Genomic DNA, 111,717 nt, shown 5'->3' with positions numbered 1-111,717 from the left:
CGTTGTTCCAGCGTGTCGGGCAGGGTGGCTGGCGCGGCGGCCAGTGACGGCACGCACCAGCCGGCGACAGCCAGCGCGGCGCATGCGCGCACGACGGAAAATGTGGACATGCCATTCCTTGAAGTCGTATCTATCTGGCAAGGATACCAGATCGCTTCTATAAAGGCTTGGGCGGGCGGGGAAGTTTAACGGCTTTCATCGGCGGCAGCTTGTTGCCGGCGGCGATGAAGTGGCGGTAGACGCGCAGCGCGACCTGGGCGTCGTCGGCGGCATACAGGATCTGCTTTTCGTTCAGGCGCGGCAGCGCCCAGTTGGTGGTCGAGATCTTTTTGGACTTCTGCAGCTTCTGGCCGAAGAACTTGGCGACGGCGGTCTTGGCGCCGAGGTCGTTGCGCTGGCCCGGCGTGCGCAGCGCCACCGACAGGTCGACCACGCCGGCCGCGCGTATCGCCAGCTTGGCGTGCAACCGCTTGACGTCGTCGGACAGGCCGAAGCCCACCTTCAGCAGGGCGGGCGCTTCCAGCACCGCTTGCAGCACTTCGCGCATGGGCGCGGAAATGCTGCTGCCGATCTGAAACAGATAGGCCTTGTGGTCGGTGGAAAACTGGATCAGGTGCGGGCCGGTCGAGGTCTCGCCCTTGGTGAAGGTCGGCTTCGATTCGGTATCGAAGCCGATGGCGTCGGTGGCCAGCAAGATGTCGCGCGCGGCGATGGCTTGCTCCAGCGTGGCGATCAGCTGCACATCGCCGATGCGCAGACCCACGTAGGGCGGCAGCTCGGCTTCCGCCGGCGCCGCCTGCTGTTGCGTAGTCAACGCCAACTCAACCCTTGCGCGAGAACTTCGCGGTCAGCTGGTTCAGCTTGTCGGCGCGCACGCGGGCCGCTTCTTCGGCCGCGGCCGCGTCGCGTTCCGCCTTCTTGCGTTCGGCTTCTTTCTTGAAGCGTTCCTGCAAGACCTGGGTGGCGTGGGCGCGGTGGGTGTCCGTCACTTCGGCGCCAGGGGTGCCGTCCAGATCGTGGCGCACCTTGGCTTTTTCCATGACTTTCAGGTAGCGCAGCGAGCCGGTATGGATGCCGAGCGCGGTACGCATGGTCTTGCGGTCCAGTTCGGGCATGACGGCGAGGATCTGCTTGTCGATACCAATCGACAAAGGCAGGAAATCGCGGAAGGCCGGGAATTGGGTCTGCAATTGTTTCAGCAAGCTGCGCGGGGTAAGAGCTGCAGGCGCTGAAGTGGATGCGGCGGTAACGGCAGTGGCTGCGGGCTCGGTTGCCGGCGCCTGAGGGGTGAGACTAGTGTTCATCGACTTCATAGTTTAAGCAAGAGGCGTGAGCATATCATGGGCACTACGGGATTGCAGTGCCTTTTAGGCCATGATGTAAAAATGACCACGACACCATCATACGCCAGTTGGACGCCGGGGGTGCGTTCGCACGCCAAAACGTGTATAATGCGAGACGCACTTTTGCAGGACGGTGCGTTTCAGTTTGGTACAGGATGCGATTTGGACGGTCTGACAAGAGTTTGTAGCCCTTGTTATATGGTTTTAAGATGTCGGATATAGGTACTATCAATTATCCTGATGTCGCGCTATACGGCATACTTTGCCCTCTCCCTATTCTTCACTGAAAAGAGAAACAAGCCCGTTGTTGGATGCGGGCTTTTTTTATTCCGCAGATAATCGTCAGCTAAATTACAACATTTCCATCTGTGCGCACCGGTAACGGTCGGCGCTGGCTATGGCATTTTGTATTTTCTGGCGAATACGCATTGAGAGATATTTAATGACAAAAACGCCGAAAACTTTAACGTTGTCCGTCAAGGCCGCCCGCACCAGCTCCGCTCCGCTGGTGGTGCCAAAGACGACTCTATCTTATGTGATCGATAATGCGCAAGAGGCAGCGAGCAAAGTAACGGTAGTCAAAAAGAAAACGCGCCTGAGCGCCGCGGCCGAAGCGGCCCAGGCGGAAGCGCAAGTGGCGGTGCAGCAGGCCGACAGCGCGGACGCGCCGGTCAAGACCGTCAAGGTGGCGCGCAAGGTCGCCGGCGCGCCGGCCGCCGAAGCCGGCGCGCCGGCGGTGGTGGTCAAGGCCGCACCGAAATCCAAGCTGGTCAAGGCTGCCAAGGCCGAGCCTGCACCGGTCGTCATCGTCACCGCCGGCCCAGCCGTCAGCCAGGTGACGGACGCCGCCACGCTGGCCTCGATCGACACCTCCGGCTACCTGCTGCCTAGCGTCAAGGTACCTGGCCGCCGCGGCCGCAAGCCATCCGAATTCACGCCGGAAAACGACGAAGTCGCGGCACTGAACGCGGTTGAGCGCGCCGAACTGAAGGCCGTGTCCAAGGCCCGCGAGCGCAAGGCCAAGGGCGGCGCCGCCGACATGCTGGGCGTCGATTCGAAGAGCACGGCTGAAGAGCTGGAACGCCGCCGCACCCAGATCAAGAACCTGATCAACATGGGCAAGGAACGCGGCTTCCTGACCTACGCCGAGATCAACGACCAACTGCCGGAAAACATTGTCGACCCTGAAGCGATCGAAGGCATCATCGCGACCTTCAACGACATGGGCATCGCCATCTACGAGCGCGCGCCGGATGCCGAATCGCTGCTGCTGACCGACAGCGTCGCCACCGTCACCTCGGACGACGAAGTGGAAGCGGCTGCCGCGACCGCGCTGTCGACCGTCGACTCCGACTTCGGCCGCACCACCGACCCGGTCCGCATGTACATGCGTGAAATGGGCGCCGTGGCGCTGCTGACGCGCGAAGGCGAGATCGAGATCGCCAAGCGTATCGAAGGCGGCCTGAAGGACATGATCCAGGCCATCTCCGCTTGCCCGACCACGATCGCCGAGATCGTCGCGCTGGCCAAGAAGATCGAAGCCGACGAGTTGAAAGTGGATGAAGTGGTGGACGGCTTCGTCGACCTGAACGAAGCGAACAACGCGCCGGCCGTATCGGCCGCGCCTGCCGTCGCGTCGGATGAAGATGAAGAAGAGGAAGAAGAAGTCGAGGAAGAAGACGGCGACGCCAACGGCGGCGCGGCGGGCTTCTCGACCGAGCAGCTGGCGCAGCTGAAGAAAGCCGCGCTGGAAAAGTTCGACGTCATCTCGACCCAGTACGACAAGATGCGCAAGGCCACCGGCGGCTACGGCTCCAAGGCGTATGTGTCGGCGCAGGAAGCGATTTCGGCCGAACTGCTGGGCATCCGCTTCACCGCCAAGGTGGTCGAGAAGCTGTGCGACACGCTGCGCGGCCAGATGGAAGAAGTGCGCCACATCGAGCGCGCCGTGCTGGAGCTGTGCGTGAACAAATGCGGCATGCCGCGCGCCCACTTCATCAAGGTCTTCCCTGGCAATGAATGCGACCTGGACTGGGTTGACGGCGAAGTCGACAGCGCCTATCCGTACAGCGCCATCCTGGGCCGTAACGTGCCTGCGGTGAAAGAGCTGCAAAAGAAAATGATCGACCTGCAAGCCCGCGTGGCCTTGCCGCTGGCCGACCTGCGCAAGATTAACAAGCAGATGGCCGCCGGCGAAAAACGCGCGCGCCAGGCCAAGCGTGAAATGACGGTCGCCAACTTGCGTCTGGTGATTTCGATCGCCAAGAAGTACATCAACCGCGGCCTGCAGTTCCTGGACTTGATCCAGGAGGGCAATATCGGTCTGCTGAAGGCGGTCGACAAGTTCGAATACCGTCGCGGCTACAAGTTCTCGACCTACGCGACCTGGTGGATACGTCAGGCCATCACCCGTTCGATCGCCGACATGGCCCGCACCATCCGCGTGCCGGTGCACATGATCGAAACGATCAACAAGATGAACCGCATCTCGCGCCAGATCATGCAGGAAACCGGCAGCGAGCCGGACCTGGCGACCCTGGCCGTCAAGATGGAAATGCCGGAAAACAAAGTCCGCGAAATCATGAAGATCGCCAAAGAGCCGATCTCGATGGAAACGCCGATGGGCGAGGACGGCGATTCGCAGCTGGGCGACTTCATCGAAGACAACACCACGCTGGCGCCATTGGATGCCGCGCTGCACGCCTCGATGCGCAACGTCATCAAGGAAGTGCTGGATTCGCTGACCCCGCGCGAAGCCAAGGTGCTGCGCATGCGCTACGGCGTGGAAATGTCGAACGACCACACGCTGGAAGAAGTGGGCAAGCAGTTCGACGTGACCCGCGAGCGTATCCGTCAGATCGAAGCGAAAGCCATGAGCAAGCTGCGCCAGCCGTCGCGCTCGGACAAGCTGAAGACTTTCCTGACGCAGAACTAAGCGTCAGTTGAAACAAGAAAGGGAGGCCGCGTGCCTCCCTTTTTTATTTTTTAACCAGGATAAATACTGAGCGACTTCAATAACAACCGCGTGAGTCGATGCAATGCTGAACCTGGTCACTTCGACCGGACCGGAGATCGCTCATGTCCAGACACGCACACGCGCTTGCGCAAATCCACGCGCACAAGCATGCCCACAAAGCCAAACCCAGGCAGCAGCCAGCTCATGTAGCCCGTTTTATTGGCCTGCATGTCAGTGACGCACAAATTATCGCTGCGCGAACTGGCATCCCAGCCGAAGTGATACTCGCACAATCCGCGCTTGAGAGTAACTGGGGACGGTCCGTCAAGGGCAGTTATGCTACCGATCCCTACTATGCGCAAAAATTGAAATCCATCATACATTTACACATCACGCCGCTGCTCAAAAAGTAGCTATTGGATCGAGCCATGAAACCATCTCACCGTTTGTTTGCCCTGTTGCTTCTGGCGTCGTCATCGATATTTGCCGGCGAAATAAGAACCAAAGACGAAGCAATCAAGCTTGCCACCGGCGCCATCCACAAATATCGGCTGACGACACTGAAGGATGAATGCGGCTTAATCGATGCAATCGAGAAGCCCTTGTATTTCGAAATTTTGGTGCGCGAACGTCACACGCAAGACTGTGGCGGCACGCCGGAAACAGGTCCCCGCCTGTTTAGTGTGCGAGTAAGGAAGCATGATGGCCGGCTGACCAGCGACGTTTATGACGGGACAAACTATAAGCCGCTGGACCACGCGCCCGTTCGGATCAAGTAATTGTGATCGCACCGCGCTCCCAGGAATTCGTTGCTAACCTTGTTTGGCGTGACAAACCGCGCATTTTTTCTGGCTCGGTTGCAATGCACTAGAGGTATCGAAAAAAACGGTCTTTGAATGGACCAAGTCATACGCCGCTGAGGCAGGCGTTGCTGGTCATGGCCATCTGCTTCGGCGGCTTTATCGTGAGCGCGTTCTGCATGGCGTCCGGCGACGCCGCCGTGTTGAGCTTCAGCGACCGGCGTTCTGCCGATATCCTGATACAGGAATTGCTGTCCGCCTGTGTGGCGCCGGCGCTGCTGCGGCTGAGCGGCTATCCGCTAGCGACCTTGCTGCCCAGGCCATCCTGGGGCGGGCTGGGTGTGGGCGTCGTGTTGTATGCCGCCGCAGTTCTTGCTGGCATACTTGCAACGTGGCTTGCGGCGCTTTGGCGCCTCCAACGCGGTCGGCATCGTGATGCTGGTGCGGTTGCTTTGCCACTGGTACCAAGGGCCTGCGGGCGCAGCCGGGGTGCTGGCGATGGGGCTGGTGTTCAGCATCTACTACGCCGGTACCGGCCGGCTGTTCCCGGTGATGGCCGCGCATGTGGTGGCGGGTTTGCTGCCCTTCCTGTCAACGCTGAATTAAGGCGACGAGATGATACGAAACATAGTCCTGGCATGGGCGTTGGCCGCAGCGCCCGCTTCGGCCGCCGGCGAGACGATCGATGTCGCGGCCGGCATCCAGCTGGCGCAGATCGACTTCGACACCTATCACGCGCTGCTGCTTGAGCGTTGCAAGGTGGTGGCGCCGGATGCGGTCGACGCCCTGACGGCCGTGATGGCGCAGTGGAAGGAGAACAACGCGGATGCGCTGCTGATCCTGCGCCAGTTGTACAAGGTTCAGTTGATACAGCAGATGCGCGCCCGCCAGCCGGACGCCACGGACGCCGCCATCGCTGCGCATGTCGCGGCGGTGCAGGGCGTATTCAACGGCGGCCTGCGGGACAGGGTGGCCGGCGTGACGGTCGACGAAGCGAAGGCGTCCTGCGAGAGCGGCTACGCCCGAACCCTGCAGACCCAGCGCGACATGGACTTCAACATACTGCTGAAGCGGATGACGCTGGGGCGCTGAGCGCGGCGACAGGGTATTCCATTGTCACCAGAAAATGCCATAATCGCAATTTTCCGGCCTTTGCTGTGCCGCTGGTCGTTGGCGGCGCTGTCGGCTGCGCTTTGTTATCGCTGCGAAGAATCTGAATCATGAGGTCTTCAAGCGCCACCGCCGGCGTGCCGCCGGTTCAGTACGATAGTTTGGGATACCAGTCGGCGCCGCGCCCGGCCGGCGTCAGGTCGAGGATGTTCCACAGCGGCGTCGGGTCCGGGGCGCCGCGCGGATCCTGGCCCGGATCTTCGGTGCCGCCCAGTTCGCTGGCCCAGAAATGGTGAACCTTGCCGTCGCGCTTGACCCAGACGTCCAGCGCCGGCCACTCGCTGCCGTCCGGCGCCAGGCCGCGATAGTCGCGCGGATAATCGTCGCCGACGCACTGGTAAAAGGCCAGGTTGCGCCAGCCGCGTTCGCGCGCGAAGGCCAGTTGGCGCGACACCGGCGACCGTCCCAGCACCGCCACCGCCACCCGCTGCGACAGGTCGCGCGACGGAATGTCGATGGCGCCCAGGAAGGCGGTGCACATCGGGCACGGCCGTTCGCGCTGCGGGCCGTACATCCAGAAATACGTCACCAGCGTGTCGTGCCGGCCGAATAGCTCGGCCAGTTTCACCGTCTCGCCGTTCTCGTCGATGAAGCTGTAGTCCGGCGCCTCGCCCCCGAGGGGCAGGGCGCGGCGCTGGGCGGCCACGCGTTCGATGTGCCGTCGTAGTTCTATCTCTTCCGCCAGCAAGGCCGTGCGCGCGGCACGGTAGGCGGCGCTGTCGTTCGGATAGGGCGTGCTTCTGGCAGCCAGTTCAGCTGCCGGCGTCAGCGTGGCCATGTCGACCTCCTATTGCATGAACCAGCCGTGGCTGACCACCAGCGATTGTCCGGTCAACGCGTTCGACGGGAAGCTGGCGAACAGCAGCGCCACTTCGGCCACGTCCTCCACCGTGGTGAATTTGCCGTCCACGGTATCGGCCAGCATCACTTTCTTGATCACGTCTTCTTCCGAGATGCCCAGCGTCTTGGCCTGCTCGGGGATTTGCTTGTCGACCAGCGGCGTGCGCACGAAGCCCGGGCAGATCACGTTGGCGCGCACGCCGTGTTCCGCGCCTTCCTTCGACACCGCCTTGGCCAGCCCGATCAGGCCGTGCTTGGCCGTCACGTAGGCGGACTTGAGCTTGGACGCTTCCTTCGAGTGCACCGAGCCCATGTAGATCACGCTGCCGCTGCCGGCCTTGTACATATGCGGCAGGCAAGCCTTGGTGGTCAGGAAGGCGCCGTCCAGGTGGATGGACAGCAGCTTCTTCCAGTCCTCGTAAGGGAAGTCTTCGACCGGGTGGATGATCTGGATGCCGGCATTGCTGACCAGTACGTCGATCTGGCCCCAGGCCTCGACCACGTTGGCGATGCCGGCGTTGACCTGGGCTTCATCGACCACGTTCATAGCGATGGCCATGGCCTGGTGGCCGGCGCCCTTCAGCTCGTTGGCGGTGGCCTGCGCCGCTTCCAGGTTCAGGTCGGCGATGACGATCTTGCCGCCTTCGCGCGCGTAGACCAGGGCGATTTCCTTGCCGATGCCGCTGGCGGCGCCGGTGACGATGCAGACTTTGTCTTTCAGCTTCATGTGTTCGCTCCTCGTGGGGGTGGGAATATAACTGCGTGATTACAGCAAGACCGCGCCGCGCCGTCTATGCGCTGGCGTACAGAGTCGGCAAAGTCAGGCGCACGAACGCGCCGCCTTCGCCGTGGTTGCCCACCTCGACCGTGGCGCCGATCCGCGCCGCGCGCTCGCGCATGCCGACCAGGCCCCAATGGCCGCTGCGGCCGCCCTGCGCCAGCGTGTCCGCCGCGATGCCCTGGCCGTTGTCGCGCACCAGCAAACTGAGCTGCTCCGCGCCGTACGCCAGCTCGACGACGATCTCGCTGGCCCTGGCATGGCGGAAGGCGTTGCAGATGGCTTCGCGGCCGATGGAAAACACTTCATCGCCGGTGATGGCGGGCAGCGCGTATGGTGCACCTTTTTGTTCGAGCCGGAAACTGGCCGAAAGTCCTGCCGCCAGCCGCTGGCCGAAGCGGTCCAGCGATTGCGCCAGCGTTTCATCGTCGCGCAGCGGCGAGCGCAGGCCGCGCACTTCGTCGCGCCCCTCGATCAGCGCCTGCTCGATGTAGCCGATGCCGCGCTCCATGGCGGCGCGCGCGGGCAGGGTGGCCGGCACCTGCTCCATCGCCAGCTGCATCATCAGGATGGTGCCTTGCGCCTCCTGCAGGAAGGTGTCGTGCAGCGCGCGGGCGATGCGCTCGCGCTCGCTCAGGCGCTCGACGTGGCGCGCTTCGATCAGGCGGGCCATCTGCGCCAGCCGCCAGCGCCAGGCCAGCACGGCCAGCGTCGCCAGCACCAGCAGGCAGATCACCTTGAACCACAGGCTTTGCGTGAAGGTCGGCGCTATCGTCACCTGCAACGCCGCGCCCCCGGTGTTCCAGACGCCGTCCTTGTTGGCGGCGATGACCTGGAAGCGATAACTGCCCGGCCCCAGGTTGGTGTAGAAGGCTACCCGGCGGCCGCCGGCCTGCTGCCACTCGCTGTCGACGCCTTCGAGGCGGTAGCGGAAGGCGAGCTTGTCCGGCATGGACAGGCCCAGCGCGCTGAAGCCGACCTGCAGGTTGTTGGCGCCGGCCGGCAGCGCCAGCGGCCCCGCCACCGGATAGGCTTTGCCGTTGCTGGAGACGGCGCGGATTTCCACCGGCGGCGGCGTGGCGTCGCGGGCGGTGGGGCCGGGCGCTATCGTCGCCGCACCGCCCAGGCCGGACAGCCACAGCGTGCCGTCGCCGGCTTCGACCATGGACGGAAACGGCCCGGTCGGCTGGATGCCGCCGCTGACGCCGTCGTCCTTGTCGAGCAACTCGTAACCGACTGCGGCGCCGCTGCGCAGGAACCGGCCCAGCTGTTCGGCGGCGATGCGGAAGGCGCCGTCGTGGCCGTGCAGCCATAGTTCGCCGCCGGCCGTTTCCACCAGGCCGCTGATGCCGCGCAGTTCGTGGCCGTCCGCCAGCTGCAGCGGAATGAAGCGCCGGCCGTCGTACAGGGCAGCGCCCAGTTCGCCCGCGATCCACAGGTGGCCGTTGCGTTCGACCATGGTCAGTACATTGCCGATGCGCAGGCCCTGGGCCGCGCCGACCATGCTCGCGGCGCCGCGTTCGATGATGGCGATGCGGTTGTCCGGATAACCTATCCAGATGCGGTCGCGGCGGTCGGCCAGCATGGACAGCACGCGCGCGGCCGGCAGGCCGGGATAGTCGACCCGGCTCCAGCCGCCGCCGTGGTGGCGGTAGATGCCGAGGTTGACGTAGCTGGCCCACCAGTCGCCGCCGCCGTCCTGGGCCAGCGCGCGCGGCGCCATCTGGTCCTTCAATGCCGCCGGCGGCGACGGGATCAGGGCGCCGCTGCCGCCGGCCTCGGGCAGCCAGATGCCCTGGGCCGTGCCCAGCGCCGGGCGGCCGTCGCGGCCGGTGGCGGCCGAGCGGAAGGCGTGCGGCGCGCTGTCGTAACGGCGGCCGCCGGCATCCACCAGCCACGAGCCGGAGTGGTCGCCGCTGATGCGGACCTTGCCGTCCCGGCCCGGAGACAGGGCCGGCGTGGCGATCTCCAGATGGCTGGGCAGCGCCCGCACGCGGTTGGGGCGGAACAGGTCCAGCCCGCTGACCGTGCCGATCCAGACATTGCCTTCGCGGTCTTCGAAAAAGGTTTGCGGGTTCATGCCGCTCAGGCCCTGCTCCCGGGTGATGCGCTGGCGCGGATCGGGAAACACGTCCGGCAGCATGCGTTCGACCCGGTTTTCGCTGAGCAGCCACATGGTGCCGGCGCGGTCGAACCACATGCCGCTGCCGGGCAGCTCCGGCCTGGCGGGCCGGCCTGCGGCGGGCGCCTGCTGCGACATGCGGTAATTGGCGTCGCTGCCGTTCGAAGCCCACACGGTGCCGTCCGGCGCGGCGGCCAGCGACGACAGCCGGATGTCGGCCGGGCTGGCGATGCGGTAGCGGCTGTCGCCGTGGCGGCGGTAGTAGACGGCGCGGTCGCTCGACACCCATTGCGTGCCGTCGCGGTCGAACAGCACCTGCCAGATCGATTTGGCGCCGGGGTCGAAGCCGCTGTCGGCGCCGATGCGCTGCCAGCGGCCGCCGTTGAGCCAGGCCAGGCCGCCGGCCGTCGTCACCCACATGGTGCCGTCCGGCGCGCGGCCGAAGCAGTAGGTGGCGCCGGGCGGGAAGCCGTCGGCGGCGCCGTAGTGGCGCACCTGGCCATCCTTGAACACGCTGGCGCCGCCGAAGCGGTAGCCCACCCACAGGGCGCCGTCGGGCGCGGTGTACAGCGGCAGCACGATGGTCGAGCGCAGCGCCTGGCCGCCGACGCGGTCGCGCCGCTCGAAGTTGAGGCCGTCAAAACGATATAAACCGGTCGGCGTGGACAGCCACAGCCAGCCGTCGCGGGTCTGCGTGATGGCCTGGATCTGTGCCGGCGCGCCCTGGTCTGCGGTCCAGGCGCGGTGGCTGTAGTCGTTCAGCAGGCGGGCATGTTCGGCCGCGCCGGCGGCTTGCAGGGCCGCCAGCATCAGGCCGGCGGCCAGCCGCGAAGTGCGGCACATCAGGATTCTCATGCCGACAGCATAACGGCAAAGAGGGGCAGGGGCATCCTCTATTTGGCGGACAGCAGTCCTGGCAGGTTCATGCGCAGCACGGTGCCGGCGCCGGCCAGCTGCGCCACCGCCAGCTCGCCGCCGAAATCGGCCAGGCGTTCGCGGATGCCGCCAAGGTCCAGCACGCCTTGCGCGGTTTGCTGGTCGGGGTGGCCGTCGCCGCTGATGACGATGGACAGCAAGTCGGGCCGCAGATTGAGCGTGGCCTGCACGGTGCGCGCGCCGGCGTGGCCGCACACGTAGCCAAGCGCCGCCAGCACCACGTGGTAGATGCCGGAAATCTGGCGCTGGTCCAGCGTGACGCTGTCTTCGATCAGCTCCAGGCGGCAGCGCAGGCCGTGGCGGCGTTCCAGCCTTTGCATCTGCCATTCGATCGCGGCCGACAGGCCCAGCTCCAGCGTGCTCGGATGCAGCTCGTTGATCAGCTCGCGCACCGCAGTGATGCTGGCGTCCAGCGTGTGCAGCGCCTGGGCGGCGCGCTGGTGCAGCAGCGGCTGGTGCTCGCGCGTGCGGTCGTGCAGCGTGGCGACGTCCAGCTTCAAGGCCAGCAGGTTTTGCGCCAGGTCGTCGTGGATGTCCTGGGCGATGCGGCGCCGTTCGGTTTCCTTGGCCGTGTGCTGGTGTTCGGACAGCGCCCGCAGTTCCTGCACCGACGATTGCAGCAGATGCTCTGCGCGCTTGCGGTCGGTGATGTCGACGCACATGGCGATCAGCAGGTGAGGCTGGCCTTGCTTGTCGTAGGTGGGCAGCTTGTGGGTTTGCAGCCAGCGGTTCTCGCCCAGGCCGGGGTGCCACAGCTCTTCTTCGTAGATCAGGTGCTTGCCGCTGGCGAAAGCGGCGCGGTCGTGTTCCAGGAAGTAGGCGGTCTGGTCGGCGGGGAAGAAGGCGGCGCCGTCGTTGCCTTGCAGGGAGGCGAAGGAGATCCCCCACAGCGCTTCGCAGGCCGGGTTCATCAGCACGACGCGCGATTGCGCATCCTTGATGAACAAGGCCAGCGGCATGATGGCGATGATGTTGTGCAGTTCGCCGTTGTCCGGTTCCATGCCGCCGATGGCGGCTTGCAGCCGCGTTACGACCTCTTCAATGTTCGACTTTCCCAGCGATTCGATCAGGCTTTTCATATTGGCGGACAAAAGTGGTCTTGTTTATATTGTAATGCCAATTTAACCAGTTTGATCAATCCTTAAGGAAATAAAAAACGCCCAGGCGCGGACCTGGGCGTTCGGGGCGGAGCGCGCGACGGTTTAGCCGGTGTTGCGCAGGCCGGCGGCGACGCCGTTGATCGACAAATGGATGCCGCGATGCACGCGCTCATCGGCCTTGCCCGGTTCGCTGGACAGCGCGCGGTGGCGCTTGATCAGCTCCACCTGCAAGTGGTTCAGCGGATCGAGGTAGGCGAAGCGGTTCTGGATCGAACGCGCCAGCAGCGGGTTGCCGGCCAGCCGCTCGGTGGCGCCGGTGATGCTCTGCAGGATGGACAGCGTGTTCGCATGCTCTTCGGTGATGCGTTTGAAGATGCGTTCGCGCAGTTCCTTGTCCTGCACCAGCTCGGCGTAGCGCGAGGCGATCGCCAGGTCGGTCTTGGCCAGCACCATGTCCATGTTCGACAGCAGCGTGGCGAAGAACGGCCATTGCCGGAACATCGCTTGCAGCTGGGCCAGGCGCTCGTCGCGCTTGCCGTCCGCGACCCAGGCGCCGAGCGCGCTGCCGAAGCCGTACCAGCCCGGCAGCAGCAGACGGCACTGGCCCCAGGAGAAGCCCCATGGAATCGCCCGCAAGTCCTCGATGCGCTTGGTCGACTTGCGCGAGGCCGGGCGCGAACCGAGGTTCAGCTCGGCGATCTCGGCGATCGGCGTGGCGGCGAAGAAGTAGTCGGTGAAGCCTGGGGTTTCATAGACCAGGTTGCGGTAGGCCTTGTAGGCGCGGTCCGAGATCTCGGCCATGATGGCTTCGAACTGGCGCAGCTGGGCCTGGTGCGCGGCGTCTTCCGACTGCGGCATCAGGCTGGCCTCCAGCGTGGCGGCGACCAGCAGCTCCAGGTTGCGGCGGCCGATGTCCTTGTTGGAGAACTTGGAGGCGATGATCTCGCCCTGCTCGGTCAGGCGGATCTGGCCGTTGACGGTGCCGTGCGGCTGCGCCAGGATGGCCTCGTACGACGGACCGCCGCCGCGGCCCACCGTGCCGCCACGGCCGTGGAACAGGCGCAGCTTGACGCCGGCTTTTTCGAACACGGTGACGAGGTGGGTTTCGGCCTTGTACAGCTCCCAGTTGGAGGTCAGGAAGCCGCCGTCCTTGTTGGAGTCCGAATAGCCCAGCATGACTTCCTGGATCTGGCCCTGCTTGGCGATCAATGCCTTGACCAGCGGGATCGCCATCACGGCTTCCATGATGCCGGCCGCGCGCTGCAGGTCGGGGATGGTTTCGAACAGCGGGATCACCATCAGGTCCAGCTCCTGCTCGGCGATGCGCAGCAAGCCCATTTCCTTTTGCAGTAGCAGCACTTCCAGCAGGTCGGACACCGTCTCCGTGTGCGAGATGATGTAGTTGCGGATGGCGCGGGCGCCGTACAGCGCGCGGATCTGGCGCGCGGCGCGCAGCACGCCCAGCTCGGAATCGGTCTCGGCCGAGTAGGCGATGTACGGCGAGTACAGCAGGCGCGGCTGCGACAGCTCGCTCAGCAGCAGCGCCACCTTGGCGTCCTCGTCCAGCGACGAATAGTCGGCCTGGCCGCCGGCCTTGGCGAACAGCTCGGCCAGCACGCGTTCGTGGATGTCCGACGATTGGCGCATGTCCAGCGAGGCCAGGTGGAAGCCGAAGATGTCGGCCGCGCGCTTCAGGGTGGACAGGCGCGGCTGCACCAGCACGGCGCCGTGGTTGGCGTTGAGCGAATCGACCAGCACTTGCAGGTCGGCCGAGAACCCGGCCGCCGACGAATAGGGTTCGGCGTGGCCCACTTCCTTGCGCAGGATGTTGGTCGCGCCCAGCGCGCGGGCGGTGCTGGCCAGGCGGGCGTAGATGCCGATCAGCGCGCGGCGGTACGGTTCGTCGGCGCGGTGGTCGGACAGGTCGGGCGACTGGTCGGCCAGCGCTTGCAGCGCCGGGCTGCAGGCGATCATCAGCGTCGACACCGACAGTTCGGCGCCCAGCGTGTGCGTTTCTTCCAGGTAGAAGTCGAGGATGGTGGTGGCCTGGCGCGTCAGCGCGTGCTCCATGGTGCCGCCGTTGACGTTGGGGTTGCCGTCGCGGTCGCCGCCGATCCAGCTGCCCATCTGCACGTACGGTGCGGTGGTGGCTTGCGCCTGGCCGTAGTGGGCGGCGATGTCGGTCTCGATGTCGTCGTACAGGCCCGGCAGCTCGCGCAGGAAGGTGATGCGGTAGTAGGACAGGGCGTTTTCGATCTCGTCGGCCACGGTCAGCTTGGAGTAGCGCAGCATGCGGGTCTGCCACAGCGTGGCGACGCGGGCGCGCAACAGGTGCATATTGGCGGCCTGTTCCTTGGGCGTCAGCGGCAGGTCGCGCTCGGCCAGCAGGCGGGCGATATCGTGTTCCGCATCAAGAATGGACTTGCGCTGCACTTCGGTCGGGTGGGCCGTCAGCACGGGCGAGATCAGCGCGTCCTGGAAGAAGGTGGCCACGGTTTCCTGGCTGACGCCGGCTTCCTTCAGCTTGCACAGCGCGAAGTTGACGCTGCCTTGCTGCGGGTTGGAGCCGGCCAGCAGGTGGGCGCGGCGGCGGCGGATGTGGTGCTGGTCTTCCGCGATGTTGGCCAGGTGCGAGAAGTAGGAAAACGCCCGCACCACGGAAATGGTCTGCTCGCGGGTCAGGATTTTCAGCATGCCGTCCAGTTCCTTGGCGGCGCCGGCGTCGGCCTCGCGCCGGAAGCGCACGGCTGTCTGCCGGATGGTTTCGACCACGGCGTAGACTTCCTCGCCTTCCTGGTCCCGCAGCACGTCGCCCAGCAGGCGGCCTAGCAGGCGGATGTCTTCTTTAAGGGGGGCGTCTTTGTCCACGCCTGCTTGTTCAGCCGTTTGATCGTTCGTTGCACTAGATTGGTTTGCCATGAGATAAGCCGCAAAGATGTGAAAAGTCGGTGCAAAGGCTTGTGGCCCGGTTCTGCAAGAAGGTGAGCGTGATAAAATTTGTGATCTTAAACACGCGCGTTTTAACTGGCCTGCGCCGGTTAGCGTTAGCTACAGCGAAAGAACTGGTTTTGAAAATATCGGAATTACTACAAAATCCTCCGTCCACCTTGGTGATCGCTTCGCGTGAAAGTCGGCTTGCCATGTGGCAGGCCGAGCATGTACGGGCGCGATTGACTTTATTATATCCGCAGTGCGATATTAAAATTGTAGGAATGTCGACAAAAGGCGATCAAATTCTTGACCGAACTTTATCTAAAGTGGGCGGCAAGGGTCTGTTCGTTAAGGAACTTGAAGTCGCGATGGCCGAAGGCCGCGCCGATCTGGCGGTCCATTCGCTCAAGGATGTGCCGATGGAGTTGCCGGAAGGCTTCGCCCTGGCCGCCGTGCTGGAGCGGGAAGACCCGCGCGACGCCTTCGTTTCCAACGACTACGCCTCGCTCGACGAGCTGCCGGCCGGCGCCGTGGTCGGCACCAGCAGCCTGCGCCGCCAGTCGCTGATCGCGGCGCGCTACCCGCAGCTGGTGATCAAACCGTTGCGCGGCAACCTCGACACCCGCCTGGGCAAGCTGGATCGCGGCGACTACGCGGCCATCATCCTGGCCGCCGCCGGCCTCAAGCGCCTGGGCCTGCCCGAGCGCATCCGCGCGCTGCTGGACCCGGCCGCCAGCCTGCCGGCCGCCGGCCAGGGCGCGATGGCGATCGAGATCCCTGTGCGCAAGGAAGCCGGCGGCGTCGACCTGATGGCCTTGCTGGCGCCGCTGAACCATGAAGCCACCTTCCAGGCCGTCACGGCCGAGCGCAAGGTGTCCAAGGTGTTCGGCGGCAGCTGCCAGGTGCCGCTGGCGGCCTTCGCCACGGTGGAAAATGGCCAGATGCATCTGCGCGCCATGGTCGCCACGCCGGACGGCGCCCGCATGGCCAGCGCCGAGGTGCGCGGCGCGGCCGCCGACCCGGAAGCACTGGGCGAGCAGGTCGCCGGGCTGCTGCGCGCGCAGGACGCGGTCGACATCCTGGCGTCCTGCCTGAGCGAAGCCGCGCAGGCCGACGCCGACGCCCGTTCGGCCACGCTGGCCGCTGCTGCGCCTGCGCCGACCTCCGGCACCTGACCACCGGATGACCGGCGCCGTCGTCATCACCCGTCCCCTGGCGCAAGCCCTGCCGTTGGCGGCCCGTGTTAGCGCACTGGGCCGCCAGGTGGAACTGTTGCCGTTGCTGGAAATCGAAGCCTTGCCCGAGCCGGCCGCCTTGCTGGCCGCGCTGGCGCGCCTGTGCGCGCCGCAGCCGGGCTACAAGATGGTGGCCTTCGTCTCGCCCAACGCCATCGACGCCGCCTTCGCGCATATCAAGCAGTGGCCGGCCGGCGTCAGGCTGGCGGTGCTGGGCGAGGGCAGCCGCGCCGCGCTGGCCGCCCACGGCGTGACGCCGGAGACGGTCGACATCGTCAGCCCGGCCGACAGCGCCCACAGCGATTCCGAACACTTGCTGCAAACGCTGGACCTGGCCGCGCTGCAGGATCAGCCGGTGCTGATCGTGCGCGGCGAAAGCGGCCGCGAACTGATGGCCGACGGCCTGCGCGCGGCCGGCGCCGTGGTCGACGTGGTGCCGGCCTACCGGCGCTCCGTGCCGACGCTGACGCCGCAGCTGGCCGCCACGCTGCGCCGTTTGCTGTCGCAGCAAAACGACTGGATCATCACCAGTTCCGAGGCCCTGCGCGGCCTGTGCGCGCTGCTGGCCCAGCTCGACGCCGACTACCCTGATGCGGCGCAGCAGAATCCCGTTGTATTGATGCAACAACAGCATTTGATCATCCCGCACGCCCGAATTGCCGAAACGGCAAATAATTTGGGCTTTTCCCGACTGACGCTCACCGGATCAGGCGACGAACGCCTGCTGGCCGCGTTACAATCACGCCTATGAACGATTTGCCTACCTTACCCGATCCTGTCGTCTCCGCCGGCGCCGCCGCCGAGACCCCGCCTGCGTCCAAGCCGCAGCCTGAGCCCAGCCTGCTCGAAACCGTGCAACAGCCGCAAATGCTGCTGGTCGGTATCGTCGTGCTGGCCATCCTGCTGGCCGGACAAAGCTGGTCCTCGCACAACCAGGTGCGCAACCTGCGCGAGGAAATGGCGCGCCGCCTGCAAAAGGGCGACGCCAGCAATGCCGAAACCGGCACGCTAGCCCGTGCCGTGCAGGAAACCAGCAAGGAGCTGCAAGCCAAGGTCGGCCTGCTGGAAAGCAAGCAACAGGAAGCGCAAAGCCAGCAACTGGCGCTGGAGCAGCTGTACCAGGACCTGTCCAAGAACCGCGACGAATGGGCGCTGACCGAGATCGAGCAAGTGCTGTCGACCGCCAGCCAGCAGCTGCAGCTGGCCGGCAACGTGCCGGGCGCGCTGATCGCGCTGCAGAACGCCGACCGCAGCCTGTCGCGTTCGGACAAGCCGCAATTCATCACCATCCGCCGCGCCATCGCCAAGGACACCGAGAAGCTGAAGGCCTTGCCGAGCGTCGATTCGGTGGGCATGGCGCTGCGCCTGGACAACGTGATCGCGCAGATCGACACGCTGCCGATGCTGTCGGACGAAAAGCCGACGCTGCCGGCGCCGCCCGAGAAAAAATCCAGGGCCAAGGCCGCCGCCGGCAAGGGCGGCAAGCCCGAGCCGGTCGAGCCGACCAGCCCGTGGCTGCAAGCGGTGCAAGACACCTGGAACAGCTGGAGCAGCGAGATGTGGACCGACGTGCGCCAGCTGATCCGCGTGCGCAGCGTCGACACGCCGGACGCGCTGATGCTGTCGCCGACCCAGGCTTACTTCCTGCGCGAGAACCTCAAGCTGCGCCTGCTGAACGCGCGCATGGCGCTGTTGTCGCGCAACGAGACGGCCTTCCGCGCCGACCTGATCGCGGCGCAGGAAGCGCTGGTCAAGTACTTCGACGTGCGCGCCAAGTCGACGCAGACCGTGCAGACGCTGCTGCGCCAGGTCCAGACCAGCAACCTGGCGATCGAGATGCCGACCCTGTCGGACAGCCTGAACGCTGTGCGCAACTACAAAGCGAAGCCATAAGTCATGCGTTTATTTCTCTGGATAGTCGCTTTGATGGCCGCCGCCATCGGTATCGCCGTGACGGCGCGTTTCAACCCCGGCAATGTGGTGCTGTTCTACCCGCCGCATCGGATCGACCTGTCGCTGAACTTCTTCGTGGTGCTGGAGGTGGCGCTGTTCGTCTTCCTGTACTTCGTGATACGCGCCTTCCGCGCCACCGTCAGCATGCCGGGCAAGGTTGCCGCCTACCGCCAGCGCAAACGCGAGCGCGACGGCAACAAGGGCCTGCGCGAAGCGTTGAAGGCCTTGTTTGAAGGCCGCTTCGGTCATGCCGAGAAGGCCGCGATGCGCGCCTCCGAGCTGCCGGAAAACGCCGGCGTGGCGTCGCTGATCGGCGCCCGCGCCGCGCACCGCATGCGTCAAAGCGCGCGCCGCGACAACTGGCTGGCCAAGCTGGCCGACGACCAGGCGATGAAGACCGCGCGCCTGATGACGATGACCGAACTGCTGGTCGACGACCACCAGCCGGAGCAGGCGCTGGAAGCGGTGCGCGAACTCAACGCCAGCGGCACCCGCCACATCCATGCGCTGCAATGGTCGCTGAAGGCGCAGCAGCAGGCCAAGAACTGGCCGGAAGTACTGCGTCTGGTGCGTTCGCTGGACAAGCACCGCGCGCTGCATCCGGCCTTGTCGTCGCGCCTGCGCGAGCTGGCGTATGACGACATGCTGTCCGACAGCGCCCATGATGCGGAGTCGCTGATGCGCGTCTGGGCCACGGTGCCGACCGCCGACCGCATCAAGCCTTACGTGGCTTGCCGCGCCGCCACCGCGCTGAACGCGCGCGGGCTGCACGACGAGGCGCGCCTGGTGGCGGAAGAATCGCTGGCCGCCGACTGGGACGACCGCGTGGTGCGCGCCTACCGCGAAGCGGCGGCACCGGCCGGCTCGGCCGCCTTGCTGGTGCAGATCGAACATTGCGAAAACTGGATACACGCGCGTCCGACCGACGCCGAACTGGCGTTGACGCTGGGTTCCCTGTGCCTGAAGCAGAAGCTGTGGGGCAAAGCCCAGCGCTATCTGGAGCAGGCCCTGTCGGACGCCGCCGACCCGCGCATGGTGCGCGAATCCCACCTGAAGCTGGCGCAACTGCACGAAGCGCTGGCCCAGCCGGAAGAAGCCGCCAACCACTACCGCCAGTGCGCGCTGGCCACCATCCTCTAAAAAGAACCCGTCCTTGCGACGGGTTTTTTACTTTCCGGTCTCAAGATATACCCAGATCGAAACGCCCAGTCCAACTATCATTGCGATGGCGTTGACGATGACGAGGACCATGTTCATCTCTCCCTAATTCGTGGGAGGTAGTAAAACGTGACCACGCCCAACGCCATTGACGCAGTGGAAAAGCCGACGCTGATAAAGAACATCAGGGTTGGGTCGATCAAGCCAGGATCGTGCTCTGCGATGACGTTGAGTGCGCAGAGTGCTCCGATGCGATAAATGGAGTGACGCGGCCCGTCGAGGTAACAACCCACGCTAGCAGCCGCGCCATAATCGGGATCAGCCCGACGATTCCGGTATAGGCAAGCCACTTGCTTTTAGCTGGTTTCATGTGCCGATCCCGAAATCCTCAGTTTAGGCGAATCGTCGGGTTTCGCTATTGAGTCCGCTCACCATGCATTGCAAACCCAAGGGGGTTATATCGCGTAGTACCGTTTCAGCAGCGCGTTGACGGCGGCGGTCATGCCCAGCATCGCCGCCGCGTGCATGGCGCACGCCGCCAGCGCCTGTGAGCCCGCCACGGCCACCTCGCGCACGGTGCCGTCGCTGCCGCACAGCGGAACCAGCACCGGCGCCAGCATCAGGCCGGCGCCGTGCAGCGCCGTCATCATGGCGGCCGAGGCGGCGTGACCGGCCGCGATCGGCGTCATCGCCCGCAGCGCCTGTTCATGCCTGCGCATGGCAGCACGCGGACGCCGCCGGCGCGGCCTCGTAGCGGTCGTGGTGGCGCACCCAGGCCATCGTGTAGGGCAGGCCTTCCTCGTGGCGGCCCAGCGGGGTCAGGTCGAGGAAGTTATAGGTGTGCATCATCACTTCCACGCCGCGGCCGTAGGTCGAGTAGCTATGGTAGACCACGCCGTCGTCATCCTTGCAAAACACGCTGACGCCGGGCATGTCGGGATTTTTCAGGGACTGGCGCTGGTAGTTGTAGTCGACTGCGCCGCTGGCCAGCTCTTCGGGCCGGAAGCTGACGCGGAAGTCGTAGTTGAAATCGCCATCACCCGACGATACCCAGTTGAAGCGCCAGCCCATGCGGTGGCGGAAGCGCTCGATGTCGTCCAGTGCCGCGCGCGAGATGGCGACGAAGGTCACGTCGCGCTGCGCCAAGTGGGCGAGGGCGCCGTCGGTATGGTCGGCCATGTAGGAACAGTGGGCGCATCCCTGCCCGGCGCCGGGCGTGAACATGAAGTGTTGCACCACCAGTTGGCTGCGGCCTTCGAACAGATCGGCCAGCGTGCGCCGGCCTGACGGCGTGTCGAACACGTAGTTTTTTTCCACGCGCACCCACGGCAGCGCCCGGCGTTCGCGGGCGACCTGGTCGTGCAGGCGCATCAGTTCCTTCTCGCGCGCCAGCAAGGCCTGGCGTTGTTGCAGCCACTGGGCGGGGGATACGACGGCGTGGCTCAAGGTTCCGGCGGTCTGCGCCTTGCGACTGATTTTGCTGATAGTACTGGTCATTGCAGTCTCCTTTGGAGGCGCCAGGGATAGGCGCCGCAGGACGACTTTATGCCTTCGGCAGCGCAGCGGGGAGTAACAAGATTGTCGTGAAACCGGCGTTCGGCCACGTCACGGCGCTGCTGCGCTGCACAAGCGGGCTGTAGTTCGCTATAATTACGCGGTTAAACATTTGTCAGCACTTACGAGGAAACCCCCATGAGCTTGAATAAAGTATCTTCCGGCCGCGATCTGCCGAACGATTTCAACGTCATCATCGAAATCCCGATGAACGCCGATCCGATCAAGTATGAAGTAGACAAGGAATCGGGCGCGATCTTCGTCGATCGTTTCATGGGCACCGCCATGCACTACCCATGCAACTACGGCTACGTGCCGAACACCCTGTCCGCAGACGGCGACCCGGTCGATGTGCTGGTCATCACCCCGTTCCCGCTGATCCCGGGCGTGGTAGTGCGCTGCCGTCCTGTCGGCGTGCTGAAGATGACCGACGAAGCCGGTGAAGACGCCAAAGTGCTGGCCGTGCCGGTCGACAAAGTACTGTCGATCTACAGCCACTGGCAGAAGCCGGAAGACCTGAACGAACTGCGTCTGCGCCAGATCCAGCACTTCTTCGAGCACTACAAAGACCTGGAAAAAGGCAAATGGGTCAAGATCGACGGCTGGTACGGTCCGGACGAAGCCAAGGAAGAGATCCTGAGCGGCGTTGCCGCTTACAAAAAAGAAAACGGTATTGCGTAACTCACGCGACCAGTAAAGAAGCCCCGCAAGGGGCTTTTTTTTATCAACCGCGCGGTGCGCCGCTGGCCGCTTCCGCCTCGCGCCGCAGGCGCGACATGTATTGCGGCGTGATGCCCAGGTAGGATGCGATGGCACGCTGCGAGATGCGCGCCTCCAGCCCCGGATACTCTTCGCGGAAGGCCGCCAGCCGCTCGTGGGCCGAGGTCTCGCCATTGGTGTAGGCGCGCTGCGCCAGCGTCTGCAGGCCGTGCATGGCGATGTTCAGATGGTAGTGCTGCATCACCTCGTGCTGCGCGCGCAGTTCGCAGGAACGTTTCCAATCGAGGGTGAAACCATGGATAGGCGTTTCCGCCACCAGGAACTGCACCGCCGCTTGCCCGTTCTCGCCGGCGATCAGGTCGGTCAGCGTGGTGGCCGATTCGCCCTCGCGGTAGAAACGCAGCGTCACTTCGAGGCCGTCGCGGTTGAAGAAGCCGCTGCGCACCACGCCGCCGCTGATCCAGTGCACCTGGGTGGCCGGCACGCCGGCACGTTGCAGGTATTCTCCCTTGCGCACGTGGAAGGGCTTGGCGATAGGCGCCAGAAGCTCGGTCACGTTGCTGTAGGATTCATCGCTGACGTCGATCCGCTTCATCGTGGCGGTCTTGAACCGTTCACGCTGTCTTATAAAATCTGCATTCATGCTTTGCTTGCCACGTTCCTGATAAAACCCTCCAAGGGGCACAGAGTATAGGCCCGATTGAAATTGCTGTGAAGCAAACTGGTTTCATCCCCGGGAAGATAATAGTTAACGCTACCATTCTAACCGTTTGGGCGTTTCCATGCCGCCGCCCGCTTTGTTGCGGTTTTATGCCAATTTGTTACATATTGCTTGATGTAAAAATAATAACCACGTACTATTAAATTTGTATTTTTTACAATTAATTTAATGGGGAATTTTATGACGACATCAATGACTCGTTTGCTGGCCGCCGCCGGACTGTGCCTTGGTTTGGGCTGGAGCGCAGGCGCCGCCGCCACCAACTACGATTTCAGCACCTTCATGACCGACGGTCACAACTACGAGAATGCGACCTTCGGCGACCTGACCATGACTTCCGAGGCAGGCAGCCTGGCGTACACGGATGCGTATGGCGGCGGCCTGTTTGCCGGCGGTGGCGGCGACAGCGACATCACGTTCACTTTCGCGCATGCGGTCAGCAACATCTCGATCCGTGCCGGCGACGGCGCCGGCGATCCGGACGCCTTCGGCATCACCGCTTACGCCTTCGGCAGCAATGCGCTGCTGGGCACCTGGTACTCGCCGACGTTCGGCACCAATGCCGGCAATCAGTGGTTCACGTTGTCGATTCCCGCAGTGAACGTGGGCCGCATCGTGTTCGATCCGTGCAATTCGGCCAATTGCCCTGGCCAGCTGGGCGGCTCGGGCGGCGTGGTATTGACCGACCTGAACGTGACTGCCGTGCCCGAACCGGAAACCTACGGCATGCTGCTCGCCGGCCTGGCCGTGATGGGCGCCGCCGCGCGCCGCCGCCGCAACGCAGCGTAAGCAGGTACGCTAGGGCAGCTGTGCCTTGAACGGGGTGCGCTCACCGAGCTCATCGATGTATTCGTCCATGGCTGCCGTTTCCTGTTGCAGGAAGTCGGCGATGGCGTCGGCAAAGCGCGGGTCGGCCACCCAGTGGGCCGACCAGGTCGGCGTCGGCACCAGTCCGCGCGACATCTTGTGCACGCCTTGCGCGCCGCCTTCAAAGCGCGCCAGGCCGTGCCGAATGCAGTAATCGATAGACTGCACATAGCAGGTTTCGAAGTGCAGGCCCGAGACGAATTCCTGCGTACCCCAGTAGCGCCCGTACATGATGCCGCCGCCCACCAGGTTCAGCGCGGCCGCCACCGGCGCGTCGCCGCGCTTGGCCAGCACCATCATCATGCTGTCCGGCGTCTCGCGCAGCAAGCGCTCGAAAAACTCCAGCGACAGATACGGTGTCGAATAATGCGCGTGGTAGGTCGACACGTAGCAGCTGTAGAAAAATTCCAGCACCCCGGCGCCGATCTGCGCGCCCGCCAGGTGCTCGAAGGCGATGCCGGCATCGAGCACGCGCCGCCGGTCCTGGCGGATCTTCTTGCGCTTCTCCATCTTCATGCTGGACAGGAAGGCTTCGAAATCCGCATAGCCGGCATTCTCCCAATGGAACTGCACGCCCTCGCGCAGCATGAAGCCGGCCTTGGCCAGCGCCTGCTTGTCCTGCTCGTCGGGGAAGAGGATGTGCAGCGACGAGGTGCCCAGCTGCCGCGCCACCTGCAGCGCCGCGCGCGCCAGCAGCTGGCGGTCTTCCTGCGTGCGCGCCAGCAGGCGGCTGCCCGTCACCGGCGTGAACGGCACCGCCGACAGCAGCTTGGGGTAGTACTCGATGCCGTTGCGGTGGAAGGCGTCCGCCCACGCGTGGTCGAACACGTACTCGCCCCGGCTGTGATCCTTCAGGTACAGCGGCATGGCGCCGTCCAGCACGCCGTCGCGGTGCAGCACCAGGTAGCGCGGCGTCCAGCCGGTGTCCTCGGCGGCGCAGCCGCTGTCGTGCAGCGCGTGCAGGAAAGTGTGGCTCAGCGTCGGGTTGTCGCCGGCCAGCGCCTGCCATTGCGCGGGGTCGACGCCGTCGAGCGAATTGATGATCGTAAACTCTGCTTCTGCCACGCCTGCCTCCGGCCCTTGATGTTGGCGCAAGTCTAGCCTATCTGGGCCGTGTCTGTTGGCGGCGGCACCGCTGTCCCCGTGCGATAATTCGATTTTGTCTATCCGATGTGCCCGTGAAAGACTCCACATGACCTCGAATTTCCTGAATCTGTACACCCACGATTTCGCCCGCGTCGCCATCGCCGCGCCGGTCTGCCGGATCGCCGACCCCGCCTACAACGCCGCCCAGACCATCGCCCTGGCCGAGCAGGCCGCCGCGCAAGGCGCGGCGCTGGTGGCTTTCCCCGAGCTGGGCCTGTCGGCCTACACTTGCGACGACCTGTTCCACCAGCGCGCCTTGCTGGACGGCTGCTTGGACGCGCTCGACAGCATCGTCGCCGCCTCGGTGCAATGGAAGCTGGCGCTGGTGGTCGGCGTGCCGCTGCGGGTCGAGCATCAGCTGTACAACTGCGCGGTGGTGATCGCCAACGGCCAGATCCAGGGCGTGGTGCCGAAGAGCTACCTGCCCAACTACGGCGAGTTCTACGACGCCCGCCAGTTCAGCAGCGGCGACTACGCCGTCGCCACCGAGATCGACCTGCTGGGCGAGCGCGTGCAGTTCGGCTCCGGCCTGCTGTTCGAAGTGGCCGACATGCCGCTGTTCAAATTCCACGTCGAGATCTGCGAAGACGTGTGGGTACCGATCCCGCCGTCGTCGTTCGCGGCGCTGGCCGGCGCCACCGTGCTGGTCAACCTGTCGGCGTCGAACGCGCTGGTGGGCAAGGCCGGCTATCGCAACCAGCTGGTGTCGCAGCAATCGGCGCGCTGCATCTCGGCCTATCTGTACACCTCGGCCGGCAGCGGCGAATCGACCACCGACCTGGCCTGGGACGGGCAGGGCGTGATCTGCGAGAACGGCGAGCTGCTGGCCGAGTCCAAGCGCTTCGCCGACGAAGCCACGCTGACCTTTGCCGACATCGACCTGGAGCGCCTGTCGCGCGAGCGCATGCGCATGAACACTTTCGCGCAATCGGTGCAGCGCCACGCGGCCGAGGTCAACAAATTCCGCACCGTGTTCTTCGAGCTGGAGATCGGCCGCGAAGAACCGCTGGCGCTCAAGCGTTGCATCGAGCGCTTCCCGTACGTGCCGTCCGATGCGCGCCGCCGCGACGAGCGCTGCAACGAGGTCTACAACATCCAGGTGCAGGCGCTGGCGCAGCGCCTGACCTCCAGCAATATCAAGAAGATCGTCATCGGCATTTCCGGCGGCCTCGATTCGACGCACGCGCTGCTGGTCTGCGCGCGCGTGATGGACAAGCTCAAACTGCCGCGCACCAACATCCTGGCCTACACCATGCCCGGCTTCGCCACCAGCGAACGCACGCTGACGCAGGCGCATGCGCTGATGAAGCTGGTCGGCTGCTCGGCGCAGGAAATCGACATCCGCCCGAGCTGCATCCAGATGCTGAAGGATCTGAACCATCCGTACGCGGAAGGGCAGGCGCAGTACGACATCACGTTCGAGAACGTGCAGGCCGGCGAACGCACCAACCACCTGTTCCGCCTGGCGAACCACCACCACGCCATCGTCTGCGGCACCGGCGACCTGAGCGAGCTGGCGCTGGGCTGGTGCACCTACGGCGTGGGCGACCACATGTCGCACTACAACGTCAACGCCAGCGTGCCGAAGACGCTGATCTCGCACCTGGTGCGCTGGGTCGCCGAGTCCGGCGTGATCGGCCGCAACGATGCGCAGGTGCTGCTCGACATCCTGGGCACCGAGATCAGCCCCGAGCTGGTGCCGGGCACGGCGGACGGCCAGCCGGAGCAGCGCACCGAAAGCACCATCGGCCCTTACGAGCTGCAGGATTTCAACCTGTACTACGTGCTGCGCTTCGGCTTCCGTCCATCGAAGGTGGCGTTCCTGTCGCTGACCGCATGGCACGACAAGGAGCAGGGCCGCTGGCCGGACGGCGACCACGTCGCGCGCAACCAGTACAGCCTGGGCGCGATCAAGCACAACCTGGGCATCTTCCTGGACCGCTTCTTCCGCACGAGCCAGTTCAAGCGCAGCTGCGTGCCGAACGCACCAAAGGTGGGCAGCGGCGGTTCGCTGTCGCCGCGCGGCGACTGGCGCGCGCCCAGCGATGCGCAAAGCGTTGTATGGCTGGAGGAATTGCGCTCCATTCCGGTGCAGGATGAAAGGAATTGACCGGTATTCGCATACGTTGATGGACAGCGTGTGCGTGTCGATTACAATAGAACCAAGGCTCGCGGCTCGCCCGGCTACAGATTTTCGATTTAAACAAAATAAGGAGAAGTCATGAAACAGATTACCGCTGTGATCAAGCCGTTCAAACTGGACGAGGTGCGCGAAGCACTGGCCGAAGTGAATGTCACCGGCCTGACCGTTACCGAAGTCAAAGGCTTCGGCCGCCAGAAGGGCCACACCGAACTGTATCGTGGCGCCGAGTACGTGGTCGACTTCCTGCCGAAAGTAAAAGTCGAAGTCGTGGTCGACGACGGCGTGGCCGAGCAGGTGGTGGACGCCATCATCAAGGCAGCCCGCACCGGCAAGATCGGCGACGGCAAGATCTTCGTGCAGAACGTCGAGCAGGTGATCCGCATCCGCACCGGCGAAACCGGCGCCGACGCCGTGTAATCCAGCTTTGCTTTGCGATCAAAAAATGCCGGCTTATCCGGCATTTTTTGTATAACGATGTTTGGTTATATTAGTTCGAGTTTTCTACGTGGATTAGTAATATAGACACACTGTCCACTCACTGGGAACTCGTGTCATGACCACTCGCACTCGTACACTTGCTGCACTGTCGCTGTTCACCGTCGCAGCCAACCTGGGCGCCGCGCCCAGCGTCTATCCTACCGGCGTCACCCGCTACGACACCGCCACCGCGTACAACAGCTACGTGATCTTCAGCGGCCAGGACAAGAATACCCATCTGATCGACATGAACGGCAACGAGGTGCACCGCTGGAATGCCGAAGGCTTCCCGCCGGTGCTGCTGGACCCGGCCCTGACGGGTGGCAAGCGCGGCCACGTGCTGGTGCAGCTGGCCAGCACCACCGGCACCTCGAACGAGGGCAACGGCCTGCGCAACCAGGCCATCGGTGAGCTGGACTGGAACAGCAAAGTGATCTGGCAATGGGGCGCGGCAGGCGGCGCGCAGGATGCGTATGCGGCGCCGGTCGAAGGCAAGGCGTCTTCCCAAGTGCCCGGCGGCAGCGCCAAGCAGCACCACGATTGGCGCCGTCTGCCGAACGGCAATACGCTGGTGCTGGCCAACCTCGTGCATCCGGTGGCGGGCTTCGCCGCGCCGCAGGTGCTCGATGACGTAATCTACGAAGTCACGCCGGGCGGCGACATCGTCTGGAAGTGGGTGGCGTCCGATCATTTGAACGAGTTCGGCTTCAAGCCGGAATCGCTGAAGCTGGTGAAGAACGGCTACTCGCCACGCGGCAAGGCTGCGCCGTTCGACTACCTGCACATCAACAACATGTCGGTGCTGGGCCCGAACCGCTGGTTCGACGCGGGCGACCAGCGCTTCCATCCCGAGAACATCCTGATTGATTCGCGCGAGGCCAACTTCATCGTCATCCTCGACAAGCAGACCGGCAAGGTGGTGTGGTCGCTGGGGCCGGACTATCCGGCGCAGGTGCGCGGTCCGCGTGTGCTGCCGCGCCCGGTGGACCAGATCGTCGGCCAGCATGACGCGCACCTGATCGAGCCGGGCTTGCCGGGCGCGGGCCACATCCTGGTGTTCGACAACCAGGGCGAGGCGGGCTATCCGCGCGTCAGCGTAGGCGTGCAGCCGCGTTCGCGTGTGCTGGAGATCGATCCGATCACCAGGCAGATCGTGTGGGAATACACGGGCGGCGATTCGAACGGACCGGAGTGGAGTTTCTACAGCTCCTTCATCAGCAGCGCGCGCCGCCTGCCGAACGGGAACACGCTGATCGATGAAGGCATGAACGGCCGCATCTTCCAGGTGACGAGCAAGGGCGACATCGCCTGGGAATATGTCAGCCCGTACTTCGCGCCGACGCCGGTCGCCGGCGCGGGCAAGCCGGTGTTGAGTAATTGGTTGTACCGCGCCCAACCGGTGCCGTACAACTGGGTGCCGGAAGGCACTCCGCGTTCCGAAAAAGCGGTCACGCCGCCGGAGCCAGGCAAGTTCCGCGTAGCCACGAACTAAGCGCGAACACGCCCCGCGCTGCCGATCGCGGCAGCGCCATCACATACCTACAACAACAGAACGCGCCGGCCTTCATGCCGGCGTGCGGGGCGGTTCACGCCCGCTTATTTGAATGGAAGATGACTATGCAACAGAATAAACTGGCCGCCGCCGTCGCAGCGGCATACGGACTCCTGCTGGTCGCCGCCGCGCCGGTGCAGGCACAGAACGCCGCAGCGCTGGGCGTGTCGGCCGTCTCCGGCGTTGCCGCCGAAGTGGCCGCCGTAACAGATGCGGCCGAGGGCGCCGCAGATCCTGCCGCGACCGCCGCCGCTGCCGCAGCCGCAGCCGCAGCCGATGCATCGCTGGAAGTGGTGGCCCGCGTCACCGTCTCCACGCGCCGCCGCAACGAGACTTCGCAAAGCGTGCCGACCTCGATGAGCGTGCTCGACAGCAGCGCACTGGAAGGCAACCGCGTCTACCGCGTGCAGGACTTGCAGCAGCTGCTGCCCAGTACGACGGTCAACTACGTCCACGCCCGCCAGATGAGCTTTGCCGTGCGCGGCCTCGGCAACAACCCGGCCAGCGACGGGCTGGAAGGCAGCGTCGGCGTCTACCTGGATAACGTCTACCTGGCCCGTCCCGGCATGGCCGCCTTCGATGCGCTGGACATCCAGCAACTGGAGCTGCTGCGCGGCCCGCAAGGCACGCTGTTCGGCAAGAACACCACCGCCGGCGTGCTCAACATCACCACCAAACAACCCACCTTCCGCAGCGAGAACAGCGCCCAGCTGTCGCTCGGCCAGCAGGATTATGTGCAGGCCAAGGCAGTGATCTCGGGCGCGTTCTCGGACACGGCGGCCGGCCGCATCTCCGCCTACAAGACGCACGAAGGCGGCTACATCACCAACGTCTACAACAACAGCAAGGTGCAGGGCGGCGACCGCGAAGGTGTGCGCGCCCAGTTGCTGCTGGAGCCGAACAACAAAGTCAGCGCGCGCCTGATCGCCGACTACAACGTCGAGGACTCCAACAACGGCACGCTGATCTTCTACAGCGCCGGCCCGGGCGGCAAGTTCCTGAGTCAGGCCGCGGCCGTCGGCGGCCACCCGATCACCGACCCGGCCAAGCGCGCAGTGAACCTGGACAGCGGCTCGCATGTCGACGTGCACCAGGGCGGCGTCTCCGGCGAGGTCAACTGGAAGCTGGATAACGACTACAAATTCACCTCCATCAGCGCCTACCGCTTCTGGAACTTCACGCCGCATAATGACGACGGCCTCGACGTGCCGGTCACGCTGAACGTGGGCGCCTCGGCGCGGCACCGCCAGTTCACGCAGGAAGTGCGCCTGGCCACGCCGCTGGGCCGGCCGGTGGAATCGGTGATCGGCGCGTACTACTATTATCAAAACCTGGACAACGTCAGCTTCACCTACAACGGGCCGCTGGCCGACAAGTTCAACGCCACGCCGGCCGGCGCGTGGAGCAATGTCACCAGCATCGGCAACGGCCATTTGCGCGTCAACAGCTACGCCTTGTTCGGCCAGTCGATCTGGCACATCGATCCGAAGTGGGATTTGACCGGCGGCCTGCGCGCCACTTACGAAGACAAGATCGCCCAGGTGACGCGCGATGCGCCGACCGGCGGCGCCGCCGTCAGCGGCCCGGCGCTGGCATCGCGCAATACCCGCTACGGCGTCTACAACTCGGGCGATGTCCACCTGAACAACCTCAGCCCGTCGGCGCTGGTCACGCTGGCCTACAAGGTCGATACCGACGTGCTGGCTTTCGGCAGCATCTCGCACGGCGAGAAATCCGGCGGCATCAATCTGTCGGTGCCGGGCGCGGCGGGCATTGCCTCGCTCAAGGTCAACAACGAGAAGGCCAACAACCTGGAGCTGGGCATCAAGAGCAATCTGCTGGAGCGCCGCGCACAGGTCAACGCCAGCCTGTTCTGGAACGAGGTCAAGGGCTACCAGAGCAATGCCTACGACCCGGTCAGCGCCACGTCCTACCTGACCAACGCCGGCAATGTGCGCAGCCGCGGCCTGGAGCTGGACACCAGCTTCGTCGTGGTGCGCGGCTTCACGCTGGGCGCCAACGGTTCGTTCAACGACGTCAAGTACAAGGAGTACAAGAACGCCCCGTGCCCGAGCGAGCGTCCCGGCGCTTCCTGCGACCTGTCCGGCCGCGCCGCGCTGGTCAATGCGCCGCGCTGGATCGGCAACCTCAGCGCGCAATACGCGCGCACGCTGGAGGCCAATGTCGAAGGCTACGCCAACGTCAATTATGCCTACCGCAGCAGCACTTACGGTACGCTGGACGCTTCCGAGTACTCGCGCATTCCCGCCTACAGCCTGACCAATCTGTCGGCCGGCGTGAAAGTGAAAAACGGCCAGGCCCGATGGGATATTTCCGTCTGGGCCAAGAACGTGTTCGACAAGACTTACTACACCAGCACCTGGAACACCAACCCGGGCGCCTATAACGCCGTGATCGGAACGCCCCGCCAGGTTGGCGTGACCGCCCGCGCAGACTTTTGATTGGAGACCATGAATGACGAATAACAACCGCCGCCGCGTCCTGAAATCCCTGCCTGCGCTGGCGCTGGCCGGCTATCTGCCGAACGGCCTGGCCGCCGGCAAGGAACAGCCCAACATCATCTTCATCCTGGCCGACGACCTGGGCCACGCCGACCTGGGCGTCTACGGCCAGACCGATATCCGCACGCCCAACCTGGACAAGCTGGCGGGGCAGGGCATACGCTTCACGCAGGCTTACGCCAACTCGGCCGTGTGCTCGGCCACGCGCTTCGCGCTGATCACCGGCCGCTACCAGTACCGCCTGCGCGGCGGGCTGGAGGAGCCGATCGCCGGCGCTTCTGACACGCTGGGCCTGCCTCGCACGCATCCGACGCTGCCGTCGCTGCTGAAGAAGCAGGGCTACGGCACGGCGCTGATCGGCAAGTGGCACCTGGGCTACCTGCCGACCTTCGGTCCGCTCAAGAGCGGCTACGACAGCTTCTTCGGCAACTACGGCGGCGCCATCGACTACTTCACGCACAAGCCGGGCGTGGGTCCGCAGGTGAAGGAGGATTTGTACGAGGGCGAGGTGCCGGTGCAGCAGATCGGCTACTACACCGATCTGCTGGGCGCGCGCGCGGTGGACTTCGTGCAGAAGCAGCAGGCCGGCAAGCCTTTCCTGCTGTCGCTGCATTACACGGCGCCGCATTGGCCGTGGGAAGGTCCGGGCGACGAGGCCATCTCTCGCGACATCGACAACATCTTCCACTACGACGGCGGCGACCTGGCTACCTATGGCCGCATGGTCGAATCGCTGGATGCGTCGATAGGCCGCGTGCTGAAGGCGCTGGAGGACAAGGGGCTGGCGGAGAACACCATCGTCATCTTCACCAGCGACAACGGCGGCGAGCGCTTCTCGAAGACCTGGCCGCTGACGGGGCAGAAGACCGAGCTGCTGGAAGGCGGCATCCGCGTGCCGGCCATCGTGCGCTGGCCAGCGAAGATCGCGGCGGGGCAGGTGTCGGAGCAGGTGGCGATCAGCATGGACTGGTTGCCGACCTTGCTGGCGGCGGCCGGCGGCGCGCCCGATCCCGCGTATCCGACCGACGGTCGCAACCTGCTGCCGGTGTTGCTGGGCCAGGCCGGGCCGCAGGAGCGCACGCTGCTGTGGCGCTACAAAGCCAACGCGCAGCGCGCCATCCGTTCGGGCAATTGGAAGTATCTGAAAATCGGCGGCAACGAGTTCCTGTTCGATGTGGTCAAGGACCAGCGCGAGCGCGCCAACCTGGCCAAGCGCCATCCCGAAGTGTTCGCGAAGCTGAAGGCGCAATGGGAGCAGTGGAACCAGGACATGCTGCCCATCACCGCCGACGTGCGCACGCACGGCGTCAGCGGCAAGGTGCAGGCAGACCGCTACGGTGTGCCGCCGGCGGGCAGCGTGGCCGATTGACGTGCGTTGACTTTAGCGGCGTCTGATGTCTGATGGGCGTAGTATTGGGATACACCTTCGTGTGTGCTCCAGGGAGGTCGTTATGAGTCACATTGCAAAACTTTTTATCAAAGGTAGCGCCCAGATGGTACGTCTGCCCGCGGATTATCGGTTCGATTCCAAGGAGGTTTACATTCGAAAAGATCCGGTGACTGGGGACGTCATCCTGTCGTCGCGTCTAGATAACTGGGATAGTTTTTTTGCAGCGGTGAAGCGAGCCAATGTGCCTGCCGATTTTCTCAGCCCCGAAGAACGTCGGCAGGGAGTACAGGAGCGCGATCCATTTGCCGGGTGGTGTGAATGACGCTTTACATGCTCGACACCAATATAGTGAGCCATTTGATTCGGGCTCACCCCGTTGTTGGTCGGCACCTGCAGAGATTGCCGATAGCGTCGCTGTGCATTTCAGCGATTACCGAGGGGGGAATTGCAGTTTGGTCTGTCCAAGCGGCCGAACGCTCGATGGTTGCAAGTCGTCGTGGTGGAGTTTTTAAAGCGTATCAAGGTGCTGCCGTGGGATGGTGCCGTGGCGAGGAACTACGGCAGCGTGCGGGCGCTAATGGAGTCCCAAGGAAAAATTCTTTCGCCTCTTGATTTGCTGATCGCAACACATGCGTTCAATGCAGGTGCGATCTTGGTCACTAATGACAAGTCTTTTGGACAGGTACCTATGCTGCAGATCGAGGATTGGACCCGTTAGCGAGTAGGGTAGATGTAGAAAAAATCTTCGTCACGCTCCCAGCCTTTGGATTCGTACAGCGCTTGAGCCGTGGCGTTGTCGTTGGCTGTGGAGAGCGCCAGGCGGATGGCGCCGACTTCTTTTGCAAAATCGACCGCTGCGGACAGCAATCCGGCGCCAACGCCTTTGCGCCGTCCCAACGCGTTGACGAACAAGTCGTTCAGGATGTAAATCCGGCCCAGCGAGACGCTGGAAAAACTCGGGTACAGCTGGGTGAAGCCGACAGGCTCCGCGCCGTCGTGGGCGATGAACAGCACCGATTCGCCGTTGCTGAAACGCTCCACCAGGAATTTCCTGGCCGCCGCCACATCGCTGTCGCGGCCGTAGAACTGGCGGTAGCCGTCAAACAAGACCGACAACGCTTCGATGTCGGAAAGCGCGGCCTGGCGGATGCTGATGTTGCTCATGCGTTGTTCTTCCATAAATCAGTTCTTGTGGTAGTGGACGTGCAGCTCGAACTTCCATGTGACCAGCCGCAGCACGGTGATGGTGGCGGCGCTGGCCCACAATGCGAAGTCGTCGGAGACGTCGGTGTACTGCAGGCCGATGTACATCCAGCAGCCGAAGAAGGCGCAGATGGCGTAGGGCTTGCCGTCGCGGAAAACCATCGGCACTTCGTTGCAGACGATGTCGCGCAGCACGCCGCCGAAGATGCCGGTGATCACACCCATCATCGAGGCGATGAACAGCGGCATGTGCGCCGCCTGCGCCTGCGACACGCCGGCCACGGCGAACAGGCCCAGGCCGATGGCGTCGGCCACCACGATCAGGCGTTCGGAAAGAATCTGGCGCAAGGTGCGCATCAACGGGGCGGCGACCAGCGCCAGGATGAAGATCAGGATCGCGTATTCCTGGTGCAGCACCCAGAACAGCGGCCTGCGGTCGAGCAGGATGTCGCGCAGCGTGCCGCCGCCGAACGCGGTGATGAAGGCCACCGTGAACACGCCGACCACGTCCATGCGCTTGCGGCGCGCCTCAACGAAGCCGGAAAACGCGCCCACCAGAATCGCGACAATCTCGATGACAGTGATCAGGGAAACGTGCGGAACAGGGACGTGCTTCATGTAGGCTACGAACAAGGTTGCAATGTTCGTAGGTTAACATGACAAACCGACTACGTGTAATATTGTTTCTTAATTGGAACGTCAGCGGACGGGCTTGAGCGCGGCGCGCAGCAACACGATCAGCGCGCCTTCGCCGCCTTCGGACGAACGGGCCTGGCAGAAGGCCACGACTTCTTCCTTCTGCACCAGCCAGCTGTGCACCATGGAGCGCAGCACCGGCTCCTGGCCCTTGGAGCCGAAGCCGCGGCCGTGGATCACGCACACGCAACGGTGGTTGCGCATGGCCGACTTGCGCAGGAAATCGCCGATCGCGTCGCGCGCATCGTCGCGGCGCAGGCCGTGCAGGTCCAGCTCATCCTGCACCGGCCAGTGGCCCTTGCGCATCTTCTTCACCACATCCGGACCGACGCCGGGGGCGGCGTAGTTCAGCGATGGATCGTCTTCCAGGTAGTGATCGACTTCGAACAGGTCGGACAGCGATTCGCGCAGCACGGCCGCGTCGTCCTCGGCCTGGGTCAGCTTGCGGGCCGGCGCCGCGGCCGTAGCGGCCGACTTCGGCAGCGACGGCACGTAGCGGTCCGACACCGGCATGCGCTTCACGCCGCCCAGGCTGGACTGGAAGATATTCGCCTCCACCGCCCGGGTTTTTTCCTGTTTGGCGCGCTCGGCCTCGGCGGCCGCGCGCGCGTCAGCCTGTTCCTTGAGCTGCTTGCTCAGGGATTTCAGGTCGGCGAAGTCTTTCAAGCCCACGATTTACTCCTGGCCTTCCAGATAGCGCTGGGCGTCCAGCGCGGCCATGCAGCCGGTGCCGGCGCTGGTGATGGCCTGGCGGTAGATGTGGTCCTGCACGTCGCCGGCGGCAAACACGCCCGGTACGCTGGTCGCGGTGGCCATGCCTTCGGTGCCGGTCCTGGTCTTGATGTAACCGTTGTGCATGTCCAGCTGGCCTTCGAAGATGCCGGTGTTCGGCTTGTGGCCGATGGCGATGAACAGGCCGTGCACGGTCAGGTCGGTGACGGCGCCGTTATCGGTCGAGGCGATCTTGATGCCGGTGACGCCGCTGTCGTCGCCCAGCACTTCCTGCAGCGTGTGGTTGTACTTGATGACGATCTTGCCCTCGGCAACCTTGGCGTTCAGGCGGTCGATCAGGATGGCTTCGGCGCGGAACTTGTCGCGGCGGTGGATCAGCGTCACCTTGGTGGCGATGTTGGACAGGTACAGCGCTTCCTCGACGGCGGTGTTGCCGCCGCCGACCACGGCCACTTCCTGGCCACGGTAGAAGAAGCCGTCGCAGGTGGCGCAGGCGGACACGCCTTTGCCCATGAAGGCTTGTTCCGATGGCAGGCCCAGGTACTGTGCCGAGGCGCCGGTCGAGATGATCAGCGTGTCGCAGGTGTATTCATGGCTGTCGCCGATCAGGCGGATCGGTTTTTCCTGCAGCTTGACGGTGTGGATGTGGTCGAACACGATGTCGGTATTGAAACGCTCCGCGTGCTGCAGGAAGCGCTGCATCAGGTCCGGGCCTTGTACGCCCATCGGGTCCGCAGGCCAGTTTTCCACGTCGGTGGTGGTCATCAGCTGGCCGCCTTGTTCGACGCCTGTCACCAGCATCGGCTTCAGATTGGCGCGGGCGGCGTAGATGGCGGCGCTGTAGCCGGCGGGGCCGGAACCAAGGATCAAGACGCGGGCATGTTTAGGAGTGGTCATGGGATGGCTTCTGTATATGTTGAATGAGCAGGCAATGCAAGATTATAGTTCAAGCTGCGCATCAGGATGAATCGTCGGGCCAGTTGCAGCCCAGATGCCTTAGAATACCCGTATATGGATATTTCCTGACCGATAACATTGCAACACCTTTATACCTATGAGTAGTAAAAAAGTTCAGGAACGCATGCCGAAAGCGACTTCCACCGGTTCTTCCGCCTATACCCGCACCCCGACCGAACGCCAGCCCCTGCCCAACCGGCTGGTGCGGCTGCTGTCGGAGGCGCGCTGGCTGGCGCTGGCCGTGCTGGGCCTGTATTTCGTGCTGATCCTGGTCAGCTACGACAAGATGGACCCGGGCTGGTCCCATGGCACGCTGGTGCCCAAGGTGCACAATCTGGGCGGGCGCGCCGGCGCCTGGCTGTCCGACCTGCTGCTGTACATCTTCGGCATTTCCGCCTGGTGGTGGGCGTTCTACGTGCTGCGCATCGTCTGGCTCGGCTATCGCAGCCTGACGCAGAAATACGTGCTGTCGCGCGAGCCGGAGCCGGAACACGCGCAGGAACCCATCATCCGCACCATCGGCTTCCTGCTGCTGTTTGTCGGCAGCGTCGGGCTGGAATACCTGCGCATGTACACGCTGCATGTGCAACTGCCGCGCGCGCCGGGTGGCGTGCTGGGCCAGTTGATCGGCCATTCGGCCCACGTCGCGTTCGGCTTCACCGGCGCCACGCTGTTGCTGTTGCTGATGTTCGGCCTGGGGCTGAGCCTGTTCTTCCACGTTTCGTGGCTGACGCTGGCCGAGCGCATCGGCGCCGGCATCGAGACGGCGATCGACTGGTTCATCCAGCGCTACCAGTACCGCGAAGACCGCCGCCAGGGCGAGGTCGCGGCCGTCAAGCGCGAGGAAGTGGTGGTCATCGAGCGCGCCAAGCACGTCGAGAAGCACCCGGTGGCGGCGCCGCCGGTCAAGATCGAGCCGCAGGTGGTCACGGTGGTCAAGTCCGAGCGCGTCGAGAAGGAGCGCCAGGCCAATCTGTTCCAGGACCTGAACGGCGACAGCCGCCTGCCGGCCCTGTCCCTGCTGGACGAGGCGGCCGAGGTGCAGGAAACTGTGTCGATCGAGACGCTGGAATTCACCAGCCGCCTGATCGAGAAGAAGCTGTCCGACTTCGGCGTCGAAGCCAAGGTGGTGGCGGCCTATCCGGGCCCGGTCGTTACGCGCTATGAAATCGAACCGGCCACCGGCGTCAAGGGCAGCCAGATCGTCGGCCTGGCGCGCGACCTGGCGCGTTCGCTGTCGCTGACGTCGATCCGCGTGGTCGAGACCATTCCGGGCAAGAACTACATGGCGCTGGAGCTGCCCAATCCCAAGCGCCAGATCGTGCGCCTGAGCGAGATCGTCGGCTCCAAGGTCTACAACGACAATCCATCGCCGCTGACCGTGGCGCTGGGCAAGGATATCGCCGGCAAGGCCGTGGTGGCCGACCTGGCCAAGATGCCGCACTTGCTGGTGGCCGGTACCACCGGCTCGGGTAAATCGGTGGGCATCAACGCCACCATCCTGTCGCTGCTGTACAAGTCCGACCCGGCCGACGTGCGCATGATACTGATCGATCCCAAGATGCTGGAGATGTCGGTGTACGAAGGCATCCCGCACCTGCTGGCCCCGGTCGTCACCGACATGCGCCAGGCCGGCCACGCGCTGAACTGGGCGGTCAACGAGATGGAGCGCCGCTACAAGCTGATGTCCAAGCTGGGCGTGCGCAACCTGGCCGGCTACAACGCCAAGATCGCCGAGGCGAAGAAGCGGGAAGAGCACATCCCGAATCCGTTCAGCCTGACGCCGGATTCGCCGGAGCCGCTGGAAAAACTGCCGACCATCGTCATCATCATCGACGAGCTGGCCGACCTGATGATGGTCGTCGGCAAAAAGGTGGAAGAGCTGATTGCCCGTATCGCGCAGAAGGCCCGTGCGGCCGGCCTGCACTTGATACTGGCGACGCAGCGCCCATCTGTAGACGTGATTACCGGCCTGATCAAGGCCAACATTCCGACCCGTATCGCCTTCCAGGTGTCGTCGAAGATCGACTCGCGCACGATTCTGGACCAGATGGGAGCGGAAGCGCTGCTCGGCATGGGCGATATGCTGTACATGCCGCCGGGCACGGGCTTGCCGGTGCGGGTGCACGGCGCGTTCGTGTCGGATGACGAGGTGCACCGCGTGGTCAAGCACTTGAAGACCACCGGCGAGCCGGACTACATCGACGGCATCCTTGAAGGCGGTACGCTGGAGGGCGAGGGCGGCGGTGCATCCGGCGAGGCGGGCGAGGCGGGCGGCGAGGCCGATCCGATGTACGACCAGGCGGTGCAGGTGGTGCTGAAGAACCGCCGCGCATCGATCTCGCTGGTGCAGCGCCATCTGCGCATCGGCTACAACCGCGCGGCGCGCTTGCTGGAACAAATGGAAAATAGCGGAGTGGTCTCCGCCATGCAGTCGAACGGCAACCGCGACATCCTGGTGCCGGCTGCCAGTGCAGAATAAAAGAGGATAAACCGTATGATGCGTTTTAAGAATATCGTAGTGCTGGGCGCCGGCCTGCTGGCGGTGGCGTTTGCGCAGGCGAGCGCGCTGGAGCAGTTCAAATCCTTCGTGGCATCGACCAAGTCGGCCAAGGGCGAGTTCACCCAGAAGCAGGTCAAGAACACCAACGGCGAGGCGCCCAAGGCATCCAACACCGCCACCGGCACCTTCGTGTTCGCCCGTCCGGGCAAGTTCATCTGGACCTATGTGAAGCCTTACGACCAGGTGCTGCAGGCCGATGGCGACCAGCTGTTCATCTTCGACAAGGACTTGAACCAGGTCACGGTGAAGAAGCTGGGCGACGCGCTGGGTTCGTCGCCGGCCGCCATCCTGTTCGGCAGCAACGATCTGGAAAAGAATTTCACGCTGACGGAAGCCGGCACCCGGGAAGGCCTGGAATGGATGAAGGCCGTGCCGAAAGCCAAGGACACCAGCTTCGAGCAAATCACCATCGGCCTGCGCAACGGCTTGCCGGAAGCGATGGAGCTGAAGGATTCGTTCGGCCAGACCTCGGTGCTGTCGTTCCGCAAGATCGAAAAAAATCCTGCGCTGACTGCGACGAGTTTTAAATTCGTCATGCCGAAGGGCGCCGACGTATTCAATAATTAAAACTCGCCGACCAGGGCGCCAACGCCGCAGCTGCGACGCTGCGGCGTTTTTCCATTTTTACGGGTTGACCTATCGTGGCTGATTTATTTTCCACCGAACCGCGCCAGCCGCTGGCCGAAGCCTTGCGGCCCAAGACGCTGGACGACGTCATCGGCCAGCGCCATCTGCTGGGGCCGGGCAAGCCGCTGCGGCTGGCGTTCGAATCCGGCCAGCCGCATTCGATGATACTGTGGGGGCCGCCGGGCGTGGGCAAGACCACGCTGGCGCGGCTGACCGCCAACGCCTACGAGTGCGAGTTCATCGCGCTGTCGGCCGTGTTCTCGGGCGTGAAGGATATCCGCGCCGCGATGGAGCAGGCCCAGCACAACCTGGACATGGGCAAGCACACCATCCTGTTCGTCGACGAGATCCACCGCTTCAACAAATCGCAGCAGGACGCCTTGCTGCCGTACGCCGAGTCCGGCCTGGTGACGCTGATCGGCGCCACCACCGAGAATCCCTCGTTCGAAGTCAACTCGGCCTTGCTGTCGCGGTCGCAGGTCTATGTGCTGAAGTCCTTTGACGAGGCCGAGCTGCGCCAGCTGGTCGACAAGGCCCGCGCCAAGGTGTTGACGCACCTGGTGTTCGACGACGCCGCCATCGACACGCTGATCGGCTACGCCGACGGCGACGGCCGTCGCCTGCTGAATCTGCTGGAGCAGACCAGCACGGCCGCCAACGCCGCCAAGACCAACCAGATCACACCCGAGTTCATCCAGAACGCGCTGACCTTGAACGCGCGCCGCTTCGACAAGGGCGGCGACAATTTCTACGACCAGATCTCGGCCCTGCACAAATCCGTGCGCGGCTCGAATCCGGACGCGGCGCTTTACTGGCTGTGCCGCATGCTCGACGGCGGCGCCGACGCCAAATACCTGTCGCGCCGCATCGTGCGCATGGCGTGGGAAGACATCGGCCTGGCCGATCCGCGCGCGATCCAGCTGGCCAACGACGCCGCCGCCACCTTCGAGCGCCTCGGTTCGCCGGAGGGCGATCTGGCGCTGGGGCAGGCGGTGATCTACCTGGCCATCGCCGCCAAGAGCAATGCGGGCTACAACGCCTTCAACGAGGCGATGGCCTTCGTCAAGAAGGACAAGTCGCGCGAAGTGCCGGTCCACCTGCGCAACGCGCCGACCAGGCTGATGAAGGAACTGGGCTACGGCCACGAATACCGCTACGCCCACGACGAGCCGCACGCCTACGCGGCCGGGGAAACCTACCTCCCCGACGATATGCGCGAACCCGGCTGGTACCGGCCCGTGCCGCGCGGCCTGGAGAGCAAGGTCATCGACAAGCTGGCCTTCCTGCGCAAGCTCGACGAAGACGCCGGCAAGAGCTGAAGCCTCCGATACTGTTGTGTCATGGCAATGGGGTGGGCATCATCGTAAATCGGCGTAATATAGGGCTAACACATCGGACGGGATAGCTTTTCCGGGAGTTCGTATGGGGCCTTTTTTCGGGATGCTGTTAAGCTTCAAGTTTAAAATCACGTCCCTCGTGATCGCGCTGGTATTGGTGGCGGGCATAGGCGCCGGCGGCATCGCCCTGCTGATCGCCGAGTCCGAACTGCGCCAGGTGATCGCCCGCCAGGAGTTGTCGCTGCTGACCAGCGCGGCCGCTTTCATCGACAGCGACATCCAGGATAAACGTCAGCTGCTGCGCCTGCTCACGGAGCAGATGCGCGGGCGCGAGGTGACGCTTGGCGAGGTCCAGGAACTGGTCGAGGCGCACCAGACGCTGCGCGAAGAATTCTTCAACGTGTCGGCCTTCGACGCCTCCGGCACGCTGGTGGCGAGCTTGCGCGACCGCAACGCCAAGCGCATCAACATCGCCGACCGCAAATATTTTCAGGACACCATGCGGCTGAAGGAGGGCGTGATCTCGGCGCCGTTCCGCAGCGTGCTGTCGGGCCGGCCGGTGGTGGTGCTGACGCAGCCGCTGCAAGATGGCGACGGCAAGATCATCGGCGTGCTGCTGGGCGCCATCGATTTGCAGCGGCCGTCGTTTTCGGCGCAGCTCGACGCGCTGCGCTCCAGCGTCGCCGGCTATCTGTTCATCGTCACCGACAACGGCACCACCATCCACCACCCCAACCGCAGCCTGATCCTGGAGAAGGGCGACGACGGCCCGGGCACCATCGTCGAAGCCGCGCTGCGCAGCCCCGAGGGCTGGGAGGACGGCATCCTCGATAATGGCGAGCCGGTGCTGCTGGTGCATAAACACCTGCGTGAGGTGGACTGGACCATCGCACTGTCCTATCCGGTGCTGAGCGCGTTCGCGCCCATGCACAGCGTGCGCTTGCGGGCGTTCGTCGGCTCGGCCATCCTGACCGGGCTGGCCGGACTGTTCGGCTGGGCGATCACCAAGAAGCTGCTGCAGCCGCTGGGCCGGCTGCACCGCCATGTGGAGGACATCAGCGCCGGCCGCGCCGATATCGCCGTGTTCGACATCGACCGGGCCGACGAGTTCGGCCACCTGAGCCGGGCGTTCTATGCCTTGTCCCAGCGGCGGGAGCGGGCCGAGCAGGAGCTGCACCGCCTGGCCACCACCGACGTGCTGACCGGCCTGCACAACCGCCGCATGTTCGACGATTTCCTGCCGAAGGCGCTGGCGCGCGCCGCGCGCTCGGGCCAGCAGGTGGGACTGGCCATCCTCGACATCGACCACTTCAAGGACATCAACGACACGCTGGGCCATGCGGCCGGCGACCAGGTGCTGGTCGAGTTTGCGCGCCGCCTGGTCGGCGCGGTGCGCACCACGGACACGGTGGCGCGGCTGGCGGGCGATGAATTCGTGATCGTGTTCGAGCAGCTGGCGTCGAACACCGAGATCGATGTGCTGGGGCGGAAAATCGTCGACGCCATGCGCGAGCCCTTCCTGGGCGGCGGCGCGCAGCGGGTGGTGACGGCCAGCATAGGCATCGCGCTGACGACCAGCCCGGCCGTCACGGTCGACGAGATCATGCGCGCCGCCGACCAGGCGCTGTACGGCGTCAAGGCCGCCGGGCGCAACGGTTTCGCCGTCAACCATGTCGGCGCCGAGCGCGTGCTGCGGGCGCGGGGATGAGGTAAGATAAAGGTTTGGCGAGACGGCTTAGAGGAACACAATGCAGCAGGTAACAAAGGTCGACGGCATCGAAGTCTATAGCGAAGGGGAAGGCACGGAGACCATCGTCATGATCCACGGCTGGCCCGACACCTACCGCGTGTGGGATGCCCAGGTGGAGGAACTCAAGCATCGTTACCGTTGCGTGCGCTTCACGCTGCCGGGCTTCGACATCACCAAGCCGCGCCGCGCCTACTCGCTCGATGCGACCATCCGCATCATTTCCTACATCGTCAACAGCGTGAACCAGAAGCAGAAGGTGATCCTGATGCTGCACGACTGGGGCTGCATGTTCGGCTACGAATACTATATGCGCAACAAGCAGGCGGTGTCGGCCATCATCGGCGTCGACATCGGCGATGCGCAATCGAAGGCGGTGCGGAACTCGCGCAGCCTGTCGCAGAAGCTGATGGTCAGCGGCTACCAGGGCACGCTGGCGCTGGCCTGGGCGATCGGCGGGCCGATCGGCAATATGATGACGCGCTCGATGGCGCGCATGTTGAAAGTGCCGTCGCCGCCGGAATTCATCAGCGTCAAGATGAACTTCCCTTACTACATCATGGCGGCCGGCGAGGCCGGTTCCTACCGCACGATGACGCCGTTCGCACCCAAGGTGCCGGTGCTGTTCATCTACGGCGTGCGCAAGCCCTTCATGTTCCATTCCGACAGCTGGGCCGACAAGCTGGCGGCAAAAGAGGGCTGCAAGGTGGTGGCCTTCGACACCGACCACTGGCCGATGCTGCGCCAGCCCGAGCGCTTCAATGAGGTGGTGCTGGACTGGCTGGTGAAGCCGGCCGATAACGACGAGGCCGCCGAGCAGGACGCGGCGGCCTGATCGCGCACCCGGTCAGCGCAGCTTGATCGGCTTCAGGTAGGGCGCGAACGGCGGCGCCGGCAGTTGCACCGAGGCGTAGGCCTGGCGGAAGCACTCGGCCTTGCTGTTTTCCACGTCGGTGGTGGTGCGGATGACCTTGCCGCTGGCGTCCAGCGTCAGCACGATCACCACCGGATACTTGGACTTGTCGTGGCAGTTGCCGCGCTCATCGAGCTTGTTGGCGTTGTTGAAGTTGATCGACACGTCCTCGTACTTGGTGGCCTTGTCGTTCGGGAACTGGGCGTTGAACTTCGCCATCTCGGTGGCGAAGGCCGGGTTGGCCGGCGGCGGCGCTTCATCCTTGGCCGGGCCTCCCATGGTCGAGCAGCCGGCTGCCATCAGCATGAAGGCGCCAGCGGCGCCGATTTTCAGGAATGCGGTTTTCAAATGTCTCTCCTCGTTGTCTGTACTGTTGACGCATCGTACATATTCCGAGCAGTGTGTGGCGCACGATTAGTTGCGTAGGAGAAATCCTACAGCCGCCACCCCTGCAACGCCGAGGCGAATTTGCGCTGGAAGGCGGCCCAGCCGTGCGGCACTTCGGTATCGGCCGGCAGGCGCACGCGCACGGTGCCGGCGCCGGCCGCGTCGATCAGCATCAGGCCGTCGTTCGGCACTTCGAAGCGCTGCCCCTGGCGCAGCATGAAGTCGGTGTACTCGCCGTAGGCGGTGATCCAGGCGGTGCCGGACAGGCATTCGATCTGGCGCCCCGCCGCGCCGGCGATGCGCAGCGGATGGTTGGCCGTGAGGCGGTATTCCGCCTGGTCCTGTGTCAACGCCAGTAATTCCGGTTTCATTGCTGCCTCCTGCTGTGATGAGTCATGCAGCCAGAATACGCAGCGGCGGCCGACCGTAACAGATGCAACAAATCGAAATTGTCACCGTGACAGTGGGGTATTGGCTAAACTGTTATGGTCGAAATTTTCACCCGCTGTACCTGTCGCGGCGCAGCGGGGGCGGGGCACAATCGCACTATGTCCAATCAACTGAACCTGTACGAGCACCTGGCCAACGAACTGGGCGGGCTGATCGCCAGCCGCGTGTTCGCGCCCGGCGACCGCCTGCCGTCGATCCGCCATCTGGCGCAGCAGAAGCGGCTGTCGGTCAGCACCGTGATGCAGGCGTTGCGGCTGATGGAGGACCGCGGCCTGGTCGACGCCAAGCCGCAGGCCGGCTACTACGTGCGCCACCGCGCGCGCATGTCGGCGGTGATGACGCACACCGAGCACCTGCAGGAGCCGGCCTATGTCGGCATCAACAACCTGCTGATGCGGGTGCTGAAGGCCAACGAGGATCCGGGCCTGGTGCAGATGGGCTCGGCCTGGCCGCTGCAGGAACTGCTGCCGATGAAGCGCATGCAAAAAACCGTGGCCGCCGTGGCCCGGCGCGATCCGGGCTTGCTGAGCACGGTCAGCTGCTATGACACCAACTATCCGGAATTCGCCCGCCAGATCGCCCGCCGCGCTCTGGACTGGGGGCATCTGGAGTTGAACGAGATCGTCGTCACCGGCTCGTGCACCGAGGCGCTGAGCCTGTGCCTGCGCGCCGTGGCCAAGGCCGGCGACACCATCGCCATCGAATCGGCGACCTATTTCGTGCTGCTGCAACTGATCGAGTCGCTGGGCATGAAGGCGCTGGAGATACCCACCCATCCGAAGACCGGGCCTTCGATCGACGCGTTGGAGCTGGCCATGAACGCCGGCCTGGTGCAGGCCGTGCTGCTGATCCCGAACGCCAACAATCCGCTGGGCTGCGTCATGCCGGAGGCGAACAAGCAGCGGCTGGCCAAGCTGTTGTCGCAGCACGATATCCCGCTGATCGAGGACGATGTCTACGGCGACCTGTGCTTCACGCCGCAGCGGCCGTGGCCGGTCAAGGCCTACGACAGCAGCGGCCACGTGATGCTGTGCTCGTCGTTTTCCAAGGCCATCAGTCCCGGTTCGCGGGTCGGCTACGTGGTGGCGGGGCGCTATGCGCAGGACATCGTGGTGCAGAAGATGATCTCCAGCGGCGCCACCAGCCACTTCTTCCAGGCCGTGCTGGCCGACTTCCTGACCGGCAGCGCCTACGAGAACCAGCTGCGCAAGATGCGGCGCGCGCTGTCGCAGCGCATCGCCCGCATGTCGGATGCGATCTGCGAGGCTTTTCCCCACCAGTGCACGGTGTCGGAGCCGCAGGGCGGCTTCGTGGTCTGGGTCGGCATGCCGGAGCAGGTCGATGCGCTGGCCCTGCACGGCGACGCCGTGGCCGCCGGCGTGGCTCTGATGCCGGGGCAGCTGTTCTCCGCCACGGGCAAGTTCCGCAACTACCTGCGCCTGAACTGCGGCAACCCCTGGGGGCCGCGCACCCAGGCCGCCATCGCCACGCTGGGCCAGCTGGTGCACCGCCATGCCGACCAGCCGGCCGTGCTGCGCAGCGCCGCCTGATTCCATCGTTTCCCACCCGTTTTTTTGCATTCCAGCCGCCGTTTCGGACGCTTCGTCGCATCCCGATGGCGACGCGTAGGGCCTTTAGGTACAGTACAACCATACCAAGCAGCGTTACCAAAGAACGCGTAACCAACCACCTGAAGGAGTGCATCATGAACATCGCTAAAAACATGGAAATCATCTTCGTCGCCGCTACCGTACTGGCCGCCGCCACGACCTTCGCCACCGCCGCCGACACCGCCATCGCACCGGTCGCCCCAGCCGCCAAAGTCGCCGTGTCGACCGCCAAGATGCAAGTCGTCACCGTGACCGCCAAGCGCCTGACCGCCGCCGAAAAAGCCGCGCTGTAATCGGCGCAGCCGGCGGGCTGCTCAAAACTCGCAGGGAAGTGGCATCCTCTTGGTACAATTGACGTTTTCGATACAACGGCACTTGTTCCCATGATTGATATCCAACTTCTCCGTAAAGACATAGCCAACGTCGCAGCGCGCCTGGCGACCCGCAAGTTCCAGCTCGACGTGGAGGCGTTCAACGCCCTCGAGACGGAACGCAAAGCGATCCAGATGCGCACCGAAGAGCTGCAGGGCAAGCGCAACTCGCAGTCCAAGCTGATCGGCATGATGAAGGGCAAGGGCGAAGACACCACCGCCCTGATGGCGGAAGTGGCCGGTCTGGGCGACGAGCTCAAGGCCAATGAAACGGCACTGGCCGCCTTGCAGGCCAAGCTGGGCGACTTCGTCCAGGCGATCCCGAATCTGCCGCACGAATCGGTCCCCGTGGGCACGGACGAAAGCGGCAACGTCGAAGTGCGCAAAGTCGGCACCCCGCGCAGCTTCGACTTCGAAGTCAAAGATCACGTCGATGTCGGCTCCCCGCTGGGCCTGGATTTCGATGTGGCGACCAAGCTGACCGGCTCGCGCTTCTCGGTCATGAAAGGCGGCATCGCCCGTCTGCACCGCGCACTGGCGCAGTTCATGCTGAACACCCACACCGACGAGCACGGCTACACCGAGTGCTACACCCCTTACATGGTCAACGCCGATTCGCTGCGCGGCACCGGCCAGCTGCCGAAGTTTGAAGCCGACCTGTTCTCGGTGAAAAAAGGCGGCGCGGAAGGCGAGGGCGAGAACTTCTACCTGATCCCGACCTCGGAAGTCACGCTGACCAACATCGTGCGCGACGAGATCGTGGCGGCCGACGCGCTGCCGCTGAAGATGACCGCGCACACCCCATGCTTCCGCTCGGAAGCGGGCAGCTACGGCCGCGACACCCGCGGCATGATACGCCAGCACCAGTTCGACAAGGTCGAGATGGTGCAGGTGGTGCATCCGGACACCTCGTACGCCGTGCTGGACGAAATGGTCGGCCATGCGGAAACCATCTTGCAGCGCCTGGGCCTGCCGTACCGCGTGATGTCGCTGTGCACCGGCGACATGGGCTTCGGCGCCACCAAGACCTACGACCTGGAAGTCTGGCTGCCGGCGCAGAACACTTATCGTGAAATCTCGTCGCTGTCGAACTGCGAAGCCTTCCAGGCCCGCCGCATGCAGGCGCGTTTCCGCAACGCCCAGGGCAAGCCGGAACTGCTGCACACGCTGAACGGCTCGGGCCTGGCGGTGGGGCGCACGCTGGTCGCCGTGCTGGAAAATTACCAGCAGGCGGACGGCTCGGTGGAGATCCCGCCGGTGCTGCGTCCGTACATGGGTGGATTAACTCACCTGAAGGCGTAAATACTCCTTCCCTTTTCGCGGAGGCCTGCTATAATCTTGCCTTCTCGCAGCAGCAGGTGGGAAAACGGAGAGGTGGCAGAGTGGTCGAATGTACTTGACTCGAAATCAAGCGTAGGGGCGACCCTACCGTGGGTTCGAATCCCACCCTCTCCGCCACAAAACGCTGCTGTAAGAAAATGTACCACCAGGAGAGGTGGCAGAGTGGTCGAATGTACTTGACTCGAAATCAAGCGTAGGGGCGACCCTACCGTGGGTTCGAATCCCACCCTCTCCGCCATTATTAAATAGAAAAGCTCCCGGAAGGGAGCTTTTTTATTTCTGCTGCGGAAAGGAGCGAGCGTAGCTCGCGTGTGGGATTCGAAGACTCGCGCGTACTAGCGCGAGGGCGGCCTGCCGGATGTAGGCGAATCCCACCCTCTCCGCCACGAATAGCATTAGAGAAAAAAAGCTTCCGGAAGGAGGCTTTTTTTTCGTCTTTCACTCAGCCAGGGATACCAAGGGACGGATAATGAGCGATGCCATCTTGAAGCGGGAAAACAGGGTAAATCTTTATCTGGCCGGCGTCGGCATGCAGTTGAGGGCGGCCTTTCACCGCACCAATGCGCACAAGCTGCCGGGCAAGATGGGCGAGCTGAGGGAAGACGCCATCTGCGGTTTCTTCAGGGAGTGGCTGCCTGGGAAGTATGCGGCGCGGACGAATGTGATACCGGTTCATCAGGGCATACACGACTTCGACCGCGAGCTTGACCTGGTGATACTGGACGACCACCTCGGCATGCGCTTGCCGCTCGATGCGGACGGCGGCGTGACCCTGGCTGCGTGGAACGATTTGAAAGTTCAAATGGAAGTCAAATCCACTTTGAACGAGGCGGAATATAAAAAAGCCAACACCATCGCCGGCGAATGCAAGAGATTCGGGCTGCACAATGACACCCGATACCCGCTCAACATCTTGTTTGCCTACGCTTGCGAGGACGAGTTCTTCGAAGACCTGCAGGAGACGATAGTGTGCGATAGCCAAAAATGCGATATCGACGTCATCGCCATCCTTGGTCGCGGCATATATTTTTCACCCAGCCACACCCGGATAGTCGATCAGATCCACGCCGGCATCTCTGACGCCATGGTGAACAACGACGGCCATATCGCGGAGACGCGGATGATCCAGGAGATTACATATTCAGGCCGCTATGCCCCGTTCGAGCAGGTGGGCGATGAGTCGGATGCCAGCGTTCTGTTTGGATTGATGGCCGCCGTCGCCAACAGTCTCGACGAAAAGTCGGCTGCCGATGAGCTGATCATGGCGGCGAAGCGACAAAATTATTCGCCGGTTTTCCAGGAGCTGACTTTTGGCCAAAGGCTGCAAGCCATCGCCGATCTGGATTGGTCCGTGCTTGATAGCGAACTCAAGCGCCATTTGATGAGTGTCCGGCGATGGGACGGGGAGAGCTGGAACGCGACTTTGCTCCAGCACTACGAAGTCTATGTTTACAAAATAAACAAGATCACCTGGGGCGACAAGGTTCCGCCTGCAATGAAGAATAAATTCAGGGCCTTTTATGGCGAGGACTGCTCCCTTGCCGAACGGCCCGAGGTGGTGGCGGATACCTTCGAAGCCTGTGTTCAGGCGGCTGTTGCCCAGCTAGGCCTGGATTGGCTGGCATTGGAGACGCTGGACGTCCGGCCTGAATTCTAGTCCATCTCTGCCGTGCGACGTGGCGAAAAAGGCAATGCTATGATCGCGCCACTGAATTCATGCGAGGCGATATGGGCGGCAAGGCGATCATCAGGCTGGGGGACAAGACCTCACACAACGGCACGGTGCTGGAAGGCCACCAGGACGTGATCGTCATGGGCAAGCCGGCCGCGGGTGTTGGTCATAAGGTGTCTTGCCCAAAATGCCCCGGTACGCACACCATCGTCGAAGGCGCGGTCACGCACACCATCATGGGCATCAGCACCGCCGTGGAGGGCATGAAGACCTCCTGCGGCGCCACGCTGGTCGCTTCACAGCAGACCGATACGATAGGCTAGGCGTCGGCGCAGCACTTCTTGTACTTCTTGCCGCTGCCGCAAGGGCAGGGATCGTTGCGGCCGACTTTCGGACCTTTCGGCGGATGCCAGTAGGCGTTGATCTGGATGACGGACGGCGTGACGGCGACCTCCCAATCTTCTCCTTGCTGCTGGAACGGCGCCAGCCATTCCGGATGGCTGGCCTGCAGCGGCGCCCAGGCGGACGCATGGGCCTGCACGCCGGCCATGAAGCCGTCGCACCATTGCTCCGCGCCCCAGCTGCCGCCGCATTCATAGATAGGCTCGAAGCTGCCCGGATCCTTGCTCATCCAGGTTTGCATGTAGTGGTAGTGGCGCAGCGCCAGCGGTTCGGCGGCCGGGTTTTTCAGCGCCGCAGGCAGCCAGCTTTCCGGCGCCGGCGCGCCCGGGCCAATGACGACGGCCGTCAGGAAGCCCTCCAGCCAGGATACGTCCTGCAGCGCATCGAGCGCATCGTATTCGTCGTCGTTCAGTGGTGTGTGCTGCATGGTCTTGCCCTCGTTGCTGTGTGAGCCGACATTCTACGCATCAATCATGTGGGCAGGTTTGCGACTTTAGCAATATGATGCGCTTCAGCACCAACCAATACCTATATTCAAGGAGCAGACATGAGAATGATGAAAACGCTGGCCGCAGCCGGCTTGATGATGACCGCGCTGTGGGCCCAAGCCGCCCCCACCCCAGTACCCGACACCGCCCAGGTCAAGGCCGCGCACGATCTGCTGGTGGCGATGCAGGCCGAGAAAATGGTGCGCACCACGGCCGGCATGAGCAAATATCCCAGCCCGGCCCAGCGCGAGCTGATGATGGCCAGGCTCGACAAGCTGCCTAATGAAACCGTCTACACCCGCCTGGCGCTGCCGGTGGCACGCCTGCTCAGCACCGCTACGGCGGTCGAGATGACCCGCTACTACCAGTCCAGCTACGGCCAGAAAGTGCTGACCCAGACCTACAACGGCCCGCCGCGCCTGTATCCTGCCGACCCGGTCCCGACCGCCAAGGAAAAGGCGGAGTTGAAGCAGCCGGCCTTCGTCAAGGCCAACCAGGAGTTCAAGGCTGCCGAACAGGCCATCCACCACGAAGCCTTCGTGTTGATCGGCGAGATCAACAAGGGTAAATAGTTTATTTCGTTTTCGGCGGCTCGGCCTTGAGCTTGGGCGTCTCGACGATCAGCACATGCTTGTCGACGGCGCCCGATTTTTCCTGCTTGACCACCTGCATGGCGACGGGCCGGTTGTCGTGCACCGACCTCGGACGCATTGGAGCCAGCATGTTTATCCCCCAGTGATTGTTGTTGGAGTGGCAAATGGGGATGGGGCCGCTTTTTGCAAGTTGTTAAATAGTAAAAAGTGTTGGATACTCCAGTCTTTCCCTTTTGAGGATGTCCGATGTTGAAGAAGCTCGCTTTTGCCCTGGCTTTGCTGCCGTTTGCCGCCCACGCGGCCGACCTGCCCGAATACCCGTTCATCCACGTCGCCGGTGAAGGCTTTCTACGGCTGATGCCCGACATGGGCGAAATCGATTTCGACATCACCGCCTTCGACGCCGACACCAACGCCGCCGTGGCCGTGGTGCAGGCGCGGGTGGCGGAAATCCAGGCGCTGCTGGCCGAGCAGGGTGGCGACCCCGGCAAGGACACCGAAGCCGAAGCTTCCTTCGCCGACATGCGCAAGGAGATGCGCAAGCCGGCCAATCCCGATCCGAACGCAGCGCCCGACTACGAGATCCGCAGCGCGGTGCACATCGTGGTGCGCGACCTGACCAAATGGCGCGCAGTCATGCTGGGCCTGCTGGGCAAGCCGAATATCGACCACATGAGCACCAGCTTCGGCAAGAGCGACCGCCTCAAGGTCGAGGCCGAACTGACCGCCACTGCGATCAAGGATGCGCAGCGCCGCGCCGAGAATCTGGCGACCGGCCTGGGCAAGAAAGTGGGCGCCGTCACCGCCATCACCAACGGCCAGCTGCGCAACCTGACCAACGCCGTCGGCCTGCTGCCGACCGATATGTACAACAGCCGTCGCGGCAGCAACGCCAAGGCGGGCGAGAAGGATTTCCTGACGATCCAGTCGCTGCAATGGTCGCAGACCGTGGATGTGATCTACCGTATCAAATAAACCGAAAGGGCAGCGCATGTCGATCGTCAAACTCGTGATGGTGGCCCTGTTGGGACTGTGCTCGCTGGCGTCGGCCCAGGATGTGCTGCTGGTCGGCCATGTGCAGCGGGTCATCCTGCAGCCGTCGGGGACCGAAAATTGTCCGCCGCCTTGTCCTGTCGTGGCGCCGGTTCAGGCGAACGGCTTGCGCACCGTCTGCATCTATAACGGCGGAGGGTGCCAGATCATGGAGGTCAAGCCCGATCACGTCTATCGCGGCGATGCTGGCCGTGAGATATGGCAATTCAAGTCCCGCATCGGCGAATGGGGGCCGAGTTTCCCTGTGACCGAACAGGCGATCGTCGTCAGCCAGGAGGGCGGCGCCGTTTCCTGGTCGTTTGCGACCGAGCGGGATGGCAAGCTGTTCATCGACCCCAAGCGCTTGCGCAGCATAGGCGGGGTACCGACCTCGATAGGGGGCACAACAGAACTGGTGGCGCTGGACGATGTATTGGCCCGCCTCGGCGGCGGTCGCTGACGGTGGCAGCACCTCAGTAGCTGCCAGGTGGCCTGCTTAAACTTCGGTGACGGCATGCGGCCAATAGCGGCCTGTCGCGACCACGTCGCCCAGAATCAAGGTAAGCACCGTCGCGCTAAACAATGAACTGAAAGTATGAACCTCAAAAGAAAGATCGAAGAAATTGTTGGGGGACCATACCGATTCGCCTTATTTTACAATTTCGCAAACGGGCTGCGTTTTGAGCTGTCAGAAGACGGCAGTCCCCTCGACCAAGTGTTGACCGCATTACGTAAAGCAACCGTCATCTGTGACGATGTTTTTGGCAAGGAAGAGAAAATACTCGTCCATTTACAGGCTTTCGCTCCGGCGTCCCAATTCGGGTTGCGAAATATGATTCGCGAACTTCACGTCGCCGGAATCGTTATCCCAGAAGCCAGAGATGTTTGGATAAAAGCAGAAGATCAAACACACGCAGAAGATGGTGACGAGAGCCGCTACTGGGTAAATTGTGCCTTTGAAGTTCCTAGGGCTAAACTGCAGAACCTGCTTTGGTGCGCCGTTACGACTGATTTTGGGCCCTCGTTACGCCCGAATCCGCACTGCCGCGTTTATCTTATCAATACGAACCAAGGAATTGTCGCGCACCCTTATGATGACCGAGGAATGGACGTCATCAGCCGGAGTACGTCGGTGTTAGTCGGACTATATGAAAAGCACAACGACCTATTACTTGATTACGACCGGGAAGCTATGAGTCAGACTTTCATTCGGTCGTAATCACTAACGCATTGTGGAGGTCCGTTCGGGGCGACGGCACGTGGACTGATAAAGTGTGAACTTTTCAGGGGAGCAAGATGCTACGCTGACTGACATCGGCCGGGTACGGCCAGAAGCTGACGACGAAAAAATATGAGGATTTTATGTAAGGGGCGAGCATGCACGAAGATGATACTGAGGAGCGATATCGGCAGCATTTAGCATTCCTGATTAGCAGAACGAAATCGCGCGGAGGCACAAAGTATTTCAGTCAATTCGTAAATAAGTGCCGTGCGGAAGCTGCTGTGGCCTACCCAAAAGGCGCTGCAGCGGCGCGAAAGAAAGATATGGCTGGCGGAGGATTTTTGGGAGCGCTGGCTGCACTCTTTTCGTTCTTAGGCTAGCTTTTGCCGCTAGCGGCGACAAGTAACCAATGGGATGACCTCGCAGCCGACTGGTGTCGAACTAAATGGAAAAAAGAACAGTTGCAGATATTGTTGGCCCCTGGGTTGAACCTGCCTTCAACTCGAGCTTAATTGAGCGTTGCCGCGACAATTGGTCAGCGCCCGTCGGCGAAATTACGAATTACGTGTTGGCCACCTTCATTCGCCAGAAAATCGCATTGGGCTTGGTGGTGCCCGAGGCCCAGCGGCGCATTGCATCGGGCTTTACGGATGAAACTGAAATCCTTGAAGATGAGCTCGCTCTCGCCATTGCAGGAATTCTGCCAAATGATGAACCACGTTAGGTTCTTCATCCAGCCTGACGATGTTGACCAAGAGCGTACATTTCGAAAATGGAGTATCGCAATGCCCCCCCACAAGTGTTCGAGTCGAAATTAATTTTAAGGTCGAGATTGATGGTGGGCGCTCAACTTCTGTGGACCTCCATTCTGGTAGGTACCGGCCTCACCTCCGTGTAGGTAATGGAGAGTATTTGGGTGTAGCAATGCTCAATGGTTCAACGGACTTGGTATCTCCAGGCAGTTGCACATGCGCGGATGCCGTCTTGGTTTATCAGCCCAATGTAGACTATCCTGCATTGGCGCCAGGAGCTGTCTTTGATGTGCTGGAAGGTGCCCAAGTTGTGGGTACTGGAACAGTCCTATTGTGAAGCGCTGATGCCTTCGTCGGCTTGTACCGGCCATCACCAGTCACTGAGCAGTCAGGTCAGCCTGCTGGAACGTTTCGCCGAGTAATTGCAACTAAAGACTTAACTAGATGTTTCGACAGTTCAAAATTTCATTTTAATTAATTTACTAAGGGGGCGAGATGGGAGATGTGATGATGTTCGCAACTGGCGAACTGGCGAACTGGTGATTGTTCTCGTCATGGCTGGCTTGATCGCTTTTCTCAAAGGTGGAACGCAGGCTACTCGCCATCTTTACTTTGGTTCCGTTGTGCTGACATCTTTGGCGTTAGTTTTCATGCTTGGAATGGCGATGTACTTTTTTGCGCCGGCGGACAAGAGTGTTCAAGTCAAAGAGATATTTGAAGCATGTAAGCAAATCATCCCCCCAGTGCTAACGCTCGTGATTGGCTTCTACTTTGGCAAGAAGAGCGAGGCCAAGAGGGTCCATGAGTAAGGAGCGCTGGCCGAATCCGGCCATGAGCCGACGTTCACTGACCAAACTATAAACTTGGAACATTTAAATTATGGAGCAACGATTTTGAATGAGATAATCGTTTTGCGAATTTCCGACGACAACAATGTGCTTTTGGATGGGATGACGCTGAATTCGACAAATGAAGTTGCGGAAGTTCTTGAAAAACTGAGGGCCAAAAATCCAGATGCCACCATTTCCATCGAAGCGGATGATCCCGTTCATTATGAGGCTATTGGCAAAGCTATTTATGGGACGCAGCGAGCTGGCTTTAATGTTGAACACTTGCGTATTCTTGTCGGCGGGAAGCTTCTGGGGACGTGACCCTTGCCAACTTTCTTATATGAGTTGTTGCAGCTGACGGCCAGTAGCGGCTCGAGCGACAAGACCGCAACCGGCCGGACGCAACCACTTCCGTCCTAAACTATAGGAACTATAGATATGCAAGGCCCAGTTGGAGTTCACGCGAGACTTGAAGTTTTTCATGATAGGTTACTGGACGGGCTAGAATTTTGTCGGTTGGCATATTCGTTTTTTGATGAAACGGCAAACCACCCAGATAATGGTTACGTGCTTCGAGAGCGTAGGGGCCCAGTGAAAAAATTGATAGAAGAACTTCTACCAATCTGCCGGTATATCCAGACTTTCTATGGCCCAGGTCAATACATATCGGTGCGATGGGTCCATGGGAATCAGTCTTTTGACGCAAAAGTAGAAACCACTGGAAAGATGGTGGAACATGGTATGTGGCCATCGAATGGTACGTTGGAGATTACACAAGCAGCGCATGAAAACGAGCATTTAATGCGCGAGCTGTTAAATACCAAAGGTGGCGGTTTCGGGCTTGATGGACTAAGTTCTGGTAAGGGCAGGCGAGGAGCACGAGAAATCGAGTCAGTAGCGACGTCGTACACCAATCAGTCTTACATCGATGGCATGAGCGCTATTATTCTAAAGGCGATTGATGCGAAAGTCGCCAAGCTAGAGAATGGTGACTACCCTGAAGACACGACCTTAATCGTTGACTGTTCGTTGACGACAATTTTTTTGTCGAACGAATGGGAAAGGTTGATCGAAATGGTAAGGGCATCAGCATCAAAAAATAGATTTAACCAGATTTTTTTGACTGCTGCTTCCGGTCGTTATACTGCGACTTTTTAATTATTTTTGTCAGGCCGCTTTGGGGCGGACGCCGCCGTCAGCCGCCGGCAAATCAGCTCAAATCTGAGTGACTCCCCATCCGCCATGCGACGGCCAGCGTGCGCCACCGCACGCTGGCCGTGCATCGCTTGCTTGTTTATCCGCCGTTTCCCCTAATCTGCTTCTTGAACCGCCCACTTCAGGAGGACAGCCCCATGACTACCCACGCCCACATCACGCCCGAGCCCGACATGCCCCCGCCCGAGCCGGAAAAAGATCCGCCGCCGGACAATATGCCGCTGCCCGACCAGGCGCCGATCGAAGAGCCTCAGCCCAAGCAACCGCCGATCAAGACCTGATTTTCAACAGTGACAAAGTGTGATTGTTGTTGCTCGATGGATACATATTTTAAACTTTGTGTTGTCCGTCACACCGGCGTCATCAAAGAGTTTCTATAATTTAGTCAGGTCATCGTTTTTCCTCTCACGGAGAGCATCATGGGCAATTCCTTACACAACAAAATCTACCTCGGCCGTCGTAGCGTCGCCTTTAGTGCGAAGCGTGTCCAAGCCCTGATTTGTGTAGCGGCGTTTGCCACCATCGGCCTGATTTGGCTGGCGATTCGAGCGTTGTGATTCACACTTTATTCTCGTTTTGAAGCGGCCATGCCGCCTCCGGTCGCGTGCCGGAGGCGTGGGAGAGGCGCATTTTCTTGCCGTCGCTCCGCCGGGCGCGTACCATGAGGGCCGCAGCAGTCTCTTATGGAAAAAATGGCAATGAAGAACGAGAAATTAACGCAAGACGAATACAACGCACTCGATGAAGTGAAGCGTGGCATCAAGGGCGAGCGCGTCAGCGCCTGCGTCGGCCGCAACACCAAGCGCCTGGCCGGCCTGAAGCTGTTCAGCATCGCCAAGAACGGCCGCATTTCCCTCACCGACAAGGGCGAGGAACTGTTGTTCCTGCGCCGCTGCGTGTTGGGCTTGCGCGCCATCGAAGCCGATCCGGCCAGCCCGATCGATGCCGACGTCGCCCTGTTCCTGGGCAAGAAGTCGCACATCGTGCCGCGCGCCGAAGGCGGGTTCGCAATTAGCGACAAAGGCAAGGAGTCCTTGGCGGATATCGCCAGCCAGGGCTTGTAATACAAAAAAACGCTCCGCCGGAGCGTTTTTTTTGCGTTATTGTAGAGCTATAAAACAAAACAAGAAGAGACCCTCCAGCCGCCATGAGATTGCGCACCCTGCAGAAGTTCCGGAAACTGTTCGGCATTCTCGTCGCAGCGGTCGCTGCGGTGCTGCTGTTGGTATCGCTGTTTGTTGCCCATGTGCTGCAGGTCAGCCAGGAGCGCTACTACGCCAACGCCGCCGAAACGGCGCACAATCTGGCGGTCTCGCTGGAAAACTTCCTGCACTCGCATTTCGAAGAAGTCGACCTGGCCATGCGCCGCGCCGGCGTCGAGTTCCGTACCATGCACGAGGCCGGCCGCTTCGACGACGAGAGGTTCAGCGCCTACCTGCGCACGCTGCGCGAGCGCATCCCCAACGCCCAGGCCGTGCGCGGCTCGGACGCTGCCGGCCGCGTGATCTACGGCGAACAGATCGACACCGCCCATCCGCAAGACCTGACCGTCCGCGAATTCTTCCCGCGCGCCCAGGTCGAGCACGACCTGATTGTCGGCCTGCCGGTCAAGTCGCGCATCAGCGGCGAATGGGTGCTGCCGCTGGTCTATCCGCTGGCCATGCCGGACGGCAGCTTCGGCGGCACCGCCTACGCGCTGATGAACAGCTCGCGCCTGACTACGCTGTTTTCGTCGCTGAACGTCGGCCCCAACGGTTCCATCCTGCTGCTGGACGACCGCCGCCGCGTGCTGCACCGCTATCCCTTTGTCGAAGACATGGCGATCGGCACCACCATCAAGGTGTCGCCGCAAACCCAGACCATCCTGGAAGAGCACCAAAAGGGCGACACCTTCACCGTGTTCAGCGCGCGCGACAACCGCGAGCGTACGCTGAGCCTGGAGCGCATCGGCAGCTATCCGATCTACGTGGTGGTGGGGCTGGCCAGCGACGATTTCCTGGCGCCGTGGCGCAAGGAGGTGCGCAATGCCGTGATCTTCCTCGGCCTGTTGCTGGCGTTTGCCGTGGCGCTGCTGGCCGGCGTGTGGTACGCGATGCGCAAGCAGTACCAGTCGGTGGTGCAGCTGTTGGAGACCGACCGCGCGCTGCAGGCGTCGATGGCGCAGCTGACGGCGTCGGAATCGCGCTGGCGCTCGCTGACCGAGGGCCTGCCGCAAATGGTGTGGACCGTCACGCCCGAACTGCGCCTCGATTTCATGAGCCACCATTGGGAGCGCTTCAGCGGCGTGCCGGCGGAGCGGCTGCTGGCGGCCGGCGACTGGTCGCCGGTGTTGCATGCGGACGACCGGCCGGCGCTGCTGGCCGAGTGGCAGCGCGCGCAGGCCAGCGGCGGCGCCTTCCGCTGCGATTGCCGCTTGCTGCGCTACGACGGCGTGTGGCGCATCTTCGACAACCACGCCTTGCCGCAGAAGGACGCCGAGGGCAGGCTGCTGGGCTGGGTCGGCAGCAGCACCGACCACACCGAGGCGCGCGAGGCGCACGAGGCGCTGCTGCTGGCGAAGGAGGCGGCCGACCAGGCCGGCCGCGCCAAGTCCGATTTCGTCGCCAACATGAGCCATGAAATCCGCTCGCCGATGAACGCGGTGCTGGGCATGCTGCAACTGCTGCAGCAGACAGAAATGAGCGAGCGCCAGCAGGATTACGCGGCCAAGGCCCATGCGGCCGCCAGCGCCTTGCTGGGCCTGCTCAACGACATCCTCGATTTCTCCAAGGTGGAGGCGGGCAAGCTGGCGCTCGATCCGCATCCGTTCCGGCTCGACAAACTGTGGCGCGACCTGGCGGTGATTTTGTCGGCCAATGTCGGCGCCAAGAACATCGAGGTGCTGTTCCACATCGACCCCCAACTGCCGGCGCTGGTGGTGGGCGACGCGTTGCGGCTGCAGCAGATCCTGCTCAACCTGGCGGGCAACGCCATCAAGTTCACCGAACGGGGCGAGGTGGTGCTGTCGGCGCGGCTGCTGGCGCGCAGCGAGCATGCGCTGTCGGTGGCCTTCGCCATCCGCGACTCCGGCATCGGCATTTCGGAAGAACAGCGCTTGCGCATCTTCGACGGATTTTCGCAGGCCGAGGCATCGACCGCGCGCCGCTACGGCGGCACCGGCCTGGGCCTGGCGATCAGCCAGCGCCTGGTGCGGCTGATGGGGGGCACGCTGGGCGTCACCAGCGTGCTGGGGCAGGGCAGCGTGTTTGAATTCATCATCGATCTGGGCGTGGCGGAGGCGCAGCCGGAAGCGCAGGCCGCGCCGTCCGATCAGACCTCGCTGAGCGGCTTGAGCTGCCTGGTGGTGGACGACAATCCGACCGCGCGCATGGTGCTACGCGAGATGGCGCTGTCGTTCGGCTGGAAGGTCGATGTGGCCGAGGGCGGCCACGAGGCGCTGGTGGCCGTCGGCGAACGCGTGGCGCGCAACGAGGCTTACGACGTTGTCTTCATCGACTGGCGCATGCCGGCGCTGGACGGCTGGGAAACCAGCTGCCATATCCGCCGTCTGGCGCCGCCGGGCAAGCTGCCATTGATCGTCATGGTGACGGCGCACGACCGCGAACTGCTGGCGCAGCGCCATCTGGAAATGGAACCAGTGCTGGACGGCTTTGTCGTCAAGCCGGTGACGGCCTCGATGCTGTTCGACGCCGTGGCCGACGCGCGCATGGAGCAGCGCGCGCCGCTGGCCGCCGTCGCGCTGCCGTCGATGCGGCGGCTGGCGGGCCTGCATCTGTTGCTGGTGGACGACAATCCCGCCAACCAGCAGGTCGCCAGCGAGTTGCTGAGCAATGATGGCGCGGAGGTCGAGGTCGCCAGTTCGGGCGCGATGGCGATCGCCGCCGTGTCGCGTCCCGGGCCGCTGCCGGACCTGATCCTGATGGATATCCAGATGCCGGAGATGGACGGCTACGAAGCCACGCTGGCGATCCAGCGCAAGCTGGGCGTGAAGGCGCCGCCCATCGTGGCGATGACGGCCAACGCCATGCCCGCCGACCGCGTCGCCGCGCTGGACGCGGGCATGGTCGACCACATCGGCAAGCCCTTCGATCTGGCGCAACTGATCGCGGTGATATTGAAGCATGCGCGGCGCGATGGTGCAGTGCCGATGGCCGGTGTTGCTGCTGTCACCGCAGCGGCCGCCAGCGTCACAGCCGCGACCGCCGTGGCGACTGGCGCGGTGCCGCTGCCGGAAGCCGGCATCAACAGCGCCGCCGCGCTGAAGCGTCTGGGCGGCCTGCATTCGGTCTACCTGATGGCCTTGCGAAGTTTTGTAGGGGAGGCGGGGCTGCTGTCGGGGCAACTGCAAGCGGCCCGCACCGATGACAACGCCGGCGCGGCATTGCCATTGCTTCATACGCTCAAAGGACTGGCTGGCACGGTGGGCGCCGACCGCCTGGCAGGCTTGGCGCAACTGGCCGAACTCGCGCTGAAAGCCGACACCGGCACAGCGGCCTGGGATCAACTGTCCCTGATGCTGGACGCCATCCCCGGCGTGCAGGACGATGTCGAACACCTGGTGCGTCAGCTGGACCCCGCCGGCGTCTGACGTTTCTGGAGGTCTGTATGGGCTCGGTCAATTTATTTAACTATGGCATTCCGATCCTGGGGGCGCTGGTGGCCATCCTGAAGTTGCGGCAGCTGACGATCGGGCATCGCGCGCACGCCCGCGTGGTGCGGGCCAACCAGCGGCGAGCCATGGAAGAGATGCGGAAACTTCGCCGCATCTGGTTTTTTGACACAGGCAACGATCTATTGCCCGATTCCAAATTTTGTCACAGCAAAACGTACAACATACGATAACTATTAATTCAGCAAGAGCGGAACGATGGTAGAAGTTAATGCGCCCGTTCCGACCCTTACTACAAAGTTTGCAGTAGTGCTATTTGTGAACGTATCCCCGTCATGTGTGACTGTATAAGCATATTGCCCAGCAGCACTTTTTGCTGGGATGGTCACTTTAACAGCCGGGTTTTCGCATCCCTCATACGTAATACCATTTGACAGCCATTGGCTTACGGTGACGCATGTTACAGGGCCGGAAAAATACGGCGTAGTTAATTGACTTCCAGCATAAAGCTTGACTGGGAAATACAACATGTAGCATTTCACTGGCGCGCAAACCTGATAAAAATCAGATTTCACGAGTACCCTTCCGACAAATTTCACATCGACGGTGGTGGTCGCATTCGGTTTCGCGACAGGAGAACTTGGTACCACAGTCATCGACGCGGCATATACCGAGCCGGTCGCCAATATGCCAAGCAAAATGCTAAGCGCCTTGATCGCCGATCGACGGGCTTTAATATTAAAAATTTCAAAAATTCGCATAAGATGCTTCCTAATATTTCGCAGTCACCAATGACTGAATTCACGTTGACATTTTCTTTTACGTGGCGGCCTCAAAACAATCGCGCCATCTCCTCTAAGGATAAAGATTGGCGCGACTGAATTAGCCGACGCTACACGAAATAGGAAATGCGATCAGTTAGGAAACGAGAACGAAACGCCAGCCGCACTTTCGCGGTCGCCCCAAACGTCGCAATTGCCCGTGCCGGCTACATTGACGATCAAGCCTTGCGCTTGTGCGGCGAGGATCGACGCGATCATTGCTTTGCCCGCTGCGCTGTTATTGTCGATGGCGAATTCATTGCTTGTGGCGCAGGCCGCACGGCCCGAGATCGTGCCAACGTTAAACGCCCACAGCGCGGCGCGAGTAGCGTTGACTGCGACGACCTTTCCAGCGGCGGAGCCGGCATATGCATTGAACGAGAACAGGGACAAGGCTGCAGCGGTGGTCAAGAGGGCAGCGCGGAATTTGGATGTAGTGGTCATAGATAATGGGTCTAAAGTTGTTCCATGGTTATCAAATCAAGGCCTCCGTCATAATCAGCGTCCGGAGGATCGAAGTGCAAGCAAGAATGGAGGGGACATTAACAGACGATGAATGCCAAGCCCGCACGTTCACGCTTATCGCAGCCAGTAACTTCAGCAGCAATGATTGACATATTAGACAACATTTCATTTTTTGAAAAGAAAAACTTTTATTTTTTTGCAAGAAAAATAGATCACGGTGAAGCGGTTCGTCGCCCCTTTCCCCACCTCGTTATACACACCTCTTGAGCGCCCCCATTTCACGTAGCGTACGTATCGTTTCCGCCGCCACGTAAACATCCTTCGATCCGAGCCAGATCGTCTTGACGCCGGGCTCGCCATCGCTCTTTCGGGCGAGGAAGCCGCCGAGGCAGGCGATCTGGCGCAGGACGTCGTTCAGGCACGGCTTGGCCGGTGGCGTCTTTTTGCGAAACAGCGCCAAGGCCCGTTCAAGCTGCGTGATCGAGCCCAGTTGCAGCGCCTCGACGCGGCAGGCGTTCTTGAGCACGTCGAACAACATTTCGACTTCCCAGCGCGCGCGATACCAGTCGATCAGCTCGACGACCGCCTCGGGCGTGGCGGTCTCGCGGTTGGTCAGCAAACGCCATTCGATGGGCTTGACGCCGTCCGGCGCGTCGATCTCGCGCGCGATCACGCAGGTGGCGATGACGCTCTTGTCTTTACCCGCAGAAAGGGCCACCGTGCGCGTCCATGAAAAAATCTCGGATTGTCACGTCAGCTTATCCACGCAAAAACAAAGGGCTGGCACAAGGCCAACCCTTTGAGTTCAACGCCGCATACACCGCCGGGCCTCCCGTCAGCCCAACACGGCACCTAGCGGATTACTGCGGCTGGAAGCCGTCCGCACTGATTTGCAGCTCGGTCACTTCGCCATAGGTCTTGGCGATATCACGAATGGCATCGGCTTTCCCCACCAGCACGGTTTGCAGCTTGGTGCGTGGGAAGTGCTTGTCCACCAGCGCCTTGGCGCGTTCCGGCGTCAGGCTGTCCACATCCTTCATGAAGTTGTCGATCTGCTCGCGGCCCACCTTGGACGCGTACATATCGCCCAGCAAGCCAGCCAGCTGCTCGCTGGTCTCGTAGCGCGGCGGGAACTGGCCCTTGACGTAGGCCTTGGCCGATTCCAGCGTGGCCTTGTCGATGCCCTTGTCCCACAGACGCTGGTAGGTCTTGTGCGCCAGCGCCAGCGCCGCTTCGGTCTTAGGCAGCGCGGTGAAGCTGGAGATGGCGAAGGTGCCGGTCTGCGACAGCGTCGCGAACTCGCTGCGCGCACCGTAGGTCAGGCCCGAGTTGACGCGCAGCTCGTCGTTCAGCCACGACGTGAAGCGGCCGCCGACGATGGTGTTGAGCACTTGCAGCGGCACGTAGTCCGGATCGTTGCGGGCGATGCCCACGCCGCCGATCAGGAAGGTGGTTTCGATCGCGTCCGGCTTGTTGACCAGCCACACGCGCGCCTTGTCGGCCTGCACCTTGCCGTTGTCCTGCTGCGGCAGCGCCGGGCCGCTGGCTTTCCACGCGCCGAACAGCGATTCGATCTGCTTGCGCATCTCGGCCGCCTGGAAGTCGCCGACCACGATGATGGCCGCATTGTCCGGACGATAGTAGTGCTGGTAGTAACCCTGCACGTCGCTCTGCTTGAGCGCGCTGACGCTGCTGACCGTGCCGCTGGCCGGGATCGCATACGGCGAGGTGCCGAACAGCATGGCCTTGTAGTAGTTGCCGACCACATTGCGCGGCGCTTCCTTGGCCTGCTTCAGGCCGTTGACCTTGCGGTCGCGCAGCTTGACCAGCTCGGCTTCGTCGAAACTCGGCTGCTGGATGATCTCGGCGAACAGCGGCAGCAGCGTGGCGCTGTCGGCGCGGGCGAAGTTGGCTTGCACAGTGCTGGCCTCGGTGCCGGCGCCGCCGGCCAGGCGGGCGCCGCGGAAGTCGAAGGCCTGGTCAATGGCGGTCTTGTTGTGGGCTTTGCTGCCCAGCAGCAGGGCGTCGCCGGTCAGGTTGGACAGGCCGGGCTGCTTGGCGTCGTTGACGGCGCCGGCCTTGACCACGGCGCGCACCGAGATCAGCGGCACTTCATGGCGCTCCATCAGGTAGACGGTCAGGCCGTTGGGCAGGGTGACGGTGTCGAAGGCCGGCAGGCGGAAATCGGCGGCGCCGGCCAGCGGCGCGGCGGCCATGGTCGCCAGCACGGCGGCGGCCATCACAGTTACTTTGGTGCTCATGTAATCAATCCTCCTTCGCAGCCAGCACGCCGACGGTGCGCTGCGATTTTTTCAGGTATTTGGCGGCGACGGCCTGGATATCGGCCGGCGTCAGTTTTTCGTAGGCGGCCGGGGCGTCGAACATTTTCTTGTAGTCGCCGAAGAACACCTCGTAGTTGCCCAGCTGCTGGGCCTTGCCGTTGATGGTTTCCTGTTCGCGGTACAGGTTCAGCAGCTTCTGGTTCTTGACCTTTTGCAGCTCGTCGGCCGATACGCCGTCCTTGAGCAGGCGATCCACCTCGGCCAGCAGCGCTTGTTCCAGCTGGGCCGGCGCCGTCTTGGCGGTGGCCACGGCCGACAGGTAGAGCAGGCCGGGGTCGAAGCCGTCCATGCTGCTGGCGCTGACCTGGGTGGCCAGCTGCTGCTCGACCAGCGCCTTGTACAGGCGCGAAGTCTTGCCGTCGCCCAGTATGCTTTGCAGCACTTCCAGCGCGTAGTAGTCGGCGCTGTTGGCGGCCGGGATCTTGTAGGCCACCACCAGGTTGGCCGAGGTGGCCGATTCCTTGGCGACGAACACGCGGCGTTCGCCTTTCTGCTCAGGCTCGACGGTGCGCACGGCCGGCGGCAGCGCGCGCTTCGGAATGCCGCCGAAGTATTTGGTGGCCAGCTTCTTCACCTCGTCGGTCTTGACGTCGCCGACGATCACCGACACCGCGTTGTTCGGCGCGTAGTAGGTGGTGAAGTAGCGCTGCAGGTCGTCCTGGGTCCAGGCCTTGATGTCGGACTCGTGGCCGATCACCGGCCACGAATACGGGTGGGCCTGGAAGGCGACGCCGTTGATTTCCTCGTGCAGCGCGCGGATGTTGGAGTTCTCCAGGCCGGTGCTGCGCTCGGACAGCACCACGCCGCGCTCGCTGGCGACCATTTTCGGGTCGATCGACAGGTGGGCGATGCGGTCGCTTTCCAGCGTGAAGATGGTCTCCAGCGACGAGGCCGGGAACCAGTCCTGGTACACGGTCAGGTCGTTGCTGGTGTAGGCGTTGTTGGAGCCGCCCTTGGCTTCCATGGTGCGGTCGAACATTTTCGGGCCGAAGTTTTTCGAGCCGTTGAACATCATGTGCTCGAAGAAGTGCGACAGGCCGGTGATGCCGGGCGCCTCGTTGCGCGAGCCGACCTTCCAGAACGTGTACATATTGGCGTTGGGGATGGTGTGCGACTCCAGCACGATGAACTTCATGCCGTTGGCCAGCGTGAAGGTGTGGACCTCGTCAGCCGTGACGGCGTGGGCGGTGGCGGCCATGCCGAGCATGACGCTGGCGGCCAGGACTTTCCATTTCATGAGTGCTCCTTTGTGCGTGAAGCGCAAAGCATACGATAAACTTAGTTGTTTTTGATAACTATTTGCGCATGACGTCATGAGCGGATAGCATGGAGAAAACAACTACGGAGTATGCAATGGAAAAACCGATGAGCTGGACCGCCCATGAACTGAGCATGACCGTGCTGATGACGCCGGACATGGCCAATTTTTCGGGCAACGTCCACGGCGGCACCATCCTCAAGTACCTGGACAGCGTGGCCTACGCTTGCGCCAGCCGCTATTCGGGCAGTTATGTGGTGACGCTGTCGGTGGACCAGGTGATGTTCCTGCAGCCGATACACGTGGGCGAGCTGGTCACTTTCCTGGCCTCGATCAACTACACCGGCCGCACCTCGATGGAGGTGGGCATCCGCGTGGTGACGGAAAATATCCAGCAGCGTCTGGTGCGGCACGCCAATAGCTGCTACTTTACGATGGTGGCGGTGGACGAGAGCCGCAAGCCGGTCGAGGTGCCGGCGCTGGTGCCGGAAACCACCGAACAGAAACATCGCTGGGACCAGGCCCTGCTGCGCAAGCAGGCCCGTCAAATGGTGCATGGAGCGCGCAAAGCCTGAGGAGGCTGTATGGAAATGAAACGCATCAATGCCGGCAAGCTGCGCGCCATCGGGTACGATGCGCGCGACCGCATGCTGCGGGTGGAGTTCGACGACGGCAGCGCCATCGATTACTCCGGCGTGGGCAACGAGGTGTGGCGCAAGCTGTCCACATCGGGCGCCGCGTGGAGCTACTACCGCGATAATATCGAGGATGAATTCACCGGACGGCGCGACGTGGTGCGCAAACCCACCAGCCGCGCCGACCTGGAAGACCTGTTCAAGCCGCCCGGCGGCGATGCCATTTAACCTTAACTGTCTTTATGCTCACTGAAAACGTCCTGGAAAGTTCCGCAGTATTGTCCGACCAACTGGCTTACGTCGTCCGGACGTCGCCGGTGCATGGACGCGGCGTGTTCGCCAACCGCGACATCGCGGTCAGCGAATGCGTGATCGAATACACGGGGCGCGAGATCCCGTGGTCGGAGGCGCTGGAGCGCGCCGCCGCGCAGAACATGCCGCACAACCATACCTTCTTCTTCAGCCTGGCCAACGGCAACGTCGTCGACGGCGGCGATGGCGGCAACGAGGCGCGCTTCATCAACCACTCGTGCGAGCCGAACTGCCAGGCCATCGAGGACGAGGGCCGCATCTACATCTACGCGCTGCACGACATCCGCTGCGGCGAAGAGCTCAGCTATTCCTATCCGCTGATCTACGAAGGCCGCCACACGCCGGCCATCAAGCGCTCCTTCGCCTGCCACTGCGGCGCGCCGGGCTGCACCGGCACCATGCTGGAGCCCAAGAAGCGGCGCCGTAGCTGATGCAGCATCCGATGCTGGACTATTGGGATATCACGGCGCGCCTGGCCATTGCGCTGCTGTTCGGCTGCATCATCGGCCTGGAGCGCAATCTGCGCGGCAAGCCGACCGGCATGAAGACGCTGGGCCTGGTCGCGCTCGGCGCCGCGCTGGTGACGATGGCCAGCATGGAGTTCGCCTCGATGGACAGCGAGTACGGCCGCGACGCCCTGAGCCGCGCGGTGCAGGGCGTCATCACCGGCATCGGTTTCCTTGGGGCCGGGGTGATAGTCTTCCATGCGCAGTCGTCCAAGATCAAGGGCCTGACCACGGCCGCCTCGATCTGGGTGACGGCGGGCATAGGCATTGTGTGCGGCATGGGCGCGTGGCGTGTCGCCGGCATCGGCTTGATCCTGGTGATGCTGCTGTTCCTGCTCGGCCACCCGCTGGAGCGCATGCTGCACAAGCGCTGGCTGGGCAAAAGCGAGCACGAGCGGGCTGAAATCGACTTGCACGACGAATAGCGCGCAAGCGCGTCCTCAGCCCTCAGGCAGTGATGGCCGCCGGGTTGGCCAGGTGCCTGCCCTCGGCCAGCATCTGTTCGAAAACATCCCCCGGCACCGGCTGGCTGAAGTAATAGCCCTGGATTTCATCGCAGCCGTGCAGCCGCAGGTATTCCAGCTGGGCCGCGGTCTCCACGCCCTCGGCGATCACGCGCAGCTTGAGGTTGTGCGCCAGCGCGATGATCGACACCACGATGGCCGCCTCGTCATCCGCGCCGATGTCGCTGACGAAGGAGCGGTCTATCTTCAGCACGTCGATCGGGAACTTGCGCAGATACGAGAAGCTCGAATAGCCGGTGCCGAAATCGTCGATCGACAACGCCAGCCCCAGCGCCTTGAGCTTGTGCAGCAGCTCCACCGCCAGCGCCACGTCGTTCATGAACAGGCCCTCGGTCAGCTCGATGTCCAGGCAGGACGGCGGCAGGCCGGTCTGCTCCAGCACTTCGGCGATGGACGCCAGCAGCTTGGGCTCGCCGAACTGGCGCGGCGACAGGTTGACCGCGATCCGCAGCGGGCCATGGCCCGCATCCTGCCAGGCCTTGGCCTGCGCGCAGGCGGTGCGCAGCACCCAGGCGCCGATCGGCACGATCAGCCCGGTCTCCTCGGCCAGGCCGATGAAGCGGTACGGCGCCACCATGCCCAGCTCGGGGTGCCGCCAGCGTATCAGCGCCTCCATGCCGACGATGCGGCCGCTGCGCATGTCCACCTGCGGCTGGTAGTGCAGGATGAACTCGTCGCGCTCCAGCGCGCTGCGCAGCGCCGTCTCGATGCGCACCCGCTCCAGCGCCTCCTCGTTCATGGCCGGCTGGTAGAACTGGGTGTTGTTGCGGCCGAGCTTCTTGGCGCGGTACATGGCGATGTCGGCATGCTCGATCAGCCGCTGCGCCGGCGAGCCGTCCGGCTCGTAGACGGCGACGCCGATCGAGCAGGTGACGAAGAATTCCTTGCCCTCCAATAGCACCGGCTGCGCCACCGCCCGCATGATGCGCTGCGTGACGTCCAGCGACAGCGCCTCGTCCGGGTACTCGGTCAGGATGGCGACGAACTCGTCGCCGGACAGCCGCGCCACGGTGTCGCTCTCGCGCACGCTGTCCTGCAGGCGCTGGGCCACCGTCTTGAGCAGCAGGTCGCCGGCCTTGTGCCCCAGGCTGTCGTTGACGAACTTGAAGCGGTCGAGGTCGATCAGCATGACCCACAGCGGAATGCCGCTGCGGTTGGCGAAGGCGGTCGCCTGGGTCAGCCGGTCCTGCAGCAGCACGCGGTTGGGCAGGCCGGTCAGCACGTCGTGGTGGGCGATGTGGTGGATGCGCTGCTCGGACAGCTTGCGCTCGGTAATGTCGGTGCCGGTGCCGCGATAGCCCTTGAAGCCGCCGTCCTGGTCGAACAGCGGCTCGCCGCTGATGCTGAACCAGTGCAGCTGGCCGTCGGTGCCGGGCAGCGCGTATTCGAAGTTGAGGAAGGGCAGGTGGGCCTCCAGCAGCGCGATGTGGTCCTGGCCCCAGCGCGCCTGCGCCATTTCCGGATGCTGCTCCCAGCGCGTCTTGCCGATGAAGCCGGCCGGGTCCTGCTTGCCCTTGTCGAAGAAGCCGCCGGTGATGCTGGTGAAGCGGAACTCGTGGTCCTGCTCCCAGTACCAGTCGGACGACAGCGCCAGCAGGCGGCGGAAGCGCAGCTCGCTTTCCTGCAGCGCTTGCTCGGTGCGCTGGCGGACCGCCACGTCCTCGTTCAGGCGCTGGTTGCTCAGCTGCAGATCGCGGGTGCGCTCGTCGACCAGGCGCTGCACCCGCACCGAGCGCCGCGCCAGCGAGTTGACGAAGGCCGCCGTCAGCAGCGAGAACAGCAGGCCGCCGGTCAGCGTCGACAGCGAACCCAGGTGGCTGGACAGGAAGGGCCGTGGCAGCGGCGTCACCTGCACGTGCCAGGCCTTGCCGGCGGCGTTGAAGGTGCGGGTGTAGACGTCGTGGTAGTCGAAGGCCAGCCAGCGCTGCAGCGGCTTGGCGGCCGCCTCCTGCTCCACCGGCTGGCCGTGGCGGTAGATCAGGTTGTCCGGCCGCACGTCGTCGCCGACATACACTTGCACCACCAGCGAGGTATCGTCCAGCAGCTCGGCGGCGTACAGGATTTTGTGGATCAGGTCGGTCGAGCGGATGACGGCGCCGGTGTTGCCTATCCAGGCCGCGCGCCGCTGCTCCGCCGTGACCGTCTGCGCGCCCGCGCGGTAAACCGGCATCAGCAGCACGAAGCCTTTCTGGTTGCCGCGTTCCTGCGCCAGCCGCAGCAGCGGCGTGGCCATGGTCTGGCCGGCCGCCACCGCCTGCCGCACGGTGTTGGACATCGGCCCCAGCGACATCACGTCCAGCCCGAACGCGGCCTCGTTGCCCTGCATCGGTTCCAGATAGTCGACCACCGCGTGCAGCGGCCGCGCCGTCAGCGGCAGGTTGCCGCCGTCGTGGATGCGGTAGCCGGGGTAGCGGCCGCGCAGTTCGGCCTCATGGCGCCGCGCGCCCTCGTCGTCGAGCACGCGGTGGTAGTTGAAGGCCTGCACAAAGGGATAGCGCGCCAGCAGCGGCCGCGTGAAGTCGCCGAACTGCTCGCGGCTGACCGGCCCCACCGACTTGAACAGGTCGTTGATGATGGTGACGAGTTCGAGCGTGTCGTCCAGGCCGCGGCGGATGGCGGCCGCGCGCACCTGCGCGCGCTGCTGGAAGCTCAGTTCCAGCTTGCCATACTCCAGCGCGCTGACCGCGACGAACAACATGCCGGTGACGGCCAGGCCCGTGATCAAGGTCAGCGTCGCGGCCAGCGAGATCGAGGGGGACTTGAAGGACGGCGGCATGCGGCGCTTTCTAGTGGGACGGCGGGCTGGCGGACGATGCTAGTGTGTCATAAGTCATGCCTTTGCAACAGTAATTTGGGCGGGGACGGTGGCGGCGTTTGTCTTATACAAACCACGCCCGTACCGTCTTTGCCGGCCGGATTGATGTTATATTGCCATGTCCCCGGCGCCGCAGGAGCATTCCTCATGAAGCAGGCCCATGGTATTACCCGTCGCAGTTTCCTGGCGCGCATAGCGCGTACCGGCGGCGCCGCCGCAGCGTTTGCCGCGCTCGACGCGCTGGGCGGCGCCAGCCTGGCCTGGGGCGAGGACCGCGCCTACCGCGGGCCGCCGGTGCTGCCCGGCGGATTGGGCAAGGGCAAGCGCGTCACCATCCTCGGCGCCGGCGTGGCCGGCATGACGGCGGCCTACGAGCTCGGCAAGGCCGGCTTCGCCTGCACCGTGCTGGAAGCGCGCCACCGCCCCGGCGGCCGCAGCTGGACCATACGCGGCGGCGACCGTTTCGAACAGGCGGACGGCGTGCAGCAGGCGCGCTGGCCCAAGGCGGCGCATCTCTACCTCAATCCGGGGCCGGCCCGCATCTCGCACCACCACCGCGCGGTACTGGGCTATTGCCGCGAGTTCGGCGTGCCGCTGGAAATCATGATGAACGATAACCGCGCCGCCTGGCTGCAGGACGACCAGGCCTTCGGCGGCAAGCCGGTGCAGGCCAGGCAGGTGCTGGGCGACAGCCACGGATATTTCGGCGAGCTGCTGGGCAAGGCAGTCGCCACCGGCCGGCTGGACCAGGAGCTGAGCGGGGAGGACCGCGAACGGCTGCTGGCCGCCATCGCCACTTTCGGCGATTTGCAGCGCGACGGCCGCTACACCGGCACGGCGCGCAGCGGCTACAGCGCGACGCCGGCGCCCGGCCTGCCGCACGGCACGGTGCGCGCGCCGCTGCCGCTGTCCGAGCTGCTGCGCGCCGACTTCTGGCAATTCAAGGCGGCCTTCGGCGAGGACTTCGACCAGGCCGGCACGATGTTGCAGCCGGTGGGCGGCATGGACCGCTTCCCGGCGGCCTTCGCCCGGCGGCTGGGCCACGCGATCCGCTACGACACGCTGGTCGACGAGATCCGCAAGACGGCCAACGGCGCGCGCGTGGTCTGCCATCACGGCGGCGCCCGCAGCGTGATCGACAGCGACTATGTGATCTGCACCTTGCCGTTGACGGTGCTGCGCGACATTCCCAACGATTTCGCGCCGGCCTACCGGGAAGCCATCGCCGAGGTGGAGTACGCGCGCTCGGCCAAGACCGCATTCTATGCGCCGCGCCGCTTCTGGGAGCAGGACGAGGGCATCTACGGCGGCCTGTCGTGGACCAGCCGCGACGTCACGCAAATCCTCTATCCCTCGCACGGCATAGGCCAGGCCGACGGCGTGCTGGTGGGCTCCTACTGCTTCGGCGCCTTTCCCGGCGACGACATGGGCCAGTACCCGCTGGCCGAGCGCATCGAGAAGGCGCTGGCGGCGGGCGAGGCCATCCACCCCGGCTACCGCAACATGGTGCGCGACGGCGTCAACATCGCCTGGCCCAAAGTGCCGCACAGCCTGGGCTCGTGGGCCGAATGGAAGCCGGAGCAGTTCGACACCGTCTACCGGCTGTTGCAGCAGCCGGACGGCGTGATGTATTTCGCCGGCGAATACCTGGGCTACCTCAGCTCGTGGCAGGAGGGGGCGGTGCTGTCCGCCCACCATGTCATCGGGCAGCTGGCGGCGCGGGTGCGCGCCTGATTTTTTCCCTGAAAGGATGACCATGACGATGACCATCAACCGCATACCAGGCCTGCTGGCCGCCGCCCTGAGCCTGTCGCTGGCCTTGCCCGCCGCCGCCCAGACCAGGGTGCAGCATATCCAGAGCGCCGACAGCGGCATCGCCAACGCCGTGTGGGCCGGCGACACGCTGTACGTATCGGGCAAGCTGGCCAAGTCCTTCGACGGCGACACCCGCGCGCAGACCGCCGACGTGCTCAGGCAGTTCGAGGCCACGCTCCGCGAGCAGGGCCTGGGTATGGGCGACGTGGTGCAGATGCGGGTCTACCTGGTGGCGGACGCCGCCGGCAAGCTGGATTTCGCCGGCATGAACGAAGCCTACAAGGAGTTCTTCGGCACGGCGGCCCAGCCCAACAAGCCGGCCCGCGCCACGGTGCAGGTGGCGGCGCTGGTGGTGCCCAAGGCGCTGGTGGAGATCGAAGTGGTGGCGGTGCGCGGCAAGCCCGTCAAATAGAGGGCGTCAGGCCGGGCCGTTCCAGCGCATGCGCAGCACGATCCAGTGCGCCAGCAGCCGGTTGAGGATGGCGAAGCCGAGGCCATGGCTGCGCGCCACCCGCTGCTGCATCGCCAGCGCCGGCGACGGCTTGCCGCCCTTGACCGCGAACAGGATGCGGTTGTTGCCGGCGATGCCGCGGAACCAGCAGATGCGGCCCTGGAAGGTCTCGCGCAGGCGCCGCAGCATGGGGCCGTACTGCGGATCGTAGCTGAAGATATTGGCCACCATCACGCCGCCCGGCCGCAGCGCGCGGCGGCAATCGGCATAGAAGGCGGCGCTGCCCAGCGCCGGCGGCAGGCCTTCGGCGTCGAAGCCGTCCACCAGCATCACGTCGGCGGCGCCGGCCAGGCTGGCCATGTAGTCGGTGGCGTCGGCCTGGATGATGCGGAAGCGGGCGTCGTCGCGCGGAATGGCGAACTGCTCGCGCAGCGCGATGACGTCGGCGCGCAGCTCCAGCACGGTGATGCGGCTGTGCGGCAGGTAGCGGTAGCAGAACTTGGCCAGCGAACCGCCGCCCAGCCCGACCATGACGATGTGTTCGGGCCTGGGGTGGAACAGCACGAAGCACATCATCGCGCGCGCATAGCTGAGCACCAGATCGTCCGGCCGCGACAGCCGCATCTCGCTCTGGACCATGCCGGGCTGGAATTCCAGCAGGCGTTTGTCGCCGCGCGTGTGGACTTGCGGGCGGCGATCGGGCGGGGAGGACGTGGTCAAGTTGGCGGTATTGTGGATTTACAGGGTCAATTTATAGTAGCATGCCCGCCAGCGCGCCACATTGCATTTACAGACGGAAAAATTGTAGGTACATTGGCGATAGCACCGGCCAGCCCCTCCGGCGGCCTTCATGGAGACAGATACGATGTTTTTAGACCACCCTACGCTTACCGCCACCAACAGCTTCACCGAGCCTGACCGCCTGGAGCGGCTGACCCGCGTCTACGGCTACGTGGTGGCGCTGGCCGACATGGCCGGCAAGCAGTCCTTTATCGAAAAGGTCAGCCAGCTGCACGACCACAAGGGTACGCTGATCGTGTTCTGGCACGACGCGCCTTCCGAGGACGAGAAAGCCTACTTCTCCCAGGCCTGGGCCAGCAAGATGGGCGACGGCAGCACCAACGTCGAGCACGAGGTCTGACCCGCGGCAGGTCATGGATATAAAAACTTTGGTACTGGCGCTTGCGCTGGGCAATCTGAGCCTGTGCGCGGCGCTGTTCTTTTTTGAGCAGGAGCGCCGCCGCGCCGGCCTGGCGGCCGCCAGCACCACCTGGGGCATGGCCAAGCAGTTCCAGGCCGTGGCCTGGGGCTTGCTGTACCTGCGCGGCACGCTGCCGGACTTCCTCACCATCCCCCTCGCCAACGCCTTGCTGTTCACCGGCTTCGCGCTGGACGCCTCCGCCCTGTGGGAGCAGGCCGGCCGCCGCGTATGGCGGCGCTACCTGCTGCCGGCGCTGGGCGCGGCCATCGGCGTGTTCACCGGTGCCTGGCTGCTGGACATGCCGGCCGCCGAACGCATCGCCATCGCCTCGCTGGTGATCGGATTCTTCTTCATCGCCGGCGCCGCCGCGCTGGGCCGGGGCTGGAGCGCCGGCACGCTGCTGCGGCGCTACCTGGTGCTGTCGTCGCTGCTGCTGGCGCTGGCCGTGATGGCGCGCGGCCTGCTGTCGGCGCTGCTGCCGGACGGCTGGAGCTGGGTCAGCCCGGCGCTGATACAGGGCGTCGGCATCGCCGCCCTGTACCTGATGATGCTGGTCAGCGCCTTCGGCTATCTGCTGCTGACCCGCGAAAAGCAACAGGCCGAGCTGGACCGCCTGGAAGTGGTGGACGCGCTGACCGACGTGCCGAACCGGCGCGGCTTCTACCAGACGCTGACGCCGTGGATCGCGCTGGCGCGCCGGCCCGGCATGCCGACCTCGCTGATCATCCTCAATCTCGACCATTTCAAGCGCGTCAACGACAACTACGGCCATCCGGTGGGCGACAAGGTGCTCAAGGCCATGGTCGACGTCTGCAAAAAACAACTGCGCGACAGCGATTTGATGGGCCGCCTGGGCGGCGCCGAATTCGCCATCCAGCTGCCGCGCACCTCGCTGGAAGACGCCATCATGGTGGCCGAGCGCATCCGCCTGGCCGTCGCCGCGCTGCCGGTGAAGGCGGAAAAAGCCGTCATCAACATGACCGCCAGCCTGGGCGTGACCACCATCCGCGCCGACGACACCACCGTCAGCCTGTTCAAGCGCGCCGACGAGGCGCTGCAGGAGGCCAAGCAGGCCGGCCGCAACCGCGTGGCCGAGGCGCAGACCGGCGCCGGGGCGCTGGAAGCCTGATTTGCCACACCCTGTCATCAGCAGGTAACAAACTGCGCTTATCGTGATTATAATCATGTAAATCGTTTAGTTTGATTCATCCGCGAGCCTTCGTTGCCGTTTGCCGAGAGAGGCTTCCACATATGTACGCTGCAGTAGATCTGGGTTCCAACAGTTTTCGCCTCCACATCGGCAAGCATGACGGGGAGGGGATCCGCGTCCTCAAATCCGTGCGCGAGCCTATCCGCCTGGCCGCGGGCCTGGACGACAATGGCAACCTGACGCCGGCCGCCATGCAGTCCGCGCTGGCCTGCCTGAAAAACTTCCGCGCCGTGCTGGCCGCCTACAAGCTTGACGGCGTGCGCGTGGTGGCCACGTCGGCCATGCGCGTGGCGCGCAATTCCGCCGCCTTCCTGCCCGAAGCCGAGCTGGCGATCGGCTATCCGATCGAAATCATCTCCGGCGAGGAGGAGGGGCGCCTGATCTACATGGGCGTGGCCAATGCGCTGGCGCTGGCCGGCGAGCGCCGGCTGGTGATCGACATCGGCGGCGGCTCCACCGAGCTGATACTGGGACGCGGCCAGGAAATCGAGCGGGTCGAATCGTTCAGCGTCGGCACGGTCAAGCAAAGCCTGTCGTTCTTCATCGGCGGCCGCGTCGACGGCCCTTCGTTCGAGGCGGCCATCCTGTCGGCGCGCAGCCATTTCGAGGACGCCGCGCCGCCCTACCATCCGCAGTACTGGAAGCAGTGCTACGGTTCATCCGGCACCGCCCGCACCATCGCCGACATCATCGTCAAGAACGGCATCGGCCGCGAAGTCAACGCCGAGACGCTGAACGCCCTCAAACAGCGCTTCATCGAATTCGGCCACGTCAGCAAGATCGAAATGGCCGGCCTGCGCCCGGACCGCGCCAGCACCATCATCGGCGGCCTGGCCATCCTGATCGGCCTGGTGCGCGAGCTCGATATCCCGGTGGTGCAGCCGATCGAGGCCGGCCTGCGCATGGGCGTGATGTGGGACTTGCACCTGCGTTCGACCAAGCGTGACCGCCGCGAGCAATCGGTGCAGGCCTGTTTGCAGAAGTTCCACTGCGACGAGCGCCGCGCCAACCGCGTGGCCGACGACGCGCTGGCGCTGTACATGCAGACCAAGCCGGCCGGCGACCAGTATGCGCGCCACCTGTACTGGAGCGCGCTGCTGCACGAGATGGGCATGGTGGTGTCGCACACCGGCTACCACAAGCACGCCGCCTATATGATCGAGAACGCCGACCTGCCGGGCTTCACCGCGCGCGAGCAGAAGACCATGGCCCGTTTGATCGCCGCCCACAAGGGCAATCTGCGCAAGGTGGCCGATGCGCTGGCCGAGCCGGATTTCACCAAGGCGGTGGTGGCGCTGCGGCTGGCGGTGCTGTTCATGCACTCGCGCATGGATGTCGACTTCACGCTGATCAAGCTGCGCATGAAGAACCGCATCGAGCTGGAAATCCGCCGCGAATGGATAGGCGACCATCCAACCCTGTCCTACTGGCTGGAAAAGGAGCAGGAGCAGTGGGATGAAGTTGGGGTAGACTTCAGCATACGCACCATCGGCTAATCTGTTGGGAGATTTATGAGGAACGACGCCATGCATCGTAGCTGCGCCCTGGTGTTGCTGGCGCTGTCGCTGGCATCGGCATCGGCCGCCGGCAAGGAGACCGTCTCCCTGTGCTTCGAGCAGCAGGACGTGCTGCCATGGCGCACCGAGAAGCAGGGCGGCCTCAATTTCGCCTTGCTGAAGATGGTTGGGCAGCGCCTCGATATCCGCTTCGATTATCAAGCCATCCCCTGGAAGCGCTGTCTGGCCGAGTTGAAGGCCAACGCGGTCGACGGCGCTTTCGCCGTCAGCTACAAGCCGGACCGGCGCGAGCTGGGCGAATATCCCGGCGGGCAGCAGATCGATGCCAGCAAGCGCATGCACATCGACAGCTATGTCGTGGTCCGTAAAAAAGGCAGCAAGGTGGAATGGGACGGCAAGAGCTTCCGCAACCTGGACGGCGCCATCGGCTTCCAGCTGGGCTACTCGGTCGGCGACGTGCTGCGCGCGCAGAACGTGGAAGTGGACGAGGGCAGCCAGCGCGCCGACGAACTGGCGCGCAAGCTGATCGCCGGCCGCGTGGCGGCGGCGGCGATCGGCGGCAGCGACGCCCACGGCTTGATGCATGGTCCTCTGGGGCCGCAGCTGGAGGAGCTGCCCATCCCCATCATCGAAAAGCCGTACTTCCTGATACTCTCGCACGGCATGCTGGCGGCGCGGCCGCAACTGGCGGAGCGCATCTGGCGGGCCATCGAGGAAGCCCGCAACAGCGCCTCCTACAAGAAGCTTGAAGCGGCCGAAGGAGTCCGTCATTGATCCGCAGGCGCCGGCGCAGGAGCCGGCCCTGAGCGCAGGCGGCCCGCTGGCCCGCCTGCGCAGCGCATGGCGCCGCAACATCCTGCTGCGGCTGGGTTTCGGCATCTTCATATCGGTGGCCGTGTCCACCGCGATCTACACCACCTATGTGATGCAGACGCTGAAAAGCGAGGCCGAACAGAGCCTGCGCGAACGCGCCGAGCGGCTGACGGCGGTGCTGTCGCAGGCGCTGGCGCGGCCGCTGTTCGACATCAACAGCGCCGCCGTCTCCAGCGTGGTCGACGCCTCGGGCGCCACGCCGGAGGTGCTGGTGCTGCGCGTGCTGGGCCCCAACGGCGCGGAGCTGGCCAGCTACGTCTCGCCGCTGCGCGAGCCGGTGGCGGCGATCAAGGTGCACCGCGACATCAGCTTCAGCGACGCCCGGCGCAGCTACCCGGTCGGCTCCATCGACCTGGCCTTCTCGCGCCAGCAGATCGACCAGGACCTGCGCCGCCAGATCTACAACACGGTGGCGGCCAACCTGCTGCTGGCGCTGGGCATCGTGCTGTCGATCTTCGTGGTCGGGCGGCGCGCGGCGCGGCCCTTTGCCGACATCCAGGGCAGCCTGGAAAAGCTGACGCGCGGCGAGACCGACATCAAGCTGTCCGGCATCGGCCGCGAGGACCAGGTGGGCCGCCTGTCCGGCGCGGTGCTGCGCTTCCGCGACACGCTGACCCGCCTGCGCGACGCCGAGTACGAGCTGCGTGAGCTGAACCGCGACCTGGAGCTGCGCATCGCCACCCGCACCCGGGAGCTGACCAGCTCCATGCAGCAGCTGGGCGACAGCCAGGCCAAGCTGCAGACCATCGTCGACACCGCGCTCGACGCCGTGGTGCGCATGGACCTGGCGGGCCGCATCGTCGGCTGGAACACCCAGGCCGAGCGCATCTTCGGCTGGAGCCGCGACGAGGCGCTGGGGCTGGCGCTGGACAAGACCATCATCCCGCCGCGCTACCGCTACGATCACCGGCGCGGCATGCAGCGCTACATGGCCGGCGGTGCCGGGGCTGTGCTCGACGCGCGCATCGAGGTCGTGGCGCTGCGCCGCGGCGGCGAGGAGTTCCCGATCGAGCTGGCGATCACCCAGGTCAAGTCGGAAGGGCAGGACAGCTACGAATTCTGCGCCTTCATCCGCGACATCAGCGACCGCCGCGAGCGCGAACAAAAGCTGGTCAACGCCAACGTGATGGCGGAGGCGGCCAATATCGCCAAGTCGGAATTCCTGGCCAATATGAGCCACGAGATCCGCACGCCGATGAGCGCCGTGATCGGCATGGCCTACCTGGCGCTGCGCACCGAGATGACGCCCAAGCAGCATGACTACATCAGCAAGATCCACCGTGCGGCCTTGTCGCTGCTGGGCATCATCAACGACGTGCTGGATTTCTCGAAGATCGAGGCGGGCCGGCTGGACATGGAATCCATCCCCTTCCTGCTGGAGGAAGTGCTGGCCAATGTCTCCGGCGTGACCGCGCAGCGCGCCGCAGACAAGCAGCTGCGCTACCTGGTTTCGGTGGCGCCCGATGTGCCGCGCCATCTGGTGGGCGACCCGCTGCGGCTTGGGCAGGTGCTGATCAACCTGGTCAACAACGCCGTCAAGTTCACGGCCGAGGGCGAGCTGGAACTGCGCTGCGAAGTGCTGCCGGCCGCCGCGCAGGAAGGTATGGCGGCGCTGCGCTTCTCGGTGCGCGACACCGGCATCGGCATGACGCAGCAGCAGAAGGCCAAGCTGTTCCGCGCCTTCAGCCAGGCCAACGGCTCCACCACCCGCCACTACGGCGGCACCGGCCTGGGGCTGTCGATCTCGCAGCAGCTGGTGCGGCTGATGGGCGGGCGCATCGACGTCGAGAGCGAGCCGGATCATGGTTCGACCTTCCATTTCGATCTGCAGCTGCCGCTGTCCGACGCGGCCGCCGTGGCGGTGCAGGCGGCCGTGCACCATGGGCCGGTGGGCGACCTGACGCTGCATGCGTCGCCGCGCCGCGCGGCGCGCGTGCTGCTGGCCGAGGACAGCCCGGACAACCAGGACGTGACGCTGGAGTTGCTGGAGCTTCAGGGCATCGCGGTGGACGTGGTGGGCAACGGCCGCGAGGCGCTGGACCGCCTGCAGGCCGCCGGCCCCGATACCTATGACCTGGTGCTGATGGACCTGGGCATGCCGGTGATGGATGGCCACGAGACCATCCGCCTGCTGCGCCAGGACAGCCGCTTCAACGAACTGCCGGTAATCGCGGTGACGTCGCACGCGCTGGCCGGGGTGCAGGCGCAGTGCCTGGAGGAGGGCATGCAGGACTACATCGCCAAGCCGGTGGACCCGCAGCGCCTTTACAGCGTGCTGTCGCGCTGGCTCGGCCTGTCGATGCGGGCGATTCCGCCGCTGCCGCCGCGTGAGGATGCCGGCGTGGTGGAGCCGCGCCAGGCGCTGGCCGAACTGCGGGCGCTGCTGGCGGAGTTCAGCGGCGACAGCGTCGATTATTTCGGCAGCGTGCGCGCATCGCTGGCGACGCTGCTGCCGCCGGTGACGATGAGCCGCCTTGTCGCGCATATGGAGCATTACGAATTCGAGGCCGCCGGAAAACTGCTGGCGGCGGTCGCACAGGAACAGGAGGGATCATGAACATCAAGAACGGACGGCCGACCATACTGATCGTCGACGATACGCCGGACAATATCACGCTGCTGTCCAATTTGTTGAAGGATAAGTACAACACCAAGGTCGCGACCAGTGGCGCGACGGCGCTGCAAATCGTCGCGGGGGCACAGGTGGACCTGATCCTGCTGGACATCATGATGCCGGACATGGACGGTTATGAGACTTGCCGCCGCCTGAAGGAAGATCCGCAAAGCAGCGCCATACCGGTGCTGTTCCTGACCGCCAAAAGCCAACCCGAGGACGAGGCCATGGGCTTGAGCCTGGGGGCTGTAGATTTCCTACGCAAACCGGTTAATCCGGACGTGCTGTTCGCCCGCGTCGCGCTGCATTTGCGCTAGAACAAGCAAGAAAAGCGTAAATGATATATATTGTTTATATTGTTGAATTAAAATTGGAGTTGTTATGAATAAACCTGTTACTGCCCTCGTTAATGGCAAAGCCCCTGCGCTGCCGAAAAAACCTGTCGTGAAAACCGCCGCCAAAGCCGCCGCCAAGCCGGTTGCCAAGGCTGCCGTCAAGCCGGCCGCGCCGAAAGCCGCCGCCAAACCAGCTGCTGCGAAACCGGCGCCCAAGGCCGCCGCCAAGCCGGTCGCCGCCAAGGCCGCGCCGAAGGCTGCAGCGAAACCTGCTGCTGCGAAGGCCGCACCCAAGGCAGCTCCTAAAGCCGCGCCTAAGGCCGCGCCGAAGGCCGCCGCCAAGCCTGCACCTAAAGCCGCCGTCAAGGCCGCGCCGAAGGCCGCAGCCGCCAAGCCGGCGCCAGTGGACGCCGCCGCCAAGGACAAGGCACGCAAGGAAAAGCTGGTGCGCGACAGCTTCACCATGCCGGAGCAGGAATACGCGGTGCTGGGCCAGGTCAAGAAAGCCTGCCTGAAGGCCGGTTTCGAAATCAAGAAGAGCGAACTGCTGCGTATCGGCGTCGCGCTGATCAGCCAGATCGACCTTGCCACGCTGCAAAATGTGTTGGCCGGCCTGCCGCAACTGAAAACCGGACGCCCAAAGAAAGCCTAATTAAAAAACAACACTTCGCCCATTGTCACGGAACTGACACCACCTTGTCATTTTCCTGAAGTATTCGACCGTTACGCTTGCTTCGTCTCCCACAGAAAGGATGAAGCATGCAAACTTCGATCATACAAGCCGACGTCCGAGCAGCGTCCGGTAAGCTGGTACTCAGTATGGCAAGCACACCGGAAGAGCTGCGCGAAGTACAGCGCCTGCGCTACAAGGTGTTCATCGAAACAATGGGATTGAGTTCGCTGGTCCGCGAGGATGGCCTGGACAGCGACGAATTCGACGAGCACTGCGATCACCTGATCGTGCGCGATACGAGCACGCTCAAGGTGGTCGGCACCTACCGCCTGTTGAGCGCAACGCGCGCCCGCAAACTGGGCCGCGTCTACTCCGAGGGCGAATTCGACCTGGGCCGCCTGAACAACCTGCGCGGCCGCATGGTGGAAGCAGGCCGCGCCTGCATCCATCCAGACTACCGTGGCGGCAGCGTCATCATGCTGCTGTGGTCCGGCCTGGCCGAGTACATGCGTCGTGAAAACTGCGACTACCTGGTCGGCTGCGCCAGCATCAGCCTGGCCGATGGCGGCCACAATGCCGTCGCCGTCTACCAGTCGCTGGCCGCCGCCCACCTGGCGCCGTCCGAATACCGCGTCACCCCGCACCTGCCGTTCCCGTTCTCGAAGCTGGAAGCCGCGCAGAAGCCGCAAGTGCCGCCGCTGTTGAAGGGCTACATGCGTTCGGGCGCCTGGATTTGCGGCGAACCGGCATGGGATCCTGATTTCGAAAGCGCCGACCTGTTCCTTCTGCTGCCGCTGGCGAATCTGGACGGCCGCTACGCCCGCCATTACGGCGTGGCCGGCGAACAGCTGGCCGCCTGACGCAGTGCCACGGCCCCGTGTAGAATAAGCCGTTGTGCTTATTCAGCGGGGCTGCGATGAAGTTTGAAACAGAGACGGAAGGAAGCGGATCGCAGGAGCGTTCCGTGTTGCGCCGTCGCGGCGGGGCGTCGCCGGACGCCAGCCGCACCACCGACCACGTCGCCGAGGAACGCCCGGTGGCGTTGGTCTTCAATGGCATTTCGCATGCCGTCATGATGGTCACGCCACGCGAGCTGGAAGCATTCGCGCTCGGCTTCGCGCTGACTGAAGGCTTGGTCGGCAAGGCCTCCGACGTTTTCGATATCGAACTGCGGGAGCATGCACGCAGCTTCGAAGTCGCCCTTACTATCGCCCAGGAAGATTTCATGCAGCTCAAGCAGCAGCGCCGTTCCATGGCGGGCCGCAGCGGTTGCGGCGTGTGCGGCGTCGAGAGCCTGGAGCTGCTCGATTTGCAGCCATCGCCGATCGAGGCGCCGGCGCTGCACGATGAGGCTGCGCTGCCGCCGGCGATAGCCCGCGCTGCGGCGGAACTGGGCGGACACCAGCAGCTGATGCGTGCCACCGGCGGCGTGCATGCCGCCGCATGGTGCGCGGTGGATGGCGCGGTGCTGCGCGTGTGCGAGGACGTCGGCCGCCATAATGCGCTCGACAAGTTGATCGGACATCTGGCGCGCGAGGGCGTGGACATGCGGCGCGGCTTCGTCTTCATGTCCAGCCGCGCCAGTTATGAGCTGGTGCGCAAGGTGGCGCGCATGAATATCCCGATGCTGGCGACCATCTCCGCCCCCAGTACACTGGCAATCGACATCGCCGCCGAAGCGGGCGTGAAGCTGGTGAGCTTCTGCCGCCAGGACGGCTGCGTCGAATATACCTAGCTATTCCGCCGACGACTGATCCGCCGACAGCTGCAGCAGCACCGGGATCGATTTCGAGGTCGGCGTGCCGGCGCCGTCGGCGGTGCTGTGCAGCGGGATCAAGCCGTTCGTCTCCGGGAAGTAGGAGCCCAGGCAGCCGCGTGGGATGTCGTATTCCACCAGCAGGAAACGGTCGGCGCGGCGCTCGACATCGTCGTCCCACACGCTGACCATGTCCACCCACTGGCCGTTGCGCAGGCCCAGCATCTGCAAGTCTTCCCGGTTGATGAACACCACGCGCCGCAGGCCGAACACGCCGCGATAGCGGTCGTCCATGCCGTAGATGGTGGTGTTGTACTGGTCGTGCGAACGGGCCGTCATCAGCGTCATCAAACGCTCGCCGTATTTGGCGCGGGCGCGGTGGATAGGCGTATCGGTGTCGACGGCGCGCGGCAGGAACTGCGCCTTGCCGCTGGCCGTGCGCCATTCGCGCTCGCGCGAGGCTACTCTCAAGTGGAAGCCGCCCGGCTTGGCCACGCGCGCGTTGAAGTCGTGGAAATCGTCGAATACTTTTTCAATACTATCGCGGATGCTGGCATAGTCGGCGGCATAGGCCAGCCAGTCTACCTTGCCGCTGCCCAGCGTGGCGTGCGCCATGCGCGCCGTGATCGCGGTTTCGGACAGCAGGTTGTCGGAGGCGGGCGTGTTCATGCCGTAGGACAGGTGCACCATGCTCATTGAGTCTTCCACCGTCACGCCCTGCGGCACGCCTTGCTGCAGGTCGATCTCGGTGCGGCCCAGCGTCGGCAGGATCAGCGCGTCCTTGCCGTGCACCAGATGGCTGCGATTGAGCTTGGTCGCCACCTGCACCGTCAGGTCGCAGGCGCGCAGGGCGTCGAAGGTCAGCGGCGTGTCCGGCGTCGCCATCGCGAAGTTGCCGCCCATGCCGAAGAAGACTTTGATCTTCCCGTCCAGCATGGCCTGGATGCTTTCGACCGTGTCGTAGCCGTGCGCGCGTGGAGGCTCGAAGTCGAACACTTTCTGCATGCGGTCGAGGAAGGCCTTGGCCGGCTTTTCCTCGATGCCCATGGTGCGGTCGCCCTGCACGTTGGAGTGGCCGCGCACCGGGCACAGGCCGGCGCCGAGGCGGCCGATATTCCCGCGCATCATCATCAGGTTGGACAGCATCTGTATCGTCGCGACCGCGCCCTTGTGCTGGGTCAGGCCCATGCCCCAGGTGCAGATCACTTTCTTGCCACGGATGTAGACCTCGGCCAGCACCTCGATCTGGTCGCGCGGCACGCCGGATTCGGCCAGCAGCTGGTCCCAGTCCTGGGCGCGCAAGTCCTGCTCGAAGGCTTCGTAGCCGGTGGTGTGGGTGGCGATGAATTCGCGGTCCAGCAGGCTGGCTTCACCAGCCGCCAGCGCGGCGTCGTCGCGTTCGACCAGGCGCTTGGCCACGGCCTTGATCAGCGCGAAGTCGCCGCTCAGTTTCGGCTGCACGAACATGCTGCTGATGCTGGTGCTGGAATTGGTCAGCATCTCCATCGGGTGCGACGGGCTGGTGAAGCGTTCCAGGCCACGCTCGCGCAGCGGATTGATGGAGACGATGGTGGCGCCGCGCTTGGCGCAGTCGCGCAGCTCGCCCAGCATGCGCGGGTGGTTGGTGGCCGGGTTCTGGCCGAAGATCAGCAGCGTGTCGGCGTGCTCGAAGTCTTCCAGTGTCACCGTGCCCTTGCCGATGCCGACGGTGCCCGGCAGGCCGCGGCTGGTCGGCTCGTGGCACATGTTCGAGCAGTCCGGGAAGTTGTTGGTGCCGTACATGCGCACGAACAACTGCAGCAGGAAGGCCGCCTCGTTGCCGGTGCGGCCGGAGACGTAGAACGTGGCCTGGTTCGGGTCGGGCAGGGCCTTCAGGTGGCGGGCGATCAGCGCGAAGGCGTCGTCCCAGGCGATGGGCAGGTATTTGTCGCTGGCGCTGTCGTAGACCATCGGGTCGGTCAGGCGGCCGTGCTGTTCGAGTTCGTAGTCGGATTGCGTCAGCAGCTCGGCCACCGTGTGGGCGGCGAAGAAATCGGGGCGAACGCGCTTGCTGGTGGCTTCGGCCGCCACCGCCTTGACGCCGTTCTCGCAAAATTCGAAGGTGGACGCGTGTTCGCGGTCGGGCCAGGCGCAGCCGGGGCAGTCGAAACCGTCCGGTTGATTCTGTTTGAGCAGCGTCTTGTAATTGCCGCCGCTGACCTTTTCGCGCACCAGATTAATCGCCACCTGTTTCAAAGCGCCCCAGCCTGCGGCTGCGTGTTGGTAGGGTTCGATGCGTCCTTCGGGTTTGGTCTTCTGCATAACTTATTCCAGTGATTCTTGTTGAGCGGAGTATAGTGCAGAATGAGGTTTTTGAGCTTGGAGGGGGCATCGCACTTCGGGCGGTAATCCAGATTTCACCTGACAACGATCGGCAGGTAAGTTAGAGTCATCCGGGACCGTTACCGACCAAGGACGACCGTTCCCAGGCGACCAACCTTTGCCATTTTGAGCTTAATGCCCATATTCCAGGGTTATCATGCGACGACGGAAGGATTGTGCTCCAATGCCATTTAACTTTAACACCTTCAAGACTTTGACTGGCGGTATCCATTTTCAGGCATCGTCGGTCGATGCGCTTCGCCTTTTAGTCGACACCCCGGCCGCGCGGATCGGGGACCGGGCGACCCACGCCGGCAAAGTGAAAAGGGCGATGGAATTGATGCCTGTGGTTAAAATCGAAAAATATAAGAAAGGGTTGGCATATTTGATCGAAGAATACAACCCCTTGATCACCGATATAGCACCCGCGCCTCTGCATCCCATGCATGCCGGTGAACGCGTTAAATTTGGTCACGGGGTTGAAGAAGAAATGGTTGACCGGGGTGATTTGCTGTATGGCTTGGGAGAAGATTATGGGCGAGTCAATCGCGTTTACATGGCACTGTTGTTCACCGGGCCACGCTATGCCGATGTTTACAACAATGCGGTTGGGATCGGTACTGGAACTGCCTTTGGTCGGATAAACAATCACAATCGTTGGGAGGGGACGCCCACGGCGGCGTCGGTGGCCAATGCGATTGCGAGTAGCATGGAGGATCTCGCGACCAAGAATGATGCCCATGCACCCATGAAGCATGCTCATACGAGAGGCTTGATGAATTCCAGGTTTTCCCCCTTGACGGTTTTTGCGGATACAAACGAAGTACTTGCCCGTAATAATAATCGGGGTATGGGGGTCGAACCCGGCGACGCTTTGAATACCGCTTTGTGGAACAAAGCCATCCGCCGTGCTTGCAAGTATGGCTTGGAGATGGTGGCGACGGATCCCATATTCACCACAAGGGGGGCACAAGTTCACTTCGTCCTTGACGGCCTTGGCGACTTGGCCACCGTGGCTCAAAAAAAGTCGCTCGACGAAATCTTGATGCGTCAGTCGAGTTCCAAATTTGTTCCCATTACCAGCTCTGAGTTATGTTTCGTATTTCGCAATTGGGGGAAGCTGAGGAACATCGTCAGATTCTGGGTCAATGGGCTGGAAGTGCAGGCACCTTGGCTATCGAATTGGAGTGAGCCCGACGTGTCGGGTAATCAGGTTATCAGCGGCTGGGAGGCATGGCGGCGTTATGAGCTCAAGCGACGTATCATTAAAGGCAAGGGGTAGTGCATTGATCCGGCCGGACCGTCCTTGTATGGCGTTGGCAACGGGGCGGGGCCAGCCGGTCGCTACACGTCGCGTGTAAAGTGAAGTAGGAGCTGATAAGCAATGGATGAAGAAATCATGACCGCGCTGATCGGCGTGCTGGAGGCGCTGTGGCGCATCAACGCGGAGTGGCCGGACAAGTCGTGCACGCTGGCGAAGCTGAGCAAGCAGTCGGAGCGGCCGATGTCGGTGCTGCGGCGTCAGCTGACGATGCTGGTCGATGCTGGCTGGGTCGCGCTGGAACTGGAGGAGGGCGGCGTCACCGGCACCGTACTGCTGACCGAGAGCGGTCGGCAGCTGGGCCGGGAGTTGTTCACTTAATTTATTTTCCGCGGCGACGACGGCGCGCTGCCTGCATGGCCAGCAAGCCGGCCAGCATCATCCCGTACGTGGCCGGTTCCGGCACCGGCGCCAGCTGGTAGTGGTACAGCGCCACGTGCAGATTCGGATTAGTTAGCGACTGGCCGCTGCGGTCCGGGTCGACCACCTGTTCCACGTACATGTCCAGCGTGCCGTCGGCGCTGGCGCGCAGGGCGATGCCTTCCATCTCCAGTTCGCCCGTAGGCTGGGGCAGGCGCACTACTTCCTCCACCGCGCCGCTCAGCAGGTTGCTGCGGTAGATCGATTGCGTCGCATTGTCCGACGCCATGTACAGCCAGTCGCCCACCACTTTCGCGCCCTGGATGCGCGCCAGCGGCGTGTCCAGCGTGATGGTGTGGCTGAAGCTCCAGTCATCCAGGTTGTAGACGTTGATGGTGTTCCCGTTCTGCCACTCCTTGCCGTAGCCGACGCCGCGCTTGGCGTCAACGGCCACCCAGCTGGCCAGGTCCTTGTTCGGATTGGCGGGCGTGCCGCCCAGCTCATAGACTTTGCCTGTGTAGCTCAGGTCCGAGGCGTTGAACAGCGCCACATGCGGCTTGGTGTAGCCGGCCGTGGAGTCGAGCGAGGCGTAGATCACGCCGTTGTGATAATCGATGTCGCCGATGTGGTTGAGCCCTTGCGCCATCAGCGCGCCGGGGATGCCGGGCGACAGATTGCCCGGCAGCGTGAACGCGGAATTGCGCTGCACGGAATCGAAGTTGTTGTCGGCGCGTTCCAGCCCGTACTGCCAGGAGAAGAACCACTGCTTGCCGTCGGTGGCCATGCCCTGGCTGCGATACAGGCCAGTGAAGGAATTGGGCGTCGGCGTGTGCATGTAGAAGTTGTCGACGCCGGCCAGTTTCCAGGCGTCGGCGGCGTGTGCCGGGATCAGTGCTGCGGCGCTGAGCAGCAGGGCCAGCAGGGTAGGGACGCGCATGACTTACTCCATTATCAAATTTGCTTGAACTTATGATAATGCTGATTTATGACCGGCCCACGACAAAATTTAAAACGCCTTGCCCCGCAGCCCGGAATAGACGGCGTCGAACACCTGCAAACGATCGAGCGCGGGCACCGGGCCTGTGTCGATCGGATCGCTCAGCCGCTGGACTTTTCCGTCGATGCCGCGAAACGCCGGCCAATGCGGCACGCCGCTGCCGTTCGGATCGCCCGTGGCGGCAAAGTGGACCCAGTAGCTCGACATCGCCGCCGCCAGTTTGCGGTCGGCGGCGCGCCAGGCCCAGGGGGCTTGGTCCAGATGGTCGAACATATACCAAAGTTCGGCGTAGTGGCTGGCGCCCCAAGCGGCATAGACCGAATCGGCCGGAAACGGTGGGCGATGGTCGAAGCTGTAGTAGTACACCGGGCTGCGGCCCTTCTGCGCCAGCCGCGCCCAGGCCCACATGTCCCAGCCGAAGCGCAGGTCGCGCTCTAGTGCGAGGCGGCCCTCGCGCGCCTGGGCGTCGGTGGCGTGCGGGTACGCCGCCAGCAGCGCCGGCGGAAGGGCGCCGACACTGGCGGCGATGTCGGCTTCAAAGCTGTCGGCGCGCACCGTCGTCACGTTGACCAGCGCCCGTGCTTCTTCGCTGTTTGAACCGAGCAGCAAAGGCACGTCGTGATTGCGGCCCTGCGCATAGGCTTCGTACGGCGACAATGGCAGCACGTCCGGTTCGATCACGGGGTGGGTGACTGCGCCGGCGCCGCCGCCCAGCAGGCGCTCGGCCGGCAGCTTGCGCATCGCCTCCAACGTGGTGGCGCCCAGCGTGCCCATGTAGCTGGCGCCGTCGCGTTCCGCGTTGGCCAGCAGGTAGCCCGGCGCCAGTTGCAGCGGTTCGAAGATGCCGCCGCTCTGCGCGATGGCGCGCTGGAACAGGCCCTTCGCGCGCGGCGACGACAGCAGCGCGCTGACGGCCATCGCGCCGGCCGACTGTCCGGCGATGGTCACGCGGCCCGGATCGCCGCCAAAGGCTGCGATGTTACGCTGCACCCATTCCAACGCCGCGATCTGGTCCATCAAGCCGTAGTTGCCCGATGAACGATGGGGCGATTCCGCGCTCAGGGCAGGGTGGGCCAGGAATCCCAGCGCGCCGAGGCGGTAGGCGATCGTCACCACCAGCACGCCTTTGCGGGCAAGGCGGTCGCCGTGATACAGCGGCATGGACGCAGAACCGTTGGCATAGCCGCCGCCATGTATCCAGACGATCACAGGCAAGCGTTGGCCGGCGCGGTGCAGCGGCGCCCACACGTTGAGGTAGAGGCAGTCCTCGCTGACCTCTGGCGGCGTCTCGCCCGGCATCGATACGCCTTGCTGCATGCAGGCCGGGGCGAACTTGCTGGCGTCGCGCACACCCTGCCATGCCGGCGCCGGCTGCGGCGGGCGCCAGCGCCACGCGCCCAACGGCGGCAGCGCGTACGGAATGCCGCGATAGACGTCCACGCCGTCTTGCCCTTGTCCCGCCAGTGCGCCGTCGGTGGTCATCACCTGCGTCGCCTGCGCTGCTTGCGCGCAGCCACAAGCCAACTGCAATGTCAGCAACCACCTCCATACCGTCTTACTCATGCCAGTTCCTCCTCGATTGGTCAGCGGCCAGTGTCATTGGCCGGCGCCGTTTCGGCTAGACCGGCTGGTCACATTTCGTCCTCGGTTCGTCCCAGATCGCTGCTAGAATCGTCCGCATGACCACTTCCGCTCATCCCGCTCCGGCATATACGCGCTGGCCCGCCTGGCTGCGTCCGCATGCCTGGGTGCTGCTGTATTGGCTGGCCTTCCTGCTGGTGCTCGAACCCGGCAATATCCTGCGCGCCAGCCAGGCCGGCCAGACCTTGAGCCTGTCCCATGAAGTCATCCGCATCCTGCTGGCCGCCTTGCTGGGCACGACCGTCACCTCGGCGGTGCAAGCGCTGGTTGAACGCTTCCCGTTGCGCGGCCCAAGGCGCGGCCGCCATCTGCTGATCCACGCGGCCGGCGCCGCCGGCCTGGCGCTGACGCTGGTGGTGGCATCGTGCCTGCTGGCGGCGTGGGTCTTCGCGAGGCGCTGGCTGCCGTCCTGGGACGAAATTTGGGGCCAGTTGGTGAGCAATTTCACGCTGCTGATGTTCGCGCTGGCCGCGTTGGCCGCGCTGGTCCAGGTGGGCTTGCAGCGCGCGTCTCCGACCTCGCCGCCGGCCCGGCCAGCCGCCCCGGCGCCCGCCCTTGATGCCGCACCGGCGCTGACCCATGTGCAGGTTAAACGGCGCGGCCAGGTCATCTCCCTGCCGCTGTCCGAGGTGGACTGGATCGAAGCACAGGGCAACTACGTGGCCCTGCACGTCGGCGCGCAACAGCATCTGGTGCGCGACACCGTATCGCGCTTTGCCGCGTGCCTCGATCCGCTCAAGTTCCAGCGCATTCACCGCAGCATGATCGTCGCGGTCGACCGCATCCGCGTATTCGAAGCGCTGGCCAATGGTGACGCCCTGTTGCACCTCACGCGCGGCGGCCCGCTGCGTGCCAGCCGCAGTTACGCGGCGGCCGTCAAGGCGGCCGCGCCGCAGCCAGATCTGAAGAAATAAAAATCCGCTTGCAATCGCCCGAAGCGAGGATTACACTTTGATTGTACCGATCGGTACAATCAACTTGAAAAGGTAATCAAATGACACGTCCACCTCTCCCTCCGTTCACCCGCGAAACCGCGATCCAGAAAGTCCGCCTGGCCGAAGACGGCTGGAACACCCGCAATCCGGAAAAGGTCTCGCTGGCCTACACCGAGGACTGCCGCTGGCGCAACCGCGCCGAATTCGTCACCGGCCGCGCCGCCATCGTCGGCCTGCTGACCCGCAAATGGACGCGCGAACTGGAATACCGCCTGATCAAGGAATTGTGGGCATTTGAAGGCAACCGCATTGCAGTTCGCTTCGCCTACGAATACCATGACGACTCCGGCCAGTGGTATCGCGCCTATGGCAACGAGAACTGGGAATTTGCGGAAGACGGCTTGATGCAGCACCGTCTGGCCAGCATCAACGAAGCGCCGATCGCGGCGGCCGACCGCAAGTTCCACTGGGACGTGAACGGCCCGCGTCCGGCCGATCATCCGGGGTTGAGCGATTTCGGATTTTAGAAAGCAGACATGGCAAGAACGATGGTTGAACGCGGCGACGTGATCCCGCTGCTGGCGGAAGTGTTTCGGACTTACGGCTTCGAAGGCGCGAGCCTGGCCCGGATTTCCGAAGGCACCAAGCTGGGCAAGGGCAGCATGTATAACTTTTTCCCCGGCGGTAAAGACGAGATGGCCGACGCCGTGCTGGCCGAGATCGACGGCTGGTTCCGCGATCAGGTGTTCCAGCCGCTGCGCACCGCCGACGATGCGGCGCAGGGGATAGAGCGGATGTTCGTCGCGGTCGGCCGCTACTTCCTGTCGGGCCGCAAGGTATGCCTGGTCGGCGTGTTCGCGCTGGGCCATGAGCGCGACCGTTACGCGCTCAAGGTGCAGGGCTATTTTGCCGAATGGGTGGGCGCGCTGGCTGCGGCGCTGGTCCGCACCGGCCGCGACGCCGACACCGCGCAGGCGCTGGCCGAGGATGCCGTCGGCGGCATACAGGGCGCGCTGGTGCTGGCGCGCGCCGCCGACGAGCCGGCGCTGTTCATGCGCACGCTGGAGCGCATGCAGCGCCGCCTGCTGCCGGCTAAGGCTTGACCATCTCGTCGAAGGCCTTGCGCTGGCTGGCCTGGTAGGCCGGCGTGCGGCGGATGCGGCCTATGGTGTCCCACAGCTTTTCCATCAGCTGTGGATTGGCCTCGTAGAAGCGGCGCGAGGTGACGAGGAAGTAGGGCGCGTCGGTGAAGGGCTGCGGCAGTTCCTCGATCTTGCCGGCGAACTGCGGCAGGGCGAGCAGCTCGCGGCCATGGTACTCGGTGCCGACGGCGACATCGGCGCGGCCCGCCAGCATCTTGGCGAAATTGGTTTCCATGGTCTTGCCGCTGTTGTCGATCGCGACTTCCAGCGATTTCAGGTGATCGTGCAGCATCACCATGCCGAAGGGGACCAGCACCGGCGTGGTCAATTGCGAGAAGCGCTGGCCGTCCCATTCCACCTTGCTGCCCACGCGGCGGAACACCATCGAACGGCCGCTGTTGACGGCGCGCGCGGCATCGACCGTGGCGCCCAGTTCCTGCACGGCCTGGCGTATCAGCTGGTCATTCTACATGAGCGCGCGGCCGTCATACCAGCCCGATATCGCGCCCCTTGGTGCCGAAAATCTGTTCGACCTGTCCTGCATTGAGGCCGTACATGCGCGCCAGCAGGCCGCCGAACATGGCGCGGTATTCGTTGAGCACCGGGTAGTCGCGGTTCTGGAACAGCGTGGCCTGTTCCAGCCGTATCTGCTCGCCGCGCACCTTGCCGCCCTGGACGCCGCCGCCCAGCACCCAGTACACGGTGCCGTGTCCGTGGTCGGTGCCACGGTTGCCGTTCTCGCGGAAGGTGCGGCCGAATTCACTGACGACGATGACCACCGTGTCCTTCCAGTCCGGCCCCATCTCCTGCGCGAAGCCGGCCAGGCCGCGACCCAGTTCGTCCAGCCGCCCGGCCAGGTAGCCGGTGGCGCCGCCCTGGCCGACGTGGGTGTCCCAGCCGCCGACGTCGACGAAGCCGATATTGTATTTGTCCTTCATCAGCTTGGCGATGCGGCGCGCTTCCAGCTCGAAGCCCTTGGCGGTGATGGCGTTGCGGTTGGCCGCGTCCATCTCGCCTATCATTTCCTTCATCACGTCCTCGCGCACCGCGAAGCCGTCGCGCACCGGTTGCGACAACGCGCTGCCGTCGTACATGGCGGAGATCAGCCTGGCCTGGCGCGCGTCGACCGATGGCTTGGCGATGGTGCGCAGCGCCATGTTCGGCAACTGCACGCCGCCTTGCATGACCAGCGGCAGCTGGTCGGTGAAGGAGATGGCGCTGGCCTTGTCGGCGGTGAGCGTCTGCGCCAGCCGGTTCAGGAAGCCGGAGCGATAGTCGCGCGTGCGGTCCAGCGCCTGTCCCAGCTCGATGCTGTCCTGGGTTTCGAAGTGGCTGCGCGAGATATCCTCGGTGCCGGCGAACGGCACGAACGCCGCCTGGCCCGCCGTGAACAGCGGATAGATGCTGTCGCGCAGGGCGGGGTGCAGGCCCCAGTCGCTGTCGATGGGCAGCGCGGAATTGAGGTCGGCGCTGGGCTTGGGCACGGCGATGTTGGGCCGCACCTGGTAGTAGTACTGGCTGGAGATCGGCACCAGCAGGTTGGTGGCGTCGTAACCGCCGCGCATGAAGACGAACAGCAGCCGGGTCTTGCTGGCCGGCGCGGCCCACAGATTGCCGGCAACGGCGGGCAGCGCCAGCGCGGACAGGGATTTGAGCAGGGTGCGGCGTTTCATGTGCGGGCTCCTAGCGGTGCATCAGTTCGGGCGACGACAGCAGGAAGGTGTTCCATTCCTGCGGCGAGGTGGCCTGGTCCAGCACCTGGCGGGTGGCGGGGGCGATGGTCTTTTGCAGCGACTGGTAGTACAGCGCGTTGGCCAGTTGCGGGAAGGCCGCGCGCTCCTGCGCCTGCGGGCCGTCGGTCTTGAACAGGCCCGCGTTGCCGGAGCCGATGGCCTTGGCGATTTCGAAGCGCGTGGTCATCTGGCCCGGACTGGCCCAGCCGGATTGCGTGAGCTGGTAGCCGTCCGGCGTCTGGCGGCCGTACAGCGGTTCGGCCATGCGCGTGAGCCAGTACAGCATCGGCCCGGTGTTGAGGATCACCTTGTCGTCATAGGCCAGGCGCACGGCCGACACCACGTAGTGCGCCGGGTCCTTGAATTTGTGGCCGAGCGATTGCGCGAATTCGGTCGACGTGAACATGGTGCGCAGCACGGCGGCGATGTCGCCGTCGGTGGACAGGAAGGTGGCCGACATGCGCTCCACCAGCGCCGGCGGCGCTTCGTCGGCGACGAAGTAGAGCACCAGCTTGCGGCTGACGAAACGGGCGGTGGCCGGGTGGCGGCTCAGGCGGTCCAGCGCTTCGTCCACTTCCGCCAGGCCGCGCCCCTTGACGGTCTGGCCGAGGAATTCCTTGTTGCCGTAGTCGTGGCGGTTCGGGTTGAATTCGAACAGCCCTTGCCGCACATACTGCGCTTGCAGTTCCTTCTTCACGCCCGGCGCCGCCGTGCCGAGGTTGACGCCGACGCCGGTGAGGATGCGCGCCAGCTCCTGCACGTCGCGCTGGCTGTAGCCGCCGTCCACGCCCAGCGTGTGCAGCTCCATCAGCTCGCGCGCGTAGTTCTCGTTGATGCGGTTGGCGGCGTTCTGTTCGTTGTCCAGGTAGCGGATCATGGCTGGATGGCGCAGCGTGGCTGACAGCAGGTCGCGGAACTTGCCCAGCGCGTGGGGCCGCACGGCCGTGTCCTCGTAGTCGCCGACGAGTATCCGCAGATTGCTCTTGGCCTGGTGGACGTTGAAGTGGTTCATCCAGAACCACGTCATCTGCTCCTGCAGCTGGTTGGGCGAGTACAGGTCGCGCAGCAGCGAGCGCGTGGCCGCTTCCTTGGCGATCCGGTTCAACTCCTGCTGGTAGGCCTGCTGCGCGGCTTTCTTCTCGTCGTCGTTGGCGATCTTGTCGGCGTCCTTGCGCTGCTGTTCCAGATCCTGGTTCAACTGCATCAGCGGCTTGCGGGTGATGGTCATGGCGTCGATCTGCGCCTGCGCGGCGGCCGGCAACCGCGCCGGGGTGGGATGCAGCTGCTGTTCCAGCCAGGCGTCGTAGCCCAGCTTCTCGGCCTGCTGGTAGGTCGTCAGGTTGACGCCCCAGCTGACGCGGTTCAGCGCACCACTGAGCTGTTCCGGCTTGACGGCGGACGTGCCGCCACCCGGCGCGGCGCAGCCGCCCAACAGCAGCAAAGCGCCGCAAGCGGCGAGGGGGAGCGATCGTTTCAGCATGGCGGAGGTCTTCGTCGGCTGGATGTGAAGAACAGAGTATGCCAAGCTGTGCAGGCTGCTGTATTCTTTTTGTTTATGACGCAACAAAATGTTACAAGCAACGTTGCAGAGAGATTGTCATAAATTGCACCGGAGTATTTGGTATATTGAGACAAACAACAACCAGCCGAGCATCATCATGCCCACCATCGATCCGCGTGTAGACGCCTACATCGCCAAGTCCGCCGAATTCGCGCAGCCCATCCTCCACCATCTGCGCGCCATCGTGCACGAGGCCTGCCCCGATGTGGAAGAAACCATGAAGTGGAGCTTCCCGCACTTTATGTACAAGGGCATGATGTGCGGGATGTCGGCCTTCAAGGCCCATTGCGCGCTGGGTTTCTGGAAGGGCGAGCTGCTGATGGCCGATGAGGCCAACCGCGAGGCGATGGGGCAGTTCGGCCGCATCGAGAAGGTGAAGGATCTGCCGTCGAAAAAGGTCTTGACCGGCTACATCAAGAAAGCGATGAAGCTGAACGACGACGGCATCTCCGTGCCCGCGCGCGCCAAGCCCGCCGAGCCGCGCCCGCTGGCGATCCCGGACGACCTGCTTGCGGCATTGAAGGAAGTGCCGGCCGCGCAGCAGCACTTCGAGGCCTTCAGCCCGAGCAAGAAGCGCGACTACGCCGAGTGGATCGCCGAAGCCAAGACCGAAGCCACCCGCACCCGCCGGCGCGAGCAGGCGGTCGAGTGGATCGCGGAAGGCAAGGCGCGCAACTGGAAGTACGAGAAGTGCTGAGGCGCTATTCGATTGACAGCCGCACCGCGAAGCCCAGCATGGCGCCGGAAAAAATCCAGCGCTGCGCCTTCCGCACTCGGCGGTGCTTGCTCAGATAGCTGCCCAGGCGCTTCGCCGCCACCGTCAGCATGACGTCGTAGACCACGCCGAACAGCACCAGGATCACGCCCAGTTCCAGCATCTGCGTCCAGACGGCGCCCGCCGCAGGGCGGATGAACTGCGGCAGCAGCACGGAGCAGAACAGCAGCGCTTTCGGATTGAGCAGATTCCCCAGCAGGCCGCGCAGGACCGAGGCGCGGATGCTGCCATCGCCGGCGGCCGTTTCGCCGCCTGCATGAGTGTCGCCGGACGGCGCGCGGAAGATCTGCAGCGCCAACCACGCCAGGTACACCGCGCCGGCCAGGCGTACCGCCGTGAACAGCCACGGTGCGCTCTGCAGCAGCGCGGCCGCGCCGCAGGCCGACAGCGTGACGTGCAGCGCACGCGCCATCGCCAGGCCCGCAGCCACGGCGAAGCCATGCCGCATCCCTTTGCGGCCGCTCGATTGCAGGACCAGGGCCATGTCCGGCCCCGGCAACGCATACACCACGGCCAGGGCTCCCATAAACACCAGCAGCAAATCCGGCGACACCATGACGATCTCCTCTAAAAAAACCGTCATGATGCCCTAGAATTCTGAGGGGATTTTGGGCTATTTTCTCTGTAAAAGTCTTAAAATTGAGGGGATTCCACTAACACGACATGTCATGAATGAACTAGACAACCTTGATCGCGCCATCCTGGCGGTGCTCACCCGCGATGGCCGCATCCCCGTCGCCAAACTGGCGGAACGGGTGGGCCTGTCCGAAACCCCCTGCACGCGGCGCCTGAAGCGGCTGGAGCAGGACGGCTACATCACCGGCTATCGCGCCACGCTGTCGCGCCGGGCCATGGGCCTGGGCGTGCTGGCGTTCGCGCAGGTCCGTTTCAGTGTGCACGACCGTACGCTGGCCGATCGATTCGAGCGCGAAGTGCTGGCCATCGACCGCGTGATCTCCTGCCACAATATCTCCGGCACAGCGGATTACCTGCTGAAGATAGTCGCGACCGATCTGGATGAATACGGTGATTTCATGCGTGACGTACTGCGGACTTTACCGGGTGTCACCTCGGTGGAATCCATGTTGTCGCTGCGCGAGGTAAAACCGGATGACGGCTTGCCTGCGTACTGATGATGAAGCTTTAAGTAGGAATAATGCGGCGTTCAGCGGGGTTTGGGCTGTACGCTAGTGCATTTGGAGGGCGCCGGATACCGCATGCCGGCGCCTGGCATGGCAAGATCAGTTGGGCTGCTCAATGCATAGACGCGGTCGACAGATCCTTCAATTCCCGTATGCTGATATCTGACTTTTCATGCATACGCAGCAAGATCGTTGCCCCGACAGCCAGCTTGCGATGTCGGATCTTGCTGATAATGGGAGGCTGCACCTCTAAAACTCGGCAAAGTTCCGCGTCGTTTTTCAGGTTCATCTTTTCGATCAAAGTATCAAGAAGCTTGTTCGGAACAAAACTGGATGGTTCCAGTGCCCGAGCGCGATTCATGGCTTCGATCAGTTCCAGCTTTTTTTGCCGTACGTTCATGATTGCTCCTCCTTTGCTCAAAACGTGAAAGAAATTACGTTTCCCGGCAAGGCTAGCGTCCACACTTTTCTGGTCTGAATGTGGTACGCAACTCAACATTCTTGATAACCATGCAAGTTGATTTCAATAATACTACGGCGAGAAAATATTGGGAGGGTTTGATAAAAAAATTATCTTGTTTATTGCTTAAACGGGTTGACGATTGTTGTTTCTTGTATGCCGGTTTTTGAAAGTTGTAGGACTTTGTCTGTCATTTCGGCCGCGGCCTGCGAATGCGTGACCATGATCGCGCATGCGCCGGTGGCTTTGATTTCCCGGCGCAGCAAGGTCAGGATGCTGTGGGCGGTATCGGGATCGAGGTTGCCGGTCGGTTCGTCGGCCAGCACCAGGGCCGGGCGGTGCACCAGCGCGCGGGCGATGGCGACCCGCTGCATTTCGCCGCCGGACAGCTGGTGCGGGAAGTCGCCGCCGCGCCCGCCCAGGCCCACGGCGTCCAGCATTTCCGCCGCGCGTTCGGTCGGCAGGCCGTTCAGCAGCAGCGGCAGGGCGACGTTTTGCAGCAATGTCAGGTGCGGCAGCACGTGGAAGGCCTGGAAGATGAAGCCCATGCGCGCGCGCCGCAGCCTGGTGGCGGCGTCGTCGTCCAGGCCGGACATCGGCACGCCGTCGACGACGATGGGCGACTCGCCCGGTGCGGCGTCCGGCGTATCGAGGCCGGCGATCAGGTTCAGCAGCGTGGACTTGCCGACGCCGGAATCGCCCATGATGGAGACGAATTCGCCGGCCTTGAAGTTCCAGGACAGGTTGGACAGCACCGGACGGCCGCTGGCATAGGACTTGGACAGGTTGCGCAATTCGAGCATGGGGGTTTTACCGGGACTATTTATCGGGTTAGCGGGTGAGGGCGCGGCGCAGCGCGAAGCTGACGCCGTCGACCAGCGCCACCAGCAGCAGCATGGCGATGATGACGGTGGCGGCTTGCTGCATCTGGAACAGCGACAGGTGGTATTTGAGCATCTGCCCCAGGCCACCGGCGCCGACCACGCCGAGGATGGCGGCGGCGCGGATGTTGTTCTCCCAGCGGTACAGGGTGTAGGACAGCATCTGCGGCAGCGTTTGCGGCAGCGTGGCGTAGAAGAAGGCGGCGGATGCCGAGGCGCCGTTGGTGCGCAGGCTTTGCTCCGGCAGCGGCGCGGCGTTCTCCAGCGAGTCGGCGAACAGGCGGCCCAGCACACCGGCGGTGTGCGCGGCCAGCGCCAGCGTGCCGCCGAACGGCCCCAGGCCGCAGGCGATCAGCAGGATGGAGGCCCACACCAGTTCCGGGATCGAGCGCAGCACGTTGAGCAGGCCGCGCATCAGCGCGCGCGCCGTGCGGCCGAAGCGGCCGGACGCCGACAGCGAGAACGCCAGGCCGGCGGCCACCGCCAGCAGCGTGCCGAGCGCGGACATGGCCATGGTCTCGACGGCGGCCCAGCCGGTCTTGATCAGGAAGGGCGCGGACAGGTCGGGCGGCGCGAAGCCGGCCAGCAGCTCCAGCGTGCTGCCCACCGCCTCCAGCGTGAAGAACTCGCGCCACTTCAGCGGCAGCGAGGCGAAGCTGGCCACCACCAGCACGGCCACCATCGCCAGCATGGCCAGCACGGTCCAGTCTCGGCGCGGCGGTTTCGGCATGTTGTGCATCATCCTAAGCGCCTCCGCAGGATCTTGGAGAACTGGTCGGCCAACGCCACCAGCAGCACGAACACCAGCAGCATGGACGACACTTCGGCGCCGGCCAGCATCTTCATCGATTCGTCCATGCGCTGACCGAGGCCGCCCGCACCGACAAAGCCCATCACCACCGAGCCGCGCACCGCGCACTCCCAGCGGTAGACGGTGTAGGACATCAGTTCCGACGCCGCTTCCGGCAGCGCGCCGTACAGCAGCGCGGCCAGCCGCCCGCTGCCGTTGGCCAGCAGCGTGTCGCTGGCGTGGGCGTCGGACGATTCGAGGATCTCGGCGTAGACCTTGCCCAGCATGCCGCAGTAGGTGAGGGCGATGGCCAGCACGCCGGCGGTCGGCCCCAGGCCGATGATGCGCACGAACAGCAGCGCCCACACCAGCTCCGGCACGCTGCGCAGCAGCACCAGGGCCCAGCGCACCGACTGCCGCACCACGCGCGCCAGCGGCCGCATGCGGCCCGTGCCCAGGCGCGAGACCGACAGCCGGCCGTTGATGATCAGCGTGGCCGGGATCGCGCCCAGCAGGGCCAGCGCCAGGCCGGAGGTGGCGATGGCGATGGTCAGCCAGGTCTGCTCCAGCAGCATGGCGAGGAATTCGGTGCCGTGCGCCGGCACGAGGAAATCGGCCAGGAAGCGGCCGGTGGCGGTGAGGCTCTGCCAGTCGAACAGTATCCACGGCTTGAATTCGGCGACCACCAGCGTCGGCCACAGGATCAGCAGGCAGACGGCGGTGGCGGCGACGCGGCCGCGCCAGGCCGGGTCGGGATGGGCTGCGGGCGTCGCCATCACAGGCAGGCGCCGACGCCGAGCTTGACCGCCATCGCATCGTGGCCGGGCGGCGGCGCGCTGGCGCCGGGTTGCTCGCCCTGGTACAAGGCTGCGATCATTTCCGGCGTGACCTGGCCGCGCGGCAGGTCGAATTCGATGCGGCCGTCGCGCAGGGCGACGATGCGAGGGAAGTGGCTCAGCGCCAGGTCGACCTGGTGCAGGCTGCAGATCAGCGTGGCGTTGCGGGCCTTGGCCTCGTCGCGCAGCGTGGACAGCGTCAGTTCGGACAGGGCCGGATCGAGCGCGGACAGCGGCTCGTCCACCAGCAGCGCCTTGGCCGGCGACAGCAGCAGGCGCGCCAGGCCGCAGCGCTGGCGTTCGCCGCCGGACAGGCGGTCGACGCGGGAATACAGCTTGTCGCCCAGGTTGAAGCGCGACAGCGCCTGCCACGCCGCTTCCGGGTCGGCAGGCTTGACCAGCGAAACCAGTGCGCGCCACAAGCTCCATTGCGGCAGGCGCGCGGCCAGCACCGCCGTCACCACGCGCTGGCGCGGCGGCAGCGGCGGCGTTTGCGGCGCCAGGAACAGCTGCGCGCGCAGGCGGTGACGCTCCGCGTGGCCCAGCGTCCACGGATCGGTGTCGAAGATCTGGAAGCGGCCTTCAGCCGGCTGGTGGGCGCAGGCCAGCGTCGCCAGCAAGGTGGTCTTGCCGGCGCCGGACGGGCCGATGATGGCCAGTTGTTCGCCCTGTTGTATCGTCAACGAGATCGCATGCAGTGCGGCCGCCTGCGATGCACCGAGGTGGCGCACCGTCAGGTTCTGCAAGTGGTAAGTGGGCATCGATTACTTCTTCAGCAGGCCCGCGTTCTGTGCAGCGGCTTCGATCGCGGTGTAGTTTTCAGCCTTGGTCGGGATGAACTTGGAGGCGCGCTGCAGGTCCATGATGACCTTGTCCTGGGGGTTCTTCGGATCCAGCGCCAGGAAGGCGTCGCTCAGTTTTTTCTTCAGGTCCGCGTTCATGTCGGTGCGCACGCTCCAGTTGTAGTCGTAGTAGCCTGGCGTGGTGTAGAACACGCGGACCACGGCCGGATCGACCTTCTTCTCGGCGACCAGTTTTTCCCAGACCGAGATGTTCAACGCGCCGGCATCGACCTTGCCGCCTGCGACGGCGGCCACGGTGGCGTCATGCGCGCCGGAGAAGGCGATGCGTTTCAGGTCGGTGTCCGGATTGATCTTCGCGGCCAGCAGGAAGGAGCGCGGCATCAGGTGGCCCGAGGTCGACGACTCCGAACCGAAGCTCAGGGTGCGGCCCTTCAGGTCTTCCAGCTTGTTGATGTCCTTGTTGGTGGTGATGAAGACCGACTTGAACTTTTCGTCTTCGGCGCGCTGCACCAGCGGCGTGATCTGGTTCTTGCTGCGGTCCTTGGCCTGCACGAAGGTGAAGCCGCCGAACCACACCATGTCGACCTTCTTGTTGATCAGCGCTTCGACCGAAGCGGCGTAATCGGTGACAGGGGTGAACTCGACCTTCATGCCGATCTTCTTTTCCAGGTATTCGCCCAGCGGCTTGAACTTGCGCTGCAATTCGGTCGGGGCTTCGTCGGGAATGGCAGAAACGCGGAACACGTGTTCGGTGGACTGGGCCTGGGAGTGGGCAGCGGCCAGCATCAGGCCGGCGGCGAACAGGGATTTGAGTGCGCGCATGGCGAAGAGTTTCATAGTCAGTGCCCTTTTTGTAAGATTTGTGCCGGTTTAGCGACTAATGTGAAGGGCCGCACGGTTTTATCGGCCCGGTACTGCAGAATGAATATTCGGCTATCATAACAAAAATGTCATCCGCAGCTGGGATGACCACCTTTAAAGGCAGAGCAACTATGCAGATGTCCCGCTCCTCGGCGATCCGTGTTGTTTCATCCGACGCAGGCAACACGCCGGCGCCGCAGCTGCGGCAGCGCGCGCACGGCAGCGCGGCGGTAGTCGCCGAGATCACAGCCGGCCTGCTGGCCGCCAAGCCATATACCTCCCCCAAATACCTGTACGACGGCCTGGGCTCCAAGCTGTTCGAGGCCATTTGCGAGCTGCCCGAATATTACCCGACCCGCACCGAGGCCGGCATCTTCGCAGAGCATGGGGCGGCCATGGCGCAAGCCATCGGCACCGGTACCACGCTGGTGGACCTGGGCGCGGGCAATTGCGCCAAGGCCGCCAGCCTGTTCCCGCTGCTGCAACCGGCGCAGTATGTGCCGGTCGATATTTCACGCGACTTCCTCACCGAGGCTGTGAGCCGTTTGCAGCAGCGCTTCCCGGCCATCGAGATGACGGCGCTGGGGCTGGACTTCTCCAACGGCTTCGCGCTGCCGGACAGCGTACGGAGCGACCGCCGGGTGTTCTTCTATCCGGGCTCCTCGATCGGCAATTTCTCGCCTGAGCAGGCGGTCGCCTTCCTGCAAGGCCTGCGCGCCAACGCCGGCGCCGACGGCGGCCTGCTGATCGGCGTGGACCTGATCAAGGACAGCGCGGTGCTGGACGCCGCCTACGACGATGCGCTGGGCGTGACGGCGGCCTTCAACCTGAACATGCTGCGCCACCTGAACCACCTGACCGGCGCGGATTTCGACGTCGGCCAGTGGCAGCACCGGGCCTTCTTCAACGAGGCGGACAGCCGCATCGAAATGCATCTGGAAGCGCGCACCGCGCTGACCGTGCGCTGGGATGGCGGCGAACGCCATTTCGCGCGCGGCGAACGACTCCACACCGAGGACAGCTACAAGTACACGCGGCAGTCCTTTGTCACCCTGCTGGAGCGCGCCGGCTTCGCCACGGCCCAGATATGGACCGATCCGTCGAACTGGTTTGCCGTCATCCACGCCAGGGCCATCCCTGCCTGAAAGCCGACTACGCCCATGGATATGCGCCCGCCGCAGCAAGACCTCTCCACCCGCTATGACAAGGTACGCCGCCGTTCGCTGGCGCTGGCCGAGCCGCTGACCGACGAGGATTGCGGCGCGCAGTCGATGCCGGACGCCAGTCCGATCAAATGGCATCTGGCGCATACGACCTGGTTCTTCGAGACCTTCATCCTGGAGCGCATGGAGGATGGCTTTGCGCCTTTCCATCCGGCGTTCCGGGTGCTGTTCAATTCCTACTACAACGGCATCGGCGAGAAGCACCCGCGCGCGCAGCGCGGCCTCTTGACGCGGCCGGCGATGGCGCAGGTGCGCGCCTACCGCGCCGATGTCGATGCCCGCATCGCCCGGCTGCTGGCCGGCGACCTGGATGCGGAGCAGAGCGCGCAACTGGCGATGCTCATTACGCTGGGGCTGGAGCACGAGCAGCAGCATCAGGAACTAATGCTCACCGACGTCAAGCACCTGCTGGCGCAAAGCGCGCTGCTGCCCGAGTACATGGCCGTGCCGCTGGCGCGCGCCAAGGCGGCGCCGCCGATGGCGTGGCTGCCGTTCGCGGGCGGGTTGACCGACATCGGCCATCAAGGCAGCGGCTTCTGCTTCGACAACGAACTGCCGCGCCATAAGCAGTATGTGGCGCCGTTCGAACTGGCGTCGCGGCTGGTGACGAACGGCGAGTACCTGGAGTTCATCGCGGCGGGCGGCTATTTCAACGCCGCGCTGTGGCTGGCCGAGGGCTGGGATTGGGTGCGCAGCCAGAACCTGAGCTGTCCTATCTACTGGCTGCAGGACGAGCAGGGGCAATGGCGGGAGTTCACGCTGCACGGCACGCAGGCGCTGGACCTGTCGCGGCCTGTGACGCACTTGTCGCTGTTTGAAGCGGATGCTTATGCCCATTGGGCCGGCGCCCGTCTGCCGACCGAGGCGGAGTGGGAGTTCGCCGCCGCGCAAGCGGTTGTGGAAACCGGCACGCTGCATCCGGCCGGCGCCGCCGGCGAGGATGGCTTGCTGCAGATGTTCGGCCACTGCTGGCAGTGGACCAGCAGCAGCTACGCGGCCTATCCCGGCTACCAGAGCGCGCCCGGTGCGCTGGGCGAGTACAACGGCAAGTTCATGATGAACCAGTACGTGCTGCGCGGCTCATCCTGCGCCACGCCGGACGGCCACGCGCGCGCCAGCTACCGCAATTTCTTCCCTGCCGGCGCCCGCTGGCAGTTCACGGGCGTGCGGCTCGCGCGCCTGGCGCCTTAAGCCTTACAGCACCTTCAGGAAGGCCGCCAGGTCGGCCGCTTCCTGCGCGGTGTAGCCGATGTTGAAGCGCTTGTCGTAGAAGGTGACGATGTCTTCTATCGTGTGCACCGAGCCGTCGTGGAAGTAGGGCGAGCGCGATTCGATGCCGCGCAGGCTAGGTACTTTGACGCGCCCGATGTCCTTCCATTTCCCCGTCAGCATGGCAGCGCCTGGGTCGGTGATCGTCACCGTCTCGCCGCTGGCGTTGTTGCGCAGCGTGTAGAGCGGCATGTCCGGCGTGCGGCGCGCCCCGGCCGAAACGCCCGTGTTGAACATGCGGACCACCGAGTGCGTTCCGGAGTTGGGCGTGTCGTGGCAGCTGGCGCAGGAGCCGCGCTGCAGGGGGCGCCGCAGCTCGTCGTTGAAACCGGCCACGCCGCTGATGTTGAACGGCTTGTTGTTGAAGATTTGCTCGCCGCGCGCGATCGCGGCGCGGGCCAGGTTCTGGGCGCTGGGAGCGGGCGGCGGCGGAGCAGGGCGGCCGCGCACCGGTGTTGGCGGCGGGAGCGGGCGGTCCAGGTTGCGCCAGGCGCCGAACATCGCCATCGCGTTGCGGTTGAAGGGCGCGCCGGTCTGGTAGTCGCCCGATTCGACGTCGTTGATGCCGAAGTAGAAGGCGTTGGCCGCCAGCCTGGCCGGGCCGCCCAGTGCGCCGGCGTCGGTCAGGCTGCCGGCGTCGATGGAGCTGATCTGCGTGGTGAACAGCGTTTTCTCGAAATCGACGATGGCGCGCTGCTCGGCGGCGGTCAGGTCTTGCGCGGCTTCGGCGTGGCCGCGCACCGCGCTGCTGGACTGATGCAGCAAGCTGGCGTCGACGCTGGCGAAGCACTGGGCGGGGCGCACGTCTTTCAGGCACAGGGTGGAGGCGGCGTCGCTGGCGGTTTCGCGGCTGTCCCACATCACGCTGCTGGCGAATTTGAGATTGGTGGTCGGCAGGGGGCGGCGGAACAGCGAGAGCTCCTTGGCGCTGGCGTAGTTGTAGGGGTCTTCGGTTTTCACCAGTGAGAATTCGGCGCCGGCGGGCATGGGCAGGCCGACGCGTATCAGGCCTTTGGTCAGCAGCATGCTGTAGGCGACGCGCTTCTGGTCCAGCGTGGCCGTCGCGGCCAGTGGCGAGACGGCGCCGTCCACCAGGCGAAACACGGGATCGGTGCCGCCGCTGGCGGTGAAGCGGGCGGCCAGCTTGTCCGGGCCTATGCTCCAGCCGTTGTCCGCCTGGTGGCAGGTGGCGCAGGAGCGGCCGTTGCCGAAGGGTTTGAAGAAGGGATTGGCCGTGTCCACCGCACCCGCGCTGCTGAAGGTGAGCGAGGCGCCTTCGTCGTTAGGCACAGGCTCCAGTACGATGGGCGGCGGTGGCGCTGCTGCTGCTGCTGCTGCGGGCGCGGCCTGCACGGTGACGGCGGCAAGCGTGGTGGCTGCGCCCTGTGCGCCGCCTTGCAGTACGCGCTGGGTGGTGGTGCTGGTGTTGTCCGCTGTCGGGCTGCTGCCGCCGCAAGCGGCCAGCAGGGCGGAGGCGATGGCCGGTGCCAGGTAAAGCGCGCGTTGATACATGGTGGTCTCCGTCTTGTGTGATGACGGTGCGAGATTGCCGCGCAAATGTGTAGAAAAAATGAAGGCCGGTGGAGGTGTCGCGTTTTTGCCAGTCCCTCATATTTTCTCCACATTTGGCGGTTATGATGGAGGCATGAAGCCAGTGAGCCAGCCATGCGGTTGACCATCGCCCGCAAGATCGCGCTGGCGGTGATCGCTATCGTCATCCTGTGCGTGGGCACGATGGCGTGGGTCGCCAGCAGTAATCTCAAGCGCGGCTTTGTCGCCTACCTCAACGAATTGCAGGTGCAGGACTTCGACCAGTTGCGCGAGCTGCTAGAGGAGCGCTATCGCACCGAGGGCAATTTCGATTGGCTGCGCGGCCAACCGCGCGCGCTCGGCGAGCTGCTGAACCGGATCACGCCGCGCAGCCAAGTGTTCGAACCGGATGGCGATGCGCGCCGCCCGCACCGGGGCCGCCGGCCGCCTCCCCCTCATCCCGGGCCGCGGCGCGAGCCGCCACCGCCGGAAGCGGACCAGCCACCGGCCGATAGGCCAGCCGAACCGCCGCCACGCCGCAACGATCCGATGGACTTCGCGCAGCGCATATCCATCACCGACGCGCAGGGCCGCAAGCTGATCGGCCCTCCGGACATCCAGGTCGGCGCCGAACGCGCCATCAAGGTTGATGGCGTGGTGGTTGGCCACATGCGGCTCATGCCGTTGCGCGAGACCGGCGGCGCCGATGCCAGCGCCACCGTCTTCCTGCGCGAGCAGCTGCAATCGATACTGTTGATGTCCGCCGTGCTGATCGCCCTGGCCATCCTGGCCGCGATCTGGCTGGCCCGCCATCTGCTGCGCCCCGTGGCCGCGCTGCGCGATGTGACCGCGCGCCTGGCCCTGGGAGAACTAAGCGCCCGTGCGCCGCTGCTGTCGCGTGACGAAGTGGCTGAACTGGCGCTGCACGTCAACGCCATGGCCGAAGCGCTGGAGGAGAGCGAGCGTCAGCGCCGCAAGATGCTGGCCGACGTCTCGCACGAACTGCGCACGCCGCTGACGGTGATACGCGGCGAGATCGAAGCCCTGCTGGACGGCATCCGCCAGGCCGACGCCAACGCGCTGCAATCGCTGCACGCCGAGGTGCTGCGCCTGAACAAACTGGTGGACGACCTGCACCAGCTGACGATGGCCGATGCCGGCGATCTGCACTATCACTGGCATGAGTTGAACCTGGGCGAGCTGCTGCGGCCAACCCTGGAGCGCTACCAGCCGCGCGCGCAGAAGTGCGGCCTGGACCTGAGCTGGAGCCTGCCGTCTGCGCCTGTGGCACTGCAAGGCGATGCCGGCCGCCTGCAGCAGGTCGTCACCAACCTGCTGGAAAACAGTCTGCGCTACACCGACAAAGGCGGCCAGATCGTGGTCGCGTTGAGCAGCGCCGCTGGTCACGCGGAGATCGTGGTGGAAGACAGCGCGCCCGGCGTACCGTCGGACGTCCTCGGAAGCATCTTCGAGCGCCTGTACCGCGTGGACGGCGCCCGCACGCGCGAACGTGGTGGCAGCGGCCTCGGTCTGGCGATCTGCAAGGCGCTGGTGGAAGCGCACGGCGGCAGCATATGCGCCGCACCGTCCGTGCTGGGAGGCGTAAAAATGGTGGTGCGCCTGCCGCTGAAAAAATAGGAGCAAGCACGTGCCCAACATCCTGATTGTAGAAGACGACACCAAAATCGCCGCGCTGCTGGCGGACTATATGAGCAACGCGGGTTGGCAGACCTGCTGCGTCGCCGACGGCCGCAGCGCCGTCGGCATCATCCGCGACGGCGGCGTCGACCTGGTACTGCTGGACCTGATGCTGCCGGAGCTGGACGGCATAGGCGTCTGCCGCGAGGTGCGCGCATTCTCGCAGGTGCCCATCATCATGTTGACCGCACGCGTGGACGAGATAGACCGCCTGCTAGGCCTGGACAGCGGCGCCGATGACTATGTCTGCAAGCCGTTCAGTCCACGCGAAGTGGTGGCGCGCGTGCGCGTGCATTTGCGCCGCAGTGGGGCAGGGGTGCCGCAGCCGCAGGCGCCGGCCACACCGGCTTCGCCGTTCCAGATCGACCGCGCCGGCATGCGCGTGCTGCACAACGGCGCCGCGCTGGCGCTGACGCCGTTGGAATACCGCCTGCTGGCCGAGTTGATCGACAATCCCAGCCGCGTCTACACGCGGCAGCAGCTGCTGGACTTCGCCCACCAGGACCAGCGCGACATCGGCGACCGCACCGTCGACTCGCACATCAAGAACATCCGCCGCAAGCTGCCGGACGCCGAATGCCTGCAATCGGTGTACGGCGTAGGCTACCGCTTCGAGCTGCCGCTATAATTGCCGATTCACTGAGCCGGGATCACCATGTTCATCCGCCGTCTGGTTTCATCCGATGCATCCGCGTTCCAGTCGCTGCGGCTGGAGGGCTTGCGCTTGTCGGCATCCGCTTTCGGTTCCAGCTACGAAGAGGAATGCGATACGCCGCTGTCGACGATAGAGGGCCGGCTGGCGCCGGACTCCGGCCGCAATATGTTCGGCGCCTTCGACGGCGCTGAGCTGGTCGGCATCGTAGGAGTGGGGCGCGAGACCGCGCTCAAGGTGCGGCACAAGGCCTATGTGCGCGCCATGTACGTCGCACAGACCCATCGCGGGCTGGGACTGGGGCGGCAGCTGATGGAGCACGCGCTGGCGTTTGCGGCGACGATGGAGGGCGTGCAGCGGATGACGATCTCCGTCACCGCCGGCAATGCGGAAGCGATAGGCCTGTATGAATCGCTGGGCTTCACGGAGTTCGGCCGCGAGCCCGATTCGATGATCGTCGACGGCGAGTTTTACGACGAAATCACCATGTCGCGCGCGCTCGCCGCTAAGCCGCCAGCCGGAACTGACTGACCACCTGATTCAGCTGGCCGGCCTGGTCCTGCATGGCCGCCGCCGCTGCCGCCGCCTGTTCGACCAGCGCGGCGTTCTGCTGCGTCACCTGGTCCATCTGGCTGATGGCGATGTTGATCTGTTCGATGCCGCCAGTCTGCTCGCGGTTGGCCAGTGTGATCTCGCTGACGATGTCGGTCACTTTGCGCACGCTGTCCTGCACCTCGTTCATGGTGCTGCCGGCCAGGTCGACCAGGCGGGCGCCCGCCGCCACCTTGTCCACTGAATCGTCGATCAGCATCTTGATTTCCTTGGCCGCGCTGGCCGAGCGTTGCGCCAGGTTGCGCACCTCGGACGCCACCACGGCGAAGCCGCGACCCTGTTCGCCTGCACGCGCCGCTTCCACCGCCGCATTCAGCGCCAGGATGTTGGTCTGGAAGGCGATGCCGTCGATGACGCCGATGATGTCGACGATCTTGCGGGACGAATCGTTGATCGAGTTCATGGTGCCGACCACCTGCGCCACCACCTCGCCGCCGCGCTGCGCCACCTGCGACGCCGACTGCGCCAGCTCGTTGGCCTGATGGGCGTTGGCGGCGTTCTGCTTGACGGTGCTGGTCAGTTCCTCCATCGAGGCGGCGGTTTCCTCCAGCGAGCTGGCTTGCTGCTCGGTGCGCGAGGACAGATCCATATTCCCGCTGGCGATTTCCGCCGAGGCGGTGGTGATGGCGCCGGTGCCGTTGCGCACGCGGCCGACGATGTTGGCGAGGTTTTCGTTCATCTTGCCCAGCTCCCCCAGCAACTGGCCCATTTCGTCGCGCTGGTCGTGGGTGATGCGGGAGGTCAGGTCGCCCGACGCCACGGCGCGCGCCATCTTCAGCGCCTGGCCGATAGGATCGGTGATCGAGCGCGTCACGCGCCAGGCGAAGGCCAGGCCGAGCGCCAGCGCCACGATGCCCAGCCAGGCCATCATCTGGCCGGCCATGGAGATGTCGTGCTTGACCAACTCACCGTTGGCGGTCGCCACGGTTTTTTGCAGGTCCGCCAGTTGGCGTATGCTTGCCTGCACCTTGGCCAGCTTGGGCAGCATGTCGGTGCGGAGCACGCCCTGCGCTTCTTCGCGCTGGCCGACGGCCAGCATTTTGGTGACACGCGTGAAGGATGCCACATAGGCTTTGCGCTGCTCGCGGATGGTCGCCAGCAGGGCCTTGCCTTCGTCGGTGTAGAGCAGGGCGTCGAGCGTTTCCAGCGCGGCGCTGATGGTCTTCTTGTTGACGTCCATCTCGCGCAGGATGTCCGCCGTGCGCGCGGGATCGGGTGCGGTGAACAGTTCCAGCGTCAGCGCCGCGTTGGCGCGGGTCGTGCTGCCGACAGTGGCCGCGGCATCGGCCTTGACCCAGTCCTTGTCGATGATGGTCGCATTGAGCTGGCTGATGCTGCTCAGCCTTTGCAGGCCGACACCTATTAGCACGGCCATCAGCACCAGCACTGCACCAAATGCGACGGCAAGCCGCACACCGATTTTCAGGTTCGAGATATTCATGCACGACTCCATGAGGGATCCAGGCGAGAATCCAGTATAGCGAGAATGGTGCAGTGCGGAACGCTCATCAATAACGAGTGTTGCGCGGGGTGGACGAAGCGTAGTATCTTGGCATTTTTGTCATTTGGAGCAGCATGTGCTGACAGGCCTGCGCGAAGGATTGAAAACGGCTTTTCTGGGAACCGCCACCATCACGGCGGCATGCGCCCACACCAGCGTCGAGACGCTCGCGCGGCCCGAGGGCGTGCGCCGCTATCTGCTGGCGCAACCCGGGCGGCGCTTGCCGGGCAAGCGCCCGCTGGTGATCGTGCTGCATGGTGCGGGCGCTTCGGCCGAGCAGGTGATGGGGCAGGCGTTTCCGCCGTCGCCGCTGTCGGTTTGGCTGGAGATCGCCGAACGCGAAGGGCTGCTGGTGATCGCGCCTGATGCCGGCGCGGGCGGCTGGAACGACTGCTTTGCTAGCAAGGAAAAAGTCGCGAAGAAGGACGACGTCGCGCTGCTCTCGGCGTTGATCGACAAGGCCGTAGCCGAATACGACGCCGATGCCGACCGTGTTTATCTGATTGGCGTTTCCCGTGGCGGACATCTGACCTACCGCGCGGTGGTCGAGATCCCGCACAAGCTGGCGGCGTTTTCCACCATCGTCTCCGGCATGCCGCCGCCTCACGCGGCGCCCACGCCCGTGGTGCCGTTGCCCGCGCTGTTCTTCGGTTGCACTGCCGATCCGCTGATGCCCTACCGGGGCGGCAAGTACTTTTACATGATGGGTTTCCTGGACCCGATCAGCAGCATCGACGACAGCGTGCGGACATGGCGCGAGCTGGCCGGTCTTCCCGATGAACCCAGCGTGCTGGAGATCCCGCATCGCCACGAGTGGGACAGGACGCGGGTGACGCGCTACATGTGGGGCGACGCCCCGGACGGCTTGCAAGTGGGGTTGTACAAGATCGAAAACGGCGGCCATGCGGAACCAAGTCCCAGCAGGCGCTATCCCGCGCTGATCGGCAAGCTGACGGGCGCGCAGAATGCCGATCTTGAAGTGGCGGAAGCCGGCCTGGGGAGTTCTTCAGGGAGAAGCGGGCGACGCTTGCCGCCCGCGAGGCCGCCTTTACTTCTGCTTGTCCAGCACTTCCATGACGGCGGCCGCGATGGCCGCCGGCTCGCCATGCGCCACTTCGGCCACCGGCATGTCGCCGAATGGCTTGCGCGCTGTGCGCATCTGGCTTGCGCTGGTATCGAGGCTGTCCAGCTCGGAGGCACGGGCACGCCAGTAGCTTGGCCGCGCTGCCTGCGCCGCCTGTGCCGCCGCCAACCGTGGACCGATTTCCCCGTTGATGGCGGTGGCCGGGTAGGCGCAGCCGGCGCCGGTCTTGCCCTGTTCCGCCGCGTTCAGGCAAGCCAGTGCCGTTTCCAGGCTGGCGGCGCGGTCTGCGGGCAGCGCGTCTTCATGCATGGCCTCCACCAGCACCAGACCGGTGACGGCGCCACGCGAGCGCAGTGCGTAGTGCTGCGCCACCATGGCCCCGTAGCCCGCGCCCACCAATACGAAGGGCGCGTCCAGATGGGCGTTCTTGATCAGGAAGTTCAAGTCCTTGCTGGCATTTGCGACCGTCGATGCGCGCATGATCGGATCGCTGGCGCCCATGCCGGCGCGGTCGTAGACGCAGGCGCGCGTGCGCTTGGCCACTTCCGGCAGCACCGCCGACCAATCCCATCCCGCGCGGCCGCTGTCGGCTTCGAACAGCACCGTCGGCGCTCCTTTGCCGGTGCAGTACATATTGAGTTTGCGGCCGCCGACATCGACCTTGATTTGTGCGCCGGCCAGCGCATCCTGGCCTGCAGGTGGCGTCGCGTGGGCAGCGGCGGTCGTCAGCAGCAGGGCGGCGGAGAGAGCGAAATGGTTCATGGATAGAAGTGAGCAATGGATGATGAAAGGGCGCCCTCGTGGGGCGCCCATCAGAATCCGGCTCTGGCGGCAGCTGGCCGGTGCGGGGATTATACGGTAGCGTCGGCGCCCGCTGGCGCTGCGGCGGTTTCGCGCTGCGTGAGCTGGCGATTGACTGCGCTCAGCACCGCCTTGAACGAGGCCGTGACGATGTTGCTGTCGATGGCCGCGCCGAACAGGGTCGGGCCGTTGGCCAGGCGCAGTTCGACATAGCAGGCCGCCTTGGCGTTGGCGCCGGAGCCGATCGAATGCTCATGGTAGTCCATCAGTTTGATGTCCAGGCCCAGCGCGTTGACGAAGGCGTCGATAGGACCGTTGCCGCCGCCTTGCAGCGCCAGCGGCGCCTTGCGGTGGGTCAGGGAGATATCGATCTGCACCGGCTCGTCGCTGCTGGTGTCCTCCACCATCTTGTGCGCGTTGTAGGCGTACGGCGAGGTCTGCTCGAAGTATTCCTTGTTGAAG

General features: G+C 64.0%; 111 protein-coding genes, 2 tRNA genes and 2 pseudogenes (2 of these 115 cut by a window edge). 71 read left to right on the top strand and 44 right to left on the bottom strand.

Features of this window, described 5'->3' with window-relative positions:
* The 3 genes in view from DUGA2_RS12795 to DUGA2_RS12785 are tightly spaced (at most 47 nt apart) and all read right to left on the bottom strand, a layout consistent with a single transcriptional unit that may run on beyond the window.
* A protein-coding gene (locus tag DUGA2_RS12795) for a c-type cytochrome (protein ID WP_070269624.1) crosses the window boundary here: on the bottom strand, positions 1-110 show its 5' portion. The gene continues 613 nt to the left of window position 1, outside the view; 110 of the gene's 723 nt are visible here — the first part of the coding sequence; its start codon is at positions 108-110; the stop codon falls past the left edge of the window.
* A gap of 47 nt (positions 111-157) precedes the next feature.
* On the bottom strand, positions 158-820 hold the full coding sequence (locus DUGA2_RS12790; protein WP_229214676.1) for a 3'-5' exonuclease: 663 nt from the start codon (positions 818-820) through the stop codon (positions 158-160).
* A gap of 1 nt (position 821) precedes the next feature.
* Positions 822-1,313 (bottom strand): ProQ/FINO family protein, encoded by a 492-nt coding sequence (locus DUGA2_RS12785; RefSeq protein WP_070269623.1) that lies wholly within the window; start codon positions 1,311-1,313, stop codon positions 822-824.
* A 472-nt stretch (positions 1,314-1,785) separates the two neighbouring features.
* On the opposite strand from DUGA2_RS12785, the gene rpoD reads away from it, so the two are divergent.
* The 5 genes from rpoD to DUGA2_RS12765 all read left to right on the top strand — a co-directional run bounded on the left by rpoD (position 1,786) and on the right by DUGA2_RS12765 (position 6,191).
* Positions 1,786-4,278: an RNA polymerase sigma factor RpoD gene (gene rpoD, locus DUGA2_RS12780; RefSeq protein ID WP_070269622.1), complete on the top strand. Its 2,493-nt coding sequence runs from the start codon at positions 1,786-1,788 to the stop codon at positions 4,276-4,278.
* 143 nt (positions 4,279-4,421) lie between these two features.
* A complete protein-coding gene (locus tag DUGA2_RS32605; RefSeq protein WP_071658899.1) occupies positions 4,422-4,712 on the top strand; it encodes a glucosaminidase domain-containing protein in 291 nt (96 codons plus the stop codon).
* Positions 4,713-4,727: 15 nt separating this feature from the next.
* Positions 4,728-5,078 (top strand): hypothetical protein, encoded by a 351-nt coding sequence (locus DUGA2_RS12775; RefSeq protein WP_070269621.1) that lies wholly within the window; start codon positions 4,728-4,730, stop codon positions 5,076-5,078.
* Between the two features lie 393 nt (positions 5,079-5,471).
* Positions 5,472-5,705, top strand: a complete 234-nt coding sequence (locus DUGA2_RS12770) for a CPBP family intramembrane glutamic endopeptidase (protein WP_168167782.1) — start codon at positions 5,472-5,474, stop codon at positions 5,703-5,705.
* A gap of 9 nt (positions 5,706-5,714) precedes the next feature.
* Positions 5,715-6,191: a hypothetical protein gene (locus DUGA2_RS12765; protein ID WP_070269619.1), complete on the top strand. Its 477-nt coding sequence runs from the start codon at positions 5,715-5,717 to the stop codon at positions 6,189-6,191.
* A 166-nt stretch (positions 6,192-6,357) separates the two neighbouring features.
* Here the strand turns inward: DUGA2_RS12765 and DUGA2_RS12760 are convergent, their stop codons facing one another.
* The 5 genes from DUGA2_RS12760 to ppc form a co-directional block, all read right to left on the bottom strand.
* The gene (locus DUGA2_RS12760; protein WP_070269618.1) at positions 6,358-7,047 is read right to left on the bottom strand and encodes a DUF899 family protein; all 690 of its coding nucleotides are present in this window, start codon (positions 7,045-7,047) and stop codon (positions 6,358-6,360) included.
* 9 nt (positions 7,048-7,056) lie between these two features.
* Positions 7,057-7,836, bottom strand: a complete 780-nt coding sequence (locus tag DUGA2_RS12755) for a 3-hydroxybutyrate dehydrogenase (RefSeq protein WP_070269617.1) — start codon at positions 7,834-7,836, stop codon at positions 7,057-7,059.
* A gap of 64 nt (positions 7,837-7,900) precedes the next feature.
* Complete coding sequence (locus DUGA2_RS12750; protein WP_070269616.1) at positions 7,901-10,852, bottom strand: sensor histidine kinase; 2,952 nt, start codon at positions 10,850-10,852, stop codon at positions 7,901-7,903.
* A gap of 50 nt (positions 10,853-10,902) precedes the next feature.
* Entirely contained in the window at positions 10,903-12,036 is a 1,134-nt protein-coding gene (locus DUGA2_RS12745) for a PAS domain-containing protein (RefSeq protein WP_229214675.1), read from the bottom strand.
* A gap of 111 nt (positions 12,037-12,147) precedes the next feature.
* On the bottom strand, positions 12,148-14,964 hold the full coding sequence (gene ppc, locus DUGA2_RS12740) for a phosphoenolpyruvate carboxylase (protein ID WP_070269614.1): 2,817 nt from the start codon (positions 14,962-14,964) through the stop codon (positions 12,148-12,150).
* A 149-nt stretch (positions 14,965-15,113) separates the two neighbouring features.
* Here ppc and hemC point away from each other — a divergent pair, with 149 nt between their 5' ends.
* The 4 genes from hemC to DUGA2_RS12720 are packed head-to-tail and all read left to right on the top strand — an operon-like array spanning position 15,114 to position 19,304.
* A complete protein-coding gene (gene hemC / locus DUGA2_RS12735) occupies positions 15,114-16,151 on the top strand; it encodes a hydroxymethylbilane synthase (RefSeq protein WP_071658898.1) in 1,038 nt (345 codons plus the stop codon).
* A gap of 7 nt (positions 16,152-16,158) precedes the next feature.
* Complete coding sequence (locus DUGA2_RS12730; RefSeq protein WP_070269612.1) at positions 16,159-16,962, top strand: uroporphyrinogen-III synthase; 804 nt, start codon at positions 16,159-16,161, stop codon at positions 16,960-16,962.
* Positions 16,959-18,104, top strand: coding sequence for a uroporphyrinogen-III C-methyltransferase (locus tag DUGA2_RS12725; RefSeq protein WP_070269611.1), 1,146 nt, complete (start codon positions 16,959-16,961; stop codon positions 18,102-18,104). The genes DUGA2_RS12730 and DUGA2_RS12725 overlap by 4 nt, the downstream gene beginning before the upstream one ends.
* A gap of 3 nt (positions 18,105-18,107) precedes the next feature.
* Positions 18,108-19,304, top strand: coding sequence for a heme biosynthesis protein HemY (locus tag DUGA2_RS12720; RefSeq protein ID WP_071658897.1), 1,197 nt, complete (start codon positions 18,108-18,110; stop codon positions 19,302-19,304).
* Between the two features lie 473 nt (positions 19,305-19,777).
* Here DUGA2_RS12720 and DUGA2_RS12715 read toward each other — a convergent pair whose 3' ends face one another.
* A complete protein-coding gene (locus DUGA2_RS12715) occupies positions 19,778-20,041 on the bottom strand; it encodes a hypothetical protein (RefSeq protein WP_070269609.1) in 264 nt (87 codons plus the stop codon).
* On the bottom strand, positions 20,028-20,819 hold the full coding sequence (locus tag DUGA2_RS12710; RefSeq protein ID WP_070269608.1) for a thioredoxin family protein: 792 nt from the start codon (positions 20,817-20,819) through the stop codon (positions 20,028-20,030). Before DUGA2_RS12710 ends, DUGA2_RS12715 begins: the two co-directional genes overlap by 14 nt.
* A gap of 195 nt (positions 20,820-21,014) precedes the next feature.
* On the opposite strand from DUGA2_RS12710, the gene ppa reads away from it, so the two are divergent.
* Positions 21,015-21,557, top strand: coding sequence for an inorganic diphosphatase (gene ppa, locus DUGA2_RS12705; protein WP_008447002.1), 543 nt, complete (start codon positions 21,015-21,017; stop codon positions 21,555-21,557).
* A 43-nt stretch (positions 21,558-21,600) separates the two neighbouring features.
* Here the strand turns inward: ppa and DUGA2_RS12700 are convergent, their stop codons facing one another.
* Positions 21,601-22,191: a Crp/Fnr family transcriptional regulator gene (locus DUGA2_RS12700; protein ID WP_008447004.1), complete on the bottom strand. Its 591-nt coding sequence runs from the start codon at positions 22,189-22,191 to the stop codon at positions 21,601-21,603.
* Positions 22,192-22,497: 306 nt separating this feature from the next.
* Between DUGA2_RS12700 and DUGA2_RS12695 the strand changes: the two genes are divergently transcribed.
* The gene (locus tag DUGA2_RS12695) at positions 22,498-23,106 is read left to right on the top strand and encodes a PEP-CTERM sorting domain-containing protein (protein ID WP_229214674.1); all 609 of its coding nucleotides are present in this window, start codon (positions 22,498-22,500) and stop codon (positions 23,104-23,106) included.
* 9 nt (positions 23,107-23,115) lie between these two features.
* Here DUGA2_RS12695 and DUGA2_RS12690 read toward each other — a convergent pair whose 3' ends face one another.
* A complete protein-coding gene (locus DUGA2_RS12690) occupies positions 23,116-24,249 on the bottom strand; it encodes a GNAT family N-acetyltransferase (protein WP_070269606.1) in 1,134 nt (377 codons plus the stop codon).
* Between the two features lie 127 nt (positions 24,250-24,376).
* On the opposite strand from DUGA2_RS12690, the gene DUGA2_RS12685 reads away from it, so the two are divergent.
* The 7 genes from DUGA2_RS12685 (at position 24,377) to DUGA2_RS12660 (ending at position 33,132) form a co-directional block, all read left to right on the top strand.
* The gene (locus DUGA2_RS12685; RefSeq protein ID WP_070269605.1) at positions 24,377-26,440 is read left to right on the top strand and encodes an NAD(+) synthase; all 2,064 of its coding nucleotides are present in this window, start codon (positions 24,377-24,379) and stop codon (positions 26,438-26,440) included.
* A gap of 111 nt (positions 26,441-26,551) precedes the next feature.
* Positions 26,552-26,890, top strand: a complete 339-nt coding sequence (locus DUGA2_RS12680) for a P-II family nitrogen regulator (protein WP_008447011.1) — start codon at positions 26,552-26,554, stop codon at positions 26,888-26,890.
* A 136-nt stretch (positions 26,891-27,026) separates the two neighbouring features.
* A complete protein-coding gene (locus DUGA2_RS12675) occupies positions 27,027-28,442 on the top strand; it encodes an aryl-sulfate sulfotransferase (protein WP_070269604.1) in 1,416 nt (471 codons plus the stop codon).
* A gap of 125 nt (positions 28,443-28,567) precedes the next feature.
* Positions 28,568-30,964 carry a TonB-dependent receptor gene (locus tag DUGA2_RS12670; protein WP_070269603.1) on the top strand — a complete coding sequence of 799 codons (2,397 nt, stop codon included), beginning with the start codon at positions 28,568-28,570 and terminating at the stop codon, positions 30,962-30,964.
* A gap of 13 nt (positions 30,965-30,977) precedes the next feature.
* Positions 30,978-32,393 carry a sulfatase gene (locus DUGA2_RS12665; RefSeq protein ID WP_229214673.1) on the top strand — a complete coding sequence of 472 codons (1,416 nt, stop codon included), beginning with the start codon at positions 30,978-30,980 and terminating at the stop codon, positions 32,391-32,393.
* Positions 32,394-32,475: 82 nt separating this feature from the next.
* Positions 32,476-32,736 (top strand): antitoxin, encoded by a 261-nt coding sequence (locus DUGA2_RS32600; RefSeq protein WP_071658896.1) that lies wholly within the window; start codon positions 32,476-32,478, stop codon positions 32,734-32,736.
* A gap of 123 nt (positions 32,737-32,859) precedes the next feature.
* Positions 32,860-33,132, top strand: a complete 273-nt coding sequence (locus tag DUGA2_RS12660) for a PIN domain-containing protein (RefSeq protein ID WP_229214672.1) — start codon at positions 32,860-32,862, stop codon at positions 33,130-33,132.
* Here DUGA2_RS12660 and DUGA2_RS12655 read toward each other — a convergent pair.
* The 4 genes from DUGA2_RS12655 to trxB form a co-directional block, all read right to left on the bottom strand.
* Positions 33,129-33,578 carry a GNAT family N-acetyltransferase gene (locus DUGA2_RS12655; RefSeq protein WP_070269602.1) on the bottom strand — a complete coding sequence of 150 codons (450 nt, stop codon included), beginning with the start codon at positions 33,576-33,578 and terminating at the stop codon, positions 33,129-33,131. The two genes, DUGA2_RS12660 and DUGA2_RS12655, sit on opposite strands and share 4 nt — an antisense overlap.
* Before the next feature lie 18 nt (positions 33,579-33,596).
* The gene (locus DUGA2_RS12650; protein ID WP_008447024.1) at positions 33,597-34,235 is read right to left on the bottom strand and encodes a trimeric intracellular cation channel family protein; all 639 of its coding nucleotides are present in this window, start codon (positions 34,233-34,235) and stop codon (positions 33,597-33,599) included.
* A gap of 81 nt (positions 34,236-34,316) precedes the next feature.
* Positions 34,317-34,985 (bottom strand): Smr/MutS family protein, encoded by a 669-nt coding sequence (locus DUGA2_RS12645; RefSeq protein WP_070269601.1) that lies wholly within the window; start codon positions 34,983-34,985, stop codon positions 34,317-34,319.
* Positions 34,986-34,988: 3 nt separating this feature from the next.
* The gene (gene trxB, locus DUGA2_RS12640) at positions 34,989-35,942 is read right to left on the bottom strand and encodes a thioredoxin-disulfide reductase (protein ID WP_070269600.1); all 954 of its coding nucleotides are present in this window, start codon (positions 35,940-35,942) and stop codon (positions 34,989-34,991) included.
* Positions 35,943-36,126: 184 nt separating this feature from the next.
* Between trxB and DUGA2_RS12635 the strand changes: the two genes are divergently transcribed.
* The 5 genes from DUGA2_RS12635 to DUGA2_RS12615 all read left to right on the top strand — a co-directional run bounded on the left by DUGA2_RS12635 (position 36,127) and on the right by DUGA2_RS12615 (position 43,111).
* A complete protein-coding gene (locus DUGA2_RS12635; protein ID WP_070269599.1) occupies positions 36,127-38,484 on the top strand; it encodes a DNA translocase FtsK in 2,358 nt (785 codons plus the stop codon).
* A 15-nt stretch (positions 38,485-38,499) separates the two neighbouring features.
* Complete coding sequence (gene lolA / locus DUGA2_RS12630) at positions 38,500-39,132, top strand: outer membrane lipoprotein chaperone LolA (RefSeq protein WP_070269598.1); 633 nt, start codon at positions 38,500-38,502, stop codon at positions 39,130-39,132.
* 74 nt (positions 39,133-39,206) lie between these two features.
* Complete coding sequence (locus DUGA2_RS12625; RefSeq protein WP_070269597.1) at positions 39,207-40,511, top strand: replication-associated recombination protein A; 1,305 nt, start codon at positions 39,207-39,209, stop codon at positions 40,509-40,511.
* Positions 40,512-40,614: 103 nt separating this feature from the next.
* The gene (locus tag DUGA2_RS12620; protein WP_070269596.1) at positions 40,615-42,237 is read left to right on the top strand and encodes a diguanylate cyclase domain-containing protein; all 1,623 of its coding nucleotides are present in this window, start codon (positions 40,615-40,617) and stop codon (positions 42,235-42,237) included.
* A gap of 40 nt (positions 42,238-42,277) precedes the next feature.
* Positions 42,278-43,111, top strand: a complete 834-nt coding sequence (locus tag DUGA2_RS12615; RefSeq protein ID WP_070269595.1) for an alpha/beta fold hydrolase — start codon at positions 42,278-42,280, stop codon at positions 43,109-43,111.
* A 12-nt stretch (positions 43,112-43,123) separates the two neighbouring features.
* Here the strand turns inward: DUGA2_RS12615 and DUGA2_RS12610 are convergent, their stop codons facing one another.
* Both DUGA2_RS12610 and DUGA2_RS12605 read right to left on the bottom strand, forming a co-directional pair.
* A complete protein-coding gene (locus tag DUGA2_RS12610; protein ID WP_083296304.1) occupies positions 43,124-43,537 on the bottom strand; it encodes a hypothetical protein in 414 nt (137 codons plus the stop codon).
* 86 nt (positions 43,538-43,623) lie between these two features.
* Positions 43,624-43,947: a DUF2917 domain-containing protein gene (locus DUGA2_RS12605; RefSeq protein ID WP_008447046.1), complete on the bottom strand. Its 324-nt coding sequence runs from the start codon at positions 43,945-43,947 to the stop codon at positions 43,624-43,626.
* 177 nt (positions 43,948-44,124) lie between these two features.
* Between DUGA2_RS12605 and DUGA2_RS12600 the strand changes: the two genes are divergently transcribed.
* From DUGA2_RS12600 to DUGA2_RS12570, 7 genes are all read left to right on the top strand, one after another.
* Positions 44,125-45,576, top strand: coding sequence for a PLP-dependent aminotransferase family protein (locus tag DUGA2_RS12600; protein WP_070269594.1), 1,452 nt, complete (start codon positions 44,125-44,127; stop codon positions 45,574-45,576).
* A 155-nt stretch (positions 45,577-45,731) separates the two neighbouring features.
* On the top strand, positions 45,732-45,929 hold the full coding sequence (locus tag DUGA2_RS12595) for a hypothetical protein (RefSeq protein WP_070269593.1): 198 nt from the start codon (positions 45,732-45,734) through the stop codon (positions 45,927-45,929).
* A 90-nt stretch (positions 45,930-46,019) separates the two neighbouring features.
* Positions 46,020-47,309: a serine--tRNA ligase gene (serS, locus tag DUGA2_RS12590; RefSeq protein ID WP_070269592.1), complete on the top strand. Its 1,290-nt coding sequence runs from the start codon at positions 46,020-46,022 to the stop codon at positions 47,307-47,309.
* A gap of 66 nt (positions 47,310-47,375) precedes the next feature.
* Positions 47,376-47,465 (top strand) — tRNA-Ser (locus tag DUGA2_RS12585).
* A gap of 31 nt (positions 47,466-47,496) precedes the next feature.
* Positions 47,497-47,586, top strand: a tRNA-Ser gene (locus DUGA2_RS12580).
* A 231-nt stretch (positions 47,587-47,817) separates the two neighbouring features.
* A complete protein-coding gene (locus DUGA2_RS12575; RefSeq protein ID WP_070269591.1) occupies positions 47,818-49,005 on the top strand; it encodes a DUF6602 domain-containing protein in 1,188 nt (395 codons plus the stop codon).
* 59 nt (positions 49,006-49,064) lie between these two features.
* Entirely contained in the window at positions 49,065-49,343 is a 279-nt protein-coding gene (locus tag DUGA2_RS12570; RefSeq protein ID WP_229214671.1) for a PAAR domain-containing protein, read from the top strand.
* Here DUGA2_RS12570 and DUGA2_RS12565 read toward each other — a convergent pair.
* Positions 49,340-49,849 (bottom strand): UPF0149 family protein, encoded by a 510-nt coding sequence (locus DUGA2_RS12565; protein WP_070269589.1) that lies wholly within the window; start codon positions 49,847-49,849, stop codon positions 49,340-49,342. The two genes, DUGA2_RS12570 and DUGA2_RS12565, sit on opposite strands and share 4 nt — an antisense overlap.
* A 120-nt stretch (positions 49,850-49,969) precedes the next feature.
* On the opposite strand from DUGA2_RS12565, the gene DUGA2_RS12560 reads away from it, so the two are divergent.
* Complete coding sequence (locus DUGA2_RS12560) at positions 49,970-50,482, top strand: hypothetical protein (protein ID WP_070269588.1); 513 nt, start codon at positions 49,970-49,972, stop codon at positions 50,480-50,482.
* Position 50,483: 1 nt separating this feature from the next.
* On the opposite strand, the gene DUGA2_RS34025 is transcribed toward DUGA2_RS12560, so the two are convergent.
* The gene (locus DUGA2_RS34025; protein WP_168167781.1) at positions 50,484-50,633 is read right to left on the bottom strand and encodes a hypothetical protein; all 150 of its coding nucleotides are present in this window, start codon (positions 50,631-50,633) and stop codon (positions 50,484-50,486) included.
* Between the two features lie 116 nt (positions 50,634-50,749).
* Here DUGA2_RS34025 and DUGA2_RS12555 point away from each other — a divergent pair, with 116 nt between their 5' ends.
* From DUGA2_RS12555 to DUGA2_RS12515, 12 genes are all read left to right on the top strand, one after another.
* Positions 50,750-51,478: an SIMPL domain-containing protein gene (locus tag DUGA2_RS12555; protein WP_070269587.1), complete on the top strand. Its 729-nt coding sequence runs from the start codon at positions 50,750-50,752 to the stop codon at positions 51,476-51,478.
* Between the two features lie 16 nt (positions 51,479-51,494).
* Positions 51,495-51,995 (top strand): hypothetical protein, encoded by a 501-nt coding sequence (locus DUGA2_RS12550; protein ID WP_070269586.1) that lies wholly within the window; start codon positions 51,495-51,497, stop codon positions 51,993-51,995.
* A 135-nt stretch (positions 51,996-52,130) separates the two neighbouring features.
* Positions 52,131-52,754: a DUF3885 domain-containing protein gene (locus tag DUGA2_RS12545; RefSeq protein ID WP_070269585.1), complete on the top strand. Its 624-nt coding sequence runs from the start codon at positions 52,131-52,133 to the stop codon at positions 52,752-52,754.
* 448 nt (positions 52,755-53,202) lie between these two features.
* A complete protein-coding gene (locus tag DUGA2_RS33475; protein ID WP_141753251.1) occupies positions 53,203-53,481 on the top strand; it encodes a hypothetical protein in 279 nt (92 codons plus the stop codon).
* Positions 53,482-54,048: 567 nt separating this feature from the next.
* Complete coding sequence (locus tag DUGA2_RS12535) at positions 54,049-54,318, top strand: hypothetical protein (protein ID WP_210402555.1); 270 nt, start codon at positions 54,049-54,051, stop codon at positions 54,316-54,318.
* A gap of 84 nt (positions 54,319-54,402) precedes the next feature.
* On the top strand, positions 54,403-54,660 hold the full coding sequence (locus DUGA2_RS12530; RefSeq protein ID WP_070269582.1) for a biopolymer transporter ExbD: 258 nt from the start codon (positions 54,403-54,405) through the stop codon (positions 54,658-54,660).
* A gap of 117 nt (positions 54,661-54,777) precedes the next feature.
* Positions 54,778-55,497, top strand: coding sequence for a hypothetical protein (locus DUGA2_RS33470; RefSeq protein WP_141753250.1), 720 nt, complete (start codon positions 54,778-54,780; stop codon positions 55,495-55,497).
* A 194-nt stretch (positions 55,498-55,691) separates the two neighbouring features.
* A complete protein-coding gene (locus DUGA2_RS34020; protein ID WP_168167467.1) occupies positions 55,692-55,835 on the top strand; it encodes a hypothetical protein in 144 nt (47 codons plus the stop codon).
* Between the two features lie 138 nt (positions 55,836-55,973).
* Positions 55,974-56,111 carry a hypothetical protein gene (locus tag DUGA2_RS34015; RefSeq protein WP_008447073.1) on the top strand — a complete coding sequence of 46 codons (138 nt, stop codon included), beginning with the start codon at positions 55,974-55,976 and terminating at the stop codon, positions 56,109-56,111.
* A 141-nt stretch (positions 56,112-56,252) separates the two neighbouring features.
* Positions 56,253-56,618 carry a hypothetical protein gene (locus tag DUGA2_RS12525; protein WP_008447075.1) on the top strand — a complete coding sequence of 122 codons (366 nt, stop codon included), beginning with the start codon at positions 56,253-56,255 and terminating at the stop codon, positions 56,616-56,618.
* 83 nt (positions 56,619-56,701) lie between these two features.
* The gene (locus DUGA2_RS12520; protein WP_070269581.1) at positions 56,702-60,142 is read left to right on the top strand and encodes a response regulator; all 3,441 of its coding nucleotides are present in this window, start codon (positions 56,702-56,704) and stop codon (positions 60,140-60,142) included.
* 17 nt (positions 60,143-60,159) lie between these two features.
* Positions 60,160-60,396, top strand: coding sequence for a hypothetical protein (locus DUGA2_RS12515; protein ID WP_070269580.1), 237 nt, complete (start codon positions 60,160-60,162; stop codon positions 60,394-60,396).
* Positions 60,397-60,399: 3 nt separating this feature from the next.
* Here DUGA2_RS12515 and DUGA2_RS33465 read toward each other — a convergent pair whose 3' ends face one another.
* From DUGA2_RS33465 to DUGA2_RS12495, 5 genes and pseudogenes are all read right to left on the bottom strand, one after another.
* Positions 60,400-60,924 carry a hypothetical protein gene (locus tag DUGA2_RS33465; protein WP_141753249.1) on the bottom strand — a complete coding sequence of 175 codons (525 nt, stop codon included), beginning with the start codon at positions 60,922-60,924 and terminating at the stop codon, positions 60,400-60,402.
* 153 nt (positions 60,925-61,077) lie between these two features.
* Positions 61,078-61,428 (bottom strand): hypothetical protein, encoded by a 351-nt coding sequence (locus tag DUGA2_RS12510; RefSeq protein WP_070269579.1) that lies wholly within the window; start codon positions 61,426-61,428, stop codon positions 61,078-61,080.
* A 271-nt stretch (positions 61,429-61,699) separates the two neighbouring features.
* Positions 61,700-62,179 (bottom strand): annotated as a pseudogene (locus DUGA2_RS12505) (IS4 family transposase); the annotation flags it as partial.
* A gap of 130 nt (positions 62,180-62,309) precedes the next feature.
* A complete protein-coding gene (locus DUGA2_RS12500) occupies positions 62,310-63,710 on the bottom strand; it encodes a pitrilysin family protein (protein ID WP_070269578.1) in 1,401 nt (466 codons plus the stop codon).
* 4 nt (positions 63,711-63,714) lie between these two features.
* Positions 63,715-65,028, bottom strand: a complete 1,314-nt coding sequence (locus DUGA2_RS12495; RefSeq protein ID WP_070269577.1) for a pitrilysin family protein — start codon at positions 65,026-65,028, stop codon at positions 63,715-63,717.
* 116 nt (positions 65,029-65,144) lie between these two features.
* Between DUGA2_RS12495 and DUGA2_RS12490 the strand changes: the two genes are divergently transcribed.
* Genes DUGA2_RS12490 through DUGA2_RS12475 form a run of 4 tightly spaced genes read left to right on the top strand, consistent with a single transcriptional unit; the run spans position 65,145 to position 66,927 of the window.
* Positions 65,145-65,624: an acyl-CoA thioesterase gene (locus tag DUGA2_RS12490; protein ID WP_141753247.1), complete on the top strand. Its 480-nt coding sequence runs from the start codon at positions 65,145-65,147 to the stop codon at positions 65,622-65,624.
* 9 nt (positions 65,625-65,633) lie between these two features.
* Complete coding sequence (locus DUGA2_RS12485) at positions 65,634-65,912, top strand: KTSC domain-containing protein (protein ID WP_070269576.1); 279 nt, start codon at positions 65,634-65,636, stop codon at positions 65,910-65,912.
* A 14-nt stretch (positions 65,913-65,926) separates the two neighbouring features.
* Positions 65,927-66,427 carry an SET domain-containing protein gene (locus DUGA2_RS12480; protein WP_070269575.1) on the top strand — a complete coding sequence of 167 codons (501 nt, stop codon included), beginning with the start codon at positions 65,927-65,929 and terminating at the stop codon, positions 66,425-66,427.
* Complete coding sequence (locus tag DUGA2_RS12475; RefSeq protein WP_373994832.1) at positions 66,427-66,927, top strand: MgtC/SapB family protein; 501 nt, start codon at positions 66,427-66,429, stop codon at positions 66,925-66,927. Before DUGA2_RS12480 ends, DUGA2_RS12475 begins: the two co-directional genes overlap by 1 nt.
* 22 nt (positions 66,928-66,949) lie before the next feature.
* Here DUGA2_RS12475 and DUGA2_RS12470 read toward each other — a convergent pair whose 3' ends face one another.
* Positions 66,950-69,802, bottom strand: coding sequence for an EAL domain-containing protein (locus DUGA2_RS12470; protein WP_070269574.1), 2,853 nt, complete (start codon positions 69,800-69,802; stop codon positions 66,950-66,952).
* 186 nt (positions 69,803-69,988) lie between these two features.
* Between DUGA2_RS12470 and DUGA2_RS12465 the strand changes: the two genes are divergently transcribed.
* Positions 69,989-71,575 (top strand): flavin monoamine oxidase family protein, encoded by a 1,587-nt coding sequence (locus DUGA2_RS12465; protein ID WP_070269572.1) that lies wholly within the window; start codon positions 69,989-69,991, stop codon positions 71,573-71,575.
* A 22-nt stretch (positions 71,576-71,597) separates the two neighbouring features.
* Entirely contained in the window at positions 71,598-72,068 is a 471-nt protein-coding gene (locus DUGA2_RS12460) for a Rid family hydrolase (RefSeq protein WP_141758671.1), read from the top strand.
* A 6-nt stretch (positions 72,069-72,074) separates the two neighbouring features.
* Here DUGA2_RS12460 and DUGA2_RS12455 read toward each other — a convergent pair whose 3' ends face one another.
* Positions 72,075-72,827 carry a transferase spermidine synthase gene (locus tag DUGA2_RS12455; protein WP_070269571.1) on the bottom strand — a complete coding sequence of 251 codons (753 nt, stop codon included), beginning with the start codon at positions 72,825-72,827 and terminating at the stop codon, positions 72,075-72,077.
* 145 nt (positions 72,828-72,972) lie between these two features.
* Between DUGA2_RS12455 and DUGA2_RS12450 the strand changes: the two genes are divergently transcribed.
* From DUGA2_RS12450 to fdhD, 9 genes are all read left to right on the top strand, one after another.
* Positions 72,973-73,248 (top strand): hypothetical protein, encoded by a 276-nt coding sequence (locus DUGA2_RS12450; protein ID WP_070269570.1) that lies wholly within the window; start codon positions 72,973-72,975, stop codon positions 73,246-73,248.
* A 13-nt stretch (positions 73,249-73,261) separates the two neighbouring features.
* A complete protein-coding gene (locus tag DUGA2_RS12445) occupies positions 73,262-74,437 on the top strand; it encodes a GGDEF domain-containing protein (protein ID WP_070269569.1) in 1,176 nt (391 codons plus the stop codon).
* Between the two features lie 122 nt (positions 74,438-74,559).
* On the top strand, positions 74,560-76,014 hold the full coding sequence (locus DUGA2_RS12440) for a Ppx/GppA phosphatase family protein (protein ID WP_070269568.1): 1,455 nt from the start codon (positions 74,560-74,562) through the stop codon (positions 76,012-76,014).
* Positions 76,015-76,044: 30 nt separating this feature from the next.
* Positions 76,045-76,809, top strand: a complete 765-nt coding sequence (locus DUGA2_RS12435) for an ABC transporter substrate-binding protein (protein WP_070269680.1) — start codon at positions 76,045-76,047, stop codon at positions 76,807-76,809.
* Positions 76,781-79,465 carry an ATP-binding protein gene (locus DUGA2_RS12430; protein WP_229214670.1) on the top strand — a complete coding sequence of 895 codons (2,685 nt, stop codon included), beginning with the start codon at positions 76,781-76,783 and terminating at the stop codon, positions 79,463-79,465. Before DUGA2_RS12435 ends, DUGA2_RS12430 begins: the two co-directional genes overlap by 29 nt.
* Positions 79,462-79,839 (top strand): response regulator, encoded by a 378-nt coding sequence (locus DUGA2_RS12425; protein ID WP_070269566.1) that lies wholly within the window; start codon positions 79,462-79,464, stop codon positions 79,837-79,839. Before DUGA2_RS12430 ends, DUGA2_RS12425 begins: the two co-directional genes overlap by 4 nt.
* A 127-nt stretch (positions 79,840-79,966) precedes the next feature.
* Positions 79,967-80,509, top strand: coding sequence for a hypothetical protein (locus tag DUGA2_RS34010; RefSeq protein WP_070269565.1), 543 nt, complete (start codon positions 79,967-79,969; stop codon positions 80,507-80,509).
* Between the two features lie 107 nt (positions 80,510-80,616).
* A complete protein-coding gene (locus tag DUGA2_RS12415) occupies positions 80,617-81,390 on the top strand; it encodes a GNAT family N-acetyltransferase (RefSeq protein WP_008447113.1) in 774 nt (257 codons plus the stop codon).
* A gap of 56 nt (positions 81,391-81,446) precedes the next feature.
* Positions 81,447-82,265, top strand: a complete 819-nt coding sequence (fdhD, locus tag DUGA2_RS12410) for a formate dehydrogenase accessory sulfurtransferase FdhD (protein WP_070269563.1) — start codon at positions 81,447-81,449, stop codon at positions 82,263-82,265.
* Here the strand turns inward: fdhD and DUGA2_RS12405 are convergent, their stop codons facing one another.
* Complete coding sequence (locus DUGA2_RS12405; RefSeq protein WP_070269562.1) at positions 82,266-84,587, bottom strand: FdhF/YdeP family oxidoreductase; 2,322 nt, start codon at positions 84,585-84,587, stop codon at positions 82,266-82,268.
* Between the two features lie 244 nt (positions 84,588-84,831).
* On the opposite strand from DUGA2_RS12405, the gene DUGA2_RS12400 reads away from it, so the two are divergent.
* Complete coding sequence (locus DUGA2_RS12400) at positions 84,832-85,929, top strand: hypothetical protein (protein WP_070269560.1); 1,098 nt, start codon at positions 84,832-84,834, stop codon at positions 85,927-85,929.
* A 102-nt stretch (positions 85,930-86,031) separates the two neighbouring features.
* Complete coding sequence (locus DUGA2_RS12395) at positions 86,032-86,289, top strand: hypothetical protein (RefSeq protein WP_070269558.1); 258 nt, start codon at positions 86,032-86,034, stop codon at positions 86,287-86,289.
* A gap of 1 nt (position 86,290) precedes the next feature.
* On the opposite strand, the gene DUGA2_RS12390 is transcribed toward DUGA2_RS12395, so the two are convergent.
* Positions 86,291-87,265: a PEP-CTERM sorting domain-containing protein gene (locus tag DUGA2_RS12390; RefSeq protein ID WP_070269557.1), complete on the bottom strand. Its 975-nt coding sequence runs from the start codon at positions 87,263-87,265 to the stop codon at positions 86,291-86,293.
* A 69-nt stretch (positions 87,266-87,334) separates the two neighbouring features.
* Positions 87,335-88,888, bottom strand: a complete 1,554-nt coding sequence (locus DUGA2_RS12385; RefSeq protein ID WP_070269555.1) for a carboxylesterase/lipase family protein — start codon at positions 88,886-88,888, stop codon at positions 87,335-87,337.
* A 116-nt stretch (positions 88,889-89,004) separates the two neighbouring features.
* Here DUGA2_RS12385 and DUGA2_RS12380 point away from each other — a divergent pair, with 116 nt between their 5' ends.
* From DUGA2_RS12380 to DUGA2_RS12370, 3 genes are all read left to right on the top strand, one after another.
* On the top strand, positions 89,005-89,880 hold the full coding sequence (locus DUGA2_RS12380; RefSeq protein WP_083296299.1) for a LytTR family DNA-binding domain-containing protein: 876 nt from the start codon (positions 89,005-89,007) through the stop codon (positions 89,878-89,880).
* Positions 89,881-89,960: 80 nt separating this feature from the next.
* Positions 89,961-90,428 carry a nuclear transport factor 2 family protein gene (locus DUGA2_RS12375; RefSeq protein ID WP_070269552.1) on the top strand — a complete coding sequence of 156 codons (468 nt, stop codon included), beginning with the start codon at positions 89,961-89,963 and terminating at the stop codon, positions 90,426-90,428.
* A 9-nt stretch (positions 90,429-90,437) separates the two neighbouring features.
* A complete protein-coding gene (locus tag DUGA2_RS12370; RefSeq protein WP_070269550.1) occupies positions 90,438-91,004 on the top strand; it encodes a TetR/AcrR family transcriptional regulator in 567 nt (188 codons plus the stop codon).
* On the opposite strand, the gene DUGA2_RS12365 is transcribed toward DUGA2_RS12370, so the two are convergent.
* From DUGA2_RS12365 to DUGA2_RS12355, 3 genes are read right to left on the bottom strand one after another with little or no spacing between them, the layout of a single operon-like run.
* Complete coding sequence (locus tag DUGA2_RS12365) at positions 90,994-91,485, bottom strand: hypothetical protein (RefSeq protein ID WP_070269549.1); 492 nt, start codon at positions 91,483-91,485, stop codon at positions 90,994-90,996. The genes DUGA2_RS12370 and DUGA2_RS12365 overlap by 11 nt on opposite strands.
* A gap of 43 nt (positions 91,486-91,528) precedes the next feature.
* Positions 91,529-92,716, bottom strand: coding sequence for a DUF1501 domain-containing protein (locus DUGA2_RS12360; RefSeq protein WP_070269547.1), 1,188 nt, complete (start codon positions 92,714-92,716; stop codon positions 91,529-91,531).
* A gap of 10 nt (positions 92,717-92,726) precedes the next feature.
* Positions 92,727-94,256 (bottom strand): DUF1800 domain-containing protein, encoded by a 1,530-nt coding sequence (locus DUGA2_RS12355; protein ID WP_070269546.1) that lies wholly within the window; start codon positions 94,254-94,256, stop codon positions 92,727-92,729.
* 178 nt (positions 94,257-94,434) lie between these two features.
* On the opposite strand from DUGA2_RS12355, the gene DUGA2_RS12350 reads away from it, so the two are divergent.
* Positions 94,435-95,034: a YdeI family protein gene (locus DUGA2_RS12350; RefSeq protein WP_070269545.1), complete on the top strand. Its 600-nt coding sequence runs from the start codon at positions 94,435-94,437 to the stop codon at positions 95,032-95,034.
* 4 nt (positions 95,035-95,038) lie between these two features.
* Here the strand turns inward: DUGA2_RS12350 and DUGA2_RS12345 are convergent, their stop codons facing one another.
* Positions 95,039-95,668 (bottom strand): LysE family translocator, encoded by a 630-nt coding sequence (locus DUGA2_RS12345; protein WP_070269544.1) that lies wholly within the window; start codon positions 95,666-95,668, stop codon positions 95,039-95,041.
* Between the two features lie 112 nt (positions 95,669-95,780).
* Here DUGA2_RS12345 and DUGA2_RS12340 point away from each other — a divergent pair, with 112 nt between their 5' ends.
* Positions 95,781-96,245 carry an Lrp/AsnC family transcriptional regulator gene (locus DUGA2_RS12340; protein ID WP_008447142.1) on the top strand — a complete coding sequence of 155 codons (465 nt, stop codon included), beginning with the start codon at positions 95,781-95,783 and terminating at the stop codon, positions 96,243-96,245.
* Between the two features lie 121 nt (positions 96,246-96,366).
* On the opposite strand, the gene DUGA2_RS12335 is transcribed toward DUGA2_RS12340, so the two are convergent.
* From DUGA2_RS12335 to DUGA2_RS12310, 6 genes are all read right to left on the bottom strand, one after another.
* A complete protein-coding gene (locus DUGA2_RS12335; RefSeq protein ID WP_008447145.1) occupies positions 96,367-96,654 on the bottom strand; it encodes a hypothetical protein in 288 nt (95 codons plus the stop codon).
* A gap of 179 nt (positions 96,655-96,833) precedes the next feature.
* On the bottom strand, positions 96,834-97,517 hold the full coding sequence (locus tag DUGA2_RS12330) for an ABC transporter ATP-binding protein (RefSeq protein WP_070269543.1): 684 nt from the start codon (positions 97,515-97,517) through the stop codon (positions 96,834-96,836).
* Positions 97,518-97,545: 28 nt separating this feature from the next.
* On the bottom strand, positions 97,546-98,334 hold the full coding sequence (phnE, locus tag DUGA2_RS12325; RefSeq protein WP_373994834.1) for a phosphonate ABC transporter, permease protein PhnE: 789 nt from the start codon (positions 98,332-98,334) through the stop codon (positions 97,546-97,548).
* Positions 98,334-99,161 carry an ABC transporter permease gene (locus DUGA2_RS12320; RefSeq protein WP_070269541.1) on the bottom strand — a complete coding sequence of 276 codons (828 nt, stop codon included), beginning with the start codon at positions 99,159-99,161 and terminating at the stop codon, positions 98,334-98,336. The genes phnE and DUGA2_RS12320 overlap by 1 nt, the downstream gene beginning before the upstream one ends.
* Positions 99,161-99,982 (bottom strand): phosphonate ABC transporter ATP-binding protein, encoded by an 822-nt coding sequence (locus tag DUGA2_RS12315; protein ID WP_070269540.1) that lies wholly within the window; start codon positions 99,980-99,982, stop codon positions 99,161-99,163. Before DUGA2_RS12315 ends, DUGA2_RS12320 begins: the two co-directional genes overlap by 1 nt.
* A 3-nt stretch (positions 99,983-99,985) precedes the next feature.
* Entirely contained in the window at positions 99,986-100,861 is an 876-nt protein-coding gene (locus tag DUGA2_RS12310) for a putative selenate ABC transporter substrate-binding protein (protein WP_070269539.1), read from the bottom strand.
* Between the two features lie 155 nt (positions 100,862-101,016).
* Between DUGA2_RS12310 and egtD the strand changes: the two genes are divergently transcribed.
* Positions 101,017-102,030, top strand: a complete 1,014-nt coding sequence (gene egtD / locus DUGA2_RS12305; protein ID WP_083296298.1) for an L-histidine N(alpha)-methyltransferase — start codon at positions 101,017-101,019, stop codon at positions 102,028-102,030.
* Positions 102,031-102,045: 15 nt separating this feature from the next.
* Positions 102,046-103,299, top strand: a complete 1,254-nt coding sequence (egtB, locus tag DUGA2_RS12300) for an ergothioneine biosynthesis protein EgtB (RefSeq protein WP_070269538.1) — start codon at positions 102,046-102,048, stop codon at positions 103,297-103,299.
* 3 nt (positions 103,300-103,302) lie between these two features.
* Here egtB and DUGA2_RS12295 read toward each other — a convergent pair whose 3' ends face one another.
* Positions 103,303-104,889, bottom strand: coding sequence for a cytochrome C (locus DUGA2_RS12295; RefSeq protein ID WP_070269537.1), 1,587 nt, complete (start codon positions 104,887-104,889; stop codon positions 103,303-103,305).
* A 153-nt stretch (positions 104,890-105,042) separates the two neighbouring features.
* On the opposite strand from DUGA2_RS12295, the gene DUGA2_RS12290 reads away from it, so the two are divergent.
* From DUGA2_RS12290 to DUGA2_RS12280, 3 genes are read left to right on the top strand one after another with little or no spacing between them, the layout of a single operon-like run.
* Complete coding sequence (locus tag DUGA2_RS12290) at positions 105,043-106,545, top strand: ATP-binding protein (RefSeq protein WP_070269536.1); 1,503 nt, start codon at positions 105,043-105,045, stop codon at positions 106,543-106,545.
* Between the two features lie 10 nt (positions 106,546-106,555).
* The gene (locus DUGA2_RS12285; RefSeq protein WP_070269535.1) at positions 106,556-107,233 is read left to right on the top strand and encodes a response regulator; all 678 of its coding nucleotides are present in this window, start codon (positions 106,556-106,558) and stop codon (positions 107,231-107,233) included.
* 27 nt (positions 107,234-107,260) lie between these two features.
* The gene (locus DUGA2_RS12280; RefSeq protein ID WP_070269534.1) at positions 107,261-107,788 is read left to right on the top strand and encodes a GNAT family N-acetyltransferase; all 528 of its coding nucleotides are present in this window, start codon (positions 107,261-107,263) and stop codon (positions 107,786-107,788) included.
* Here the strand turns inward: DUGA2_RS12280 and DUGA2_RS12275 are convergent.
* A complete protein-coding gene (locus DUGA2_RS12275) occupies positions 107,763-109,310 on the bottom strand; it encodes a methyl-accepting chemotaxis protein (RefSeq protein ID WP_070269533.1) in 1,548 nt (515 codons plus the stop codon). The two genes, DUGA2_RS12280 and DUGA2_RS12275, sit on opposite strands and share 26 nt — an antisense overlap.
* Positions 109,311-109,653: 343 nt before the next feature.
* On the opposite strand from DUGA2_RS12275, the pseudogene DUGA2_RS35005 reads away from it, so the two are divergent.
* Positions 109,654-110,007 (top strand): annotated as a pseudogene (locus DUGA2_RS35005) (hypothetical protein); the annotation flags it as partial.
* A 411-nt stretch (positions 110,008-110,418) separates the two neighbouring features.
* Here DUGA2_RS35005 and DUGA2_RS12265 read toward each other — a convergent pair.
* Both DUGA2_RS12265 and leuA read right to left on the bottom strand, forming a co-directional pair.
* On the bottom strand, positions 110,419-111,216 hold the full coding sequence (locus DUGA2_RS12265; RefSeq protein WP_070269531.1) for an alpha/beta fold hydrolase: 798 nt from the start codon (positions 111,214-111,216) through the stop codon (positions 110,419-110,421).
* A gap of 89 nt (positions 111,217-111,305) precedes the next feature.
* A protein-coding gene (gene leuA / locus DUGA2_RS12260) for a 2-isopropylmalate synthase (protein ID WP_070269530.1) crosses the window boundary here: on the bottom strand, positions 111,306-111,717 show its end. Its footprint extends 1,289 nt past the window's final position; 412 of the gene's 1,701 nt are visible here — the last part of the coding sequence; the start codon falls outside the window, past its right edge; its stop codon occupies positions 111,306-111,308.

It is taken from the genome of Duganella sp. HH101, assembly GCF_001758795.1.
GTDB lineage: Bacteria > Pseudomonadota > Gammaproteobacteria > Burkholderiales > Burkholderiaceae_D > Rugamonas > Rugamonas rivuli.
Note: the sequence above shows the minus strand (reverse complement) of the source record. Positions and strands in the feature narration are given on the sequence as shown.

Excerpts from the sequence above, each read along its gene's own strand:
- DUGA2_RS12555 (WP_070269587.1), top strand. The coding sequence starts at position 50,750 with ATGTTGAAGAAGCTCGCTTTTGCCCTGGCTTTGCTGCCGTTTGCCGCC.
- DUGA2_RS32600 (WP_071658896.1), top strand. The coding sequence starts at position 32,476 with ATGAGTCACATTGCAAAACTTTTTATCAAAGGTAGCGCCCAGATGGTA.
- ppc (WP_070269614.1), bottom strand. The coding sequence starts at position 14,964 with ATGGCAAACCAATCTAGTGCAACGAACGATCAAACGGCTGAACAAGCA.
- DUGA2_RS12560 (WP_070269588.1), top strand. The coding sequence starts at position 49,970 with ATGAGAATGATGAAAACGCTGGCCGCAGCCGGCTTGATGATGACCGCG.
- DUGA2_RS12380 (WP_083296299.1), top strand. The coding sequence starts at position 89,005 with ATGACCACTTCCGCTCATCCCGCTCCGGCATATACGCGCTGGCCCGCC.
- egtD (WP_083296298.1), top strand. The coding sequence starts at position 101,017 with ATGCAGATGTCCCGCTCCTCGGCGATCCGTGTTGTTTCATCCGACGCA.
- DUGA2_RS33465 (WP_141753249.1), bottom strand. The coding sequence starts at position 60,924 with ATGCGAATTTTTGAAATTTTTAATATTAAAGCCCGTCGATCGGCGATC.
- DUGA2_RS12335 (WP_008447145.1), bottom strand. The coding sequence starts at position 96,654 with ATGAACGTACGGCAAAAAAAGCTGGAACTGATCGAAGCCATGAATCGC.
- DUGA2_RS34015 (WP_008447073.1), top strand. The coding sequence starts at position 55,974 with ATGGGCAATTCCTTACACAACAAAATCTACCTCGGCCGTCGTAGCGTC.
- DUGA2_RS12495 (WP_070269577.1), bottom strand. The coding sequence starts at position 65,028 with ATGAAATGGAAAGTCCTGGCCGCCAGCGTCATGCTCGGCATGGCCGCC.
- DUGA2_RS12470 (WP_070269574.1), bottom strand. The coding sequence starts at position 69,802 with ATGCCGCCGTCCTTCAAGTCCCCCTCGATCTCGCTGGCCGCGACGCTG.
- DUGA2_RS12595 (WP_070269593.1), top strand. The coding sequence starts at position 45,732 with ATGAACATCGCTAAAAACATGGAAATCATCTTCGTCGCCGCTACCGTA.
- DUGA2_RS12655 (WP_070269602.1), bottom strand. The coding sequence starts at position 33,578 with ATGAGCAACATCAGCATCCGCCAGGCCGCGCTTTCCGACATCGAAGCG.
- DUGA2_RS12715 (WP_070269609.1), bottom strand. The coding sequence starts at position 20,041 with ATGCGCAGGCATGAACAGGCGCTGCGGGCGATGACGCCGATCGCGGCC.
- DUGA2_RS12320 (WP_070269541.1), bottom strand. The coding sequence starts at position 99,161 with ATGGCGACGCCCGCAGCCCATCCCGACCCGGCCTGGCGCGGCCGCGTC.
- DUGA2_RS12760 (WP_070269618.1), bottom strand. The coding sequence starts at position 7,047 with ATGGCCACGCTGACGCCGGCAGCTGAACTGGCTGCCAGAAGCACGCCC.
- DUGA2_RS12765 (WP_070269619.1), top strand. The coding sequence starts at position 5,715 with ATGATACGAAACATAGTCCTGGCATGGGCGTTGGCCGCAGCGCCCGCT.
- DUGA2_RS12345 (WP_070269544.1), bottom strand. The coding sequence starts at position 95,668 with ATGGTGTCGCCGGATTTGCTGCTGGTGTTTATGGGAGCCCTGGCCGTG.
- DUGA2_RS12450 (WP_070269570.1), top strand. The coding sequence starts at position 72,973 with ATGTTTTTAGACCACCCTACGCTTACCGCCACCAACAGCTTCACCGAG.
- DUGA2_RS12700 (WP_008447004.1), bottom strand. The coding sequence starts at position 22,191 with ATGAAGCGGATCGACGTCAGCGATGAATCCTACAGCAACGTGACCGAG.
- DUGA2_RS12315 (WP_070269540.1), bottom strand. The coding sequence starts at position 99,982 with ATGCCCACTTACCACTTGCAGAACCTGACGGTGCGCCACCTCGGTGCA.
- DUGA2_RS12425 (WP_070269566.1), top strand. The coding sequence starts at position 79,462 with ATGAACATCAAGAACGGACGGCCGACCATACTGATCGTCGACGATACG.
- DUGA2_RS34020 (WP_168167467.1), top strand. The coding sequence starts at position 55,692 with ATGACTACCCACGCCCACATCACGCCCGAGCCCGACATGCCCCCGCCC.
- DUGA2_RS12400 (WP_070269560.1), top strand. The coding sequence starts at position 84,832 with ATGCCATTTAACTTTAACACCTTCAAGACTTTGACTGGCGGTATCCAT.
- DUGA2_RS12670 (WP_070269603.1), top strand. The coding sequence starts at position 28,568 with ATGCAACAGAATAAACTGGCCGCCGCCGTCGCAGCGGCATACGGACTC.
- DUGA2_RS12485 (WP_070269576.1), top strand. The coding sequence starts at position 65,634 with ATGGAAATGAAACGCATCAATGCCGGCAAGCTGCGCGCCATCGGGTAC.
- DUGA2_RS12290 (WP_070269536.1), top strand. The coding sequence starts at position 105,043 with ATGCGGTTGACCATCGCCCGCAAGATCGCGCTGGCGGTGATCGCTATC.
- DUGA2_RS12500 (WP_070269578.1), bottom strand. The coding sequence starts at position 63,710 with ATGAGCACCAAAGTAACTGTGATGGCCGCCGCCGTGCTGGCGACCATG.
- DUGA2_RS12570 (WP_229214671.1), top strand. The coding sequence starts at position 49,065 with ATGCGAGGCGATATGGGCGGCAAGGCGATCATCAGGCTGGGGGACAAG.
- DUGA2_RS12575 (WP_070269591.1), top strand. The coding sequence starts at position 47,818 with ATGAGCGATGCCATCTTGAAGCGGGAAAACAGGGTAAATCTTTATCTG.
- DUGA2_RS12360 (WP_070269547.1), bottom strand. The coding sequence starts at position 92,716 with ATGAAACGCCGCACCCTGCTCAAATCCCTGTCCGCGCTGGCGCTGCCC.
- DUGA2_RS12515 (WP_070269580.1), top strand. The coding sequence starts at position 60,160 with ATGGGCTCGGTCAATTTATTTAACTATGGCATTCCGATCCTGGGGGCG.
- DUGA2_RS12375 (WP_070269552.1), top strand. The coding sequence starts at position 89,961 with ATGACACGTCCACCTCTCCCTCCGTTCACCCGCGAAACCGCGATCCAG.
- DUGA2_RS32605 (WP_071658899.1), top strand. The coding sequence starts at position 4,422 with ATGTCCAGACACGCACACGCGCTTGCGCAAATCCACGCGCACAAGCAT.
- DUGA2_RS12405 (WP_070269562.1), bottom strand. The coding sequence starts at position 84,587 with ATGCAGAAGACCAAACCCGAAGGACGCATCGAACCCTACCAACACGCA.
- DUGA2_RS12475 (WP_373994832.1), top strand. The coding sequence starts at position 66,427 with ATGCAGCATCCGATGCTGGACTATTGGGATATCACGGCGCGCCTGGCC.
- DUGA2_RS12370 (WP_070269550.1), top strand. The coding sequence starts at position 90,438 with ATGGCAAGAACGATGGTTGAACGCGGCGACGTGATCCCGCTGCTGGCG.
- DUGA2_RS12490 (WP_141753247.1), top strand. The coding sequence starts at position 65,145 with ATGGAAAAACCGATGAGCTGGACCGCCCATGAACTGAGCATGACCGTG.
- DUGA2_RS12445 (WP_070269569.1), top strand. The coding sequence starts at position 73,262 with ATGGATATAAAAACTTTGGTACTGGCGCTTGCGCTGGGCAATCTGAGC.
- DUGA2_RS12340 (WP_008447142.1), top strand. The coding sequence starts at position 95,781 with ATGAATGAACTAGACAACCTTGATCGCGCCATCCTGGCGGTGCTCACC.
- DUGA2_RS12280 (WP_070269534.1), top strand. The coding sequence starts at position 107,261 with ATGTTCATCCGCCGTCTGGTTTCATCCGATGCATCCGCGTTCCAGTCG.
- DUGA2_RS12525 (WP_008447075.1), top strand. The coding sequence starts at position 56,253 with ATGAAGAACGAGAAATTAACGCAAGACGAATACAACGCACTCGATGAA.
- DUGA2_RS12415 (WP_008447113.1), top strand. The coding sequence starts at position 80,617 with ATGCAAACTTCGATCATACAAGCCGACGTCCGAGCAGCGTCCGGTAAG.
- DUGA2_RS12350 (WP_070269545.1), top strand. The coding sequence starts at position 94,435 with ATGCCCACCATCGATCCGCGTGTAGACGCCTACATCGCCAAGTCCGCC.
- DUGA2_RS12465 (WP_070269572.1), top strand. The coding sequence starts at position 69,989 with ATGAAGCAGGCCCATGGTATTACCCGTCGCAGTTTCCTGGCGCGCATA.
- DUGA2_RS12650 (WP_008447024.1), bottom strand. The coding sequence starts at position 34,235 with ATGAAGCACGTCCCTGTTCCGCACGTTTCCCTGATCACTGTCATCGAG.
- DUGA2_RS12675 (WP_070269604.1), top strand. The coding sequence starts at position 27,027 with ATGACCACTCGCACTCGTACACTTGCTGCACTGTCGCTGTTCACCGTC.
- phnE (WP_373994834.1), bottom strand. The coding sequence starts at position 98,334 with ATGCACAACATGCCGAAACCGCCGCGCCGAGACTGGACCGTGCTGGCC.
- DUGA2_RS12295 (WP_070269537.1), bottom strand. The coding sequence starts at position 104,889 with ATGTATCAACGCGCGCTTTACCTGGCACCGGCCATCGCCTCCGCCCTG.
- egtB (WP_070269538.1), top strand. The coding sequence starts at position 102,046 with ATGGATATGCGCCCGCCGCAGCAAGACCTCTCCACCCGCTATGACAAG.
- DUGA2_RS12330 (WP_070269543.1), bottom strand. The coding sequence starts at position 97,517 with ATGCTCGAATTGCGCAACCTGTCCAAGTCCTATGCCAGCGGCCGTCCG.
- DUGA2_RS12565 (WP_070269589.1), bottom strand. The coding sequence starts at position 49,849 with ATGCAGCACACACCACTGAACGACGACGAATACGATGCGCTCGATGCG.
- DUGA2_RS12385 (WP_070269555.1), bottom strand. The coding sequence starts at position 88,888 with ATGAGTAAGACGGTATGGAGGTGGTTGCTGACATTGCAGTTGGCTTGT.
- fdhD (WP_070269563.1), top strand. The coding sequence starts at position 81,447 with ATGAAGTTTGAAACAGAGACGGAAGGAAGCGGATCGCAGGAGCGTTCC.
- DUGA2_RS12310 (WP_070269539.1), bottom strand. The coding sequence starts at position 100,861 with ATGAAACTCTTCGCCATGCGCGCACTCAAATCCCTGTTCGCCGCCGGC.
- DUGA2_RS12600 (WP_070269594.1), top strand. The coding sequence starts at position 44,125 with ATGTCCAATCAACTGAACCTGTACGAGCACCTGGCCAACGAACTGGGC.
- serS (WP_070269592.1), top strand. The coding sequence starts at position 46,020 with ATGATTGATATCCAACTTCTCCGTAAAGACATAGCCAACGTCGCAGCG.
- DUGA2_RS12435 (WP_070269680.1), top strand. The coding sequence starts at position 76,045 with ATGCATCGTAGCTGCGCCCTGGTGTTGCTGGCGCTGTCGCTGGCATCG.
- rpoD (WP_070269622.1), top strand. The coding sequence starts at position 1,786 with ATGACAAAAACGCCGAAAACTTTAACGTTGTCCGTCAAGGCCGCCCGC.
- DUGA2_RS12725 (WP_070269611.1), top strand. The coding sequence starts at position 16,959 with ATGAACGATTTGCCTACCTTACCCGATCCTGTCGTCTCCGCCGGCGCC.
- DUGA2_RS12355 (WP_070269546.1), bottom strand. The coding sequence starts at position 94,256 with ATGCTGAAACGATCGCTCCCCCTCGCCGCTTGCGGCGCTTTGCTGCTG.
- DUGA2_RS12390 (WP_070269557.1), bottom strand. The coding sequence starts at position 87,265 with ATGCGCGTCCCTACCCTGCTGGCCCTGCTGCTCAGCGCCGCAGCACTG.
- DUGA2_RS12615 (WP_070269595.1), top strand. The coding sequence starts at position 42,278 with ATGCAGCAGGTAACAAAGGTCGACGGCATCGAAGTCTATAGCGAAGGG.
- DUGA2_RS12620 (WP_070269596.1), top strand. The coding sequence starts at position 40,615 with ATGGGGCCTTTTTTCGGGATGCTGTTAAGCTTCAAGTTTAAAATCACG.
- DUGA2_RS12720 (WP_071658897.1), top strand. The coding sequence starts at position 18,108 with ATGCGTTTATTTCTCTGGATAGTCGCTTTGATGGCCGCCGCCATCGGT.
- DUGA2_RS12750 (WP_070269616.1), bottom strand. The coding sequence starts at position 10,852 with ATGTGCCGCACTTCGCGGCTGGCCGCCGGCCTGATGCTGGCGGCCCTG.
- DUGA2_RS12775 (WP_070269621.1), top strand. The coding sequence starts at position 4,728 with ATGAAACCATCTCACCGTTTGTTTGCCCTGTTGCTTCTGGCGTCGTCA.
- DUGA2_RS12520 (WP_070269581.1), top strand. The coding sequence starts at position 56,702 with ATGAGATTGCGCACCCTGCAGAAGTTCCGGAAACTGTTCGGCATTCTC.
- DUGA2_RS12695 (WP_229214674.1), top strand. The coding sequence starts at position 22,498 with ATGACGACATCAATGACTCGTTTGCTGGCCGCCGCCGGACTGTGCCTT.
- DUGA2_RS12785 (WP_070269623.1), bottom strand. The coding sequence starts at position 1,313 with ATGAAGTCGATGAACACTAGTCTCACCCCTCAGGCGCCGGCAACCGAG.
- DUGA2_RS12440 (WP_070269568.1), top strand. The coding sequence starts at position 74,560 with ATGTACGCTGCAGTAGATCTGGGTTCCAACAGTTTTCGCCTCCACATC.
- DUGA2_RS12635 (WP_070269599.1), top strand. The coding sequence starts at position 36,127 with ATGCCGAAAGCGACTTCCACCGGTTCTTCCGCCTATACCCGCACCCCG.
- DUGA2_RS12460 (WP_141758671.1), top strand. The coding sequence starts at position 71,598 with ATGACGATGACCATCAACCGCATACCAGGCCTGCTGGCCGCCGCCCTG.
- trxB (WP_070269600.1), bottom strand. The coding sequence starts at position 35,942 with ATGACCACTCCTAAACATGCCCGCGTCTTGATCCTTGGTTCCGGCCCC.
- DUGA2_RS12395 (WP_070269558.1), top strand. The coding sequence starts at position 86,032 with ATGGATGAAGAAATCATGACCGCGCTGATCGGCGTGCTGGAGGCGCTG.
- DUGA2_RS12550 (WP_070269586.1), top strand. The coding sequence starts at position 51,495 with ATGTCGATCGTCAAACTCGTGATGGTGGCCCTGTTGGGACTGTGCTCG.
- DUGA2_RS12755 (WP_070269617.1), bottom strand. The coding sequence starts at position 7,836 with ATGAAGCTGAAAGACAAAGTCTGCATCGTCACCGGCGCCGCCAGCGGC.
- DUGA2_RS12265 (WP_070269531.1), bottom strand. The coding sequence starts at position 111,216 with ATGAACCATTTCGCTCTCTCCGCCGCCCTGCTGCTGACGACCGCCGCT.
- DUGA2_RS33475 (WP_141753251.1), top strand. The coding sequence starts at position 53,203 with ATGGAAAAAAGAACAGTTGCAGATATTGTTGGCCCCTGGGTTGAACCT.
- DUGA2_RS12710 (WP_070269608.1), bottom strand. The coding sequence starts at position 20,819 with ATGACCAGTACTATCAGCAAAATCAGTCGCAAGGCGCAGACCGCCGGA.
- lolA (WP_070269598.1), top strand. The coding sequence starts at position 38,500 with ATGATGCGTTTTAAGAATATCGTAGTGCTGGGCGCCGGCCTGCTGGCG.
- DUGA2_RS34025 (WP_168167781.1), bottom strand. The coding sequence starts at position 50,633 with ATGCTGGCTCCAATGCGTCCGAGGTCGGTGCACGACAACCGGCCCGTC.
- DUGA2_RS12605 (WP_008447046.1), bottom strand. The coding sequence starts at position 43,947 with ATGAAACCGGAATTACTGGCGTTGACACAGGACCAGGCGGAATACCGC.
- DUGA2_RS12685 (WP_070269605.1), top strand. The coding sequence starts at position 24,377 with ATGACCTCGAATTTCCTGAATCTGTACACCCACGATTTCGCCCGCGTC.
- ppa (WP_008447002.1), top strand. The coding sequence starts at position 21,015 with ATGAGCTTGAATAAAGTATCTTCCGGCCGCGATCTGCCGAACGATTTC.
- DUGA2_RS12680 (WP_008447011.1), top strand. The coding sequence starts at position 26,552 with ATGAAACAGATTACCGCTGTGATCAAGCCGTTCAAACTGGACGAGGTG.
- DUGA2_RS12730 (WP_070269612.1), top strand. The coding sequence starts at position 16,159 with ATGACCGGCGCCGTCGTCATCACCCGTCCCCTGGCGCAAGCCCTGCCG.
- DUGA2_RS12545 (WP_070269585.1), top strand. The coding sequence starts at position 52,131 with ATGAACCTCAAAAGAAAGATCGAAGAAATTGTTGGGGGACCATACCGA.
- DUGA2_RS33470 (WP_141753250.1), top strand. The coding sequence starts at position 54,778 with ATGCAAGGCCCAGTTGGAGTTCACGCGAGACTTGAAGTTTTTCATGAT.
- DUGA2_RS12665 (WP_229214673.1), top strand. The coding sequence starts at position 30,978 with ATGACGAATAACAACCGCCGCCGCGTCCTGAAATCCCTGCCTGCGCTG.
- DUGA2_RS12510 (WP_070269579.1), bottom strand. The coding sequence starts at position 61,428 with ATGACCACTACATCCAAATTCCGCGCTGCCCTCTTGACCACCGCTGCA.
- DUGA2_RS12480 (WP_070269575.1), top strand. The coding sequence starts at position 65,927 with ATGCTCACTGAAAACGTCCTGGAAAGTTCCGCAGTATTGTCCGACCAA.
- DUGA2_RS12275 (WP_070269533.1), bottom strand. The coding sequence starts at position 109,310 with ATGAATATCTCGAACCTGAAAATCGGTGTGCGGCTTGCCGTCGCATTT.